73 protein-coding genes (1 of these 73 only partly in view) are annotated in these 90,828 nt (G+C 69.0%); 29 read left to right on the top strand and 44 right to left on the bottom strand.

The window, feature by feature from the left end:
• From ACZ7KI_RS15095 to nadD, 7 genes are all read right to left on the bottom strand, one after another.
• Positions 1 to 1,095: the 5' end (the start) of a ComEC/Rec2 family competence protein gene (locus tag ACZ7KI_RS15095; RefSeq protein WP_470273715.1), read on the bottom strand. The gene continues 1,311 nt to the left of window position 1, outside the view; only the first 1,095 of its 2,406 coding nucleotides appear in the window; the start codon lies at positions 1,093 to 1,095; its stop codon lies beyond the left edge, outside the window.
• On the bottom strand, positions 1,092 to 1,814 hold the full coding sequence (locus ACZ7KI_RS15100; RefSeq protein WP_470273716.1) for a ComEA family DNA-binding protein: 723 nt from the start codon (positions 1,812 to 1,814) through the stop codon (positions 1,092 to 1,094). Before ACZ7KI_RS15100 ends, ACZ7KI_RS15095 begins: the two co-directional genes overlap by 4 nt.
• Positions 1,815 to 1,960: 146 nt before the next feature.
• Positions 1,961 to 2,806, bottom strand: a complete 846-nt coding sequence (locus ACZ7KI_RS15105) for a DegV family protein (protein ID WP_470273717.1) — start codon at positions 2,804 to 2,806, stop codon at positions 1,961 to 1,963.
• Positions 2,807 to 2,816: 10 nt separating this feature from the next.
• Complete coding sequence (octT, locus tag ACZ7KI_RS15110; protein ID WP_470273718.1) at positions 2,817 to 3,542, bottom strand: diglucosylglycerate octanoyltransferase; 726 nt, start codon at positions 3,540 to 3,542, stop codon at positions 2,817 to 2,819.
• Between the two features lie 3 nt (positions 3,543 to 3,545).
• Positions 3,546 to 4,160: a histidine phosphatase family protein gene (locus tag ACZ7KI_RS15115; protein ID WP_470273719.1), complete on the bottom strand. Its 615-nt coding sequence runs from the start codon at positions 4,158 to 4,160 to the stop codon at positions 3,546 to 3,548.
• The gene (gene rsfS / locus ACZ7KI_RS15120) at positions 4,157 to 4,576 is read right to left on the bottom strand and encodes a ribosome silencing factor (RefSeq protein WP_465463672.1); all 420 of its coding nucleotides are present in this window, start codon (positions 4,574 to 4,576) and stop codon (positions 4,157 to 4,159) included. The genes ACZ7KI_RS15115 and rsfS overlap by 4 nt, the downstream gene beginning before the upstream one ends.
• 55 nt (positions 4,577 to 4,631) lie before the next feature.
• Positions 4,632 to 5,231 (bottom strand): nicotinate-nucleotide adenylyltransferase, encoded by a 600-nt coding sequence (gene nadD, locus ACZ7KI_RS15125; RefSeq protein ID WP_081736408.1) that lies wholly within the window; start codon positions 5,229 to 5,231, stop codon positions 4,632 to 4,634.
• 161 nt (positions 5,232 to 5,392) lie between these two features.
• Here nadD and ACZ7KI_RS15130 point away from each other — a divergent pair, with 161 nt between their 5' ends.
• The 3 genes from ACZ7KI_RS15130 (at position 5,393) to argS (ending at position 10,673) form a co-directional block, all read left to right on the top strand.
• Positions 5,393 to 7,498 carry a RecQ family ATP-dependent DNA helicase gene (locus ACZ7KI_RS15130; protein WP_470273720.1) on the top strand — a complete coding sequence of 702 codons (2,106 nt, stop codon included), beginning with the start codon at positions 5,393 to 5,395 and terminating at the stop codon, positions 7,496 to 7,498.
• A gap of 91 nt (positions 7,499 to 7,589) precedes the next feature.
• Positions 7,590 to 8,876 carry an MFS transporter gene (locus ACZ7KI_RS15135; protein ID WP_470273721.1) on the top strand — a complete coding sequence of 429 codons (1,287 nt, stop codon included), beginning with the start codon at positions 7,590 to 7,592 and terminating at the stop codon, positions 8,874 to 8,876.
• Between the two features lie 72 nt (positions 8,877 to 8,948).
• Positions 8,949 to 10,673 carry an arginine--tRNA ligase gene (gene argS / locus ACZ7KI_RS15140; protein ID WP_470273722.1) on the top strand — a complete coding sequence of 575 codons (1,725 nt, stop codon included), beginning with the start codon at positions 8,949 to 8,951 and terminating at the stop codon, positions 10,671 to 10,673.
• Here argS and ACZ7KI_RS15145 read toward each other — a convergent pair.
• The gene (locus ACZ7KI_RS15145; protein WP_470273723.1) at positions 10,668 to 11,942 is read right to left on the bottom strand and encodes an FAD-dependent oxidoreductase; all 1,275 of its coding nucleotides are present in this window, start codon (positions 11,940 to 11,942) and stop codon (positions 10,668 to 10,670) included. The two genes, argS and ACZ7KI_RS15145, sit on opposite strands and share 6 nt — an antisense overlap.
• Before the next feature lie 89 nt (positions 11,943 to 12,031).
• On the opposite strand from ACZ7KI_RS15145, the gene ACZ7KI_RS15150 reads away from it, so the two are divergent.
• On the top strand, positions 12,032 to 12,673 hold the full coding sequence (locus ACZ7KI_RS15150) for a TetR/AcrR family transcriptional regulator (protein ID WP_470273724.1): 642 nt from the start codon (positions 12,032 to 12,034) through the stop codon (positions 12,671 to 12,673).
• 131 nt (positions 12,674 to 12,804) lie between these two features.
• Here ACZ7KI_RS15150 and proB read toward each other — a convergent pair whose 3' ends face one another.
• The 5 genes from proB to ACZ7KI_RS15175 all read right to left on the bottom strand — a co-directional run bounded on the left by proB (position 12,805) and on the right by ACZ7KI_RS15175 (position 19,378).
• A complete protein-coding gene (gene proB, locus ACZ7KI_RS15155) occupies positions 12,805 to 13,914 on the bottom strand; it encodes a glutamate 5-kinase (RefSeq protein WP_470273725.1) in 1,110 nt (369 codons plus the stop codon).
• Positions 13,911 to 15,368 carry a GTPase ObgE gene (gene obgE, locus ACZ7KI_RS15160; protein ID WP_470273726.1) on the bottom strand — a complete coding sequence of 486 codons (1,458 nt, stop codon included), beginning with the start codon at positions 15,366 to 15,368 and terminating at the stop codon, positions 13,911 to 13,913. Before obgE ends, proB begins: the two co-directional genes overlap by 4 nt.
• 110 nt (positions 15,369 to 15,478) lie before the next feature.
• Entirely contained in the window at positions 15,479 to 15,736 is a 258-nt protein-coding gene (rpmA, locus tag ACZ7KI_RS15165) for a 50S ribosomal protein L27 (protein ID WP_003067129.1), read from the bottom strand.
• Between the two features lie 27 nt (positions 15,737 to 15,763).
• Positions 15,764 to 16,078 (bottom strand): 50S ribosomal protein L21, encoded by a 315-nt coding sequence (gene rplU, locus ACZ7KI_RS15170; RefSeq protein WP_005158538.1) that lies wholly within the window; start codon positions 16,076 to 16,078, stop codon positions 15,764 to 15,766.
• Positions 16,079 to 16,243: 165 nt separating this feature from the next.
• Positions 16,244 to 19,378 (bottom strand): translation initiation factor IF-2 N-terminal domain-containing protein, encoded by a 3,135-nt coding sequence (locus ACZ7KI_RS15175; RefSeq protein WP_470273727.1) that lies wholly within the window; start codon positions 19,376 to 19,378, stop codon positions 16,244 to 16,246.
• A gap of 527 nt (positions 19,379 to 19,905) precedes the next feature.
• On the opposite strand from ACZ7KI_RS15175, the gene ACZ7KI_RS15180 reads away from it, so the two are divergent.
• A complete protein-coding gene (locus ACZ7KI_RS15180) occupies positions 19,906 to 21,336 on the top strand; it encodes a S8 family peptidase (RefSeq protein ID WP_470273728.1) in 1,431 nt (476 codons plus the stop codon).
• A 35-nt stretch (positions 21,337 to 21,371) separates the two neighbouring features.
• Here ACZ7KI_RS15180 and ACZ7KI_RS15185 read toward each other — a convergent pair whose 3' ends face one another.
• The 3 genes from ACZ7KI_RS15185 to ACZ7KI_RS15195 form a co-directional block, all read right to left on the bottom strand.
• Positions 21,372 to 22,139 (bottom strand): ABC transporter permease, encoded by a 768-nt coding sequence (locus ACZ7KI_RS15185; RefSeq protein ID WP_470273867.1) that lies wholly within the window; start codon positions 22,137 to 22,139, stop codon positions 21,372 to 21,374.
• A 61-nt stretch (positions 22,140 to 22,200) separates the two neighbouring features.
• Positions 22,201 to 23,016, bottom strand: coding sequence for an ABC transporter permease (locus tag ACZ7KI_RS15190; RefSeq protein ID WP_470273729.1), 816 nt, complete (start codon positions 23,014 to 23,016; stop codon positions 22,201 to 22,203).
• A complete protein-coding gene (locus ACZ7KI_RS15195; RefSeq protein WP_465463851.1) occupies positions 23,016 to 23,930 on the bottom strand; it encodes an ABC transporter ATP-binding protein in 915 nt (304 codons plus the stop codon). The genes ACZ7KI_RS15190 and ACZ7KI_RS15195 overlap by 1 nt, the downstream gene beginning before the upstream one ends.
• Before the next feature lie 118 nt (positions 23,931 to 24,048).
• Here ACZ7KI_RS15195 and ACZ7KI_RS15200 point away from each other — a divergent pair, with 118 nt between their 5' ends.
• Positions 24,049 to 25,065 carry a M14 family zinc carboxypeptidase gene (locus ACZ7KI_RS15200; protein WP_470273730.1) on the top strand — a complete coding sequence of 339 codons (1,017 nt, stop codon included), beginning with the start codon at positions 24,049 to 24,051 and terminating at the stop codon, positions 25,063 to 25,065.
• A gap of 59 nt (positions 25,066 to 25,124) precedes the next feature.
• Here the strand turns inward: ACZ7KI_RS15200 and ACZ7KI_RS15205 are convergent, their stop codons facing one another.
• The 5 genes from ACZ7KI_RS15205 to ACZ7KI_RS15225 all read right to left on the bottom strand — a co-directional run bounded on the left by ACZ7KI_RS15205 (position 25,125) and on the right by ACZ7KI_RS15225 (position 32,529).
• A complete protein-coding gene (locus tag ACZ7KI_RS15205) occupies positions 25,125 to 28,469 on the bottom strand; it encodes a phosphodiester glycosidase family protein (protein ID WP_470273868.1) in 3,345 nt (1,114 codons plus the stop codon).
• Positions 28,470 to 28,600: 131 nt separating this feature from the next.
• Entirely contained in the window at positions 28,601 to 29,344 is a 744-nt protein-coding gene (locus tag ACZ7KI_RS15210) for a maleylpyruvate isomerase family mycothiol-dependent enzyme (RefSeq protein WP_470273731.1), read from the bottom strand.
• A 56-nt stretch (positions 29,345 to 29,400) separates the two neighbouring features.
• On the bottom strand, positions 29,401 to 29,811 hold the full coding sequence (gene ndk, locus ACZ7KI_RS15215) for a nucleoside-diphosphate kinase (protein WP_037310703.1): 411 nt from the start codon (positions 29,809 to 29,811) through the stop codon (positions 29,401 to 29,403).
• A gap of 58 nt (positions 29,812 to 29,869) precedes the next feature.
• Positions 29,870 to 31,435, bottom strand: a complete 1,566-nt coding sequence (locus tag ACZ7KI_RS15220) for an alkaline phosphatase D family protein (protein WP_470273732.1) — start codon at positions 31,433 to 31,435, stop codon at positions 29,870 to 29,872.
• Between the two features lie 71 nt (positions 31,436 to 31,506).
• The gene (locus tag ACZ7KI_RS15225; RefSeq protein WP_470273733.1) at positions 31,507 to 32,529 is read right to left on the bottom strand and encodes a metallophosphoesterase family protein; all 1,023 of its coding nucleotides are present in this window, start codon (positions 32,527 to 32,529) and stop codon (positions 31,507 to 31,509) included.
• Between the two features lie 531 nt (positions 32,530 to 33,060).
• On the opposite strand from ACZ7KI_RS15225, the gene ACZ7KI_RS15230 reads away from it, so the two are divergent.
• On the top strand, positions 33,061 to 34,299 hold the full coding sequence (locus ACZ7KI_RS15230) for an HNH endonuclease signature motif containing protein (protein ID WP_470273734.1): 1,239 nt from the start codon (positions 33,061 to 33,063) through the stop codon (positions 34,297 to 34,299).
• 320 nt (positions 34,300 to 34,619) lie between these two features.
• Here the strand turns inward: ACZ7KI_RS15230 and ACZ7KI_RS15235 are convergent, their stop codons facing one another.
• Positions 34,620 to 35,018, bottom strand: a complete 399-nt coding sequence (locus tag ACZ7KI_RS15235; protein ID WP_470273735.1) for a DUF4233 domain-containing protein — start codon at positions 35,016 to 35,018, stop codon at positions 34,620 to 34,622.
• A complete protein-coding gene (folC, locus tag ACZ7KI_RS15240; protein ID WP_470273736.1) occupies positions 35,015 to 36,691 on the bottom strand; it encodes a bifunctional tetrahydrofolate synthase/dihydrofolate synthase in 1,677 nt (558 codons plus the stop codon). Before folC ends, ACZ7KI_RS15235 begins: the two co-directional genes overlap by 4 nt.
• 70 nt (positions 36,692 to 36,761) lie before the next feature.
• Between folC and ACZ7KI_RS15245 the strand changes: the two genes are divergently transcribed.
• Both ACZ7KI_RS15245 and ACZ7KI_RS15250 read left to right on the top strand, forming a co-directional pair.
• On the top strand, positions 36,762 to 37,391 hold the full coding sequence (locus ACZ7KI_RS15245) for a class I SAM-dependent methyltransferase (protein WP_470273737.1): 630 nt from the start codon (positions 36,762 to 36,764) through the stop codon (positions 37,389 to 37,391).
• Positions 37,392 to 37,498: 107 nt separating this feature from the next.
• Positions 37,499 to 38,374, top strand: a complete 876-nt coding sequence (locus ACZ7KI_RS15250; RefSeq protein ID WP_470273738.1) for an SGNH/GDSL hydrolase family protein — start codon at positions 37,499 to 37,501, stop codon at positions 38,372 to 38,374.
• 60 nt (positions 38,375 to 38,434) lie between these two features.
• Here the strand turns inward: ACZ7KI_RS15250 and ACZ7KI_RS15255 are convergent, their stop codons facing one another.
• Positions 38,435 to 41,068 (bottom strand): valine--tRNA ligase, encoded by a 2,634-nt coding sequence (locus ACZ7KI_RS15255; protein WP_470273739.1) that lies wholly within the window; start codon positions 41,066 to 41,068, stop codon positions 38,435 to 38,437.
• 122 nt (positions 41,069 to 41,190) lie between these two features.
• Between ACZ7KI_RS15255 and ACZ7KI_RS15260 the strand changes: the two genes are divergently transcribed.
• Together ACZ7KI_RS15260 and ACZ7KI_RS15265 are read left to right on the top strand one after the other, a co-directional pair.
• Complete coding sequence (locus ACZ7KI_RS15260) at positions 41,191 to 41,514, top strand: hypothetical protein (protein ID WP_470273740.1); 324 nt, start codon at positions 41,191 to 41,193, stop codon at positions 41,512 to 41,514.
• 44 nt (positions 41,515 to 41,558) lie between these two features.
• On the top strand, positions 41,559 to 43,865 hold the full coding sequence (locus ACZ7KI_RS15265) for an FdhF/YdeP family oxidoreductase (protein WP_470273741.1): 2,307 nt from the start codon (positions 41,559 to 41,561) through the stop codon (positions 43,863 to 43,865).
• A 3-nt stretch (positions 43,866 to 43,868) separates the two neighbouring features.
• On the opposite strand, the gene ACZ7KI_RS15270 is transcribed toward ACZ7KI_RS15265, so the two are convergent.
• Genes ACZ7KI_RS15270 through ACZ7KI_RS15285 form a run of 4 tightly spaced genes read right to left on the bottom strand, consistent with a single transcriptional unit; the run spans position 43,869 to position 47,588 of the window.
• The gene (locus tag ACZ7KI_RS15270) at positions 43,869 to 45,275 is read right to left on the bottom strand and encodes an LCP family protein (RefSeq protein WP_470273742.1); all 1,407 of its coding nucleotides are present in this window, start codon (positions 45,273 to 45,275) and stop codon (positions 43,869 to 43,871) included.
• 48 nt (positions 45,276 to 45,323) lie between these two features.
• Entirely contained in the window at positions 45,324 to 46,082 is a 759-nt protein-coding gene (locus ACZ7KI_RS15275) for an SDR family NAD(P)-dependent oxidoreductase (RefSeq protein WP_470273743.1), read from the bottom strand.
• A gap of 19 nt (positions 46,083 to 46,101) precedes the next feature.
• A complete protein-coding gene (locus tag ACZ7KI_RS15280) occupies positions 46,102 to 46,230 on the bottom strand; it encodes an MFS transporter small subunit (protein ID WP_279626671.1) in 129 nt (42 codons plus the stop codon).
• Positions 46,227 to 47,588: an L-lactate MFS transporter gene (locus ACZ7KI_RS15285; RefSeq protein WP_470273744.1), complete on the bottom strand. Its 1,362-nt coding sequence runs from the start codon at positions 47,586 to 47,588 to the stop codon at positions 46,227 to 46,229. Before ACZ7KI_RS15285 ends, ACZ7KI_RS15280 begins: the two co-directional genes overlap by 4 nt.
• A 101-nt stretch (positions 47,589 to 47,689) precedes the next feature.
• Between ACZ7KI_RS15285 and fdhD the strand changes: the two genes are divergently transcribed.
• Positions 47,690 to 48,520 (top strand): formate dehydrogenase accessory sulfurtransferase FdhD, encoded by an 831-nt coding sequence (gene fdhD, locus ACZ7KI_RS15290; RefSeq protein WP_470273869.1) that lies wholly within the window; start codon positions 47,690 to 47,692, stop codon positions 48,518 to 48,520.
• Between the two features lie 2 nt (positions 48,521 to 48,522).
• Here fdhD and ACZ7KI_RS15295 read toward each other — a convergent pair whose 3' ends face one another.
• The gene (locus tag ACZ7KI_RS15295; protein ID WP_470273745.1) at positions 48,523 to 49,962 is read right to left on the bottom strand and encodes a carotenoid oxygenase family protein; all 1,440 of its coding nucleotides are present in this window, start codon (positions 49,960 to 49,962) and stop codon (positions 48,523 to 48,525) included.
• A gap of 72 nt (positions 49,963 to 50,034) precedes the next feature.
• Here ACZ7KI_RS15295 and ACZ7KI_RS15300 point away from each other — a divergent pair, with 72 nt between their 5' ends.
• Both ACZ7KI_RS15300 and ACZ7KI_RS15305 read left to right on the top strand, forming a co-directional pair.
• The gene (locus tag ACZ7KI_RS15300; RefSeq protein ID WP_470273746.1) at positions 50,035 to 50,733 is read left to right on the top strand and encodes a TetR/AcrR family transcriptional regulator; all 699 of its coding nucleotides are present in this window, start codon (positions 50,035 to 50,037) and stop codon (positions 50,731 to 50,733) included.
• A gap of 97 nt (positions 50,734 to 50,830) precedes the next feature.
• Positions 50,831 to 51,772, top strand: a complete 942-nt coding sequence (locus tag ACZ7KI_RS15305) for an alpha/beta hydrolase (RefSeq protein WP_470273747.1) — start codon at positions 50,831 to 50,833, stop codon at positions 51,770 to 51,772.
• Between the two features lie 6 nt (positions 51,773 to 51,778).
• On the opposite strand, the gene ACZ7KI_RS15310 is transcribed toward ACZ7KI_RS15305, so the two are convergent.
• From ACZ7KI_RS15310 to tig, 6 genes are all read right to left on the bottom strand, one after another.
• Positions 51,779 to 52,699, bottom strand: a complete 921-nt coding sequence (locus ACZ7KI_RS15310; protein ID WP_470273748.1) for an anti-sigma factor RsbA family regulatory protein — start codon at positions 52,697 to 52,699, stop codon at positions 51,779 to 51,781.
• Positions 52,700 to 52,773: 74 nt separating this feature from the next.
• The gene (locus ACZ7KI_RS15315; RefSeq protein ID WP_470273749.1) at positions 52,774 to 53,157 is read right to left on the bottom strand and encodes a hypothetical protein; all 384 of its coding nucleotides are present in this window, start codon (positions 53,155 to 53,157) and stop codon (positions 52,774 to 52,776) included.
• 115 nt (positions 53,158 to 53,272) lie between these two features.
• Positions 53,273 to 54,568: an ATP-dependent Clp protease ATP-binding subunit ClpX gene (clpX, locus tag ACZ7KI_RS15320; RefSeq protein WP_061988908.1), complete on the bottom strand. Its 1,296-nt coding sequence runs from the start codon at positions 54,566 to 54,568 to the stop codon at positions 53,273 to 53,275.
• A 274-nt stretch (positions 54,569 to 54,842) separates the two neighbouring features.
• Entirely contained in the window at positions 54,843 to 55,514 is a 672-nt protein-coding gene (locus ACZ7KI_RS15325; protein WP_470273750.1) for an ATP-dependent Clp protease proteolytic subunit, read from the bottom strand.
• A gap of 27 nt (positions 55,515 to 55,541) precedes the next feature.
• Positions 55,542 to 56,144: a ClpP family protease gene (locus ACZ7KI_RS15330; RefSeq protein ID WP_037310765.1), complete on the bottom strand. Its 603-nt coding sequence runs from the start codon at positions 56,142 to 56,144 to the stop codon at positions 55,542 to 55,544.
• 206 nt (positions 56,145 to 56,350) lie between these two features.
• Positions 56,351 to 57,721, bottom strand: coding sequence for a trigger factor (gene tig, locus ACZ7KI_RS15335; RefSeq protein WP_470273751.1), 1,371 nt, complete (start codon positions 57,719 to 57,721; stop codon positions 56,351 to 56,353).
• Positions 57,722 to 58,120: 399 nt separating this feature from the next.
• Between tig and ACZ7KI_RS15340 the strand changes: the two genes are divergently transcribed.
• Positions 58,121 to 60,208, top strand: coding sequence for a fatty acid desaturase (locus ACZ7KI_RS15340; RefSeq protein ID WP_470273752.1), 2,088 nt, complete (start codon positions 58,121 to 58,123; stop codon positions 60,206 to 60,208).
• A gap of 39 nt (positions 60,209 to 60,247) precedes the next feature.
• Here the strand turns inward: ACZ7KI_RS15340 and ACZ7KI_RS15345 are convergent, their stop codons facing one another.
• Positions 60,248 to 60,769, bottom strand: coding sequence for a hypothetical protein (locus ACZ7KI_RS15345; RefSeq protein ID WP_470273753.1), 522 nt, complete (start codon positions 60,767 to 60,769; stop codon positions 60,248 to 60,250).
• Positions 60,770 to 61,411: 642 nt separating this feature from the next.
• Between ACZ7KI_RS15345 and ACZ7KI_RS15350 the strand changes: the two genes are divergently transcribed.
• The 7 genes from ACZ7KI_RS15350 (at position 61,412) to ACZ7KI_RS15380 (ending at position 71,748) form a co-directional block, all read left to right on the top strand.
• A complete protein-coding gene (locus ACZ7KI_RS15350; RefSeq protein WP_470273754.1) occupies positions 61,412 to 62,950 on the top strand; it encodes a sensor histidine kinase in 1,539 nt (512 codons plus the stop codon).
• 4 nt (positions 62,951 to 62,954) lie between these two features.
• Positions 62,955 to 64,862, top strand: coding sequence for an ArnT family glycosyltransferase (locus ACZ7KI_RS15355; protein WP_470273755.1), 1,908 nt, complete (start codon positions 62,955 to 62,957; stop codon positions 64,860 to 64,862).
• A gap of 73 nt (positions 64,863 to 64,935) precedes the next feature.
• The gene (locus ACZ7KI_RS15360; RefSeq protein ID WP_470273756.1) at positions 64,936 to 66,195 is read left to right on the top strand and encodes a bifunctional glycosyltransferase family 2/GtrA family protein; all 1,260 of its coding nucleotides are present in this window, start codon (positions 64,936 to 64,938) and stop codon (positions 66,193 to 66,195) included.
• 4 nt (positions 66,196 to 66,199) lie between these two features.
• On the top strand, positions 66,200 to 68,062 hold the full coding sequence (locus ACZ7KI_RS15365; protein WP_470273757.1) for a glycosyltransferase family 39 protein: 1,863 nt from the start codon (positions 66,200 to 66,202) through the stop codon (positions 68,060 to 68,062).
• Between the two features lie 43 nt (positions 68,063 to 68,105).
• A complete protein-coding gene (locus ACZ7KI_RS15370; RefSeq protein WP_470273758.1) occupies positions 68,106 to 68,921 on the top strand; it encodes a hypothetical protein in 816 nt (271 codons plus the stop codon).
• A gap of 182 nt (positions 68,922 to 69,103) precedes the next feature.
• On the top strand, positions 69,104 to 70,363 hold the full coding sequence (locus ACZ7KI_RS15375; RefSeq protein WP_470273759.1) for an HNH endonuclease signature motif containing protein: 1,260 nt from the start codon (positions 69,104 to 69,106) through the stop codon (positions 70,361 to 70,363).
• Between the two features lie 686 nt (positions 70,364 to 71,049).
• Positions 71,050 to 71,748 carry a PP2C family protein-serine/threonine phosphatase gene (locus ACZ7KI_RS15380; RefSeq protein WP_470273760.1) on the top strand — a complete coding sequence of 233 codons (699 nt, stop codon included), beginning with the start codon at positions 71,050 to 71,052 and terminating at the stop codon, positions 71,746 to 71,748.
• Between the two features lie 9 nt (positions 71,749 to 71,757).
• On the opposite strand, the gene ACZ7KI_RS15385 is transcribed toward ACZ7KI_RS15380, so the two are convergent.
• The 3 genes from ACZ7KI_RS15385 to ACZ7KI_RS15395 all read right to left on the bottom strand — a co-directional run bounded on the left by ACZ7KI_RS15385 (position 71,758) and on the right by ACZ7KI_RS15395 (position 74,246).
• Complete coding sequence (locus ACZ7KI_RS15385; protein ID WP_470273761.1) at positions 71,758 to 72,222, bottom strand: DUF2127 domain-containing protein; 465 nt, start codon at positions 72,220 to 72,222, stop codon at positions 71,758 to 71,760.
• Positions 72,223 to 72,296: 74 nt separating this feature from the next.
• Entirely contained in the window at positions 72,297 to 73,754 is a 1,458-nt protein-coding gene (locus ACZ7KI_RS15390) for an amidohydrolase (protein WP_470273762.1), read from the bottom strand.
• Positions 73,755 to 73,793: 39 nt separating this feature from the next.
• Positions 73,794 to 74,246: a MarR family winged helix-turn-helix transcriptional regulator gene (locus ACZ7KI_RS15395; protein ID WP_470273763.1), complete on the bottom strand. Its 453-nt coding sequence runs from the start codon at positions 74,244 to 74,246 to the stop codon at positions 73,794 to 73,796.
• A gap of 142 nt (positions 74,247 to 74,388) precedes the next feature.
• Here ACZ7KI_RS15395 and ACZ7KI_RS15400 point away from each other — a divergent pair, with 142 nt between their 5' ends.
• The 3 genes from ACZ7KI_RS15400 (at position 74,389) to ACZ7KI_RS15410 (ending at position 78,420) form a co-directional block, all read left to right on the top strand.
• Complete coding sequence (locus ACZ7KI_RS15400) at positions 74,389 to 75,570, top strand: MFS transporter (protein WP_470273764.1); 1,182 nt, start codon at positions 74,389 to 74,391, stop codon at positions 75,568 to 75,570.
• A 30-nt stretch (positions 75,571 to 75,600) separates the two neighbouring features.
• Entirely contained in the window at positions 75,601 to 76,434 is an 834-nt protein-coding gene (locus tag ACZ7KI_RS15405) for an aldo/keto reductase (protein ID WP_470273765.1), read from the top strand.
• Positions 76,435 to 76,572: 138 nt separating this feature from the next.
• A complete protein-coding gene (locus tag ACZ7KI_RS15410) occupies positions 76,573 to 78,420 on the top strand; it encodes a M48 family metalloprotease (protein ID WP_470273766.1) in 1,848 nt (615 codons plus the stop codon).
• Here the strand turns inward: ACZ7KI_RS15410 and ACZ7KI_RS15415 are convergent.
• Both ACZ7KI_RS15415 and ACZ7KI_RS15420 read right to left on the bottom strand, forming a co-directional pair.
• Positions 78,417 to 79,247: an SAM-dependent methyltransferase gene (locus ACZ7KI_RS15415; RefSeq protein WP_470273870.1), complete on the bottom strand. Its 831-nt coding sequence runs from the start codon at positions 79,245 to 79,247 to the stop codon at positions 78,417 to 78,419. The two genes, ACZ7KI_RS15410 and ACZ7KI_RS15415, sit on opposite strands and share 4 nt — an antisense overlap.
• Before the next feature lie 163 nt (positions 79,248 to 79,410).
• Positions 79,411 to 80,508: a sialidase family protein gene (locus ACZ7KI_RS15420; protein ID WP_470273767.1), complete on the bottom strand. Its 1,098-nt coding sequence runs from the start codon at positions 80,506 to 80,508 to the stop codon at positions 79,411 to 79,413.
• A 144-nt stretch (positions 80,509 to 80,652) separates the two neighbouring features.
• On the opposite strand from ACZ7KI_RS15420, the gene ACZ7KI_RS15425 reads away from it, so the two are divergent.
• Together ACZ7KI_RS15425 and ACZ7KI_RS15430 are read left to right on the top strand one after the other, a co-directional pair.
• The gene (locus ACZ7KI_RS15425; RefSeq protein WP_470273768.1) at positions 80,653 to 81,966 is read left to right on the top strand and encodes a serine/threonine-protein kinase; all 1,314 of its coding nucleotides are present in this window, start codon (positions 80,653 to 80,655) and stop codon (positions 81,964 to 81,966) included.
• Between the two features lie 49 nt (positions 81,967 to 82,015).
• Positions 82,016 to 82,402 (top strand): hypothetical protein, encoded by a 387-nt coding sequence (locus tag ACZ7KI_RS15430; RefSeq protein WP_470273769.1) that lies wholly within the window; start codon positions 82,016 to 82,018, stop codon positions 82,400 to 82,402.
• On the opposite strand, the gene ACZ7KI_RS15435 is transcribed toward ACZ7KI_RS15430, so the two are convergent.
• Both ACZ7KI_RS15435 and ACZ7KI_RS15440 read right to left on the bottom strand, forming a co-directional pair.
• Entirely contained in the window at positions 82,395 to 82,583 is a 189-nt protein-coding gene (locus tag ACZ7KI_RS15435; protein ID WP_470273770.1) for a hypothetical protein, read from the bottom strand. The genes ACZ7KI_RS15430 and ACZ7KI_RS15435 overlap by 8 nt on opposite strands.
• A gap of 76 nt (positions 82,584 to 82,659) precedes the next feature.
• Complete coding sequence (locus tag ACZ7KI_RS15440; protein WP_470273771.1) at positions 82,660 to 83,202, bottom strand: type 1 glutamine amidotransferase domain-containing protein; 543 nt, start codon at positions 83,200 to 83,202, stop codon at positions 82,660 to 82,662.
• A 98-nt stretch (positions 83,203 to 83,300) separates the two neighbouring features.
• Between ACZ7KI_RS15440 and ACZ7KI_RS15445 the strand changes: the two genes are divergently transcribed.
• Entirely contained in the window at positions 83,301 to 84,308 is a 1,008-nt protein-coding gene (locus tag ACZ7KI_RS15445) for a DNA topoisomerase IB (RefSeq protein WP_470273772.1), read from the top strand.
• Here ACZ7KI_RS15445 and ACZ7KI_RS15450 read toward each other — a convergent pair.
• Positions 84,291 to 85,880, bottom strand: a complete 1,590-nt coding sequence (locus tag ACZ7KI_RS15450) for a SpoIIE family protein phosphatase (protein WP_470273773.1) — start codon at positions 85,878 to 85,880, stop codon at positions 84,291 to 84,293. The genes ACZ7KI_RS15445 and ACZ7KI_RS15450 overlap by 18 nt on opposite strands.
• Positions 85,881 to 86,064: 184 nt before the next feature.
• On the opposite strand from ACZ7KI_RS15450, the gene ACZ7KI_RS15455 reads away from it, so the two are divergent.
• The gene (locus ACZ7KI_RS15455) at positions 86,065 to 90,708 is read left to right on the top strand and encodes a HAMP domain-containing protein (RefSeq protein ID WP_470273774.1); all 4,644 of its coding nucleotides are present in this window, start codon (positions 86,065 to 86,067) and stop codon (positions 90,706 to 90,708) included.
• Positions 90,709 to 90,828 lie beyond the last annotated feature (120 nt).

Raw genomic sequence — 90,828 nt, forward strand, 5'->3', positions numbered from 1 at the left:
CAGCACCGAAAGGGCGAACCCGAAATCGGCGGCCATCGCGGGATCGGCCACGACCAGCCCCGCCACGGCGAACCCGAGTGCGGGCAGCGCCGAACCCCGGCGGCCCAGTGCCAGCGCCAGCAACCCGACCGCACCCATCACTCCGGCACGGAGCACGCTGGGCGCGGGTCCGGCGAGGACCACGAACCCGGCGAGCCCCGCGGCGGCCGCGGCGGCGGATGTCCGCGGCCCGACCCGAAGCGCCCTCAGCAGGAGAAGGACCGAGCCGCAGACGATCGCCACGTTCCCACCGCTCACGGCCATCAGGTGGGACATACCGGAGTCCGTGAACTCACGCTCGACCCGAGGGGACAGTGCGCTCGTGTCCCCCACGACCAGTCCGGGCACGAGACCGGCCTGCTCCTCCGGGAGAACGGCGCACAGCTCCCGGAGCCCGGCGCGCAGCGATTCCGCGGCTCGCTGCCACCAGGGCGCCGGTCCGAGCGCCGACGGCGGGCCCCGCACCGAGAGGACCGCGACCGTCAGTTCGGCTCCCTTTGCCGGGGCCAGCCGCCCGGAGGCGGTGACCTGCTGCCCGGGCAGCAGGTCCGTCCACCCCTCGGCGGGAGCGAGCAGGAGGATCCGGCCGGCCGAATCCGCCCCTCGCCCGTCCACCACCACGGCGTCCACCGTCGCGGCGATGACCACCAGGCGGGTGCCTGCCCGGCGATCGGCGTATCCGGCACCGCGGACCGGACGTGGCCGCTCGGTGACCACCACCCTCATGGTGGCGGCGCTCCCCCGTGCGGCGGCGGCACGGAGGTCGTCCTGCTCGGCGGCCCGGATCCGCAGCGCCACCGGACCGGCCGTGAGCGCGCCGAGAACCGCGAGCGCGCCCAAGCCCGTCACCCACCGGGACGCCGTCCGGCGGGCACGGACGCCGACGAAGATCGCGAGCACCGCGGCGGCCGCACCGCAGAGCATCGTGATCCACCAGCCGCCGAGCAGCCCGGAAAGAGTGCCGAGCCAGGCCGTCGCCGCGGCCGGTACCAGCCGCAGGTCCTGCCCTCGCCACGACGCGGTGTCCACTTCGGACGGATCGGCGGACGGGTTCATCCGACGGACACCAGTTCCCGGACCTTCTTGAATTTACTTTCGCCGATCCCTTCTACTTCACGGAGTTGCTCGACCGTGGTGAACCCACCGTGCCCGGACCGCCAGTCGACGATGCGCTTCGCCATCACTTCGCCGACCCCGGGCAGGGTGTCGAGTTGCTCGGCCGTGGCCGTGTTCAGGTCGAGCTTCCCTGGCGGTGTCCCCGGACCGGCCGCGGCCGGTCCGGGGACACCGACGGCCACCTGCTCGCCGTCGGTGAGCCGCCTGGCCAGGTTCAGCCCGGTCAGATCCGTTCCGGGCCGTGCCCCACCGGCCGCCGTGAGGGCATCGGCGACCCGTGCGCCCGGAGGGATCGTGACCAGGCCGGGGTTGAGCACCCGGCCGACGACGCTGACCACCAAAGGCGCCTTGGCCGCCGCGGCGGGGGCGTCTCCGGCGGCCTTGGCCGACGGCAGGGGCGGCGGGGTCTCCGCCCCTGGCCGGTGTCCGAACAGAGTGACCGCGCCGGTCACGATCACGGCCACCGCGATCAGCACGGCCGCCACGGCGAACCACCGCCATTTCACCGGAACCCCGTCCGCCGTGAACCGGGCGGGTACCCAGCGGCGCACGAGCCTGCCCGCGGGCGGGCCCTGGGTGGGTGGCGACAGCTGCGCGGTCAGCCACGCCAGCCTGGCGTTGGCGGAGGAGCCCGGCGGACGGGCGGTTCGGTCGAACACGTGAACGACGCTACGGAGCGGGGGTGGACGGCGGCAGTGGCGAATCGCAGGGCTGTGGACAAGTGGGGTGTTGTGGACAACCCGGACCCGGCCGGGACCCGACCGCCGATTTCCGTCGGGGCGTTATGGGACGCTGGCGGGTTTCCCTAGCCCGCCCGTTGGATCACGACACCGAGCACACCGGGGCCGGTGTGGGCGCCGATGACGGCGCCGATCTCCGACACCACGCACCCCTCCGGGCAGTTGATGGACTCCTCCAGCCGGTTGGCCAGTTCGACGGCGCGCTCCGGCGAGGCCAGATGGTGGACGGCGATGTCGGCGAGTCCGCCGTCGGCCGCCTTCACGGCCAGTTCGACCAGCCGCGCCACGGCACGATTCATCGTCCGCACCTTCTCCAGCGGCTGAATCCTGCCTTCGGACATGTGGAGCACGGGTTTCACCGCGAGCGCCGTGCCGAGCAGCGCGGCCGCCGGGCCGATCCTCCCGCCGCGGCGCAGATATTCGAGGGTCTCGACGGCGAACAGGGTCTCCGAGCGACTCACCGCGTCGACCGCCGCCGCTTCCACCTCGGCCGGATCCGCCCCCTCCGCCGCGGCACTCGCCGCACGAAGAGCCGCGAAGCCGAGCCCCATCGCGGTACTGCGTGAATCGACCACACGCACCCTGTCCGGCCCGACCTCCTGAGCCGCGAGCACCGCCGCTTCCCAGGTCCCGGACAGCTCCCGGGACAGATGGACCGACACGACGGCGTCCGCGCCTTCGGCCAGTGCCGCGCGAAATTCCTTCACGAATTCCGCGGGCGTCGGCCGCGACGTCGTCACGATGCTGCGTTTGCCGAGCGTTTCGGCCAGGGCCGCGGGGCCCATTTCGACGCCGTCGAGGAAGACGACGCCGTCCACGAGGACGTGCAGCGGGACCACCCGGATCCCGTTCCGTTCGGCGAAGCCTTCCGGCAGGTGGGCGGTGGAATCCGTGACTACGGCGACCGACACGGCAGCCAGCCTACGTTGCCGCGGGGCGCAGCACCGGGGCCATCAGGCGGGCCATTTCCGCGCCGACGGCGGCATGCCCTTCCCAGCCCCAGTGCATTCCGTCCGGATTACCCCTGCCACTCAGCACGTGGTCGCCGACGACGGCTTCGAGATCCAGCAGCGGGACCTCCGCGCGACGCCCCCAAGCGGCGATGGCGGCGGCGGCACCGGGGCGAGCGGTGTGCACACGACCGTAGGAGTCCGACCGGTGGACCGACGGCAGGATGCCGAAAATCGGCAGTTCCGGTCGCAGTACCCGCAAGGCTCCGACAGCCATGTCGAGGTACTGGACGGTCAGCTTCGCGGGCAAGACCACCGGACGTCCTCGCAGGGCGATCGCGAGCCGGGGCTGAGCGGCCAGGTACGTTTTGCGCACCACCCGTCGCAACGGGTCGGGCCGCAGGTACCGCAGCCCGGTACGCAGGTAGGTGGGCAGCGGCGAGGGCAGCGTGTCCATGCTCCCGACGGCGAGCACGACGGCGTCGACGTGGTGGAGATCGGCCCAAACCCGCGGATCCCCGGTCAGGGACCACCAGGCGTCACGGGCCGTCCAGCCGAACCCGGCCACGAGGTCCGCGCCGCCACCGAGCGCTTCGGCGGCGATATTGGGCCACAGGCGCATGTCGTCGGCGGCGAGCGGGCCGTCCGGGCCGTGGAAACTGAGGGAATCGCCGAACACCAGCAGGCGCGGAGCCATGGATCAGCCGGTGATTCCCGCGTTGTAAGCGGCCAGCCGCCAGTTCCCGTCACGCCGGGTCAGCTCGACCCAGTGACAGTTCGCGATCCCACCCAGCGCCGGCCAGGACGGCACCGGCAGGGCGAGCAGCTTCGCGGTCAGCGCGATGATCAGGCCGCCGTGCGTGGCGAGCAGCACGGTGTCGCCGGCGTCGGAATTGGGCAGATCCAGATCGGCGACGACCTCCTGCGCGCGTTCGGCGACGTCCACCCGCGATTCGCCGCCGGGCGGTGCCCAGGTCGCGTCGACCCGCCAGTGGGCGCGCTCACCGGGGTAGGCCTCGTCGACCTGCTGGCCGGTGAAACCCTGCCATTCACCCAGATGGGTTTCCCGGAGACGCTTGTCGATCCGCAGCGGGACGCCGATGGCCTCCGTGAGCACGGTCGCCGTATCCGTCGCGCGACGCAGATCCGACGCTATCACCAGATCCGGGGAGAACCTGGCGAGCGCGGGAACGGCGAACCGGGCCTGGTTCCAGCCAACCGGCGTCAACGCGGAGTCCAGATGCCCCTGCATCCGGCCCGCCGCGTTGTAGTCGGTCTCGCCGTGGCGCCAGAGCACCAGCCGCCGCGGACTCACGAGGCCCCTTGCGCGCCGGCGGGGTCCTCCTCGGCTGGGTCCCCGTCGGCCGGCACGGCCAGACCGGCGACCTCGATCCGCGGGCAGTCCTTCCAGAGCCGCTCGAGACCGTAGAAGGAGCGTTCCTCCTGGTGCTGAACGTGGATGACGACGTCGACGTAGTCCAGCAGGACCCAGCGGCCTTCACGGGCGCCTTCGCGGCGGACCGGCTTGTGCCCGTTGAGGCGCAGCTGCTCCTCGACGTTGTCGACGATCGCGCCGACCTGGCGCTCGTTGGGCGCGGACGCGATGACGAAGGCGTCGGTGATCACCAGCTGGTCGGACACGTCCAGCACGACCACGTCGCTCGCCTTCTTGTCCGCCGCCGCATGGGCGGCCGCTACGGCCAGCTCTCGTGCCTCGGACGTGGCTGTCACAGTTCTCCTCAAACAGATGGCTTTACTCGCGGGTGCGCCCGACGAGGGTACCCGGTCAGGCTCCCCGGTCTTTGCGATAGAGGTCCTTTTTGGCGATGTAGCGCACCACACCGTCGGGGACGAGGTACCAGACGGGCTCCCCGCCCTCGACCCGCTCGCGGCAGGCGGTGGACGAGATCGCCATCGCGGTCACCTCGACCAGGCTCACCTTCCCGCTCGGCAGATGCTGCGAATTGAGCCGGTAGCCGGGCCTGGTGACACCGATGAAATGCGCGAGGTCGAACAGCTCGTCGGCGTTGCGCCAGGTGAGGATCTGTTCGAGCGCGTCCGCGCCGGTGATGAAGAACAGCTGGTCGTCCGGATACTCCGCGCGCAGGTCGCGCAGGGTGTCGACGGTGTAGGTCTGCCCGACGCGGTCGATGTCGACGCGGCTGACCGAGAAGACCGGGTTCGACGCCGTCGCGATCACCGTCATCAGGTATCGGTCCTCGGCGCGGGTGACCACCCGGTCGGACTTCTGCCACGGCTGGCCGGTGGGCACGAAGATGACCTCGTCGAGCGCGAACCGGGACTGAACCTCGCTGGCCGCGACGAGGTGCCCGTGGTGCACGGGGTCGAAGGTACCGCCCATGACCCCGATCCGGCGTGGTGACATGGGTCGTGAGCCTATACACCGCGGGTGGCTCCCCGCTCGGGTCGCCGGACCCACCGACCAGTGGTGATCTGGGTCACATTACAGTCGGTTCCATGGATGAACGGTCCGTTCACGACATGCCGACCGCGACTTCGTCGGTGGCATGGGGTAGAGGTGGGGACGTGGACACATCGACTCTCCGGGACCGCGCCGAGACCCTCCTCCGGGCATTGGCGGGCGAAGGCGCCCGGCTGCGCGACGACCAGTGGACGGCCATCGAGGCCCTGGTCGCGCACCGCCGTCGCGCCCTCGTCGTGCAGCGCACCGGATGGGGGAAGTCGGCGGTGTACTTCCTGGCCACCGCTCTGCTGCGGGAGCGCGGCGCCGGGCCGACGGTGATCATCTCGCCGCTGCTCGCGCTGATGCGCAACCAGATCTCCGCGGCGGCACGGGCGGGCATCCACGCCGCGACCATGAACTCCGCGAACCAGCAGGAGTGGGACCAGGTGCAGGCCGCGATCGCGGCAGGCGAGGTCGATGTCCTCCTGGTCAGCCCGGAACGGCTCAACAACCCCGACTTCCGCGACACCGTCCTGCCGAAACTGACCGCGAGCGCCGGCCTGCTCGTGGTCGACGAGGCGCACTGCATCTCGGACTGGGGTCACGACTTCCGGCCGGACTACCGGCGGCTGAGGACGCTGCTGAAAGATCTGCCCGAAGGGGTACCGGTACTCGCCACCACCGCGACCGCGAACGACCGGGTCGCCACCGACGTGGCCGAGCAGCTGGGCATCGGCAACGGCGGCGGCACCCTCGTCCTGCGCGGCAGCCTGGACCGCGAAAGCCTCCACCTGTCGGTGGCCAAGCTGCCGACGTCGCAGGCCCGGCTCGCTTGGCTCGCCGAGCGTCTGGAGGAGCTGCCGGGGTCCGGAATCATCTACACGCTCACCGTCGCGGCCGCGCACGACGTCGCGGGACTGCTGACCGAGCGTGGCTATCCGGTCGCCGCCTATACCGGCAAGACCGATCCGGCGGATCGGCAGGCGGCCGAAGACGACCTGTTGAACAACAAGGTCAAGGCCTTGGTGGCCACCTCGGCGCTGGGCATGGGATTCGACAAGCCGGACCTGGGCTTCGTCGTCCACCTCGGCGCACCGTCCTCGCCGATCGCGTACTACCAGCAGGTCGGCCGTGCCGGGCGTGGCGTCGACCGCGCCGAAGTGATCCTGTTGCCCGGCCACGAGGACAAGGACATCTGGGCGTACTTCGGCTCACTGGCGTTCCCGGACGAACTGCGGGTCACGCAGGTGCTCAACGCGCTGGCGTACGCGGACCGTCCACTCTCGACACCCGCGCTCGAACCGTTCGTCGAGCTGTCCCGATCCAGGCTGGAGATGGTCCTCAAGGTGCTGGACGTCGACGGCGCCGTCCGCCGGGTGAAGGGCGGCTGGGAGGGCACCGGCGAAGAGTGGAGCTACGACAAGGAACGCTACGCCCGGGTGAGCGCGGCGCGCACCAACGAACAGAACGCGATGCTCGCCTATCTCGAAACCACCGGCTGCCGCATGGAGTACCTGCGCCGTCAGCTGGACGATCCCGAAGCGACGCCCTGCGGACGATGCGACAACTGCACCGGAAAGCATTGGGACACCACGATTTCCGACGACGTCGTCGACGCCACCCGGCAACGTCTGCGTCGTCCCGGGGTCGAGGTCGCGCCCCGGAAGATGTGGCCGACCGGGATGGCGGGGCTGGACGTCCCGCTCTCCGGACGGTTGCCGGCGAGTGAGCAGGCCGAGACCGGCCAGGTCGTCGGCCGGGTGACCGACGTCGGCTGGGGTACACGGCTGCGCGAACTCGTCGGCCCGTCCGCCGCGGACGCCGAGCTTCCCGACGCGGTCTTCCAGGCCTGTATCGAGGTGCTCAAGGGCTGGCAGTGGACGGAGCGCCCGGTCGCGGTGGTGGAGGTGCCGTCCGCCACCCGGCCCCAGCTCGTCCACAGTCTGGCGACGAAGCTGGCTTCGATCGGGCGGCTGGAATACCTGGGCACCATCGCTTCGGCGGGGCCGCCCCCGCGCCAGGCGAACAGCGCGCAACGGCTGACTGATCTGTGGAAGCGGCTCAGCCTGCCCGACGAGCTCGCCGCCGGGGTCGCCGCGGCCGAGGGCCCGATCCTACTGGTCGACGACTTGATCGACACCGGCTGGACCATGACTCTGTCGGCGCGCCTGCTGCGCCAGGCCGGCGCTCGCGCCGTGTTGCCGTTCGCCCTCGCCAGCACTTCGTGACCCAGGAGCCACGTCTCGACATTCGACAGGTTCTTTCCCCCGCCGAAACTTTCTGGCATGGTTCCGTCCACGCGCGAGTACGGAGGTGCCGGTGGCGGACTCAACGACGGAACGACTCGGACATCGGCTCCCGGTGCGGAAGCTGTTCGCCGCCAGTGTGGGGAACGCGTTGGAGTGGTTCGACTGGACGATCTACGCCACGTTCAGCATCTACTTCGCGAGCGAGTTCTTCCCGAAGGGCAACGAAGCCCTCGCGTTGATCAACACCTTCGCCACGTACGCGCTGGCGTTCTTCTTCCGGCCGCTCGGCGGGATGCTGCTCGGCCGCTTCGCCGACGTCAAGGGCCGCAAGCCCGCGATGATCCTGACCATCGTGTTGATGGCGGGCGGCTCGGTGGCCATCGGTCTCCTGCCGACCTTCGCCCAGGTCGGCTGGCTGGCACCGATCCTGTTGCTGCTGGCGAGGGTGGCGCAAGGGTTGTCGCTCGGCGGCGAAGTGTCGAACGCTTCGGCGTACTTGGGTGAGGTCGCACCACCGTCCCGCCGCGGGCGCTACTCCGCTTTCTTCTACATCTCGACCGGTTCCGCCGTTCTGATCGCCTCGATCCTCGGTTTCGTGCTTGCCCGGACGATGTCCAAAGCGGACTTGACGGCGTACGGCTGGCGGATCCCGTTCCTGCTCGGCGGCGTCCTCGGCATCATCGGCCTGTGGCTGCGGCGCAGCCTCGCCGAGACCGAACTGTTCGAGGAAAAGAAGTCGACAGCGCGCCGGGTCGAGCGGCCGCTGCGCACCACACTGCGCGAACACCCGCGCGCGGTGGTGCAGCTCGTGGGCTTTTCGATGCTTTCGACTCTTTGCTACTACACGTTCTTCAGCGCGCTGACATCCTTCGCGGTCAAGACCCGCAAGGCCGACGACGTCGATGTCTTCCTCGCGTTGTCGATCGCGACCGCGTTGTTCGTCGCACTGCAGTATCCGCTGGGCGCGCTGTCCGACCGCTTCGGCCGCAAACCCCAGCTGCTCGTCTGGTCGGCGGCGACCGCGGTCCTCATCGTCCCACTGTCCACTTTGGTCCGTCCGGGACTACCGGGACTGCTGGTCGTCTTCTGTGTGGGGCTCTGCCTGTACACGGCGATGACGTCGATCGCGCCCGCGATCATGAGCGAACTGTTCCCCACCGAGCTGCGCGGACTGGGTATCGGCGCCTGGTACAACCTCACCGTCGCGCTCTTCGGCGGAACCGCTCCTCTGGTGCTGACGGCATTGTCCGATGCGGGGTTGTCGACGCTGTTCTTCTGGTACGTGGCGGCCGGTGCGGCGATCGCGTTCTTCGTCATCCGTACTCTGCCGGAGACCAAGGGCAGCGACCTACGCTGAAAACTCCGTCGCCGACGACGTGGCGAGGTGGTTACTCTCGCGCTCCTACGACGAGCGCGAAGGAGGGACACCGTGTTGTTCGGCGATGTAAGCGAGGAATTGGCGCGACGCGTGGTGGAAGCCCTTCGCCACGTCAGCGACATGGAACCGTCGGCCGCCCTGGTGCGGGCCTCTTCGCGCAGTGGGGTCGACTACCAGTGCGATCTCGCGATGAGCCTGGGCAAACGGCTCGGGAAGCCGCCGAGGGAGATCGCCGCCGACATCGCGGCGCGGATCGACGTCGCCGACATCGCCGAGCCGCCGGAGATCGCGGGACCGGGTTTTCTCAACTTCACGCTGTGCACGTCCTGGCTGGAACACCGGACGTCCGCGCTCAACGACGACCCACGGCTGGGTGCCACGGTGACGGCGCGGCCACGGCGTATCGCGATCGACTACAGCAGCCCGAACGTGGTGAAGGAAATGCACGTCGGGCATCTCCGGCCCACCATCGTCGGCGACGCGATCGCGCGGCTGCTGCGGTTCGCGGGACACGACGTCATCGCACACAACCATCTCGGCGATTGGGGCACCCCGTTCGGCATGCTGATCGAGCACCTGCTCGACGAACGCCCGTCGGGTCCTTACACGATCGGTGATCTCAACGGTTTCTATCGCGCCGCCCGGTCGAAGTTCGAAACCGACGAGGGCTTCGCGACCCGGTCGCGGGAGCGGGTGGTGCTCCTTCAGGGCGGTGACGACGAGACCTTGTCGTTGTGGCGACATCTCGTCGACGAGTCGACAAGGCATTTCACTCAGGTCTACGAACTCCTCGGGATCGACCTGTCGAGTGAGGACGTCTACGGCGAGAGCTTCTACAACCCGTTCCTCGCCGCGGTCGTGGACGATCTGACCGCCGCCGGGCTCACCGAGATCAGCGATGGTGCCGTCTGCGTCTTCCCCGACGGCTTCCGTAACCGGGAAGGCGAGCCGCTGCCGCTCATCGTGCGCAAGCGGGACGGCGGCTACGGCTACGCGGCCACCGATCTCGCGACCGTGCGCTACTGGACGGGGCAACGCGGCGTCACCGACCTGCTTTACGTCGTCGGAGCGCCACAAGCACAGCACTTCGCGATGGTGTTCGCCGTCTGCCGGGCCGCCGGTTGGCTCGGCGAGGAACACCGGGCCGAGCACATCGGATTCGGCTCAGTGCTCGGTGAAGACGGCCGCGCCATGAAGACCAGGGCCGGCGAGTCGGTCCGCCTTTCCGACCTGCTCACCGAAGCCGTTTCCCACGCCGCCGAAGTGATCGACGGCCGGGGCGACCTCTCCCCCGAGGTCAGGGAAGAGGTCGCCGGTGCGATCGGGATCGGGGCGATCAAGTACGCCGACCTGTCCGGCGATCGCGAGCGTGACTACGTCTTCTCCTGGGAACGGATGCTCTCCAAGAACGGGAACACCTCGGTCTATCTGCAGTACGCCAATGCGCGGATCCGCTCAGTACTGGCGAAGGCGGACCAGGATCTCACCGGTGCGCGAATCACGCTCGGTCATCCCGCCGAGCGTGCCTTGGCTCTCGCCTTGGTCCGGTTCCCCGAAGCCGTCGGGTCGGCGACCGCGGGACATCTCCCCCACAAGCTGTGCACGTACCTCTACGAAACCGCGGTCGTGTTCTCGCGGTTCTACGAACGGTGCCCGGTGCTGGACGCGAAAGGGCCCGGCGTCCGCGACTCCCGGCTGCTGCTGGCCGAACTCACGTCGAAGACGCTGACGCTGGGCTTGTCCCTGCTCGGCATCTCCACCCCTGCCAGGCTATGAATCGCCGTGGTCGCTGAAGACCTTGCGCTTCAACGGGGGGACGGCCTGGAAGAAGCGGAACATCCCCCGCGCCATCGTGCGGCCCGTCCGGTTCTCCGACACGAACTGGCGGGCACTGCGCTCCGAGTCGCGCACCGCCGCGAAACCGTAGTCCCGCATCTGCTGCTCGTAGTCGGCGACCGCGGCATGCACGGCACCGGTCTGTTGTGCCGCGACGAGGTTGCGGCACAACAGCCGCGCGTCCCGGAGCGCGGTGTTCGCGCCGATGCCGCGAAACGGGGTCATGCTGTGGATCGCGTCCCCGAGCAGGGTGATGTTGCTCGTCGGCCATGGCTCGACGGGCTTCGACGTGAAGATCGGCAACCGGGACACCGATTCCGACGGCGAACCGGCGACCAGGTCCTTGAACGCGGGAGCCCAGCCGTCTACCAAGTCCAGCACGAGAGCCCGAAGGGCCTCACCGTCCAATGAGGACACGTCGTCCGGGTAGCGCCGGTTGTCGGCCGCGAACGCCCACATGACGTAGCTCGAAGTGTTGTCGAACAGGACGGGGTCGTACTCGGCGGTCTCGTCGTTGACCGACGAAGCGCCGTTGAGTTCGTGCGGCGCGCTGAACAGTCCTGCTCTCGCACGGGGCATCACCATGCTCGGCCCCTCGGTGAGCCGCGCGGGCAACCGTTTGCGGGCCTCCTCGGTCAGCGGGTGCTTACCCGCGATCGCGATGATCCCGGTGTCCACCCGGTCGGCGTGCGGCAGGAACTGCTTCCGCACCCGGGAGTTCGCCCCGTCCGCGCCGATCACCAGATCCGCCTCGATGGTGCTTCCGTCGGCGAACTCGCAGACGACCGATTCCCCGTTTCTCCGGTATCCGACGAACTCCTTGCCGTGATGAAGAACTCCGTCGAGCCCGTCCGACAGCACCTGGTGCAGGCTGATCCGGCTGACGGAATGGTGCTTCGACGCGGGGTCCGGGCTCCAGGTCAGCTCGCTGTCGATCACCATCAGATCCTTCAGCTGCTCGGTCACGAACGTGAACGGCCCGCTCGAGGTGCCGGTCGTGGCCAAGAACCGCGTCCACAGCTCCGACGGCAGGCATTCGTGCAGCGCCGCCGAACCGTGGGGGTTGATGTGGACGCGATAGCCCTGAAGCCGCTCGGTCCGGGTCCGGCTGCGCTCATAGACGGATACCTCGACACCGGCCTTGCGCAGCCCCTGTGCCAGGCAGAGCCCGCCCGTGCCGCCGCCGATGATCGCGATTCTCGTGGTCATGAGATCTCCTCTCTCCGTCCACCACTATCATCCACTTGGATGATAAAGTCAACTGAACGTTTGAAAGAGTCAGCGACTAAGATGAGCCCATGTCCGAAGCCGCCGCTCGAAGCCCCCGCCGCGCCCCCGTCGAACGCCAACGGGACCCCGAGCGCACCAAGGCGCAGCTCCTGGAGGCGGCGAAGGCCGAGTTCGGCGCGAAGGGGTACGCCGCGGCACGAGTCAGCGAGATCGCCGCGAAGGCGGGCGTGAACAAGCAGCTGATCTCGTACTACTTCGGCGGCAAAGAAGGGCTGTACAACGCTTTGACCGCGACGATGTACGACGACTACGTCGCGGTCTCCGACCACAGTCAGCCGTTCGCCGACGTGGTGCGGTTCTTCACCCAGTCAGGGGTGCGGGACCACGACCTCGCCAAACTGTTCCTGTGGGAGAACCTGACCGACGGGGCGCCCGACGCCATCGGCGTCGAAGGGCAGCGGGAGTTTCTTCAGCGGCAGGTCGAGTACGTCCGGGCACGCCAGGTCGCCGGCGACTTTCCCGCGGACCTCGACCCAGGATTCCTGCTGGTGATCTTCATGGCCGCCGCCAGTGCGGCACTGGCGCTCCCCCGCGTCGCGCGGGCGGTCACAGGCCAGGACCCTCACTCGGCCGAATTCGCGGAGGCCTACGGCGAACAACTGGCGCGGCTGGTCGGCCACCTCGCGACCGGTCGAGATCAGAAGGCGTGACCGGTCACCTTTGGCGTCAACCTAGGTTGATTTAGCCACCACATATAGCCCGTTGCCCGATCGCCTTGCCCCACATGCTGGGTTCGGCGATAGCAAAGGTCCCCCGCTCCCCCGGTGGGAAAGGTTGACATTCAGGGGCGCAGGGGAACGAGATCGTCGGCATGGACGACCTCGCGCCGCTGTTCGGCGGGCAGGTCGTGGCTGGAGCGACCGATGAGGTCGGGGAGTTCGCCGGCGTCGAAGGCGACGACACCCCGGGCCACGGTGCGTTGCCGGAGGTCCACCAGGTCGACGACGTCGCCCGCTTGGAAGTCGCCGTCGATGCCGGTGATCCCGGCGGCGAGCAGGGAGCGGCGGCGCCGGACGACGGCCGCGACGGCACCGTCGTCGAGGTGCAGTTTCCCGGACGCGCCCGCGGCGTAACCCAGCCAGAAGCGGCGGGCCGACAGGCGGGAGTCCGCGGCGGCGAAGGCCGTGCCCACCTCGGCGGTGGTGAGGGCGCGTGCGGCTTCGGAGGCGGCGGCGAGCAGGACCGGGATGCCCGCACCGGCGGCCGTACGGGCCGCGGCGAGCTTCGAGACCATGCCACCGGTACCGAGCCCGGAGCTCGACATGCCGACCGTGATGCCGTCCACATCGGACTCGTCGGCGACCTCGGCGATCTTGCGCGTGGCGCCGTCACGGGGATCCCCGTCGTACAGACCGTCCACATCGGACAGCAGAATGAGCCCGTCGGCGCCGATCAGGTGAGCCACGAGGGCGGCGAGCCGGTCGTTGTCGCCGAAGCGGATCTCTTCGGTGGCCACGGTGTCGTTCTCGTTGACCACAGGAACCGCGCCGAGTGCCAGCAGGCGGGTGAACGTGTTCTGCGCGTTGCGGTAGTGCGAACGACGCACGACGTCGTCCGAAGTCAGCAGAACCTGGCCCACGGTCAGGGAAAACCGGCCGAACGACTCGGCGTAGGCGTGGGCCAGCGCGAGTTGCCCCACGCTGGCGGCGGCCTGCTGGGTGGCGAGGTCACGAGGGCGCTTGCCGAGCGCGAGCGGTGCGAGTCCCGCGCCGATCGCCCCCGAGGAGACCAGCACGATCTGCGTACCACGGGAGACCCGCTCGGCGATCGCGTCGACCAGCGCGTCCAGCCTGGCCACGTCGAGACCGTCACCGGCGGTGGTCAACGCGGAGGAACCGACCTTGACGACCACCCGTTTCGCGGCGGCCAGCACCTCACGGGTCGAGCTCACTCGTCGTCCATCTCGTCTTCGACACCGTCCGGGCCGTCACGACGGACGCGGCGGGCTTCCTTGCGCTCGGCGGCGCCGATCCGGTTGTTGTTCTCCAGCCGCACATCCGTGCCGCGGCCCGACATGTGCACCGCGACCCCGGCCGGGGTCGACGGCTCCCATTCGAACTGGACGTCGCCGATGGTGACCGGGCTGCCGGGCACGGCGCCCTTCTTGGCCAGTGCCTCTTCGACACCGAGGCGCTGCAAGCGGTCCGCGAGGTAGCCGACGGCCTCGTCGTTGCCGAAGCTGGTCTGGCGGATCCACCGTTCCGGACGGACGCCGCGCACGATGAAGGCGCCTTCCTCGTCCGGGTCGTGCTCGACGGTGAAGCCCGCGTCGTTGACGGCCATCGGCCGCAGCACGACCTTCTCCGGCTCGGGTTCCGGCTGTTCGGCGCGGTACTTCTCGACCACGGCGGCGAGCGCGTAAGTCAGTTCCTTCAGGCCCTGCCGCGTCGCCGTGGAGATCTCGAACACGCTGAGCCCGCGGGCCTCCAGCTCCGGGCGCACGAACTCGGCGAGTTCGGCGGCGTCCGGGACGTCGATCTTGTTGAGCACCACGACGCGCGGCCGGTCGGCGAGGTCACCGCCGAGACTCGGGGTGTAGCGGGCGAGTTCCTCTTCGAGGGCGTCCATATCGGACACCGGGTCGCGGCCGGGTTCGAAGGTGGCGCAGTCGATGACGTGCACCAGTACCGCGCACCGCTCGATGTGGCGGAGGAAGTCGAGGCCGAGGCCCTTGCCTTCGCTCGCGCCGGGGATCAGGCCGGGGACGTCGGCCATGGTGAACACGGTCGATCCGGCGGTGATCACGCCCAGGTTCGGCACCAGGGTGGTGAACGGGTAGTCGGCGATCTTCGGCTTGGCCGCGGACAGCACCGAGATCAGCGACGACTTGCCCGCGGACGGGAAGCCGAGCAGTCCGACGTCGGCGACGGACCGGAGTTCCAGGACGAGGTCGCGGCTCTCCCCCGGCTCGCCCAGCAACGCGAATCCGGGCGCCTTGCGGGCGTTGGAGGCCAGCGACGCGTTGCCGAGACCACCGCGGCCACCCTGAGCGGCGACGAAGGTGGTGCCTGGGCCGACCAGGTCGGCCAGGATCTCGCCGCCCTCGGTCATCACGACGGTGCCGGACGGGACGCGCAGTTCCAGCGTTTCCCCTGCCGCTCCGGCGCGGTTGCCGCCCTGGCCCATCTTGCCGTTGCCGGCGCGGGCGTTGGGGCGGAAGTGGAAGTCGAGCAGGGTGTGGACGTTCGGGTCGACGATCAGCAGTACGTCGCCGCCGTTGCCACCGTTGCCGCCGTCCGGCCCGCCGAGGGGTTTGAACTTCTCGCGGTGCACCGAGGCGCAGCCGTTCCCACCGTCGCCGGCGGTCAGATGGATCACCGCGCGGTCCACGAAACGGGACGCCATGACTTGCCTCTATTCACTCGCGAAAGACAGGGTTATACAAAACAAACGAGGGGTGGGCCCGGATATTCCGGCCCCACCCCTCGTCAGAGGTTCTTGCTCGAAGCCGAAAATCAGGCTTCGGACGGCACGATGTTGACCGTCTTGCGGCCACGCTTCTCGCCGAACTGGACCGCACCGGCGGCCAGCGCGAACAGCGTGTCGTCGCCGCCACGGCCGACGTTCACGCCGGGGTGGAACTTGGTGCCACGCTGGCGGATGAGGATCTCGCCGGCGTTGACTTCCTGGCCGCCGTAACGCTTGACGCCCAGCCGCTGCGCGTTCGAATCGCGACCGTTGCGGGAGCTGGACGCACCCTTCTTGTGAGCCATCGCTCAGCCTCTCCCTGAAGATCCGAATTACTTGCTGATGCCGGTGACCTCGACGCGGGTCAGCTTCTGCCGGTGACCCTGCCGCTTGTGGTAGCCGGTCTTGTTCTTGAACTTGTGGATCCGGATCTTCGGACCCTTGGTCTGCTCGACGACCTTGCCGGTGACCGAGACCTTCGCCAGTGCGTCGGCGTCCGTGGTGACGTCGCCACCGTCCACAAAGAGGACTGCGGGGAAGGTGTGCTCGGTACCGGGCTCGCCTTCGAGCTTCTCGACCTCGACGACGTCGCCGACGGCCACCTTGTACTGCTTGCCGCCAGTCTTGACGATCGCGTACGCCGACACGGAAGTCTCCTGCTTACTCGACAACGGGTGGGGGCTTGCGTGACCGGCCCGCCGGATTTCTCTCGGCGGTCCAAGGTCTGCGCAAGGTGCCCGCTCTAGGTGCGGGCCGTTCTACAGGTTACGGGGGGCTCCCCGGTGCGATCACACCGGGGTGCCCCTAGGTGTTCACTGGCTGTTTTCGGACGCCTTGACCGGGGGGCCCGCGGGCCGTGAGGCGGCCCGGCGCGGACGACGGCGGGTGGTGCGGCCGGCCGGGGCCGGGACGTCCACCTCGGGTCCGGTCTCCTCCTGGGTCACCGGAACCTCGGGAGCCTCGGGCTCAGGGCCCGATTCCCCGACGACGGCGATCTCTTCTTCGCGCACGGCCGGAGCCTCGTCGTCCGAAGTCGTCACCGGTTCACCGGCGAGTTCGGTGGCGGGGGCCTCGGCGACCGGCTCGGAAACCGGCTCAGCCGCGGCCTCGGCCGCCTGTTCGACGGTCGCGTCGGCGACGGCGTCCGTGTTCTCTTTCACCGGCTCAGCGGCCTTCTCAGCCGCCTGCGGCGCGTGCCCGTTGAGCGCGGCGCCCTCGACGTTCTCGGTGACCTCGTGCGGGTGCTCACCCTTGGCCGCCTTGGCGGCATTGGCGACGGCCTGGACCGCCGAAACCACCGATTCGCGGTGGCCGGAGCTCGGCGGGACCTCGGCCTTGGCGGCCGCGGGCTCGTTCTGCCCCTGGTCTTCACCCTTGCCGCGGCCACGGGACCGGCGGGAGCCCTGCTCCTTGTTGCCACCTCCGCCTCCGCCACCGCCAGTGGCAGCGCTGTGGCCGTTGCCGGCACCGGCGAGGCGCTGCGGCTCGGTCGAGACGACCACGCCGCGGCCCTTGCAGTGCTCACACGGCGTCGAGAACGCCTCGAGCAGTCCGGTGCCGATCTTCTTGCGGGTCATCTGCACCAGACCGAGCGAGGTGACCTCGGCGACCTGGTGGCGGGTGCGGTCGCGGCCGAGGCATTCGGTCAGGCGGCGCAGGACCAGCTCACGGTTGGATTCGAGCACCATGTCGATGAAGTCGATGACGATGATGCCGCCGATGTCCCGGAGCCGGAGCTGGCGGACGATCTCTTCCGCCGACTCCAGGTTGTTCCTGGTCACCGTCTCCTCGAGGTTTCCACCCGAACCGGTGAACTTGCCGGTGTTGACGTCGATGACCGTCATCGCTTCGGTGCGGTCGATGACCAGGTAACCGCCCGAGGGCAGCCAGACCTTGCGGTCCAGCGCCTTGGTGATCTGCTCGTCGATCCGGTGGTCGGCGAAGGCCGAACCGGTGCCCGTGTACCGCTTGACGCGGTCGGCGAGATCCGGCGCAACGTGCTGGACGTAGTCGTAGATGGTGTTCCAGGCCTTGTCGCCCTGGATCTCCAGCTTGGCGAAGTCCTCGGTGAACAGGTCACGCACGACCTTGACCAGCAGGTCCGGCTCTTCGTAGAGCATGACCGGGGCGCTGTTCTTCTTGCCGCCGTTGCTCGCTTCGGCCTTCTCCTTGATGACGTCCCACTGCGCCTTGAGGCGGCGGACGTCGCGGTCCAGCTCCTCCTCGGCGATGCCCTCGGAGGCGGTGCGGATGATCACACCGGCGTCTTCGGGGACGATGCGCTTGAGGATGTCCTTCAGGCGGCGACGCTCGTTCTCCGGCAGCTTCCGGGAGATACCGGTGGCGCCGCCCGCGGGCACGTACACCAGGAAACGGCCCGGCAGCGAGATCTGCGTGGTCAGCCGGGCGCCCTTGTGCCCGACCGGGTCCTTGGTGACCTGGACCAGCACGGAGTCGCCGGTGGAGAGCGCCTGCTCGATCTTGCGGGCCTTGCCCTCGAGACCGGCGGCGTCCCAGTCGACCTCACCGGCGTAGAGCACGGCGTTGCGGCCGCGGCCGATGTCGATGAAGGCGGCCTCCATCGAGGGCAGCACGTTCTGCACGCGGCCGAGGTAGACGTTGCCGACGATCGAGCCGGTGCCCGACGAGGTCACGAAGTGCTCGCACAGGACACCGTCCTCGAGCACACCGATCTGCGTGGAGTCGCCCTTCTCGGCGACGACCATGGTGCGCTCGACCGACTCGCGGCGAGCGAGGAACTCGGCCTCGGACAGGATCGGCGCGCGACGGCGGCCTGCTTCACGGCCGTCCCGGCGGCGCTGGCGCTTGGCCTCGAGCCGGGTCGAGCCGCGCACGCTCCGGACCTCGTCCCTGGCGGGACGCTCGGTCTCGGCGGCCTTGGCCTGACGCACGTGGACGACCGTGTTGGGCGGATCGTCGGGGGTGGTCTCGGCGGTGTCGTCGCCATCCCCGCCCTTGCGACGGCGGCGGCGACGGCGGCGCTTGCTGCCGTTGTCGGAATCGCCGTCGTTGTCCGAATCGGACTCGGTTGAGTCAGACGCGGCGGACGCCTCTTCCGCTGTCTCGGACTCGACCTCTTCGGCCTCGGTGTCCTTGACGTCCTTGTCCGTCTTGTCGGCACGGTCCTTGCCACGCGGCTGACGGCCGCGCGGGGTCTCGGACTGCTCTTCGTCGTTCTCGGAGTCGGCCGAGTTCTCGTCGCCGCCCTTGCCACGGCCACGCCCGCGACGCCCGCGACGGCGGCGGCGACGGCTGTTGGCGTCGTCACCGTCCTCGTCGGCACCGTCCTGGCGATCGGCCTGCTCGGTCTGCGTCTCGTCCTCGTCGGAGGAGATCTCTTCGGTCTCGGTGAAGGACGGCTCCGGACGGCGGGCGGGCTTGGCCGCGACCGGCTCCGGCGGGAGGAAGATCGGCGACGGCGCCGCGAAGACCGGGACGTGCACGGCGGCCCTCGACGGCCGGGTCGTCCGCTGCGGCGGCTCCGGGGTCACCGGGGCGGCCAGCGCGGGCGGAACCCGCCGGGAGGAGGCCTCGGCCTGCGGAGCGGGCTCAGCCTCAGCCTCGGCCTCAGGGGCCTTGACCTCGGGCTTCGTCTCCACCTCGGGCTCGGGTGCGACCGGGGCCTCGGCGACGGGGCTCTCGACAACAGGAGCCTCGGCGGCCGGGGCCGCTTCGGCGGTCTCGGGCTCGTCTCCGCCGGTGAGGGCTTCGGCGAGCTTGATGGCCACATCGCGGGTGACGCTGGACTGCGCGCTACGAACGGTCTCGCCGAGCTCACCGAGCTTGGCCATCAGTTCACGGCTGTTCGATCCCAGGAGCTTCGCCAGGGCGTGCACCCGGATCCGGGGAGGCAGTTCGGCCAGCTGGCCTGCGATGGGTGTGGCGGTATTCCCGCCGGTGACGGCGGGTGTGTCCGCGTTCGACATATATCTCCTCCGCCCCCGGGCGCGTCGGCTGGCTCACACCGGCTCGACGCGGCCGCGCAGGGGCCCCTTTCTGTTCGTTCCGCCGTGGTGGTCACCAGCAGCGGGAATCCTTGCCCGGACCGCGACGGCGCCGGGTTGTCCGGGCGCCGTATACGGCTGAAGGTCTGCTCGGCGGAGCGCTGGCCACGTTCGCGACATCGGGCCGCCCGCCACGTCGTCGAGCCGCCTCGGAAGGCGGCGACGCGTGTGGAGGATGTGCAGCACACCACCGGGCCACGAGACCGCGAGCGCCACCTCTCACGTGTGCCCGTCGGCCAGCGGCCACCGCGAGTATCCCACACACCGGCCCCACTCCGGTGTACTCGGTGCCACAGGCCTGACTTCCGGGCGCGCCGCGACCACCGGCCGGGCGAACTTCGCGAGAGAGCTTGTCGACCCGGCCGAGGGTGGCTAGCGTGCGGCTCGGGAGTGCCGAAGCCCAGGCCCAGGCGATCCCCGTAGTCCCTTGTTCTCCGGTGGGAGGTCGCGTGTCCCTGCTGGGGCGGTCCCTGCGAGCGGCCGTCTGCGCCTTGGTGGTGCTCTGCGGTTCGGTCGCCGCCGCCACGACGGCCGTAGCGGAGTCATCCTGTCATCCCGTCGGCCGGGCGCTGCGTTACGTCGTCGCCTTCGACCGAGGCACCTCCGAAGCCGAGGCCAAGGCGGCCGTCACCGGCGCCTGCGGCAGCCAGACGATCTACTATCCGCAGATCGCGGTGGCCGTCGCGACCTCGGCCGACCGTGACTTCGCGGAGCTGGTCCGGCCGGCCGCGGCGTTCAGCGCGCAGGCGGAACGGCTGGCGGTGCAGCGGGCGAACGGCACGCCGTCGGCCAGGTCGACGCCCGCGCGCACCGAACTCGAACCGACCGATCCGGCGAAGGTGCCCAAGGCCGACCGCACCGACGAGCAGTGGAACATGCGCGCGATCGGCGCCGACAAGGCCCACGCGGTCGAGCGGGGCAGCAAAGACGTCGTCGTCGGCGTCCTCGACTCCGGGATCGACCCCGCCCACCCCGAACTGACGGCCGCACTCGACCCCGACAGGTCCGCGGGCTGCCTGACCGGCGCCCCCGACCGGAACTGGGCCGCGACGACCTCGGCGCACGGCACCCATGTCGCGGGCATCATCGCCGCGGCCGACGACGGCAAAGGCGTCACCGGGGTGGCGCCCGGGGTGCGGATCGCCTCGGTGAAGGTGATCGACGACCGCGGGTACGCCGACCCCGAGGCCGCCGTCTGCGGACTCATGTGGGCCGCGTCACAGGGTATGAAGGTGACGAACAGCAGCTACTTCGTCGAGCCGTGGTCGCTGTCGTGCGCCCACGACGACGAACGGGGCGTGGTGAACGAGGTCATGGCGCGTGCGGTCGAGTACGCGACCTCGGCGGGCACGCTCAACGTCGCCGCGGCGACCAACGAGGCCGTCGGGCTGGTGCCGTCACCCCGCTCGGGTGTCCAGGTGCCGACCGACGGCTGCCAGGCGCTGCCCGCCGGCCTGCGAGACGTCGTCGCGGTGTCGTCCGTGAGCGCGGAGCGGGTCAAGGCGGGTTACAGCTCGTACGGGCTGGGCGTGATCGACCTGACCGCTCCGGGCGGCGAGGCCGGACAGTGCGTCCTTTCGACCGTTCCCGGCGGGTACGCGCCGTTGTGCGGGACGTCGATGGCGGCGCCGCATGTCGCCGGTGTCGCGGCACTGCTCGCTTCGGAACACCCTGGCTACAGCGCCCGCCAGCTGAAGCGGACGCTGGACGCGCAGGCGACGCCGATCGCTTGCCCCGCCGACTACGACCTGACCGGTGACGGCTCGCAGGACGCGTACTGCACCGGGTACGCGGGGTTCAACGGCTTCTACGGGCACGGGATGGTCGACGCGCTGGCCGCGGTGGCGCCGAGGACGAGCGGTTCGTCTTCGGCCCGGTGAGTTCCCGCGTTTAGTCCTCTAAATGCGGTTGGGGGTCAGCGCAGCAGCAGCTTCCCGAAGCGCCGCGACGCCCCGTAGATCCCGGCCGCCGCCAACGCCACCAGGTACAGCACGTTCCCGACCATGCTCCACGACAGCACGCCGATCGAGAGCCCGCGCATCAGCTCGATCCCGTGGTACAGCGGGAAGATCCGCACGATCCACTGGATCGCCTCCGGGTAGACCGAAAGCGGGTAGAACGTCGTGGAGAACAGGAACAGCGGCATCAGCACGAGGTTGATGTAGTCGAACTGCGAAACCGACCGCAGGAAGGTCACCAGCACGATGCCGATGGCCGAGAACGCCATGGCGATCAGGAGTGCCGCCGGGATCATCAGCACGGCCCACCACGACCCGGGCAGCCCCATCGCGGTCATCACGCCGAGGAAGGTCATCGAGTAGATCCCGCCGCGCAGCACCGACCAGCCGACCTCGCCGAGCGCGATGTCCAGCGGCCCGATCGGGGTGGCGAGCATGGCGTCGTACAGCTTCGCGTACTTCAGCTTGAAGAACAGGTTGTACGTCGAGTCGAGGATCGCGCCGTTCATCGCCGACGCCGCGAGCAGACCGGGCGCGACGAAGGCGACGTAACTCATCACCTGGCCGCCGGGCCCGACGACCTCGCCGACCAGCTTGCCGAAGCCGAGCTGGAAGGCCATCAGGTAGAACAGCGGCTCGAAGGCGCCGGACACGAACAGCATCCAGACGTGCGAGTAGGTCAGGAAGGTGCGTTCCAGCACCGCCTTCGACCGGCCGCTGTACATCGACGGCGGCAGGACGCGCAGCAGCACCCCGCGCCGCGGGGCTTCGACGAGAACAGCCACTTCAGACCACCAGCCGTCGGTAGAAGTACTTGTGCGCCAGCGCCCAGCCCGCCCCGGCCAGTACGACCAGGAAGGCGAGGTGCCCCAGCGTGGCGAGCGGGCCGACGGTGCCGAGGCTGACCGCCCTGGCGGCCTCGTTGCCGTGCCACAGCGGGGAAAGCCAGGCGATCCACATCAGCGGGGTCGGCAGTTCGGCGATCGGGAAGAACGTGCCGGAGAACAACGTCATCGGGATGAGGATGAACCGGAACACCAGGCCGAACCGGGAGCCCTCGTCGTAGGTGGTCGCGGCCAGCGCCATCACCGGGGTGCCGCAGGCGAGACCGGTGAGCGTCCCGATCAGGATGACCGCGAGCACGCCGAAGCTCGTCCACGAACCGAACAGCGCGGCGATGACGGCGTAGATCGCCCCGGCCAGTGTCAGCCGGATCCCGACCCAGATGATCTGGCTGCCGAGCACCTGCCCCGGCGTGATCGGCGACGCGGTGACGGCCACGTAGCTCTGCTGCCATTTGAACCCGGACAGCACCGGGTAGCTGGACTCCCCCACCGCCAGCTGCGCCGCGCCGGCGACGAGCAGCGCGGGCGCGACGTACTCGAGGTAGGAGAACCCGCCTGTCGCGGCACCGGCCCGCACCTGCGAACCGAACCCGAGGCCCATCGCGGCCAGGAACATCACCGGCTGCAGGCCCGTCGAATACAACGTGGACAGCCAATACCGGCGGTACCACATCCAGTACCCCTCGACCCGTAGCCAGGCGCCGAGCCAGGTCGACACCACACGGCCCGTCGAGGCCTTCGTCCGCGCTGTGGTCATCAGTCCACCAGCGTCCGGCCGGTGAGGCGGAGGAAGACGTCCTCCAGCGAACTGCGGCGGACCAGGCTCGACAGCGGCCGCAGCCCACGCGCGTGTGCCTGTTCGAGGGTGGCCTCGCCGGTCATCGTGTACAGCAGGACACGATCCGGGAGCACCTCGACGCGTTCGGCGAGGCCCTCGATCCGCTTCGCGGCCGCCTCCTGTTCGCCGTTCGGGAAGCGCAGCTCGACGACCTCGCGGGTGGAGTACCGGCTGATCAGGTCCGCGGGCGAGCCTTCGGCGGCGATCCGGCCGTTGTCCATCACGACCAGCCTGTCGCAGAGCTGCTCCGCTTCGTCCATGTAGTGCGTGGTGATGATCAGCGTGGTCCCGCCCGCCTTGAGCCGGAACAGCCTGTCCCACAACAGATGCCTCGCCTGCGGATCCAGCCCCGTCGTCGGCTCGTCGAGCAGGAGCAGCTCCGGGTCGTTGACCAGGGACCGCGCGATGGTCAGCCGCCGCTTCATCCCGCCGGAGAGCGAATCGACCTCCGCGTTCGCCCGGTCGGTGAGCTGGGCGAACTCCATCAGCTCCTCGGCCTTGCTCCGCACATGCGCACGCGAAAGCCCGAAGTAGCGGCCGTAGATCTGCAGGTTCTGGCGCACGGTGAGCTCGGTGTCCAGGTTGTCCTGCTGCGGCACCACCCCGAGCCTGGCCCGGATCTTCGGCCCCTCGATATCCGGATCCATCCCGAGAACGCGCAGGTCACCGTCGCTGCGGGGCGACACGCTCGCGATCATCCGCATGGTGGAGGACTTGCCGGCGCCGTTGGGCCCGAGGAAGCCGAACGCCTCCCCCGGGCGGACGTCCACGTCGATCCCGCGCACGGCCTCGAAATCGCCGAAGCGCTTGACCAACGCCTTCGCCTGCACCATCGCCGGTTCGTGCTCTGAGTCACCCACGAGGAAGACCCTAGGACCTGCCACCGACAAAATTCGACCGGTTTATCCGCACCCTTGTTGGACGCTCCCCGCTCGTCGATACTCACCGACCATGAGTCTCAAGCCCAAAATCGCCTTGTTGTCCGTTTTTGTCACCGCCGGGCTCTTGGTGGCTCCCGCCGCCCAAGCAGCCGAGACCACTGTGGACGGTCGGACCGTCGACCCGCGTCCCTCCACCGCCAAGCTGGCCTTCGAACTGCACAAACTGGCGCTGCTCAGTCACGGCAAGATCCGGGTGAGCGAGATCGGCCGCAGCAACGAGGGCCGTCCGGTGTGGGCGGCCAGGGTCGGCCACGGCAAGACGCGTATCCAGTACGTCACCCAGCAGCACGGCGACGAGCCGCTCGGCACCCCGGCCGCGCTCGAGTTCCTGCGCAAGGTCGGCGTCGGGCACAGCGCGTGGGCTCAGAAGCTGCTCGCGAAGGTGACCGTCGACATCGTCGTGCGCGCCAACCCCGACGGGCACGAGCACGACTGGCGCTACAACTACGACCCGAAGGCCACTCCCGAGTACGGCGAGAAGGGCAAGGGCTACGACATCAACCGGTACCACGACCCGGCCGTCGCGCCGGAGGACAACCCGGCCACCGAGGCGGGACTGATCCAGCGGCGGAACGCGGCGTTCAAGCCGGACATCATGGTCGACTACCACATGCAGGGCCGCTACCAGGACGCGAACGGCAGGGAGATCACCGCCTCCACGCTGTGGCCGACGAATCCGGGCGTGAAACCGTCCGATGTGGACTTCGCGAAGCAGATCGCGGTCGTGGTGCAGCGGTCGATCGACGGTAACGGCGGCTACGTCTCGCAATACCCGGGCGGTGACTATCAGGGCATCGCGCGCAACGGGTACGGCCTGCTCGGCAACGGCAGTGTGCTGATCGAACTGAGCCTCATCCCGGAGCGTGAACAGGCGCAAATCCAGGACGCGCTGGCCTCGATGCTCGCGATCGCACAGGCCGCGGCCGACGGTTCGGTGCGGAAGGTGGACCCGGCCGACGCCGAGGCGATCCCGCCTCGGGGTCCGGCGCTTCCGGGTACGGTCGAAGAAGAGGGCGAAGCCGCCTGACGCGTGCCATGAAAGGTCCTTTCCTTGCAAATTTCGCAAGGAAAGGACCTTTCATGGCGCTAGCGGACGGTGACCGACAAGCTCCGCGTGACCCCGTTGACGGTGACCGAAAGGCTCGCCGTCCCGGGCCGTAGCGCGGTCAGAACCCCGGTCGCCGGGTCGAACGACGCGACGTCCCACGGCATCGCGGGCCGGAACCCCTCGGCGACGTGGGTGCCCCAGCCGCCCTTCCAGTCCGCGCTGACCGGATACGACACCGGCACCTGACGGGTTCCCTGCGTCACCACCGCCCGGACGTCCGCCTTCTCCCCGCCGGCCAGCGACGAGGGCCCGGAAAGCGTGAGCGCGTCGACGTTCGGCCGCGTCTCGAACCGCACCGGCTGCGTCTTGTCCCCCGGTTCGAATCGGACCATCGTCCAGCCGACGAATCCGCCGTCACCGGGCGCGGCCGCGGGCGACTTCCCGGAGTTTCCGTTCACCAGATACGGCACGCCGTCCACCCTCGACAGGCTGAACACGCCCGCGTGCGAAGCGATCGCGGCCGCCTGCTTTCCCGACTCGCGCTCGAACGTTGTCAGCCAGCCGGTCAGCATCGCGGCTTCCTTGCGGTCGGCCAGTTGCGAATTCCCGGCGAGACCCGGGTCTTTGACCGGGTGGTGCATCGCGACGGCGACCCCGCGGATCCCCCTGTCGGTCTTCGCACCGTCCAGCGCCTCGCGCAGCATCCGGATCTGGTCGAACCCGCCCGCGCGGAGGGAACCGCGGGAAGAGTCCAGCAGTACCAGGCGGATCCCGGCGACGTCGACGACGCGGTGGGTCTGCCCGAACGCCGCCTGGAACTCGGTGAGCCCGTGCCCGCCGTCGGCTTCGTGGTTGCCGGGGACGTAGTACCAGGCTGCCTTGCCGACCAGTTCCGCGTCGATGATCGAGCGGGCCAGCGCGAAATCGGCGGCCGTGCCGCGGTCGACGAAGTCACCGTTGATCAGCACGAGATCCGGTTTCGCCGCCACCGCCTCGCGCAGCGCGCGCCGGGCCTGGGCGACCAGCGGGCCGTCCGGGGCGTCGGCGGTGAACTGGGCGTCGCTGACCACGGCGATCCGCAGGCCGCCGGTCGCGGTGCCGTCGGTGATCAGCGCCGGGTCACGCGGCGCCGGATCGGCCGGGACACTCGCCGCGGGCGCGACCTCGAAGGTGAGGTCGTCGAAGACCAGCCGTCCTTCGTACTGCTGGTCCGGGACGTTCTCGACGGCGTAGAACTTCGTCAGCCGCTGCCCGTCGGGAAGGCCCGCCGGGACCGCCGCCTTGACGTAACGCCAGCCCGTCCAGTCCACACTCAGCGACAGGTCCACCAGGGACGGAACGTTGGCGGCGTCGCGGAGTTCCGCCCGCAGCCAGGCACCCTTCGCGTCGCCGTTGACCCACAGCCCGATCCGCTGGGCGCCGGGCGGCAGCGCGATCGGCGCCGCCGAATTGACGTAGGCCGCGCGCGTGGCGTTGGTCCCGTTCAGCCGGTAGTCCAGCGCCAGTCCCCGTCCGCCCTCACGGCCGGGCGCCTCGGAAAGCGCGGCGCCGACGACGGCGGGGAACACGCTCGCCGTCCAGCCCGCTGGACCGTCCAAAGCCGCCACCACCCGGGATTCCGTGCCGACGGACGCCGCCAGATGCGTCGACTTCCCACCGGCGGTGGCCGTGATCGCCGAAGCGCCCGATGCCTTCAACGCGGTGACCGCGAACCCGTCACCCGACGGCTCGATCCGCACCACCGCGGGGTCGTAGTCGAGTTTGACGTCGTCGGGCTCGATCCAGGTGCCGTAGCCGTCGGCGTCGTAGCCATAGACCTTGAACGTGCTCCGCGCGCCCTCCCCCGACAACGCGACCTGCTCGGTGCTGGTGCCCAGCCGGACGGGCGAACCGAGCACGTTCAGCGTCGTCTTGCCCACGACGCCACCACGCTTCGCGTAGACCTCGACGTTCGCGGGCGCGTCCGGCCGGAGCCGGTCGGCGTGCGCCGTGAAGACGCCGTCGGTCACGGTGCCGCGGAAGGGATTCGTGCTGATCCAGCGGGCTTCGCCGTCGACGGCGGCGCCGGTCTCGTCGTGACCTCCGGCGACGAGTTTCCGCGTCAGCCCGGAAAGCACGCGGGTCGCGTCGGCGGTGTCCTGCGCGGGACGGGGCGAAAACCCGGTCAGCCGCCCGCTGCCGGGCACCGTGGCGACGCCGATACCGTTGGGCACCAGGCGTTCCCCGCCGTCCGACGGCGAATTGCGCACCAGCGGCGCTTTCTCGCCTTCCTCACGGGCGAGCAGGGTCGAAGATCCACCGCCGTCGAGGTTGATGGCGTCGTCCGCACCGAGCGACTTCAGATGGCGGGCGAGTTCCAGTTCCGTCATGCCGCGACTGTCGGCCTGGCGGCCGTCGACCGTGGCGAGCCACATTTTCGTGCCGTCGGCGGAGAACCCGACCGCGGTCCGGGGGTGCATGGCGACGTTGTCGACCGGCTGGATCGCGCCGTCACGCACCAGGACGACGTTGCCGCCGACCGAGACGGACAGCTTGCCCGCGTCGCTCTTCGGCGCGTAGGCGACACCCGCGCGGTCGCCGATCTTCAAGCCGGACAACGTGTCCACGCCGCCGTCACGGGCGAGCAGGACGGTGGCGCCCGCGGCGATCGGACCGTCCGCGGGCTGCGGACGCACCTGCGTGACGACACCGTCGGAGACCTCGACCTCGATGACGCGCTGGGCTCCGGTGACCGACGTCCGTCGCGAAGACGCGCCCCACAGCGGCGTGTAGACGCCGATCGCGTCTCCGCTCAGCACCGGGCTGTTGAAGTTCGACGCGGGGACGACGCGGCCATCGGGCAAGGTGACGGACGCGTCGAGGAAAACCTCCGCGAGCCGCGCTTTGCCTTCCTCGGTGATCGACGCGGTCAGATTGTGCCCGCGCGCGGGCGCCGTCTGGAGTTTCCCGGCGTCGATGCCGACGCCGATCGGCGCGCCGCTGGCGTTGATGTCGAAGAAGTCGCCGTTCACCCCGGCGACCGCGCCGCTCCTGGCGACCTGCTGCGAGAGCGGTGTCCGCGCGGAAACCGTGCCAGGGCTGAGATAAGTCGGCTTGAGCGTCTTGCTGGTGAGGTCCACGGCGAGGGTGTCGCCGCGGATCCAGCCCGCCGGGTCGTACCGGTCGAACTCGGTGAGACTCAGCCCCGGCGCAACGCGTGAGGTCGCACTGGTGGTGACGAGACCGTCGTCGGGCGCGGCCACGGCGTACGCGGACGGGCCCTCCTTCGCCGAGGACGCCGCCGGGGCGGCTTCGACGGGTGCCGGACCGAGCGGAGCGGCCAGCGGATCGGCGTGCGACGGCGCGGCGAGCAGTGATCCGGGCAGCAGCAGGGCAGCGAGCAGCAACAGGCGTGATTTTCTCACGAAATACCCCACGATCGAGTGAGAGTCGGCTCAGCTCAGCACAGCGGACGCGAGCCGCCAGGAGAAGACCCGGAGGTGAACGTGAACCGAACGGCGTAGGGCGCCGAAGATCAGGGCGTGAAAGGGCCGGCGAGGAAGGTCTCGGCCGCCGCGACGTCGCCGGTGATCTTCAGCCCGGATTCCGCGAGGGCGACCCGTTGCCACAGCACCAGGTCCAGTCCTTCGGCAGGTCCCTCGACGACGGCTTCCGCGGTCTCGGCGGGATCGGCCGTTCGCGAACCGGGAACGTCGTTTTCGCCCGGCGGTGTGATCAACCAGGCGTGTCCGGTGTCGGATGTCTTCAGCAGCACCGGAACAGTGACCGCGGGCGGGGTGTGCCAGCGCTTCACCTTCGGCAGCATGCCGAGGAGGACCTCGTCCGCGCCGTCGGCGGCGACGGACGGGTCGAGGGTGTACCCGGTTCCGGCCGCGCGGTGCGCGTCGAGCAGGTGGACCGCGGTCTCGTGGACCTGTCGGCGGAACCAGAAGGCCTTGGTCTTGGCCGCGGCGGTGAAATTCCAGGCGCCGTCTTCCGGCGTGGCCTCGAGCAGGGCCTCGATCAGACCGTCCGCGGACGCGCGATACCAGGCGGCGAGATCCTCGTCCGGTTCGGTTTCGAAGGCCTGCGAGGAGGGTTCACCGGTGCGCACGATCCCGGCCGCCCAGCGGTGGACGTTGCCGAGGTGGACGACGAGATCACGCAGCTTCCAGTCACCGCAGCACGGCACGGTCGCCGCGGGGTTTCCGGTGCGCGCGACCTCCGCGAAACCGGCGGTGAGTTCCCGCAGCCGTGCCAGGTACTCGTCCGGTGTCATCGACAAACCCCCAGATCCGTGGGTGGCACGGTCTTCCCGCGCCACCCACGAGTGTGTCAGACCTCGGGGAACCAGAGCTTGAGCTCGCGCTCGGCCGACTCCGGGGAGTCCGAGCCGTGCACCAGGTTGTACTGGGTCTCCAGCGCGAAGTCGCCGCGCAGGGTGCCCGGGGTGGCCTTCTCGACCGGGTCGGTGCCACCGGCGAGCTGACGGAAGGCGGCGATGGCACGCGGCCCCTCGACGGCGATCGCGACCAGCGGGCCCGAGGTGATGAACTCGAGGAGATCGCCGAAGAACGGGCGCTCCTTGTGCTCGGCGTAGTGCTCCTCGGCGACCGAGCGCTCCACGGTGCGCAGTTCGAGGGCGGCGAGCTTCAGGCCCTTGCGCTCGATGCGCGAGATGACCTCGCCGACGAGGCCGCGCGCGACGCCATCGGGCTTGACGAGGACCAGCGTGCGTTCAGTCACGACGGTATTTCTCCTTGGGTGGGTTTCGTGCTATTCGCGGGGAGCTTATCCGCCCGGGTCACCGGCGTTGCGGCTGCAGGGTCTTCGACCACAGCGAAGCACCGGTCGCGTCGCGCAGATCGACCGTGAGCGCACCGCTCGCGCCGTCGATGTTCACCTCGCCGAAGTGCTGGAACCCGTCCGCGGGCGACGTGTTCGCGGCGGGCGGGGCGTGCACGAAGACGGCCTCCGGTCCGAAGGTCGGGTCGAGCGTGTTCGGGCCGAACGCGCCCGCGTTCAGCGGGCCGGAGACGAACTCCCAGAACGGGTCGAAGCCGGTGAACGAAGCGCGATCCGGCGAGTAGTGATGCGCCGCGGTGTAGTGCACGTCTGCGGTCAACCAGACGACGTTGCGCACCTTGCGCCGCGAGATCTCCCGCAGTACCCAGGCGAGTTCGGTCTCGCGGCCGCCGGGTGCGCCGGGCAGGCCGTTCGCGACGCCCTCGATACCTTTGCCGTCCGGGACGGTCAGGCCGATCGGGAGGTCGGCCTGGACGATCTTCCAGGTGGCCGTGCTGCGGTCGAGCGCGTCGACGAGCCACCGCGCCTGACGGTCGCCGAGGATCCGGCCGGGCTTGGTCTGGTCGGCGGTGTTGGCGTCCTTGTAGGTCCGCATGTCCAGGACGAAGACCTCGGCGCGGGAACCGTGGCGGAAGTTGCGGTAGACCCGGCCGTCGACCGCCTGGCGCCGATCGATCGGATGCCATTCGTGGAACGCCTGGAACGCGCGGGCGGCGAGCACGTCGACCCGCTTCTCGGTGTATTCGGGACGGTCGTTGAGGATTTCGCCCGGGTACCAGTTGTTCACGACTTCGTGGTCGTCCCACTGGACGTAGGCGGGCACGTTCGCGGTGAACCGCTTGAGGTTGTCGTCGAGGAGGTTGTAGGCGAACTGACCGCGGTACTCGTCGAGCGTCTCGGCGACCTTCGACTTCTCCGGGGTGACGATGTTGCGCCACACGCGGCCACCGGGCAGCGCGACGGTCTCGGTGAGCGGCGCGTCGGCGTACACCGTGTCGCCGCAGTGCAGGAACAGGTCCGGACGACGGTCGGCCATCGCGCGGTAGATCGTCATCCCGCCGCATTCGGGGTTGATACCCCAGTTCTGCCCGGCGACGTCACCGGACCACAGCAGGCGGACGTCCGAGCGGCCGACCGGCGCGGTGGCGAAGCGGCCGGTGACGGGCTCGCTGCACGTCCGTCCGTCGAGGGCTTCGGCGGTCACGCGGTAGTGGACCTCGGTCCCCGGCGCAAGCCCGGCGACACGGACCTTGCCGGTGCCGCCGGTCTCCGGGCTCATCACCGGCCCGCGCACACGGCGCGTGTGACGGAACGAAGGATCCCTGGAGACCTCGACGATCAGCCGCGAAGGGCGATCGGCGCGAGACCAGACGATGCCGGATCCGGTGGTGATGTCGCCGGACTGGACGCCGTGGGTGAGCAGCGGACGGTCACCGCGGATGAGCGCGGCGCTCGTGGGCGCGGCGGAGGCCGTCGCGGGGAGAAGTAGCCCGCCCGCGACGGCCCCGGCGCCGGTGAGACCGGCTTTGAGCAGCGCGCGACGGTTGTGGTGGGTTGCGGTCATGGCGCGGTTCTATCCCGCGGCGACGGCCGGCGGGCCAACGGCGGTTTGCGCGGCGATGAACGAGTGGGCGGTCAGAGGCTGTCCCGCAGCGGCACGGTGATCTGCTTGAGCCAGGTCCCGGTGGTGAAGTCGCGTGCCTTGATCACCACGGCGCGGTGGTACACCTCGATCTGGAGGCCCTGGTTGAAGCTGCCGCCCAGTGATTTCTCGCCGCCCTTGCCGTCGTCCACCCAGCCGGTTTGCACGGCGCCGGTGTTGACCACGGTGAAGCCTTCGAGGTTGCCGCTGCCCGGAACGACCCGGCGCGTCACCCAGTCGGAGAGGTTGAGATCCCAATGGGTGTGCCCGGAGAACAGGAACACGTCGCGGTATTTGCCGAGCACCGCGAGCAGCCTGTCGGCCTGGAGGTAGTCGCCGAGGTAGAGCTTGTTGCGGGTGCCGGACACGGTATTCGGCAAGGGGTGGTGGGTCAGCACCATCACCGGCTTGCGCCACCGGTCCCAGTAGGCCAGGCGCTGTTCCAGCCAGGCGAACTGCCGGTCGCTGAGCCACACCTCGTCCCACAGCTTCGGGTCGTGGTACTTGGCGTAGCGCTCGGTGCCGAGGCACAACACCGGGACGCCGCCGAACGAGGTCTCCGAATAGACCGTGTTGCGCCCGGCGAAGTTGTAGAAACTACGGAACAGCGAATCCTCGGTGGTGCCGTTGGGCCAGGTCTCCTGCGCGAGCGTGTCCGGGTCCCGCCACTTCGGCACGTAGAACTCGTGATTGCCGATGGCCCAGGCCACGTTCCCCGGATGCGGATGCTTGTCCAGCACCGACCGCACCTGGGCGTACTCGAAGTCGTAGCCGCGCGGCGTGATGTCCCCCGCCACACCGAGACCGGCGCCGCGCGGGTTGGTGGTCTCGATGTCGTCCAGTGCCTTGCCGAAATCGGCGAGGTCGCCCTGGATGTCGCTGATGATGTTGAACCGCACGGCCGGGCCGAGCGGGCCACGGCCCGGAGTGGCCTCCGCCGGGCGGCTCAGCGCGGTTGTCGCGGCTGTCGCGGCCACCGCGCCACCCGTGGCCAGCATGAACGACCTGCGATCCATCGAATACCCACATTCAGTCAAACCGATATCAACTGGTCAAAGGTAGGATGTTTAAGGTGATCAGGGGTGACGTCGCGTGAGCCGGGGGGTGTACGCGTGGGGAATTTCCGGCTTTGGTCGCGGTGTTTGCGGACTTGCCGAGTCCACTGTGGGCGATTGAGCCGAGGAGGTCGACCTTCACGGCTTCCCCCCTTTCCTTGCGTCTAGCGCAATGAAGGGGGCCTTCAGGTACTTCACGCGAGCACTCACGACCCCATTCAGGAGCGCGCAGGCGCACATCAATCGAGCGCCAAGTGGCCAGAAAGTGTCCCTTGTGGACAGTCGCGGACGCGTTCAGCCTCACCTGGAAGCCCCTTACTGGCCAACCAGTCCGCGAAGGCCTCCTTCGCTACCTTCAGGGCAAGTAAGGGGACCTTCGCGACAGCAGTCACCCAATAGCATTACTAAAGGAATGCGAAGTGCGTTCATCACATCTTCGAGTACGGCCTTTTTGCGGTCGAATACCTGTTCGATCAATGGTATTATGGCGAGGTGTCCAGTAGACGAACCCTCGAACCGCCACAGGAGTTGTGGCGTGCCGGTGCGCGAGAGCTCGCGCACGGCGTGGTCGAGCGAATGTCGCTGGCACGACAAGCTTTGGCGGAGGTCGGGCAGTTCCTGGTGGAGATCGAAGCCCGGGGCCCGATGGAACTCTTCGGGCACGGCTCGACCGCGGGCTGGTTCGCCGAGACCGCCCGTATCAGCCCCAAAGAAGCACGCGACACCGTGACTCGGGCGCTGGCGGTGAACGAAGGCCGGAATCTGGACGGCACCCCCGCTCCCGCTTTCGCTCCGATCGCCGGGGCCGCCGCGGCCGAGGGCGAACTCGGCCACCAGCAACTGGACCCGATTCTGGCGATCCTGAAGAAGATCCCGGCCGAAGTGCCCATCGAGGACAGGTCTGATGGGGAACGGATCCTCGTGAACCTGGCCCTCCACGCCGGTCCTCAGGAGATCGTCAACGCCGGCGCGGAACTCCTCGCCCACTTGGATCCCGATGGGAACGAGCCGAAGGACGAGGACCTGAAGCCACCTTCGCGTGAGGTGTATCTGCGCAAACGTGACGACGGCTGGTGGCGGCTCAACGGCCTGCTGGACCCCGAATTCGGCGCCAGGGCCAATGCGCTGTTCGAGACCTGGGGACAACGAAGACCCGTCGACGAGGACGGCGACCACGACCTCCGTACCCCTGCCGAACGCCACGGCGACGCCCTGTTCGACGCCATCCACTACGCGATGACCAACGACAAAGCCCCTACCCTGTCCGGCGACCGGACCACCGTCGTGGTCACCATCCCGCTGGAGACCCTCACTTCAGGACTGGGTTCCGCCTGTGTGGACGAGGTTTCTCAGATCACCGCACGCCACGCGCGGATGCTGGCCTGCGACGCGAAGATCATCCCCGCCGTCCTCGGGTCCGAGAGCGAACCGCTCGACATCGGCCGCGCCGCCCGCACCGTCACACCCGGACAACGCCGGGCACTGAACCTCCGCGACCACGGCTGCGCCTTCCCTGGCTGCCACCGACGACCCAAACACTGCGAAGCCCACCACATCTTGCCGTGGGGCCGACTCGGCGACACCGACCTGAACAACCTGTGCCTGCTCTGCCGCTACCACCACATGGTCATCCACGGCCACTCCGGCTGGAAAGTCCGCATGGCCACCGATGGCCGGCCCGAATTCATCCCGCCACAGTATTTGGACCCGCTACAAAAGCCTCGCCGCTGAACCCGGGAAGCCCGCCACCATCACCGGCGACGGGCTCCTCGGCATGCCCGCAGCACGACACACGGCTCGCGACCTTCGGCTGAGCCTCAGATATCCAATCCTGGCCTGGGGTGTTTGTCCGGTGCGGGAACGTCCTCCACATTCAGGTCTTGAGTGGCGATTCGGGCTCTAACCCGAATCGCCACTCACAGGTCCTTCACGCGCCGCCGTTGCGACTGGTGGTGTCACTGAGGCTGCTGTAGATAATCCGGCGGTGCCACCACACCGATTCGGGTGTTGATCAACCGCGCTACTGCTCGTCCTGACGAAGGTATCCGCCGCTACCCGGCCTGCTGTTGCTGGCTGGGCAGCGTCCCGGCCGCCATCCGCCGCGCCACGTCCCGCCGCAGCCACAGCAGCCACAGCCAGATCCCGAGGAAGATCACCCCGAGGATCGCCACGGCGGGCAGTGCGACGAAGAACGCGATCAGCGCGACCTGCAGAACCAGTACCGCGGGCACCGCCCAGGGCTTCTTCAGGAATCCGCACAGCACGATCAGCGCGACCGCGATCACGATCACCGACCAGCCGGTGAGCGAACCGACGCCACCGCCGAGTTTCGCCACCACGGGCAGCGCGAGCGCGACGGTGATGCCTTCCATGATCAGAGAGCCGGCCATCACGCCGCGGAAGGACTTCATGGGGTCCTTGGCCGGCGACTTCGGGGTCTCGTCGGTCACGCCGGCTCCTTACCGAACATGGTCCTGGCTTCGCCCGCGGTGACGACCGAGCCGGTGACCAGCACGCCTCCGCCCGCAAGCGGTTCCTCGGGGTCGTCGCTCTGCTCGACGAGGCCGATGGCGGTTTCGATCGCGGAGTCGAGGCTCGCTTCGGCCACGACGCGGTCCTCACCGAAGATCGAGATGGCGATGTCGTTGAGTTCGTCGAGCGGCATCGCGCGCGGGGACGAGTTCTTGGTGACGACGATCTCGGAGACGACCGGTTCGAGGGCGTCCAGGATGCCGCGAGCGTCCTTCTCGGCCATCACGCCGACGACGGCGACGAGCCGGCGGAACGCGAACTCCTCGGCGACGGTGGTGGCGAGTGCCTTGGCGCCGTGCGGGTTGTGGGCGGCGTCGAGCAGCACGGTCGGTGCGGCGCGGACGCGCTCCAGCCTGCCGGGGGTCTCGACCTCCGCGAAGGCCTCCCGGACGGCTTCGACGACCAGTTGCCTGTCCTTGCCCGCGCCGAAGAAGGCTTCGACGGCGGCCAGCGCGAGTGCGGCGTTGGCTGCCTGGTGCGCGCCGTGCAGCGGCAGGAAGATCTCGTCGTACACCCCGCCGAGGCCCTGCAGTTTCAGCATCTGCCCACCGACGGCGATCTCGCGCTCCAGCACGCCGAATTCGCTGCCCGCGCGGGCGACGCTCGCGTCGACCTCGACGGCGCGTTCCAGCAGGATCTTCTGGACTTCGGGGTCCTGTTCGGCGATGACCGCGACGCTGCCGGGTTTGATGATCCCGGACTTCTCCACCGCCGCCTTGGCCGGATCGCCGCCGAAGTACTCGACGTGGTCGACGCCGATCGGGGTGATGACGGCGACGTCGCCGTCCGCGACGTTGGTGGCGTCCCAGGAGCCGCCGAGGCCTGTTTCGATGACGGCGGCCTCGACGGGAGCGTCGGCGAAGGCCGCGAACGCCATGCCGGTGAGCACCTCGAACTTGCTCATCGGTACCGCGTCGGGTCCGCCCGCGTTGTCCACCATGGTCACGTACGGCGCGACGTCGCGGTACAGATCGACGTACGCGGCGGCGGAGATGGGGGCACCGTCGAGCGCGATCCGCTCGGTGACCAGCTGCAGGTGCGGGCTTGTGTAGCGGCCGACGCGCAGGCCCATGCGGGTCAGGAGAGCGTCGATCATCCTGGTGGTCGAGCCCTTGCCGTTGGTCCCGGCGACGTGCAGCACCGGGTAACCGCGGTGCGGCTCACCCATCAGGTTGACCAGCGCCGCGATCCGGGCGAGGGACGGCTCGATCTTGGTCTCCGGCCAGCGCAGGTTCAGTTCGGCCTCGACCGCGAGCAGTTCGCGGCGCGCCTGCTGCCCGTTCGGGTCGGCCGGGGCGGGTTCGTCGCCCGGGTCGTCCAGTTCGTGCAGCTCCATCTCCTCCGGCGCGACGAGGTCGGGCACCGGGCCGAGCGCGAGGTTGTCCCCCAGCTGCCCGACGCCGCCGATCCCGGCACCGGCACCGCCGCCCGCCTGGTACGCGGCGTCGGGTGCGTCCAGATCCGGGTCGGTATCGTCGGACGGGTCGTGGGCACGTGCCCCCAATTCGTCGACGCCGGCGAAACTGTCCAGATCTGCCAGGTCCGGGGATTCTGCGAATTCTTCGGAATCCCGGCCGTCACCTCGCGGCACGAACTCTCCTCATCAAGCCTTGCTCTTGTCAGGCCGAGTCTACGTGCGGCTTTGCTGGCACTCTCGACGCATGGGGTTCAACCACAACGATCACTACCATCCGCTGCTGCTCGACCAGCTGCCTCCCGGCCCGGGGATGGCGCTGGACGTCGGCTGCGGCGGCGGACGGTTCGCCCGGCGGCTCGCCGCGACCGGGATGCACGTCGAGGCGATCGACCGGTCCGGCCCGATGATCGACCTCGCCCGCGCGGCGGGGTCGCCGGGTCCCGGCACGATCTCCTACCGGCAGGCCGACGTCCTCACCGAGAAGCTGCCGGAAGAGACGTACGACTTCATCTCCTGCCTCGCCTCGCTCCATCATGTCCCGTTCGACACGGTGACAAAGTTGCGGGACGCGCTGGTCCCCGGCGGGGTGCTGGCCGTACTCGGCCTCGGCAGGCCCAGCACACCCGCCGACTACGCCCGCGCCGTCGTGGCCTCGCCGATCAACGCGCTGGCCAGGGTGATCGTGTACGCGGGCGAGCGGCTGAACGGCGGGATCGATCCGCTGCCGACGGCGCCGATCGTGGAGACGTACCCGCCGATGCACCGGATCCGGCGCGACGCGGCCCGGCTGCTGCCGGGGAGCAAGGTCCGGCACCTGCTCTTCTACCGCTACCTCCTCGTGTACCGCAAGCGAGAAGATGATCACCCGGTGTGACACCCCAAGCGGGTGAAGCCGAGGACCGACCACCCGATCGGCGGCGCCGGACCGGCCGGATCCGGTTCATTTTTGAGAGGCCATCCAGTACGGAGATCGGGGTCCTCATGCGCTTCAGACGCGTCCTGTTCGCGGCCGTTTCGGCCGTCGCCCTGCTGATCGCCTCCGCCACGGCGGCCACCGCCGCCGAGCGGTCCTACCGGAATTACGTCGCGCTGGGTGATTCCTACACCTCCGGACCGCTCATCCCGCTCCCCAAGCTCGATCCGCTCTTCTGCGGTAAATCGACGCAGAACTATCCCTCCCTGCTCGCCGCGGCGCTGCGGGTCCGTTCCTTCACCGACATCAGCTGCGGCGGCGCCGACACCACCAACATGACGCAGCCGCAGAGTGTGACCCTCGGCCGCAACCCGGCCCAGTTCAGCGCCCTGCGCGCCAACACCGACCTGGTCACCGTCGGCATCGGCGGCAACGACTACGACGTCTTCGGCACGCTGGTCGGCACCTGCCCGTCACTGCGGGCGAGCGACCCCACCGGCAGCCCTTGCCAGGACGAGTTCACCGTCGACGGCGTCGACACGGTCAAGGCCAAGATCGCCGACACCGGCAAGAACGTCGAGAAGGTGCTGGCCGGGATCCACGCCCGCTCGCCGCGCGCCGACGTGCTCGTCATCGGCTACCCCCGTATCGCGCCCGAATCCGGCTACTGCCCGGACGTCCTGCCCTTCGCCGAGGGCGACTACGCCTGGCTCAACGACGTCGAGAAGGCGTTGAACTCGGCGATCGAGAAGGCCGTCGCCGACGACGGCGAGGCGTCCTTTGTGGACACCTTCGGTCCGTCCGCCGGACATGACGCCTGCGCGACCGGCGGTGCGGCGTGGATCAACGGGCAGCACACGAAACTGCTCGCCGCGGCGGCGTATCACCCCTACCGGACCGGGATGGTGGGCGTGACCGGAGTGATCCTCCGTCACCTCCGCTGAATGCCATGAAAGGTCCTTTCCTTGCAAATTTTGCAAGGAAAGGACCTTTCATGGCGCGCGTCAGGAGGCGGGCAACGTCGCCAACCGGGCGTTGATGCGCTCGATGTCGGCGACCGCGGTCTCCTTGCGGGCCCGGATCTTGCCGATCACCGGCTCCGGTGCCTTGTCGATGAAGGCCTGGTTGCCGAGTTTGGCCTCGGCCTGCGCCAGTTCCTTCTCCGCCGCGCCGAGATCCTTCTGCAGGCGCTTGCGTTCCGCGGCGACGTCGATCGTGCCGGACAGGTCCAGCTCCACGGTGACGACACCGGCCGACAGTCCGACCTCGATCGACGCGCTCGGCGCGAAGCCGTCTTCCGGCTTGGTGAGCCGGACCAGCGAGCGGATCGGCTCGTCGTGCCCGGTGATCTCGGCGAACCCGTCACCGGACAGCCGCGCCGCCACCTTCTGGCTGGGCTTGAGCCCCTGGTCGGCGCGGAACCGCCGGACCTCGGTGACCAGCTTCCGCACGTCCGCGATCCGCTTGTCGGCGACCGGGTCGGCGTACGAGTCGTCGGCCACCGGCCACGGGGCGATCACCAGCGACTCGCGGCCGGTCAGCGCCGTCCACAGCTTCTCGGTGATGAACGGGATGAACGGGTGCAGCAGCTTCAGCACCGTGTCGAACACGTGCCCCAGCACCGCGCGCGTCGCGGTCACACGAGCCTCGTCACCCTGGAAGACCTGGACCTTCGACAGCTCCAGGTACCAGTCGCACAGCTCGGTCCAGGTGAACTGGTAGAGCGTGTCGGTGGCCTTGGCGAACTGGTAGTCCGCCAGGTACTCGGTCACGTCCTTCACGACGCCGCCGAGCCTGCCGAGGATCCAGCGGTCGGCCTCGGTGAGCGCCGCCGGAGCGGGCAGCGGGGCGTTCGCGTCCGCGCCGTTCATCATGGCGAACTTGGTGGCGTTCCAAAGCTTCGTGGTGAAGTTCCGGGAGCCGGCGACCCATTCCTCGCCGATCGGCACGTCGGTGCCCGGGTTGGCGCCACGCGTGAGGGTGAACCGCAGCGCGTCGGTGCCGTAGCGGTCCATCCACTCGATGGGGTCGACGCCGTTGCCCGCGGTCTTCGACATCTTCTTGCCGTACTGGTCGCGGACCATGCCGTGCAGCGCGATGGTCTTGAACGGCGCCTCGCCGGTGGCGTAGAGACCGAACATCATCATCCGCACGACCCAGAAGAACAGGATGTCGTAGCCGGTGACCAGCACCGACGTCGGATAGAACTTGTTGAGGTCCGGGGTCTTCTCCGGCCACCCGAGGGTCGAGAAAGGCCACAGGCCCGAGGAGAACCAGGTGTCGAGGACGTCCGGGTCCTGGGTCCAGCCCTCGCCCGAGGGCGGCGCCTCGTCCGGTCCGACGCAGACGACCTCGCCGTCCGGGCCGTACCACACCGGGATGCGGTGGCCCCACCACAGCTGGCGCGAGATGCACCAGTCGTGCAGGTTGTCGACCCAGTCGAAGTAGCGCTTCTCCATCTCCGGCGGGTGGACGTTCACCCGGCCGTCGCGCACCGCGTCGCCGGCGGCCTTCGCGAGCGGACCGACCTTGACGAACCACTGCAGCGAAAGACGCGGCTCGATCGGCTCCTTCGAACGCTCCGAGTGCCCGACGCTGTGCAGGTACGGACGCTTCTCGGCGACGATGCGGCCCTGCTCGCGCAGCTTCTCCCGCACCGCGACACGGGCCTCGAACCGGTCCATGCCGTCGAATTCCGTGCCGGTGCCGTCGATCCGGCCCTGCTCGTCCATGATCGTGATCATCGGCAGGTCGTGGCGCTGGCCGATCTCGAAGTCGTTCGGGTCGTGCGCGGGGGTCACCTTGACCGCGCCGGTGCCGAACTCCGGGTCGACGTGCTTGTCCGCGACGATCGGGATCCGGCGCCCGGTCAGCGGCAGCTCGACCTCGGTGCCGACGAGGTGCGTGTAGCGCTCGTCGTCCGGGTGGACCGCGACGGCGGTGTCGCCGAGCATCGTCTCCATCCGGGTGGTGGCCACGACGATCGCGTTCTCGCCGTCGCCGTAGCGCATGGAGACGAGTTCGCCTTCGACCTCCTCGTGCTTCACCTCGGCGTCGGACAGCACCGACCGCAGCTCCGGCGACCAGTTGACCAGCCGCTCGGCACGGTAGATGAGGCCGTCGTCGAAGAGCTTCTTGAAGATCGTGTTGACGGCCTTGGACAGGCCGTCGTCCATGGTGAACCGCTCACGGGTCCAGTCGACGCCTTCGCCGAGACGCTTCATCTGGGCGAGGATCCGGCCGCCGTGCTCCTGCTTCCACTGCCAGACGCGCTCGACGAAGGCCTCGCGGCCGAGTTCGCGGCGGCTGGTGCCTTCGGCGCGGAGCTGCTTCTCGACCAGGGCGTGGACCGCGATGCTCGCGTGGTCCATCCCCGGCAGGTACAGCGTCTCGTCGCCGAGCATGCGGTGGTAGCGGGTGATGGCGTCGATCAGCGTGTGCTCGAACGCGTGCCCGATGTGCAGCGACCCGGTCACGTTCGGCGGCGGGATGACTACCGTGAACGGCGGCTTGTCCGACGTGGGGTCGGCCGTGAAGTACCCGGCGTCTACCCAACGCTGGTAGAGCGAGGCTTCTTCGTCGGCCGGGTTCCAGGCACCCGGTAGGTCGGTCTGCTGCTGCTGGGCGTTCTCGGTCACAGTTGACAAGTCTACGAACCCCGTCCCACGCGTTCCTCACCGGCCGTAACGGGCGGTGGTCCGGGTAAGGTGGCCGGTGGAATTCGGCGACGAATCACGATCACCCGGGGGATCAGAGCCACATGGACGAAGAAGACCGGCGGATCGAGACCCATCCGGACTTGGTCGACCCGAACTGGCAGAAGCACGCGGAGCTGGACGCCTGGCTCGGCGCGAAGAAGGAACTCAAGAAGAAGCGCCGCAAGCAGCGCAAGGCGGGCGCGGCGGCAGGCGGCTACCGCGAGCCGGGTTCGAGCCGGTGGCCGGGGATCGCCGCGATCGTCGGCCTGATCGTGCTGGTCGCGGCCGCGGTGACGGTGAACGCGGTGCAGACACGCGGGGTCAACGAGACGCCTTGGTTCCCCTACGACGAATCGCAGATCACCCGGCTCGTCACCGACTCCTGAGCCCCTCGGTCGCGCCAGGGAACGGCAAGGCGCACGATGGAGCCATGACCCGCGAAGCACCCGCGAACGACGTTGACGAGACCCAGCTCGAAGTCGGGAAACCGAAGGGCTGGGCGGCCGGGATCCCCGGGGTCGCCGTCTCCCTGATGCGCGGCATGGAGCAGATGGGCGCCGCGCGCACGGTGAAGACGCTGCGGCTGCTCAACCAGCGCGAGGGCTTCGACTGTCCCGGCTGCGCCTGGCCGGAGCCGCGCGAGGTCGACGGCGAGCACCGCAAGCTCGCGGAGTTCTGCGAGAACGGCGCGAAGGCCGTCGCCGAGGAGGCGACGAAGCGCCGGGTGGGCCGCGAGTTCTTCGCCGAGCACTCCATCCACGACCTGGCGGAGAAGACCGACTACTGGCTCGGCCAGCAGGGCCGGATCACCGAACCGTTCGTGTTGCGCGAGGGCGCGTCGCATTACGAGCCCATCTCCTGGGACGACGCGTTCACCCTGGTCGCGGACGAACTGCGCGCGCTGCGGGATCCGAACGAGGCGATCTTCTACACCTCCGGCCGCACCAGCAACGAGGCCGCGTTCCTCTACCAGCTGCTCGTGCGTTCCTACGGCACCAACAACCTGCCGGACTGCTCCAACATGTGCCACGAGTCCTCGGGTGCCGCGCTCGCGGCCACCACCGGGATCGGCAAGGGCTCGGTGTCGCTCGCCGACATCCACAAGGCGGATCTGATCGTGGTGGTCGGCCAGAACCCGGGCACCAACCACCCGCGCATGCTGTCCGCGCTGGAGGAGGCCAAGGGCAACGGGGCCAAGATCATGGCGGTCAACCCGCTGCCCGAAGCCGGCCTGATGCGGTTCAAGAACCCGCAGAACGTCCGCGGTGTGATCGGCAAGGGCACCCCGCTCGCCGACGAGTTCGCGCAGATCCGGCTCGGTGGTGATCTCGCGCTGTTCCAGGCGATCGGGCACCTTTTGCTGCGCTGGGAGCAGGAGACCCCTGGCACGATCGTCGACCGCGCGTTCGTCGAGTCGTCCACCGAGGGTTTCGAGGACTACGCGAAGCACCTGCGGGAGATCGACTGGTCCGAGGTCGGCGCCGCGACCGGGCTGCCGCGCGAGCAGATCGAGCGGCTCGCGCGGATGATCGCGACGTCGGAGCGGACCATCTACTGCTGGGCGATGGGCCTCACCCAGCACAAGCACGCGGTGCAGACGATCTCCGAGATCGCCAACCTGGCGCTGGTGCGCGGCATGATCGGCGAACCGGGCGCGGGATTGTGCCCGGTGCGCGGGCACTCCAACGTCCAGGGCGACCGGACGATGGGCATCTGGGAGAAGATGCCGGAGTCGTTCATGGACAGCCTCGACGACGAGTTCGGCATCAAGGTCCCGCGCGAGCACGGCTACGACACCGTGGCCGCGATCCGCGCGATGCGGGACGGCAAGGGCAAGGTCTTCTTCGCTGTCGGCGGTAACTTCGCCTCCGCCACGCCGGACACCGAGCTGACCGAGAAGGCGCTCAAGTCCTGCTCGCTGACCGCGCACGTGTCGACGAAGCTCAACCGCTCGCACGTCGTCCCCGGCAAGACGGCGCTGATCCTGCCGACCCTCGGCCGCACCGAACGCGACACGCAGGCGGGCGGCGATCAGTTCGTCACCGTCGAGGACTCGATGTCGCAGGTGCACACCTCACGCGGGCGGCTGGCCCCGGCCAGTGAGCATCTGCTTTCCGAGGTCGCGATCATCTGCCACCTCGCGGAAGCGCTGCTCGGTTCCGGGCACGCCGTGCCGTGGCGGGATTTCCACCGCGACTACGACCTCATCCGCGACCGGATCGCCCGCGTCGTCCCCGGCTGCCACGACTACAACGCCCGCGTCCGCGAGCCCGACGGGTTCGTCCTCCCGCACGCGCCGCGCGATTCCCGGCAGTTCAACGGGACGGCCAACGGCAAGGCGAACTTCACCGTCTCCGAACTCGAATATCCGCGAGTCCCCGAAGGCAGGCTGCTGTTGCAGACGATGCGCAGCCACGACCAGTACAACACCACGATCTACGGCCTTTCCGACCGCTACCGCGGGATCGAGGACGCCCGGCGCGTGGTGCTGGTCAACCCTGACGACCTGGTCTCGCTCGGGCTGACCGACGGCGCGATGGTCGACCTCGTCTCGGAATGGCGCGACGGCGATCGCCGGGCACCGCGGTTCCGGGTGGTCTCCTATCCGACCGCGCCCGGCTGCGCCGCGGCGTACTTCCCCGAGGCGAACGCCTTGGTGCCGCTGGATTCGGTGGCGGACAAGTCGAACACCCCGGTGTCGAAGGCGATCGTGGTACGGCTGGAGCCGGTGTCCTGACCGTCAGTCGATACATCCCGCGGTGTCGGGGGTGATCGGCTGGTCGCCCTGACCGGCCGCTCCCCCACCGCCCGAAGACGAACCCGGTCCTTTGTAGACCTGGCCGAGCACGACCTCGACATGCCCTGCCGCGACCGAATCGGCTTTCTGGACGTCCAGCCCGCCGAGCAGCTTCGCGATCTCCGCGGCGGGACCGGACGCGTCGCTGAACCGGACGACGGAAGTCCGGCGCCCGGCCTCGGCCTTGGTGTCCCCCTTGGTGAAACCCTTCTCCCCCACCACATCCGCGACGCGGGCGGCGAGACCGTCCTTGCCGCTGGCGTTGACGACGTCGACCGTGGGCCCGGCGGGTGCCTGCGAGGTGGCGGCGGGCGGGGCGCCGATCAGCGAGGCGGCGAAGGCGCGTACCTGGGCGGGATCCACCTGCACGGCGGTCCACGTGGGATGCCTCGGGTCGTAGCGGTAGTCGGGGTTGACCACCGGGATCGTCTCGAACGCGATGCCGCCGCCGGAGACGCCGCGCATCTGCCGTACGAAGTCGAGCAGATCCCACGAACCGTCGAGGATGACCGACCGCTTCACCGCGTCGATCAGTTCGGAGACCCGGGCGGGGTTCGCCAGCGTCCCGCCCGACAGCACCTGCTTCGCCAGCCCGGCGAGGAACACCTGCTGACGGCGCATGCGGTCGAGGTCGCTGCGGGGCAGGTTCTTGCGCTGGCGGACGAAGGCGAGTGCGTCGGCGCCCTGGATCGTCTGCCGTCCGGCGGGGAAGTCCGCACCGGAGTCGCGGTCCTTGGTGGCCTTGTTCAGGCATACCTCGACTCCGCCGACGGCCTTGCTGATCTCGTAGAAGCTCAGCAGGTTGACCTCGGCGAAGTGGTCGATCTTGAGTCCGGCGAGCTCCTCGACCGCCTTCAGGGTCGCCTTCCGCGCGGCGGTGATCGCCTGCTTGTCGATCTCGGCCTTGTCGGTTTTCCCCTGCTTGCGCAGGTCGCCCGCCACGGCGAACTTGGTCCGGCCGAAGATCTCGTTGATCTTGCTCTTGTCCTTCCCGCCCGGTTGCGTGACCCAGGAGTCGCGCGGGATGGAGAAGGCCTTCACCGCCTGTTGCCCGTTGGGGATGCGCAGCACGATGAGCGTGTCGGTCAGGTCGTCGCCGTTCGCGCCGGTCCGCAGCTCGCGCAGGATCTCCGGCGACAGCGGGTTGCCCTGGGCGTCGGTCCGCGAATCGCGGCCGACCAGCAGGATGTCCAGCGAACCGTCGGCGGGCCGCTCCCCGGGTTCCGGGGAATCGATGAGGTCCTCGCGGGTGACGCCGTCCAGCGAGCTCATCGTCGTGTATCCGTACGCGGTCCCACCGAAAACGCCCACCGCGAGCGCGGCGACGAGGACCTTCCCCAGCTTGTGCACATCCCTAGGACGCGCGAGAGGCAGCCGCTGCTGCATAAGTGATCCACTTCACATCCGCAGATGCGAGGCCCCGTTCAGGTCGAGGATCGCGCCCGAGGCCCAGGTGGCCTCGGCGGAAGCGAGGTAGCGCACCGCGGCCGCGACCTCCTCCGGCGTGCCGACCCGGCCGAACGGGCTCTGCCCGCGCAGGGCCTCGCCGCTCTCGCCTTCGAGCCGGTCGGCGACCCGGTCGGTGGCGGTGAACCCGGGCGCGACCGAGGTCACGGCGATCCCGTGCGGGGCGAGCGAGACCGCGAGCGACTGCCCGAGCGAGTGGAGCGCGGCCTTGCTCGCCCCGTACGCCGGGTGGTCGGGCTCGCCCTTGAAGGCTCCCCGCGACCCGATGTTGACGACCCGGCCGGGAGCGCCGCGCGCGATCATGTGCCGCGTGACGCAGTAGGTCACGTTCGCGGTGCCGAGCAGGTTGACCTCGACCGTCCGCCGCCAGATCCGCTGCCAGTCCGCATAGGACACCTCGGCGACCGGATGGGCCGTCTCGGGCGACGTCGCGACGGCGGCGTTGTTCACCAGCACGTCGACTCCGTCCACAAGGGACTCCGCCTTGTCCGCGATCCGTTGCGCCACCTCGGGATCCGCGAGGTCGCCCTGGACGAGGCCGTGGCCTTCACCCGGGAGCCCGCCGAAGGTCCGCTCGGCGTCCTCCCGGTTGCCGGCGTAATGGACGACGACGCGCTCGCCCTGTTCCGCGAAAGCACGGGCGATCGCCCGGCCTATGCCACGCGACGCCCCGGTCACCAGTACACCCACGGACCGAACCCTACGCGGGTCAGCCGCCGAAGAGCTGGACCACCTTCCGGAACAGTTCGTAGACGCCGTAGGCGAACGGGAGCGCCACCCACAGCCAGGCCAGCACCATCAGGCCGGCACGGCGCCGCTCGGGAGCCTGTTCGGTCATCGGGTCTCACTCCTCACGGCCGCGCCGGTCGAGCCCGGCTCGTGGAACTTCGGGTTGACCGGCCGCACCAGTTCGTTGGCCACGAAGCCGACGACCAGCAGGCCGATCATGATGAACAACGACGTCGTGTAGAGGTCGGGGCCGACCTTGCCCGCCGCCTTCTGGCTGTCGGCGATGGCGTTGACGATGAGCGGCCCGAGCACCCCCGCCATCGACCACGCGGTCAGCAGCCTGCCGTGGATCGCCCCCACCTGGTAGCTGCCGAAAAGGTCCTTCAGGTACGCCGGGACGGTCGCGAAGCCGCCGCCGTAGAAGGACAGGATCAGCATGGCGCACAGGACGAACACGAGCTTCGAGGCGTTGGTGATCAACGCGATCACGAGGTACAGCAGGGCACCGGCGCCGAGGTAGAGCCGGTAGATGTTCTTGCGCCCCACCAGGTCCGAAGTGGACGACCAGACGAACCGGCCGAGCATGTTGGTCAGCGAGAGCAGTGCGACGAACCCGGCCGCGGCCGCGGCGCCGACCGGCGTCGAGGTCTCACGGAAGAAGTCCGCGATCATCGGCGACGCCTTCTCCAGGATGCCGATACCGGCGGTCACGTTGAAACACAGGACCACCCAGAGACACCAGAACTGCGGTGTCCTGATGGCGTTGCGCGCCGACACGTTCGCGGTGGTGATCATCGCGTTGCCGTGATCGGTCTTCGGCTCCCAGCCCTGGGGCTTCCAGTCGTCGGCGGGCACGCGGATCAACAGGACCCCGAGACTCATGAAGACGGCGTAGACCAGGCCGTGCACGAGGAACGCGGTCGCGACCGTCCCGATCGACCACGGTGCCGTGCCCAGCATCTGCGTCGACCACGGAGAGGCGATCAGCGCGCCGCCGCCGAAACCCATGATCGCGATCCCGGTGGCCATCCCCGGGCGGTCCGGGAACCACTTGATCAGCGTCGACACCGGCGAGATGTAGCCGATCCCGAGCCCGATGCCGCCGATCCCGCCCCAGCCGAGGACGACGAGCCAGTACTGCGAAGTCGCCACGCCGAGCGCGGAGAGCAGGAAGCCCGAGCTGAAGCAGACCATCGAGACGAACATCGCCCAGCGTGGACCGTTGCGCTCGACCAGCGTCCCGCCGAAGGCCGCCGAGAGCCCGAGCATCACGATGCCGAGCTGGAACGGGAGGGCGCTCTGCGTACCGGTGAGGCCGAGGGTCTTCTCCAGCGGTGGTTTGAAGACGCTCCACGCGTACGCCTGCCCGATGGACAGATGGACCGCCAGCGCGGCGGGCGGCACCAGCCAGCGGCTCCAGCCGGGTGGCGCGATGATGCGGGAACGGTCCAGGAAGCCGACAGCCATCCGGCGCCTCCGTACTCTGGGGATGTGCAGTGGGAATGTATTACTTAATTCCCGACGTTGCAGTAGCCAGGTGTCGAATGACCGGTCAGAAGGGTGGACAAGTGGGCAGGGTGACGGTGCGCCGTCCGGTGCGGAAGATCTCCGCGAACCGTGACGTGCGACGGCCCGACGCGCTGGCGGCCGAAGAACCGCTGGAAATCCGTGTCGGCGGCAAGGCACTCGCGGTCACCATGCGGACACCCGGTAACGACGTCGAACTGGCGCACGGGTTCCTGTTGTCCGAGGGGGTGCTCGCCGCCCGCGAGGACGTGGCTGTCGCCCGGTACTGCGACGGCGTCGACGACCAGGGCCGCAACACCTACAACGTGCTGGACGTCGCGCTGGCCGAAGGGGTCGCCCCGCCGGAGACCGGGGTCGAGCGCAACTTCTACACGACCTCCTCGTGCGGCGTCTGCGGCAAGGCCGCGCTCGACGCGGTCAAGCTGCGAAGCCGGTTCTCGCCGGAGAAGTCCGAGTTCGCGGTGAGCACCGACGTCCTGTCGAAGCTCCCGGACACGCTGCGCACCCAGCAGAAGGTCTTCGCCAGTACCGGCGGGCTCCACGCGGCCGCCCTGTTCGACGCCGAGGGGAACCTCGCCGTCGTCCGGGAGGACGTCGGCAGGCACAACGCCGTCGACAAGGTGCTCGGCTGGGCGTTGCAGGAAGGCCGGATCCCCGCGGCGGACACCGGTCTGCTGGTGTCCGGCCGCGCCTCGTTCGAACTGGTGCAGAAGGCGGCCATGGCCGGGATCGGCCTGCTCGCGGCCGTTTCCGCGCCGTCGTCGCTGGCGGCGGAACTGGCCGAGGAGAACGGCATGACCCTCATCGGTTTCCTGCGGGACGACAGCATGAACCTCTACACCGGCGAGCACCGCGTGCTCGGCCTTGACTGACTTCAGGCACCCACCCAGTTCCCATGGAAGCCGTTGGGTACTCGGTCCGGCAAATGGACGGCGCCGACGGTCTCCAGCGTCCCCGCGTCCAGGATCGTGAGGTCGCTCTTCCGCGTCGCGGCGTCGTAGACGAACCCCATCAGCACGCCGTCGTCCTCAGCGGCGTCCACAGAGGACGGTACGAAGACGAACTCCCCCACCTGGGCGCCGTCGCCGAATTCCCTGCGCTGGACCGATCGCTTCCCCAGATCGTGCTTGAGCAGTGCGCCGGAGGACGCCGATCCGTCCCCTGTGGACACCGAGTAGCCGAACCGGTGCGGACGGCCGACCAGCCGCTCGTCGACCCGCGGGAACTCCTGCCCCTGATCGTCGAGGCGTTCCTCGATCACCTTGCCCACATTCAGGTCGACGGTCCAGCGATCCAGGGTCGGCGGCCCCTCGGCCGGCCCACGCAGCTGGCTGTCGAACATCTTGGGATGCCGGACGACGTCGAGCACGACGCTGTCGCCGTCGTCGTAGGCGTTCATCGGGTGGAACACGTAGCAAGGCTCGACCTCGAACCAGCGGACGTCGCCGTTGCCGCCCTCCCTCGGCATGACCCCGATCCGCGCCGGATACTTCGGGTTCCACCGGTACGGGAAGTCCGCGTTCCCCCCGATGCGCTGGCGCAGCCTCGCGGTGATGGGATCCGGCACCTTCACCTTGCCCAAGAGCGCGGACATCACCAGCCGGGCCGGGGTCCGCAGGAACGACGGGACGGACGCGGCGACGGCCTCTTCGACCTCGAAGGTGACCGGCAGGTCGTAGAAGACGACGTGGTTCTCGGTCAGGGAGAAGTCGTGCATCATCGGTGAGCCGGTGACCTCGATGTCGACCTTGCGCCGCGCGCGGCCCTTGGCGTCGATCACCGAGTACTGGACCTTGTTGCCCCAGCCGAAGAAGTAGGACACGGCGTGGAGTTCGCCGGTCTCCGGGTCACGTTTCGGGTGGGCGGTGTAGCCACCGGGCAGGGTGCCGTCGAAGTCACAGGCGCCGACGGTGTCGAGCTCGTCGGTCAGTTCGAAGTTCGTGGGTCCGCCCTCGATCAGCGCGAGGGTCTTGCCCGCGTGCCCGATCACGTTGGTGTTGGCGCCGAGGGAGGAGATCCCGGCGGCCGGTCCGCCCGCCCATCGCTCGCCGAGCCTCGCCGACACCCCGGGAGTGCGGACCCAGCGGTTGCGATACCACTCGGCGCGCCCGTCGCGCAGCCGGACGCCGTGCACCATCCCGTCGCCGGTGAACCAGTGGTAGGTCGCCGGATCCACTTCGGACAGCGGGTTCGGCCCGTTCCGCAGATAGCGCCCGTCGAGGTACTCCGGGATGTGGCCGGTGACGCTCAGTTCGGTGATCGTGTGCTCTCGGCTGACCGGGGCGAAGTTGCCCTGGAGGAAGTTGTTGCCCATCGCGGGCCCCCTAGTGTCTTAATAACGCGGTTATGCACCCATTTATAACAGGGTTATGGAATACTGGCAAGCATGTCCCCGAAGCAAGCAGCCACCGAGATCAAGGCCAAGCTGATCGACGCGGCCGTCCGGCTGCTCTCGGAGGGCGGCCCCGAGGCGCTCCAAGCCCGCAAAGTGGCCGCCGAGATCGGTGCGTCGACCATGGCCGTCTACACCCACTTCGGCGGGATGGGCGCGCTCGTGGACGAGGTCGCGCGCGAAGGGTTCCTGCGGCTCTCGGCAAACCTGGGCGAGGTCGCCGAAACCGACGACCCGGTCGCCGACGTCCTCACCCAGGCCCTGGTGTACCGGCGGACGGTGGTGGAGAACCCCCACCTCTACGCGGTGACCTTCGGCCAGAGCCTGCCCAGCGGGCACAAAGCCGTACTCGGCGACCTGACCGACGAGGCGACCCACCAGAACCTCAGCGAAGAGGGCATCGCGGCCTTCGACCATCTCGTCCGCGCCGCGACGCGGACGATCGAGGCCGGCCGGTTCCGCCCCGCCCCGGAATTCGCCGTCGCCGCCCAGCTCTGGAGTGCCGTGCACGGGTACGTCACGCTGGAGGTCGCCGGCCATTTCGGCGACGGCGAGAATGGTGTGGACCACATCCTGATCCCCCTCGCCATCGCGCTCGGCGTTGGCCTCGGCGACACTTTCGAGGCCGCGACCCGGTCGGCTCAGGTCTCGATCGAGTCATGGCGCGCGAAAGAGGGAAACGACGGCACCTGATCCGGCGATACCCCGGTCACAGGTCGGTGACACGTGCAACCTTCGAGCGGAAGCGCACGTCTGACCTGGTAGAAGAACAACGGGGGAACGGGGACGGGTGAGCGACGACGACCAGGGGCAGACCACGCTGCCGGGGGTGCAAGGCGCCCGACGGTGGCTGAGCCGTCGTTCCGTCCTGATCGCCGGCGCCTCCGGCCTCGGCGTCGCGGGTCTCGCCGCCGGAACGGCCAGCGGAGCCCTGCCGTTCAGCGAAGCGCTCCAGCGGGCACTCGGCGTCGCTTCGCCGACCCCGGCGACCCAGCTGGGCAGCCCCCGCGTCGAACGTGTCTACTCCGAGGCCCGCGGACGTGAAGTCGATCTCGTGCTGATGCTGCCGACCAAGGCGCCGCCCAAGGGGCTGCCGATGTCGCTGATGCTGCACGGTCTCCACGGCACCGCCCGGCACGCCGCCCCCACCGGACTGCTCAAACAACTCGGCAGCGAGGTCGCCCGCAAGGCGGTGCCCCCGTTCGGGTTCGTCGCGGTGGACGGCGGCGACCACTACTGGCACGAGAACCAGCCCGGCGACAACCCGATGGCGATGCTGCTCGAAGAGGTCCCCCGCTGGCTGGCCGCCCGCGGCCTCGGCGGCCGGGACGGTCTGCCGTTCGCGGCCACCGGGCTGTCGATGGGTGGCTTCGGCGCGCTGCTCTACACCCGGCGCCGTCTGGAACGCCGTCGCCCGCCCGCCGCGGTCGCGGCGCTCGCGCCCGCGCTGATCACGTCGTGGGCGGAGATGAGCAAACGGCGCGCGTTCCGCGACGCCGCCGACTGGAACGCGCTGGACCCGTTGCGCCACATCGACATCACCAAGAAGGTGCCGACCGGGATCTGGTGCGGTACCGAAGACCCGTTCATCGGCGGGGTGCGGAAGTTCATCTCCGAAGCGCGGCCCGTGGTCGCGCACACCGCGCGCGGCAAGCACGGCGACGCCTTCAACCGCACGGTCGTGCCGAGCCTGATCGCGTTCCTCGGCAAACACGTCCCGAAGAACTCCTGACACCGGTCAGACGCGGAAGAAGATCCGGGTGACCGTGGAGCCCGGCCTGCGGTACTGCCGGACCAGATCGGCGACCTGGTTCACCAGCACCAGGCCGCGGCCGCCGATCTGCCCCGAGGTGGCGGGCCGTCTGCCTGCCAACGGGTCGCTCAGCGTGCCTTCGTCGATGACCTCGCAGAGCACGTGCTCCCCGTCGTTCCAGATGCGGACGACGCCGTGGCCCGAACCGTGCAGCACGCTGTTGGCGGACAGTTCCGCGACGGCGAGCACGAGATCCTCCACCCGGCCCGGCCCGAGCCCGCTCTCCTCGGCGCGGGCCTGTGCGAAATGGCGCACCGCGGAGAGCCTGGAGAGGTCGAAACGGAACGCGTCGGCCCGCCGCGGCTCGGGCAGCGGCAGGTTGTACTTGTCAACGACCGCGTCGGGGGCGTAGTCCTCACTAGGGCGATCCCCCTCGGCACCGGAGAGGATCGGATGGGTTCGCTGGGCGTCGGCCAGGACGTCGTCGTCGAGCCGGTTCCGGTCGTATGGGCACAGGATGCTGAGGTCGCGGTCGCCGAAAGCGAAGTTGATCAGCGCTTCGTGCTGGGCGCACGCCGGATACTCCACGGCCGACCGCCCGGCCCAGATCGGCTCGCCGATGATCCGGACCGGCCCCGGCCGGGTGTCCGCGAACGCGAGGAGCACGCCGGGAAGGATGCGGCCCGGATTGCGGCCGGCTTCGGTCATGTCGATGAGTTCGACTTCGGCGGCCGCGTCACCTAAGGCGTCTTCGATGAGCGTCAGGTTCGGGCCCGGAACGGCCACCGCGACAGGCTCGTCGAGCTTCAGACCCTCCAAGATGTACGGAACCGTGCCGTCCAGGTACTCGGAGTCACCGGAGTAGAGCAGACCCACATGCGAGAAGGGTCCCGCAGTGGTTGTCACGGTCTCGTCTTACCCCGTTGGCGCGATTCTGAAACCCTGCTAACGGAGGGAAATCCGAAAACGGGTCGGGCCGATCAGCCGAGCCAGCGTCCCGCCATCGAGATCAACCAGAATCCGGCGAGCGTCGCAGCGGTGAACAATCCCGTCCAGGCGACGAGCGCACGGTTCGTCTCCGCGCTCCGTGCCGCCTTGACCCGGATGAGGGCATATCCCGAGACGGCGAACAACGGCAGCGGGATCAGCGGCAGCGGCGACAGCCGGACGACACCGGCCACCAGGCAGGTCGCCACCAGCACGCCCAGTGTGATCGTCAGCGCGCGCGGGATCCACGGGTGCCCGCGATAGGCCCCGATGACGATGCGTTCGGTGAGCTCGACGAGTCCCCTGACCTCGCGTGGACTCGCGGCTGCCAGCTCGGGAGCCTCGTTCTCGTCCTTCGTGGAAGTCAGCGGCACCATCGCATCCTATCTCGGTCGGGTCCCCGGCCGGACGCGACCGGAGAAACCGATGCCCCGGCCGGAGGGATCCGGCCGGGGCATCGATGACGACAGCGCGCTGTGTGGAGGCGTCCGCTCAGGCGGACTTCTCGCCGCGCTCGCTGCTGCGACGGCGTGACGGCTGACGCGCCACGATCGTCGGGTTCACGTTCTCGCGGACGGTCTGCTCGGTGATGACGACCTTCGCGACGTCGTCGCGGCTGGGGATGTCGTACATGACCGGCTGCAGGACCTCTTCCATGATCGCGCGCAGGCCACGGGCGCCGGTGCCGCGGAGCACGGCCTGGTCGGCGATGGCCTCGAGCGCGTTCTTGGTGAACTCCAGCTCGACGTTGTCCATCTCGAAGAGCTTCTTGTACTGCTTCACCAGCGCGTTGCGCGGTGTGGTCAAGATGCTGACCAGCGATTCCTTGTCCAGGTGGGTCACCGTGGCCACGACCGGGAGCCGGCCGATGAACTCCGGGATCAACCCGAACTTGATCAGGTCCTCCGGCATCGTGTCGGAGAAGATGTCGCTCTCGTCGATCTCGGCCTTGGTGCGGATCTCCGCGCCGAAACCGAGGCCGCGCTTGCCGACCCGCTCGTTGATGATCTTTTCCAGCCCGGCGAACGCACCGGCCACGATGAACAGCACGTTCGTCGTGTCGATCTGGATGAACTCCTGGTGCGGATGCTTGCGGCCGCCCTGCGGCGGCACCGAGGCGGTGGTGCCTTCGAGGATCTTCAGCAGCGCCTGCTGCACGCCCTCACCGGACACGTCGCGGGTGATCGACGGGTTCTCCGACTTCCGGGCGATCTTGTCGACCTCGTCGATGTAGATGATGCCCGTCTCGGCCCGCTTGACGTCGTAATCCGCCGCCTGGATCAGCTTGAGCAGGATGTTCTCGACGTCCTCGCCCACGTAACCGGCTTCGGTGAGCGCCGTGGCGTCCGCGATCGCGAACGGGACGTTCAGCATCTTCGCCAGCGTCTGGGCCAGGTAGGTCTTGCCACAGCCTGTCGGCCCGAGCATGAGGATGTTGGACTTCGCCAGTTCGACGGTCTCGTCCTTGGAATCCTTCGGCCCGGCCTTGTCGTCGGACTGCACGCGCTTGTAGTGGTTGTACACCGCCACGGCGAGCGAACGCTTCGCGTCGTCCTGGCCGATGATGTACTGCTCGAGGAACTCGTGGATCTCGGCGGGTTTGGGCAGCTCGTCGAGCTTGACCTCACCGGCCTCCGCCAGTTCTTCCTCGATGATCTCGTTGCAGAGATCGATGCACTCATCGCAGATGTAGACCCCAGGGCCGGCAATGAGCTTCTTCACCTGCTTTTGGCTCTTGCCGCAGAAAGAACATTTCAGCAGGTCGCCGCCGTCACCGATCCGTGCCATGGCCGTTGACCTCGTCCCCTCCGGCGCACTCTATTACGCCTGCACTGCACGCCTGAACTGCACGCCTGCGCTGGTGCGCCTGCACTGTTGCGCCTGACTCTCGTACCGCCCCGGTCACGGATGACCGCTCGGAGCCTCACTCATTGCCACTGACGGTACCCGCCCGATGCCGCCGGCGGGAGAACCAACGTCACATCTGAGCACGCCAGAAGCTGACCTTAGACCAGGGATCCGGTGCGTGTCGTCTCCCGACACGCACCGGCCCCGCCCGCGATCAGCTGCTCGAAGCCTTCCGGTACTCGAGCACCTCGTCGACGATCCCGTACGCCTTGGCCTCGTCGGCCGTCAGGATCTTGTCGCGCTCGATGTCCTTCTTGACGTCGTCGGCGTCCTTGTTCGTGTGCTTGGCCAGGATGACCTCCATCTGGCGGCGCACACGCTGGATCTCGTTGGCCTGGATCTCCAGGTCCGACACCTGGCCGTAGGTGCCCTCGGTGGCGGGCTGGTGGATCAGCACGCGCGAGTTCGGCAGCGTGAACCGCTTGCCGGGGGTACCGGCCGCCAGCAGCACCGCGGCGGCCGAAGCGGCCTGTCCGATGCACATGGTGACGATGTCGGGACGGACGTACTGCATCGTGTCGTAGATCGCCATCAGCGCGGTGAACGAGCCACCGGGTGAGTTGATCAGGATCATGATGTCGCGGTCCGGGTCCTCGTGCTCGAGGTGCAGCAGCTGGACCATCACGTCGTTCGCCGACGCGTCGTCGATCTGCACGCCGAGCATGATCTGACGCTCTTCGTAGAGCTTGTTGTACGGGTTCGATTCCTTGATGCCGTAGCTGGTGCGCTCGACGTAGGAGGGCAGGACGTACCGCGACTGCGGCAGCTGGAGCCGCGACTGCGGCCCAGGCCCCTGCGACCCGATCGGAAGCTGGAAGTTGCTCATTGAAATTCTCCTGTGTGCCAGCGCGGATCAGCGGTTGGGAAGCGGGTTCTCGCGCGTGAGGACCTGGTCGACGAAGCCGTAGTCCTTCGCCTCCTGCGCGGTGAACCAGCGGTCGCGGTCGCCGTCCTTGACGATCTGCTCGACCGTCTGACCGGTCTGCTCGGCCGTGATCTTGGCCAGCTCCTGCTTCCACTTGCCGAACACCTCGGCCTGGATGGCGATGTCGGAGGCGGTACCGCCGACGCCCGCCGAGGGCTGGTGCATGAGGATGCGCGCGTGCTGCAGCGCGTACCGCTTGCCGGGCGTGCCGGAGGACAGCAGGAACTGCCCCATCGACGCGGCCAGGCCCATCGCGTAGGTCGCGACGTCCGGGCGGATCAGCTGCATGGTGTCGTAGATCGCGAAACCCGCGGTGACCGAGCCACCGGGCGAGTTGATGTAGAAGCGGATGTCCGACTCGGAGTCGTCTGCGTCGAGCAGCAACAACTGGGCGGTGATCCGGTTCGCGACCTCGTCGTTGACCTCGGAGCCGAGGACGACGATGCGTTCCTGGAGCAACCGCTCGAAGACCGAGTCGGTGAGGTTGAGCCCTGCGGTACCGGTCCGCGCCTCGGGCGTGTGCTGCGTCACGTCTGCCTGCCTTTTCGCCGACGGCGGCGTGGCCGTGCCTCGCCGCCGCTGTTGTGTCCAGATGCTGCGTGTCCAGATGCTGTTGCCGTCTCCAGATGCTGAAGATCTTGCAACCGACCCTAACGAACTTGGGCGGTGCAGAATGCCTGACACCGCCCAAGTTCGCTTACAGCTTTACGGTCCTTTTCCCGCGGACCGGATATTCCCTACTCGGCCGCAGTCTTCGCGGTCTCTTCGGTGACCTGCGTCTCCTCGGCTGCGGGGCCGAAGAGCTCTTCGAGGTCGACCGCGGTGCCCGAGGCGTCGGTCACGGTGGTCTTGCGGACCACCGAGGCCAGCGCCTTGCCACGGCGGACGTCGGCGTAGATCGCGGTCAGCTGACCGGACTGCTGCGCCCGCTGGACGTACTCGTCCGGGCTGACGCCGAAGCGCTGCGCCTGGTAGATGATCCGCTCGGTGAGCTCGCCGTCGTTGACCGACGTCTGCTCGGCGTCGGCGATGCTGTCCAGCAGAAGCTGGGTGCGGACCGCCTTCTCCGACTCTTCGCGAACCTCGGTGTCGAACTCTTCGAGGGTGCGGCCTTCGGCTTCGAGAGCCTTGGCGAACTGCGCCTCGTCGTGGTCGAACGGGTGGATCGCGTCGTGCTTGCGGTTCTCGATCTCGGCCTCGAGGACCTTCTCCGGGATCGCGACCTCGGTGCGCTCGAGCAGTTCCTCGAGGACCTTGTCACGCGCCTGAACGCCCTGCTGCATCTTCTTGACGCGGCCGAGACGCTCGCGAAGGTCGGCCTTCAGCTCGTCGATCGTGTCGAACTCGCTCGCCATCTGGGCGAACTCGTCGTCCGCCTCCGGCAGCTCACGCTGCTTGATGGTCTGCACGGTGACGGTGACCTCGGCGTCCTTGCCCGCGTGCTCGCCGGCGACCAGCTTCGTGGTGAAGGTCTTGGTCTCGCCCGCGTTGGCGCCGATGATCGCCTCGTCGATGCCGTCGACGAGCTGGCCGGAGCCGATCTCGTAGGACAGTCCGGTGGTCGAGGCCTCCTCGACCTCCTGGCCGTCGACGGTGGCCGCGAGGTCGATCGAGACGAAGTCGCCGTTCTCGGCCGCGCGCTCGACACCGGTCAGGGTGCCGAAGCGGGCGCGCAGCTCGTCGAGCTGCTCGTCGACCTCGGCGTCGGTCAGTTCGACGTCGTCGACGCTGACCGAGAAGCCTTCGAGGTCGGGCAGCGAGATCTCCGGGCGGACGTCGACCTCGGCGGTGAACTCGAGCACCTCACGGTCCTCGAGCTTGGTCACCTCGAACTCGGGCTGACCCAGCGTGCGGACCTCGCCCGCGCGCACGGCTTCCATGTACTTGGCCGGAATGACCTCGTTGACGACCTCGTCGAGCACCGGGGCTCGCCCGATCCGGCTTTCCAGCACGCGAGCCGGCGCCTTGCCCGGACGGAAGCCGGGGATGCGCACCTGCTGGGCGATCTTGCGGTAGGCGCGGTCGAAGTTCGGCTTGAGCTCGTCGAACGGCACCTCGACATTGATCTTGACTCGCGTCGGGCTGAGCTGCTCGACGGTGCTCTTCAACGTATTCTCCTCGAGCGGTAAACGATGTGATTGAGCATCCGCATGTGGTGCACAGCGGATGTCCCCTGGTCGCCTTGCAGACCGGGCCGTCCGAGTCTAGGCCCCGCGGATCGTCGGCCCGGGTCCGGGGCCGCCCCAGCGCCGTCGGACCCCTCGTCCCCGGCCCATCACAGCTTTCGGCCGCCGTCCGCCAAACCGGCCACGGACCACCCGATCGGATCAGTTTTCGGTTCTTCTCTGTTACGAAGCCGCCCTTCACTGGACACGGATGCGTGCCACACCTCACCATCGGGCGCTTCGACAGGGCATTTCAGCAGGTCGTAGAAGTTTACAAACCAATACCAATTGTCTACGGTGTGACAGCTTGTCCCGGTAGCCATCGACCGAGGGGACCGATCGATGACCGTCACCGCTACCCGGTCCGAGGACACGGGGGAACTCTCGACGAGACCGGCGCCCCGCGGCGTACCCACGCCGCGGATCCCGCTTCCGTTGGTCTCGGTGCCGACGGTGCTGCTCTTCATCGGCGGGGCCATGGTCTGGACGGGCGCCACCTGGCTGGTGGTCAACGAGGCCGCGCCGCTGTGGGTGACCATTCCCCTGCACGCGCTGGTCACCTTCACGATGTTCACCGTGCTGCACGAGTCGACGCATCACGCGGCCGGGCAGCTCACCTGGGTCAACGAACTGCTCGGCAGGATCGCGATGCCGTTCGTGGCGAGCTACGGCTCCTTCCCACTGGTGCGCTACATCCATCTGGAGCATCACCGCAACACCAACGAGGACGCGCACACCGATCCGGACGCGTGGACCGCGCACGGACCCTGGTGGCAGTTGCCGCTGCGGTGGCTGACCATCGACTTCTGGTACGCGCGCTTCTATGTGGCGCGGCAACGCACCCGGCCGCCGTCGGAGCGGATCGAGACCGCCGCCGTCGTCGTACTGAGCCTCGCCGCCTTCGCGTGGCTGACCGCGACCGGCCACGGCTGGGAACTGCTGGTGATCTACCTGATCCCGCAGCGCGTCGGGCTGGCCGTGCTGGCCTGGTGGTTCGACTGGCTCCCGCATCACGACCTCGGCGCGCAGCGGCAGAACCGGTTCGGCGCCACCCGCGTGCGCGTCGGGCTCGAATGGCTGATGACGCCGATCATGCTGTGCCAGAACTACCACCTGGTGCACCATCTCCACCCGGCGATCCCGTTCTATCGGTACCTGCGGACGTGGAAGGACAACCGCGACGCCTATCTCGCCAGGGACGTCCCGATCGCGACGGCATGGGGCCGCGAACTGACGTCGTCGGAGTACCGCGAATGGCGTCAGCTGACCGGCTCGTTCGCCGAAGAGCCGGCCCTTGCCGAGCCCCCGCCCCGGCAGCCGAGCCGGTTCCATTCGCTGCGGGTCGCCGAGGTGCGACCACTGTGCGAAGGCGCCGTCACCGTGACGTTCGACGTGCCCGAACGGCTGCGAGAGACCTTCCGGTTCACCCCCGGCCAGCATCTCGTCATCCGCGCGGAGGTCGACGGTGAAGAGGTCCGGCGCGCGTACTCGATCTGCTCGACGCCGGAATCCGGAATACTGCGGATCGCGATCAAGCACCAGCTCGGCGGCGCGTTCTCGACGTTCGCCACCACCGAGCTGGAGGCGGGCGACGTTCTGGACGTGCGGCCCCCCGACGGCATGTTCACGCTAACCCCGGAAGCTGGCCGCACCGGCCGGTATGTCGCGCTCGCTGCGGGCAGCGGGATCACGCCGATCCTGTCGATCCTGACCGCGACCCTGCTGACCGAACCGCACAGCCGGGCGACCCTGCTCTACATCAACACCTCCGGCGCCAGCACGATGTTCGCCGCCGAACTCGGCGACCTCGCCGCACGGCTGGGCGGACGGCTGCACGTCGTGCACTACCGCACCGACGAACGCGACCCGGACCTGCGCACGCACCGGATCGAGAAGCCGTTCGACGCCGTCGGCGAGGCACTGGCGATCTCGCACGAGCGCTACCAGCGCGGCCGTCTCGACAGCACCCGCCTCCGTGCGCTGCTCCAGGCGCGGCTGCACCCGGCGAAGGTGGACGACTGGTTCCTGTGCGGCCCGCGCGAACTGGTCGACATGGCCCGCCGGACACTGGCCGACAAGGACGTCCCCGAGGAGAACGTCCACTTCGAACTGTTCCAGGGCGCGCTTCCCGTTCGCCCCTCGCGGCGGCCGGGTTCGACGCTGACGGTGACCGCCGGCGGGAAGACCGTCGAAATCCCCGCGACAGTGGGCGAAACCGTGCTCAGCGCCGCACTGCGGCACGGCGTCGACGCGCCGTACGCGTGCGTCGGCGGGGCTTGCGGGACATGCCGGGCGTCGGTGGTGCGAGGCAGCGCGCGGATGGACGTGCACTACGCCCTCGGGGACGAGGAGGTCACGGCGGGACGGATCCTGACCTGCCGCGCGGTGGCCACTTCGGCCGAGCTCTCGGTGGACTACGACCGTCCGTGAAGGACTCCTTGAGGGACTCTGGGCCCCTCAAGGAGTCCTTCACGGACTCGGCACGTTTCCCGCACCGCCGTCCTGCGGCGGCCCCTGGTCCTCCCCTGCCGATTCCCGCACCGACTGCGCGGTCGCGGTCGTGCCGGAAGTCGTGGCGACGACGCTGACAGTGTCCCCGGTCGCGACGCCGTTCACCACCGACGAGTCGATCGTGTAGACCTTGCTGTAGCCGTCGTCGCTCACCGCGGTCAGCGACGTCGCGCTCAACTCGGTCACCTTCCCGGTCTGCGTGAGCTGCGTCGTGTAGCCACCGTTGCCGTCCGAAACGACGTACTCACCGTGCAAAGCGCGCTCACCGGCTCCGCCCATGCCCGCCCCGCCACCCGGCGCGGCGGAAGCCGTATCGGCGTCGGCGGAGGAACCCGCGACCCAGATCGCCGCGCCACCCCCGACGGCGAGGACGGCGGCTGCCGCCCCCGCGACGACGGTCTTGCGTTTGCCACCGCGTGCGGCCGAGGGCGATGACGCCGGGGCGCCCCAGTCCGAAGTGGACGGTGTGTTCTCGTTCATGACCTTCAACTCCTGAGCTGTCGTGGTTGCCTCCACCGTCCACATCGCGGCTGTGTCACGCCTGTGCCCACCGTCAGACCTTTCTGTGACCTAGTGTCCTGCGTCTGAAGTTCGCGCCTTGAGTTCTTCTGCAGGTCGGTCGTCCGTCCCGAGGGGTCGTCAAGTCCGTGAAGGACTCCTTTCCTACGAAGCTTGATCAACAGAGCTTCAGGGGCATGCCCCTGAAGCCGGTGCACCTCGAGTGTGGAGGATTTGGGACGTTCACCGTCCCAAATCCTCCACACTCGGACCCCGCGGGCATCAGCGATGCCACATCCGGACCACCAAGAGCCGCACTGACCAGCAGCTATGCGACTTTGCCGGGACCCTGACTTTGAGGGTAGGGAAGGAGGCCTTCACGACCTGATAAAACCGGACATTTGCCGATCAAAGGGACAGGCGAGCGAGTCGTGAGTCCTTAATGGACACTTAGTCCGCGCAGGCGACTCCCGCGAGCCGGTCTCGCGGCCCCTGGCTGCGTCGAAGAAAACCCCTGGCACAACCAGTACAAGCGACTTTTCTCTAGGCACACATCTCTAGGCACACAGCGGGCTCACAGGTGGGACACATCGCGCGCATACGACCGCGGCGCACGCTCGGGTCATGGCATCCGGATCGGTCCCGTCCACCGGCCCGCGCCGGTGGTCCCGGCCCGGGCGGCTTTCCCTGCGCACCAAGCTGACCGGCTCGATGGTGCTGCTGCTCACCTTCGTCTGCCTGGTGATCGGCGTGGTCAGTGAGATCGCGCTGCGGTCGTTCCTCACCGACCAGATCGACGGCGAGCTCTCGGCCGCGTCGGCCCGCGCCCACGACTACGCGAACCAGCCGCCGGACGATCTGCCCGGCCCTGGTCCCAATCCGCTCAACGCGCCCGGTCAGGCGTCGGGGACGCTGAGCGTGCGCTTCACCGGCGACCGGGTCATCTATGCCGGAGTGCTGTCGGTACAAGGATTTCCGCAGGGCCTCTCGGTCGAGCAGGAGGCCGGGCTGCTCTCCTTGCCCGCCGATCGGCCGCCGACGACGCTGGCGCTCGACGGGCTCGGTGACTACCGGGTGCAGGCCGTCTCGATTCCCGGCGGGGTCGTCGTCACCGGCCTTCCGCTCGAACCGATGCAGGACACCTTGACGACGGTCGGATGGATCCTGTTCGGGGTGGCGGCGGCCGGCGTCGTCGGCGCGGGGTTCCTCGGCGCGGTCGCGGTCCGGCGCACTCTGCGGCCGCTTGAACGTGTCGCGGCGACCGCGGGCCGGGTGTCGGCGATGCGGCTCGACCGCGGTCAGGTCGCGCTTTCCGTGCGGGTGCCCGAAATCGACACTGATCCGCGTACCGAGGTCGGCCAGGTCGGTTCGGCGCTGAATCTCATGCTCGGGCATATCGCACAGGCGCTGGAAGCCAGACAGGCCAGCGAAACCCGCGTCCGCCGCTTCGTCGCGGACGCGAGCCACGAACTCCGTACCCCACTCGCGGCGATCCGCGGCTACGCGGAACTCGCCGGCCGCGGCAGCGCGCTGGTGCCGCCGGAGTTGGCGCGTTCGATGTCCCGCATCCAGTCCGAGGCCGCCCGCATGACGACGCTGGTCGAGGACCTCCTGCTGCTGGCGAGGCTCGACGCCGGAAGACCGCTCGAAGCGGGCGTGGTCGACCTCGCCCGGCTGACCGCGGACGCCGTCGGCGACGCGCATGTCGCGGGCCCGGACCACCGCTGGGAACTGCGGCTGCCGGACGGGCCGCTGACCGTCCGCGGCGACGTCCAGCGCCTGCACCAGGTGCTGGCGAACCTGCTGGTCAACGCGCGCACGCACACCCCGCCGGGCACCACGGTGCTCACCGCGCTGAGCCGCTCCCACGACGGGAGCGCGGTGCTGACCGTGACCGACGACGGCCCCGGCATCGCGCCGGGGCTTCTGCCGAGCGTCTTCGAACGCTTCGCGCGCGGGGATTCCAGCCGTTCGCGCACGGCGGGCAGCACCGGACTCGGCTTGGCGATCGCGTCGGCGATCGTGGTGGCCCATCACGGCACCATCGAGGTGCACAGCCGTCCAGGGCGCACGGAGTTCGCCGTGTATCTGCCGGTGATCGAATCCCCACAGCGGGTACACAGCTTCGGCACAACCACCCCCCAGGTCGGCACCCGACCCTGAGTCCATGACCCTCCTCGCCTCCCGCGACGCCGCCGACGAAGACACCGAAGACGCCGCGACGGCGGACAAGCCGTCCGATCCACGGTGGGTCCGGCCCTCCGTCGCCGCGCTCCTGCTCGCCACGGCCGTCCTCTACCTCTGGAATCTCGGCGCGTCCGGCTGGGCCAACGCCTTCTACTCGGCGGCGGCACAGGCCGGATCGCTGAGCTGGAAGGCGTTGTTCTTCGGATCGAGCGACGCCGCGAACGCGATCACGGTCGACAAGACACCGGCCGCGTTGTGGGTGATGAGCCTTTCCGCGCGCCTGTTCGGCGTCAACGCCTGGAGCGTCCTCGTGCCGCAGGCACTGATGGGCGTCGGCTCGGTCGCACTGCTGTACGCCACGGTGCGGCGGACATCCGGTCCGGCCGCGGGGCTGCTGGCAGGCGCCGTCCTCGCGCTCACCCCGGCCGCCGCGCTGATGTTCCGGTTCAACAACCCCGACGCGCTGCTCGTCCTGCTCCTGGTCGCGGGCGCCTACTGCGTGGTCCGCGCGCTGGAGAACGCGAGCCCGCGCTGGCTGGCGCTGGCCGGGGTCGCCGTCGGATTCGGCTTCCTCGCCAAGATGCTGCAGGCGTTCCTGGTACTGCCCGCGTTCGGGCTCGCCTACCTGATCGCCGCGCCGACGTCGGTCGGCCGCCGCCTGCTGCATCTGCTCGGAGCCCTGACCGCGACGATCGTCTCGGCGGGCTGGTATCTCGCCGTCGTCGCGTTGTGGCCCGCGTCCGACCGGCCGTATATCGGCGGTTCGCAGCAGAACAGCCTGTGGGAACTCGCCTTCGGCTACAACGGACTCGGCCGCATCACCGGCGACGAGGTCGGCAGCGTCGGCGGCGGCGGGAACGGCGGCTGGGGTGGCACCGGCTGGGACCGGTTGTTCGGCACCGAGATGGCGGGCGGGATCGCCTGGCTGCTCCCGGCCGCCGTCGTCGCGCTGGCCGCCGGGTTGTGGTTCACCCGCCACGCCCGGCGCACCGACCGCGGGCGGGCGGCGCTGATCCTGTGGGGTGGCTGGTTCCTGGTGACCGCCGTGGTGTTCAGCTACATGAGCGGCATCATCCACGCGTACTACACGATCGCGCTCGCCCCGGCGATCGCGGCGCTCGTCGGCATCGCGGGCGCGCAGTTGTGGCGCGCGCGAGCCAATCCGGCCGCGGCGGGCAGCTTGAGCGCCGGGATCGGGTTGACGGCCTTGACCGCGTATCTCCTGCTGTCACGGCACTCCACCTGGCTCCCGGGACTGGCGATCGTCATTCTCGTGGCCGGACTCCTGTTCGCGATCCTGGTCTTCGTCGCTTCGCGGTTGCCTGATGCCGTGAGGCGCCTGGTCGCCGTCGGCGCGCTGATCACCGTTCTCGCGGGTACCGGCGCGTACACGGTCGCCACCGCGGCCACGCCGCATTCCGGCGCGTTGCCCTCCGCGGGCCCGGACACCGGACGCGGTATGGGACCGGGTGGCGGCGGGATCGTCATCGGCGGCCCAGGCGGGCCCGTCGGACGTGGTGGAGCGGGCGGCGGTCTGCTCGGGACGAGCCTGCCCGGCGAGAATCTCGCCGCACTCCTTCGGAAGGACAGCGCGAACTACACCTGGACGGCCGCGACCGTGGGCTCCAACAACGCGGCGGGCTACCAGCTCGGCAGCGGGGCGCCCGTGATGGCCGTCGGCGGCTTCAACGGCACGGACCCGGCGCCCACCCTGGAACAGTTCCAAGAGTATGTCCGAAGTGGACAGATACACTACTTCCTCGGTGACGGCATGATGATGCGCGGCGAGACCGGAAGCGACGCCGCCGAGCGCATCGCCGACTGGGTCGCGGAGAACTACACACCGGCCACTGTGGACGGTGTGACCGTCTACGACCTGACCCGGTGAAGCCGTGATGGAACACAGCGACGGCACAGGCGGAACACAACCCGGCCTCAGCGCGATCCCCGAGATTGAAGACATGACAGCCGCGATCCTTTCCGGCGCCGCCACCGGCCGCCGCCCCGCCATCACCCCGACCGGTTCCGCCGTTCTCGACGTCGTCATCCCGGTCTACAACGAGGAAACCGACCTCGAACCGTGCATCCGCCGCCTGCGCGCTCATCTCGTCGAGCAGTTCCCGTACCCGTTCCGGATCACCGTCGCGGACAACGCCAGCACGGACGGCACCCTCCACGTCGCGATGAGACTGAGCCGCGAGTTCGCCGACGTGGAAGTCCAGCACTTGACCGAAAAGGGTCGTGGTCGCGCGCTTCGCGCCGTTTGGTCCACTTCGGACGCTCCGGTGCTCGCCTACATGGATGTCGATCTCTCGACCGATCTGGCCGCGCTCGGCCCGCTCATCGCGCCCCTGCTGTCCGGGCATTCCGACCTCGCCATCGGCAGCAGGCTCGCCCGCGGCGCGCGGGTGGTGCGCGGACCGAAGCGGGAGTTCATTTCCCGGTGCTACAACCTGATCCTGCGCGGCACGCTGGCCGCGAAGTTCAGCGACGCACAGTGCGGGTTCAAGGCGATCCGCGCCGACGTCGCCGAGCGGCTGCTACCCCACGTGCAGGACACCGGCTGGTTCTTCGACACCGAACTGCTCGTACTGGCACAGAAAGCGGGGCTGCGGATCCACGAGGTCCCGGTCGACTGGATCGACGACCCGGACTCGTCGGTGAACATCGTCGCCACCGCGACCGCCGACCTCAAAGGCATCGCGCGGCTGACCAAGGCGACGCTGACCGGCAAGATCCCGATCAGCGGGCTGCGGGAGCAACTCAGCCGCGCGCCGATCCGGGTCCAGGCGCCGGGGGTGGCGCCGAGCCTGGTACGGCAACTGGTGCGGTTCGCGGCCGTCGGCGTCGCCAGCACCGTCGCGTATCTCGTGCTCTTCCTGCTGTTGCGGACGTTCACCGGCGCGCAGGCGGCGAACCTCGTCGCGCTGCTGGTGACGGCGATCGGCAACACCGCGCTGAACCGGCGGCTGACCTTCGGCATCCGCGGCAGGGAAGGTGCCGGACTGCACCAATTCCAGGGCCTCATCGTATTCGGCCTCGGGCTCGGGCTCACCAGTGGCGCGCTGGCGCTGGTGCACACGATGACGGCGCCGGGACTGCCGCTCGAGATCACCGCGCTCGTCCTCGCGAACCTCGCGGCCACCGTGCTGCGTTTCCTTTTGCTGCGCGGCTGGGTGTTCCGCTCCCGCCGTCAGCCCGCCACCGAGATGGAGAACTGAACCCATGACCACCGCACTCGCTTCCCGGGCGGAACCCGGCCCTGTCAAGGAAAGCGTCCCCAAGCCGCCGGACCGTTGGATCCGCCCCGCCGTCTTCGGTCTGCTCGCCGCGACCGCGCTGCTGTACTTCTGGAATCTGACCGCCTCCGGTTACGGCAACTCGTTCTACGCCGCCGCGGTCCAATCCGGCACCCAGGACTGGAAGGCGTGGCTGTTCGGCTCCCTCGACTCGGGCAACGTCCTGACCGTCGACAAACCTCCCGCCGCGCTTTGGGTCACGACGGCGTTCGCACGGCTATTCGGCTTCTCGAGTTTCACCGTGCTGGCCCCGCAAGCGCTGATGGGCGTCGCCTCGGTCGGCCTGCTGTACCTGACGGTGAAGCGGACCTCCGGACCGGTCGCCGGCCTGTTCGCCGGTGCGGCGCTCGCCGTCACTCCGGTCGCCGCGCTCATGTTCAAGTTCAACAACCCCGACGCGCTGCTGACGCTGCTACTGATCGTCGGCGGCTACTGCACGGTCCGCGCGATCGAGAAGGCGAGCCCGCGCTGGCTGGCCTTCGCCGGTGCGGCCATCGGGTTCGGCTTCCTGACCAAGATGATGCAGGCGTTCCTGGTGCTGCCCGCGTTCGGGCTCGCGTACCTGATCGCCGCGCCGACCTCGCTGGGCAAACGGTTGCTCCACCTGATGGGGGCCGTCGTCTCGGTGGTCGTGTCCGCGGGCTGGTTCATCGCGCTGGTCGATCTGTGGCCGACCGATTCACGGCCCTACATCGGCGGTTCGACCGACGACAGCCTGCTCGAACTGGCCTTGGGCTACAACGGTCTCGGCCGGATCTTCGGCAGGGGCGGCGGCGGCACGATGGTCGTCGGCACGGGCGGGGACGTGAGCAGTGGCATGGGCGGCGGGAACGTCGGCTTCGGTGGCGAGAGCGGCCTGACCCGGATGTTCGGCGCCAGCTTCGGCGGCGAAGTGTCGTGGCTGCTGCCCGCCGCGCTGATCGGCCTGATCGCGGGGCTGTGGTTCACCCGGCGGGCCGACAGGACCGACAAGACCCGCGCCGCGCTGATCGTATGGGGTGGCTGGATGCTCGTCACGTCGCTGGTGTTCAGCTACATGAGCGGCATCGTGCACCCGTACTACTCCGTCGCGCTGGCGCCGTCGATCGCCGCCGTGGTGGCGGTCTCCGGAACCTCGCTGTGGCGCGGGCGGGCGTATCTCGCGCCTCGGGTGTTCCTGTCGCTGATGATCGCGGCCAGCGCCGTCTGGGCCTACATCCTGCTGGACCGCAACGCCGACTGGCTGCCCGCGCTGCGCTGGATCGTCGCCGGGCTGGGCCTGGTGACCGCGACCATCGTGCTCGTGGGTGTCCCGCCGATGCGCAAACTCGTGGCCGTCGTCGCGACGGTGGCGGTGCTGACGGTCGGCCTCGGCACCACCGCGTACGCCATCGAAACCGCTTCGCAGGCGCATTCCGGTTCGATTCCGCTGTCCGGACCGGTCACGAGCGACAGCCCGGGTATGCGCGGCATGGGCGGGGAAGAGGGTTCCTCGGCGGAGATCGGGACCTTGCTCGCCGCGACCACGACGAAATGGGCGGCGGCGACGACGAGTTCGCAAGGGGCGGCGAGCCTGGAACTCGCGAGCGGGAAGGCGGTGATCGGCATCGGCGGCTGGAGCGGTCAGGATCCGGCGCCGACATTGGCGGAATTCCAGCAGTACGTGGCGAACGGTGAGATCGGCTACTACGTCGAGGGCGGCCGAGGCGGCGGTCCCGGCGGCGGATCGAACGAGATCTCCGAATGGGTCGCCGCGAACTTCACCGCCACCACGGTCGGCGAGCAGACGGTGTACAAGCTGATCTCCTGAAAATGCGTCGACAGATGTCGGGGCGCACGGGAACCTGGACGGCGTGAATCGGCCGTACCGCTGGGATCTCGTGCGCCCCGACCAGCTCGGGACGCTACTGGAACGCGCCGGAAAACCGTCGCTGTGGTTCCTGGACGAACTGATCGAATGCGCCGCGAAGGTGATCGCCCGCGCCGGTGACGCGGAGTTGTACTTCGTCGGGCGTTCGGCGGACAGTGTGCACGACCTGCTGAGCGGAACCCCGTGGCGGGAACGAATTCACCAGCTTCCGTTGTCGCTCGACGGAACCTGTCTCGCGGAGTCCGATATGGACAGTCTCCGCACCTATCTCACTTCGGCGGGCCTCAGCCCGTACGATCTCGCCCGCGGCAGGCCGAAGGTGTTCGTCGACCTCGTCTACACCGGAGGCACGTTCACCGGCCTCTACCGGTTGCTGCGCGAGTGGATCGAGGACGAGCGCGAGGCCTGGAGCATCATCCGCGGGCGACTGCGTTTCCTCGGCATCACCATTCGCGAAGACACGACGCCATCGGCGTTCCGCTGGCAACAGACCTTCGACTGGCCCACCGAACTGCCCGCGACCGCCGTCCGGAACATCTCGCTGGACTGGCCGGTCTGGAACTACTTCGGGAACGTGCAGCCGAAACTCACGGCGTCGTTCCCCCGGCCCCGCTGGTCGGACGAGAACGGGAGCGCGCCCGAGCATTCCGGAAAGCGGCTCCAGGGCCTGGCCGAGGCGGTGGCGATCGTCGAAGCGGGCCGCTCGAAGTTCACTCGGGAGCTGCTGGTGCGGCACCTGCGGCGCGAACCGGCGATGGCGGAGAGCTGGCTGCGGACGCTGATCACGCGGCTGCGGTAGGGGCTCGCGCTGGGATGCTCACGCGATTGGGCGTAGGGCGTCGCATTTAGTCGGCTAAATGCGGAATTCCGCACGGTAGCCGTGCTTACCTGGCGATATCACCCTTCAGTGGTCAATGCGGCCGTTTCATTGTCACTTAAAATTACGAACACACGTTCGATCAGATTTGGTATTATCGAGAGGTGTCCGAGACCTTCCTTCCTGAACTGCCGCAGGAGTTGTGGCGCGCTGGCAAGTTGGAGCTTGGCCATGGCGTGCAGCAGTCCCTGCAAGTGATCCGGGTGGCTTCCGCCGCGCTGGGGCGGTTTCTGGCGGAGATCGAGTCTCGCGGCCCGAAAGACTTGTACGGCTATGGTTCCACGGTGTCGTGGTTCGCCGATGTCGCGGGATTGACCCGTGGCGAGGCGGGTCCGATCGTGCGCCGCGCGATCGCGTTGAACCCGACCCGCGCACTCGATGGCACCGAGATCCCGGCGTTCGCGCCCGCCACTGCCGCGGCTGCGGCTGATGGTGCGATCGGAGAACACCGCATCGATCAGATCCTGGAGTTCCTGAAGAAGATCCCGGCGGAGGTGGCTGCGGAGGATCGGGAGTGCGCGGAAAAGATCCTCGCCGACCTCGCTCGCGAGGCCGGGCCGAGACAGCTCAGACAGGCCGAAGAAAACCTGCTGGCCTGGCTCGACCCCGACGGCAACGAACCCAAGGACCCCGAACCCGCCCAGCCCGTACGGGAAGTCACGCTGGAACGCCGCAAAGACGGCTTCTGGAAACTGACCGGGCTTCTGGATGACGAATTGGGTGCCCGCACCGCCGCTGTTCTCGATGCCTACGCGAAACCGCGACCCGTGGACGAGTTCGGCCAAGCGGATCCGCGCACGAAACCGGAGCGCCAGGGTGACGCCTTCGCGGAGATCCTGGACCTGGCGATCGCGTGCCCGGACCAGCCCGGCACCTCTGGCTACCGGACGCTGCTCCACGTCACCATCGGCCTTGACGAGCTGAAGTCCGGGATCGGCACAGCGTGCCTGGACTTCGTCGGGGAAATGACCGCCCGCGAAGCACGACTCGCCGCCTGCGACTGCTTGATGCTGCCGGTAGTGCTGAGCGCCGCCGGTGAACCCCTCGACATGGGACGGCTACGACGATTCGTCACCCCAGGCCAACGCCGAGCACTCAACATCCGCGACCGAGGCTGCGCCTTCCCCGGCTGCCACCGGCAGCCGAAACACTGCCACGCCCACCATATTGATCACTGGGCCGACGGCGGACCCACCGATCTACGAAACCTGACCCTGCTGTGCGGTTTCCACCACCGGCTGATCCACCACGGCGACTGGCAAGTCCGGATGGCCCCCGACGGACTCCCGGAGTTCACACCACCCCAGTATCTGGATCCGTTGCGAAGACCCCGGCGCAACACCCTCCACCGCGCCACCGCTTAACCCCGCGACACCCGAGGAGCCCGCCAGCCACACCGGCGACGGGCCCCTCGGCATGCCCACAATTCGCTCTGGAGAGAGAGCCGAAGCCGTGAAGGCCACCTTCCCTACCTTGAGGGCCAGGATCCCGGCAAAGTCGCGATCTTGCAGTTCAGGCGGCTATTCCTGCGCTGTCACGGGGTCGCGCGCACCGGTGGCGAAGCTTGATCAACGGAAGATCGGGGACACTCAACGTCCCCGATCTTCCGTTGATCAAGGGCGAGCCAAGGTAGGGCAGGCCTGGTGCCCTGGGGGCCGGTTCGGTGTTGCGAAAGCCACTTCCGCAACCTTCAACGTTACGAAAGAGGCTTCGCAACACCTGACTGAGGACTCGAGGGCGGCTGGCCACCTCTTGTGGTGTGAGCGGGAAACCGGGAGCCGGGCATGCCCCAAGGAGCCCACCAGCCCAGCCACATGGGCGATCCACAGACCAGCGACCGAGGCCGCGGCCCGAAAGAACGTACAAACCCACCTGACGACTAGCCGGCGCCCTGGGCAAGCCGACCCGATCGCACCACGCTCGCCTTACCCTCCTCGAACCAAGCGGCCGACACTCACCAGCCTTTCGACAGCGAACCCTCAGCCGGCACACAGGAACCGAGCGGATTCTGGAACTGGGGAAAGAATCACCCGGCGGTGAGGAGAAGGCCATGAGGGAGCTTCCACACTGGCACACGGCAAGCGCGCAAGGGCCGCGCGCGCACAACGCGGACGCCGTCGGCGCGTACGCGGCCGCGGACGGTACGGGGATCGTGTTCGCGCTGGCCGACGGTGTCGGGGATCACCCGAACGCGGCATACGCGGCGCGGACGGCGGTCTCGGCGGCGACCCGGACGCGTGCCGGGCAGGGCGCGGTCGCGGCTGTTCTGGCTGCTCAGCGCGCTGTGCTCGGGTTCGGCGGGACAGGTGACTGCGTCCTCGTCGTGGCCGTCCGGACCGACGAGGGGTATGGCATCGCGTGGGTCGGGGACGCACGGGCGTACGCTTGGGACGGTTACAGCGTGCGGCAGGTGACAAAGGACCATACGCTCGCGCAGTACTTCCGCGACCACGAACAACCCGTGACACCGCGGATGGAACACGTCGTCACCACCAGCGTCCGCACCGCCGGTGATCACGAGATCGGCACCGCGACCGTCACCACCGGCGGGCTTCTGCTCACCAGCGACGGCGTGCACAAGACGCTCAGCGGGCCGACCATGCTCGACATCCTCGCGATGCCGGACAGGGCGGCCACGGAGCTGGTGCGGACGGCGATCTCACTCGGTGGCTCCGACAACGCCACCGCGATCGTGGTGGATCCGCCGGGTGCGGATCGCACCACCGAGAAATTTCGCGTCGCGGCCTGAACCGGGCGGTCAGGCCGCGACGCGATCCCGTTTGAGCTGCCGGTACTCGCGCAGCACCAGCACGACGATCACGACGTCGAGCGCGGCGAAGAACGGCAGCGCGAGTGAGTGCGTGTGGATCGCGCGGAAGACCTCGTAGACCACGAACGCCGAGAGCACCACGGCGGCGACGGGGTAGGCCCGCACCACCTTGCGCCCCAGCGCCCAGACCAGGCCGAGCTTGATGAGCCCGTGCGCGACGAGGTACACGACGGCGAACGTGCGCCCTTCGACGAAGTGGCCGGCGGCGAGTTCGAGGTGCCGGGCCAGTGTCCCCTCGGGGTCGCCGAGCAGATCGCGGGTGACCACGGCGTGCGCGAAACCGGTGATGACCGACGCCGGGACGATCATCAGGACGAGTCCGCCGACCAGCTGCAGAGCGCCGTCCAGTCCCTTCAGGGCGATGGCGAGCCGGAACAGCTTCTCGGTGGTCATGGGCGCTCCTTCCGCGATCACCTCACCCTGCCGCACCCGGCCACGGTGCGCAGCCGCCGTCACCGGAACAGGGGTCACGACACGAAGGTGACCCTGCCGTTCATCACGGTGGCGGTGACGGGGATGCCGCGGAGCCCGGCGGGCGAGAGCTTCACCGGGTCCACGGCGGTGATGACCAGATCCGCGACGTCCCCGACAGCCACACCCGTCCTGCCGCCGGACGCCGCCGCGAGCGCGGCATCCAGTGGCATGGCCTGTTCGGGATGCCACGGCGGACGGTCGTCGTCGGTGCGGCTGACCGCGGACGCGATCGCGTCCCACGGGTCCAGCGGCGCGACCGGGGCGTCCGAGCCGAACTCCAGCTTCACCCCGGCGCGGTGCAAGGCGCCGTAGGGGAAAGCCCGGTCGGTCCAGCCGTGCCAGTGCCGGTCGGCGACGTCGCGGTCGTCGGGCTGATGGGCGGGTTGCACACTCGCGACGATGCCCAGTTCGGCGAAGCGCGCGACGTCCTCGGCACGCAGCAGTTGAGCGTGTTCGATGCGGCCCGCGCAGCCGATGTGCGCGAAGGCGTCGAGCGCGATCTTGTTGGCGTGGTCGCCGATCGCGTGCACCGCGGGCGAGAGGCCGTGCTCGGAAGCCTTGCGCATCAACGGTTCCAGCTCTTCAGGCGGCAGCTCCAGCAGCCCGTGGGACTCGGTTCCGGCGTAATGCCCCACGCAGTAGGCGGTGCGCGTGTTCAGCGAGCCGTCGACGAACAGCTTGAACGGACCGACCGTCAGCAGCCCTCCGGTGTCTTCGAGAACGTCGCCGGTGCGGTGGCCGCGTTCGACGGCGGTGTCGAGCAGGTACTTCGCGATCACGCAGGAAACCCGGACCGGCAAGGGTTTCCGTGCCTGCCGTCGCCGCCAAGCGGTGACGGTGTCGGTGTACTCGTAGTCGACGATCTTGGTGATCCCGCGCGCGGCCGCCGCGGCGAGCGCGTCGGCGACCCAGCCGTCGATGACGTCGTCCGGGGCGATCGGGAGGTCGGCCGTCGCGCTCATGCAGTCGTTCTCCAGCAGCACGCCGGTCGGATGCTCGCGGCCGATGAGCTTCAGTGCGGCCGGGCTGAGCCACAGCGTGTGGAGGTCGGCGCCGAACAGAGCGACGGGATGCCCGGGGAGCGCCTTCTGGAGCAGGTCTTTGTGCGGCGCGTCGGGCCAGAGGCCGTCGCGGAACCCGGCGCCGAGGACGAGTTCGCCGGGCGGCGCGGGATTCGCCAGCAGATGGGCGAGCACGAGCTCGACCGCGTGCGCGGCGGAGGTCGCCTCCCCCAACGGGATCCGGCGGCGCGCGGCGGACCACTGCGCGGTGTGCACATGCGCGTCGACGAGGCCGGGCAGCAGCGTGCCGCCGTGCCCGTCGAGGATTTCCGACGCTTCACCCGCGTGCCCCGGGCCCTCGATGGCCGCGATCCGGCCGCCCTTGATCAGCACGTCCGACAGGGAACCCGCCAGGCCGACCCGGACCCGGCGCAACAGAAGATCGTCCACGCCTTCACCCTGCCAGCCCGCCTCGCGATTCGGCAGGGGTCAGGAGCGGGCGAAGGTGAGCTTTCCGAGGGCGGCCACCAAAGGCGCGAGTTCGGGAAGTTCCTCCGCGGCCGCGAGGGCCTTGGTGAGGACGGCGTCGTGCGTCGGGCGCGCGGCCGCGAGCAGTTCCTTCCCCGTCGTCGTGACCTCGGTGTAGATCCCCCGCCGGTCGGTCGGGCACAGGTACCGCTGCAGCAGCCCCCGGTCCTCCAGCCGCGAGACCAGCCGCGTCGTCGCCGACTGGCTGAGCACGACGGCGTTCGACAGCTGGTTCATCCGCAGGTGGAAACCGTCCTGCCGGGCGAGCACGTCCAGCACGGTGTACTCGCTGACGGACAGCTCGTGCTTCCGCGCCAGCGCGCGTTCCAGCGCGTCCTCGATCCGCGCGTGCAGTGCGGCGAGGGTCCGCCAGCCCTGCGCGCGTGCCTCCACGGCGTCGTCGGCCAGTGACACGGTTCACCTCTTCCCCGGTTGCCCGAGCTTCGTTGCGTCATGCACCATCAAGCGTGTGCAATATACGGCGTGTGCAACTATTTCAGACGCTCGTAGTTGCTTACGCCAACTACCGCCACTCTACGGGAAGAAGTGACCTCTCATGCCTGCCGCTCTGCTCGCATTGGCGATCAGTGCCTTCGGTATCGGCACCACCGAGTTCGTGATCATGGGCCTGTTGCCCGAGGTCGCGGGCGACTTCGGCGTCTCGATCCCCTCCGCGGGGCTCTTGATCTCCGGCTACGCGCTCGGCGTCGTGGTCGGCGCCCCGGTGTTGACGGCGCTCGCGTCGCGGGTGCCGCGCAAGACGGTGCTGGTCGGCCTGATGCTCCTGTTCATCGCCGGCAACGTCGTGTCCGCGCTGGCTCCGGCCTACGGCCTGCTGATGACCGGCCGCGTGGTCGCCGCGCTCGCGCACGGCGCGTTCTTCGGCGTCGGCTCGGTGGTCGCCGCCTCGCTGGTCGCGCCGAACAAACAGGCAGGCGCCATCGCGATGATGTTCACCGGGCTCACCGTCGCGAACGTCCTCGGTGTTCCCGCCGGGACCGCGCTCGGGCAGGCGTTCGGCTGGCGCTCGACGTTCTGGGCGGTGAGCGTCCTCGGCGTGCTCGGCCTGATCGGGATCCTCGCGCTGGTTCCGGCGCAGGCGACGACGCGGTCCGCGGGCCTGCGCAGTGAACTCGCCGTGTTCCGGCGGCCGCAGGTGTGGCTCGCGCTGGCGATGACCGCGCTCGGCTTCGCCGGGGTGTTCGCCTCCTTCACCTACATCGCCCCGATGATGACCGAGGTCGCCGGTTTCTCCTCCGGCGCGGTGACCTGGCTGCTCGTCCTCTTCGGCGGTGGCCTGTTCGTCGGCAACCTGCTCGGCGGCAAGGCCGCGGACCGCTCGCTGATGCCCAGCCTGTACGTCATCCTCGCCGCGCTCGCGGCCGTGCTGATCGTGTTCGTCTTCACCGCGCACGCTCAACTTCCCGCCGCGATCACCATCGCGGTCTTCGGCGCCGCCGGTTTCGCGACCGTCGCGCCACTGCAGGCCCGCGTGATGAACAAGGCCGAAGGTGCCCCCGCGCTGGCGTCGGCCGCCAACATCGCCGCGTTCAACCTCGGCAACGCCGGGGGCGCGTGGCTCGGCGGCAAGGCCATCGACGCCGGTCTCGGCTACACCGCGCCCAACTGGATCGGCGCCGCCCTCGCGCTCGCCGGACTGCTGGTCGCGGTGATCTCAGGCATGCTCGATCACGGGCGGCGGAAGGCTCGTCGCGCCGAACCGGCCCCCGTCGCCTGATCCGTCAAGTATCCATCGAAAGGAAAGCAAGTGACCGACATTCCCACCGTCAAGCTCAACAACGGGGTGGAGATGCCGCAGCTCGGGTTCGGCGTCTTCCAGGTCCCGGACGACGAGACCACCGCGGCGGTCAAGACCGCGCTGGACGCCGGATACCGCAGCATCGACACCGCCAAGATCTACGGCAACGAAGCAGGCGTCGGCAAGGCGCTCGCCGAGTCCGGGATCGCCCGCGACGACCTGTTCGTCACCACCAAGCTGTGGAACAGCGAGCAGGGCTACGACACCACGCTGAAGGCGTTCGACGCCAGCATGGCCAAACTGGGCCTGGAGCGGCTCGACCTCTACCTCATCCACTGGCCGACACCGGAGCGCGATCTCTTCCTCGACACGTGGAAGGCCTTCGAAAAGCTCTACGCGGACGGCCGGGTGCGCGCGATCGGCGTGTCCAACTTCCAGCCCGCCCACCTGGAACGCCTCCTCGACAGCGGTTCGGTCGTCCCGGCGGTGAACCAGGTCGAGGTGCACCCGTACCTGCAGCAGTCCGAGGTGCGCGAGTTCGACGCGAAGCACGGCATCGCGACCGAGGCGTGGAGCCCGCTGGCCAAGGGCGGTGACCTGCTCGGCGAAGCCGCGGTGAAGGCGCTGGCGGACAAGCACGGCCGCACGCCCGCCCAGATCGTCCTGCGGTGGCACCTGCAGCTGGGCAACGTCGTGATCCCGAAATCCGTGACACCGTCGCGGATCAAGGAGAACCTCGACGTCTTCGGGTTCACCCTGTCGGATGACGACATCGCGTCGCTGGCCCCGCTGGACCGCGGTGAGCGGACGGGCCCGGATCCCGACACCTTCAACGTCGCCTAAGGCCTCGTAGCTCTTCGTTTTCGTACGAGCCCTCTGTGTAGCCGGTTACTATTCGGCCGCACAGAGGGCTCTTGTGCGAAAAGAGGTAACCGGACGATGCAGGCCCGAGGACGAGCCGTCCTCGCGACACTTCTGCTCGTGGCGTTCCCATTGGGAGTCGTCGCGGTGGGTGTCGCCAGTGTGCTGGCGGGCCTGCGGATCCAAGGCAGGATCGGTACCTACGTCATGCTCGCCGGGCTCGCGATGATGATCGCGCTCGGCTTCGGGCTGGTGAGCGCGTTGCGGGCGCGGCGCCCCCCGATCGAGGGACCGCGGCTGGACCGTGATGCCCATCCCGCGTTGTGGCGGATGATCGACGACCTCGCCGCGCAGGTGAAGACGCGGCCGCCGGACGAGATCGTGCTGATCGGCGAGATCAACGCGGCGGTCACCGAGGACGCCCGGTTCCTCGGGCTGCGGCCGGGCCGTCGCACGATGCTGATCGGGCTGCCGTTGCTGGCCGCGATGAGCGTGAGCGAACTCCGGTCGGTGCTCGCGCACGAACTCGGCCATTACAGCGGCGGCCACACCCGGTTGCTGGCGCTCACCTATCGCGGCACCCAGACACTGGCGTTCACCGTCGACAGGCTCGACGGCGGCCCGGCCAGGGCCTTGCTTTCGGCGTATTCGAAGCTGTACCTGCTCATCGCGCGGTCGGCGAACCGGCGGCAGGAACTGCAGGCAGACGAGGCATCCGTACTCGCGGCGGGAAGCCGGACGGCGGCCGCGGCGCTGCGGAAGGTCGCGACACTGAGCCCGCTCTGGGACGACTACCTCGAGCGCTACGTCTCGCTCGGCGCGCGGGCTCGACGGACCCCCGCGGTACTGCTGGGCTTCCGCTCGTACCTCAACCACCCGGTCCAGCGGGACTGGGTGACCGAGTACGCCGACGACATCCTCGACGGCGAAGAGCTGTCGAAGTTCGACAGCCACCCGCCCACGAAACGGCGGATCGCCGCGCTGGCCGGGGTGCCGGACAATCCCGTGAAACCGGACGCGCGGCCGGGCTGGTCGCTGCTGGGCGCGCCGAAGGTCGACGTCCCCGAGGCGGAACTTTCCGTGCTGATCCGCGACGTCGGGCCGCGGGCGGACTGGGACGAGGTCGTCAAACGCGCCGGCCGGGCGTCGGTGGCGGAGGGCGCGAAACTGCTGACCGCGGCCGGGATCGAGAGCAGGCTGGCGCCGCGCGGCACGGTCGGCGAAGTCGTGCGGGTGCTGCGTGACGGTGACGCCGACGCGCTCGCCAAACCGCTCCGGGCCCCGTCCCGCGAAGAGGGCCGCGAACTGCTGACCGGGTTGTTCGCCGACACCGTCACCGCCGCGATGATCGACAACGGCGTCGCGGCGCACCGGCTGAACTGGGGCGGCGGCTGGGAACTGTGCCTCGGCGACGGCGAGCCGTTCGACGTCGCCGAACTGGTCGGCCCGGCCGTGGCGAGCCCACGCGCGGTCGACGAACTGGTCCGCAACCTGCAACTGCTGAACGTGCCGGCCGGCTACTTCTGCAAGCAGGAACCCGAACGGGAGCCGGATCCCGCCGAGGCCCGGATGCTCGGGATGTTCACCGCGCTCAAGGCGAAGCGGAAGCTCTACGACCTGATCGTCTGCGACACCGAGGTGATCCTGCTGCCGATGGCGCGTTCGGTGCTGCTCCGCCGGAGCGTCGCCGGACTGATCGGGGCGCGCGGGGTCTCCGACCGCAAGCGGATCCGGCGCCTGCGGGACCGCGGACTCGACGATCTGCGCGCCGAACCGGGCGCGCGGCGGATCCCGTTCACCGACATCGTCGCGGGCGGTTTCCCCCGCCGGAAGCTCACCGCCTACCTGACGATGGAACTGTCCGACGGCGAGACGCTGGAACTGGCGATCACCGGCAACACCGAGGACTTCGGGACCGCGCACGACGCGCTGAAGGCGTACTTCCGGTCGCTGAAGACCGACCGTTAAGCCTTGTAGCCGACGCCACCGAGACTGAGATAGTTCAAGTCGCTCAGCGGCGCCAGGCGCGGCCCTTCCGGCCACCATTCGTGCAGGTGGACCACGCCGGGCTCGAGGATCTCCAGCCCGTCGAAGAGCGATTCGATCTCCTTGCGACCGCGGTGCACCGTGCGATACCCGGTTTCGGCCATGAGGTCGTCGATCTTCCACGCGAGCGCGCCACGGGGACCGTCGCCGGGGGTGAAGTCGTGGGTGATCAGCACGTACGAGCCCGGTGCGATCGCGTCGACGTAGGCGCGCACGATCTCCTGTGCCTTGCCGAGGTCTTCGACGTGATGCAGCACCGAGTTCAGGATCACCGCGACCGGCCGGTCGAATTCGAGGTGCTCGGCGACCACCGGATCGGCGAGGGTCTGCGCGGGATCGGTCAGATCCGCGCCGCTGACGTGGACGAGGTGGTCCTCCAGCAGGGCCAGCCCGTGCGCCTGGACGACCGGGTCGTGGTCGACGTAGACGACCAGCGCGTCGGGGTTGTACCGCTGCGCCGACTGATGCGTGTTCTCCGCCGTGGGCAGCCCGGAGCCCAGATCGAGGAACTGGTCGATCCCGCGGGCGCCAGCGAGGAACCGGACCACCCGGTTCGCCCAGGACCGGAACTCCTTGGCCATGGCGGCGGAATCGGGGGCGAACGCGAGCAGATCCGCGACGGCCTGCCTGTCGACCTCGTAGTGGTCGTGTCCGCCGAGAAGAGCGTCCTTCATCCGGGCGAGATTGGGCTTGCTGTAGTCGAGAGGCAGAGGCCGCCTCGGCACAGACCGGACCTCGTCCGAAGTCATGGACACGTTCCACCCTTCAGCCGCGCACGGGGCGTGTGAACACGTCCCACGGCTCCCCTCGACATCGACGGACAGTACTCAGATTACGACATGGCGTGTGGGCGTGTGAACTCCCCAAGGGCCTTGCCTACCTGCGGTGATCACTCAGGCCGGCGGGGTCGCGTCAAGCGAAGGCGACTTCACTCCAGGTGACGCCGCCGTCGGTGGTGCGGTAGAGGGCCGATCCGCCATCGGCGTCGGGCAGGCCGTCGACCACCACCCCGACGCGCTCGTCGGGGAAGTCCAGGTCGTTGAGGCACACCCCGCGCCCGCTGAGCACCGTCGTCGTCCAGGTGGCGCCGCCGTCGGAGGTGCTGTGCAGGAATCCGGTGCCGCCGCCCTCCGCCGCGACGGTCGCCGCCGAGGGCGACGCGGCGCTGAAGCTCTGGTTGATCCCGAGCGTGGGCGCTTGCGCCGTCCCGGTGAACGTCCCGCCGAGCTTCGGCGCCCGCCACAACCGCCGGACGGTCGCACCCGGATGCGGCGTGCCCGGTCCCCCGCTGCACAGCGCCAGCACCTGGCCCCGCCGGATTCCGCTCAACGAAGCCGAACCGTCCGGCGGGCACGGCGGCGGCGCGCTCGCGAAGGTGAGGCCGTCGGCGGACGTCCAGTACTTCTGGACGCGGTAATCCGCGCCCATGGAGACCTGCACGCCACCGCTCACGGCGACGTCGCCGTAGGTCGCGGAACCGGTGACGGTGAACCCGGGGACCGGTGAAAGGACCCGGGTACCGGCGAGACCGGCGTACAGCGTCGTCGTCGACGGGCTGCCGAAACCGGTGACCATCGCGAACACCCGCGGCCCTGATTCGGTGATTTTCGAAATATAGAAGGGCTCTCGGACTCCAGTGAGCCGGACGCGGGCCCACTTGACGCCGCCGTCGCGGCTGGCGAGCAGCTGGGTGCCGTCGGAGAGGAAGAGGTCACGGTCGCCGATCACCGCGAGTTTGACCTGGTTGTGGTTGTCCGGCAACGAGATCGGCGGTGCACCGACCTGTCGCCACCGCTCCCCGCCGTCGGTCGTCGACAGCAGCGACGCGCACCATCCCGGCTTCCCGCAGGGCGAAAACCCAAGGACGAAGCCGTGTCCCGGTCCGGTCCAGCTCGTCGACGCGGGAGCGAAACCCTTGGGTACCAACGAATCGGCGGAGGCGGCCGGGGCGAGGATGGCCAGTGCGGACAGTGCGGTGGCGGCGAGCGCGGCCCACCGGTTCGGCTTCATGACCACGAGACGTCCGGCCCTCGCCGGGGTTGCCCGCCATTCGAAGTGAACCCATTGTTCACCTCCGGTACGCTCGCAAGCCTTGTTTCGCCCGGCGCCGGACCGGGTATACGTCGTTCGGCCGGTGAGACGGAGGTAGCACCGATGGATGACGCGGGTGCGCGCACTGGTGGTGAGGAAGACGAAGACCTCGACGCCGGGACCACGCAACGCCGCTTCAGCCTGAACGTCCACGACCCGGACCATCTGCCGCACCGGCTCGCCCGCCGGTACGAGGTGGGCGAGCTGCTCGGTCGTGGAGCGACAGCGAGGGTGTTCCGCGCCTACGACCTGCTCGAAGGGCGCGAGGTCGCGCTGAAGCTGTTCCACGCCGACACCATGACCCGCGACCAGCGCCGCCGTGACCAGGAGATCCAGACCCTCAGCGCGGTTCGCCATCCCGGGCTCGTCCCGCTGTACGACGCGGGTTCCGACGACGGCTACAGCTATCTCACGATGCGGCTGGTCGAAGGGCCGAACCTGGCCCAGCGCCTGCGGTCCGGCCCACTCTCCCAGGCCGCGGTCGTCGACCTGGCCGCGCGGCTGGCGGACGCGCTCGCGCACGTCCACGCGCACGGCATCACCCACCGCGATCTCAAACCAGCGAACATCCTGATGGCCGACGACGGCCCGCTGATCGGCGACTTCGGCGTCGCGCACGCCTTCGACGCGACCAGGGTGACCGAGACCGGCGGCGTCGTCGGCACGGCGGCGTACATGGCACCCGAACAGGTCCGTGGCGAGAAGGTCGGCCCGCCCGCCGACGTCTACGCGTTCGGGCTGGTCCTGCTGGAATGCCTGTCCGGCGAACGCGAGTACACCGGGACACCGGTCGAGGCCGCGGTCGGACGGCTGCACCGGCAGCCGAGGATCCCCGCCGGGCTGTCCACCACGATGACCACCCTGCTGCGCGGGATGACCGCGCGGAAGCCGTCGCAGCGGCCGACCGCGGCGGCGATCGCGCGGATCCTGCTCGAGGACTCCACCGGGACGGCGGTCGCCCTCCCGGCGCCCGTCGGACGCAAACGAGCGGCCGTGGTCGCCGCCATCAGCGCGCCCGCCGCCGCGATCACCATCGGGGTACTGCTGGCGGTCAACCACACGGGAGCGACTCCGTCCGCGCCGTCCGCAGGGATGGTCCCGCCCGCGACGACCGGGGCCTCCGGTCCGGTGCCGAGTGGGATCCCGCCGTCCACGGAGGTCGTCGAGGTGCCCGCACACGGGACGAAAGCCTCCGGCGGCACCGTCGTGGTGACCGACGAGGTGCCGGTGACCACGAATCCGCCTGCCACCGGTGAAACCGCCGGTGCCACCCCGACAGCGGACAGCCCGACCTCGTCCAAGGCCGGGCCCAGCACCCCGGACAGACCGAGCAAGACGAAGACGAAGACCAGGACGACCACCCCCGACCCCGGCTGAGCGACCGCCCGACCGGGATGTCCACTGTGGACGATGATGGGAGACGGCGATGACCTACATCAACGACCCGCGTGAGCCGCAGGAGGAGATCGTCGAGCAGACGCCTGCCCGAATCCGCGTCGTACGCGTCGTCAACGCCATCGTCCACGCGGTGTGCTGGATCTTCGCGCTGGTGCTGCTCGTGCACATCCTGCTCGTGTTCGGCGAGGCCAATCCCGGCAACGGGTTCGCACAACTCATCGACGGCTGGTCCCGCGGGGTCTCCCTCGGCCTGCGCAACCTGTTCACCCCGGACGGCGCCAAACTGCGCACCCTGCTCAACGACGGTCTCGCCGCCCTGCTGTGGCTGATCATCGGCGGCGTGGTGACCGATCTGGTCTCGCGGATCGGCCTGCCGGGCCCGAAGCGCGTCTGGTACCGGCGGACCCTCAGCTGAGGGAGCCCGGTTCCCCCTGCGGAACGTCACCGGCCTGGGCCTGCTCGGACTGGGCGTCGGTGACGTTCGCGGCGGCGGAAGTCTCCATCGGCCGCTGGATGGATTTCTCCTGGCCTGGCTCCGGGGCGGTGTCGAAATGCTCACGGCACCAACGGCCGTAGCGTCTGGCATGCACGGTCATCGCGGCACCTCCTTTTCTGCCACCAGGGTCCTCCAGCGAAGTCACGGGCGCCAGTCCATTACGTGGCGCCCGAGGGTCATTTCCCGAATTCCGTCACGATCGCGGCGCAGAAGGCGGGCAGGTCATCGGGGTTCCGGCTGGAGATCAGGCCGTTGTCGTTGACGACCTCCTGGTCGACGACGGTGCCGCCGGCGTTGCGGATGTCGGTGCGCACACTGGGGTAGGAAGTGAGCGTGCGGCCGCGGACGACGTCGGCCTCGACCAGCGTCCACGGTCCGTGGCAGATAACGCCGACCGGTTTGCCGCTGTTCACGAAATCGCGGACGAACCGGACCGCGTTCTCGTCGGCACGCAGATTGTCCGGATTCATCGTGCCGCCGGGGAGGACGAGCGCGTCGAAGTCGTCGACCGAGACGTCCTTGACGACCCGGTCCACGGTGAATTTGTCCGCCTTGTCGATGTCGCCGTTCATGGCCTGGATCTCGCCGGATTCCAGCGAGACGACCTCGGCCGTGGCCCCCGCGTCGGTGACCGCTTTCCGCGGTTCGACCAGTTCGACCTGTTCCACGCCGTCCGCGGCCAGGATGGCCACGCGGCGTCCGTTCAGCGATGTCGCCATGGGTTCCCTCCTTGGGTCGTCTTCGCCCCCGGACTACCCCGCGTCGGCCGCGCCGAACCATGGGCATGGATCACGGTCACACCGGGTATTCGCCGCCCATGCGACTTCGGCGAGCGGACCTCGGGTCCCCCGGCATCCGGAGGCGGCGCAGAGGTCGCGGCTTCGGCTACCTGACCACTGAGGGCGAGCCGCTGAAGGACAAGGACACGATCGAGCGAATCAACGCGCTCGCGATTCCGCCCGCGTGGCGGCGTGTGTGGATCTCCCCGCGCGAGAACGACCACATCCAGGCCGTCGGGGTGGACGACGCCGGACGGCGCCAGTACCTCTATCACCCCGAGTGGCGGCGGGCACGGGACGAGCAGAAACACGAACGCGTCCTCGCACTGGCCCGGAAACTCCCCCGGCTCCGCGAAGCCGTCCAGGAGGATCTCGATGCCCGGGGTCTCACGCGCGAACGCGTCCTCGCCGGGGCTCTGCGCATGATCGACCTCGGCGTGTTCCGGACCGGCGGCGAGAGCTACGCCGACGAGCACGGCACGCACGGGGTGGCGACGCTGCTGTGCGAACACGTCGAACTGGCCGGTGAATGCCTGGTCTGCGACTACCCGGCGAAGCACGGGATCCAGCGGAAGGTGCGGTTGCGCGACGAAAGCCTCGTGCGGCTGGTCCGCTCGCTCCGGCGGGCTCGCGGCGGCGACGTCCGCCTGCTCGCCTACCGCGACGGTGCGGACTGGCATGAGGTGAAGGCCGACGACATCAACGAACGGCTCAAGGAACTCGTGGGCGAAGACTTCACCGCGAAGGACCTGCGGACCTGGAACGCCACCGTGCTCGCCGCTTCGGCCTTCGCGGACAAGGAGAAGCCCTCCAGTGAACGAGGACTGAAACGCGTCGAGAAGGCCGTGATGACGGAGGTCGCCGAGGGGCTCGGCAACACGCCCACCGTCGCACGGCAGTCCTATGTGGACCCTCGGGTGATCGAGGCGTACGAAAAGGACCGGACCATCGAGCGCGCGGTACGGCGGGCCGCGAAGGTTTCCGATCCGAACGAGGCGCGGACGATCGTCGAACGCGCGGTGGTGCGGCTACTCGGCGGATCGTGAGGGCGGCGCGGTGGCCTCGATGGCGAGGACGGCGATGTCGTCGTGCGTCCCGCTGCCGAGCCACTCCCGCACCGCGGAACGCACCCGGCGGACCACTTCGCGGCCGGACAGTCCCCGGCAGCCGATCAGCAGATCACGCAGCCGTTCGTCCCCGAACAGGTCCGACGGCCGCTCGTGGTGGCGGGCCTCGGTGATCCCGTCGGTGTAAAGCAGGCAGACGTCGCCCTCGGCCAGCCGGATGGTCGTCTCGGCGAACCGGGCCTGCGGGGAGATCCCGACCAGGGTGCCGGGCAGGGTGATCTCGTCGACCCCGCCGCGGCGGCGCACCACCAGCGGCGCGGGATGCCCGCCTGAGGCAAGGGTGAGGGCGGGGCCGTCGTCGCCTGCCAGCACCGAACCGAGCACCAGCGTCGCGAACCGGCCGCTGCCGCCGCTGATCAGCAGGGCGTTGAGCAGGCTCAGCAGCGTGGTGCCGTCCTGTTCGACGAGGTTGAGCGCGGCGATGGTCTGCCGGACCCGGCCGGTGAGCGCGGCCGCCTCGGCGCCCTTGCCGCAAACGTCGCCGAGGACGAACGTCGCGCCGCCGTCCTCACGCGGCAGGACGTCGTAGAAGTCGCCGCCGACGTCGAGCAGCCCGCCCGAGGGCTCGTACCAGACGTCGAACTTGACGCCGGGGACCTCCGGCGGCGGCGTCGGGCGCAGCGTGGTCTCCAGACCGCGGGTGGCCTCTTCCTGCCGGGCGTAGCGGTGCGCGTTCGCCAGTGCGGTCCCGGCCGCGCGGGCGAATTCGGTCACCGCGCGAGGGTGGTCGTCGCCGAACGCGGGAGTGCCGCGCCTGGCGAGCACGACCGCGCCGGTGACCCCGGCGCCGCCATCGAGCCCCAGTGAGACCACCGTCACCGACGGATGGACGGCGAGCCGCTCCGCCACGATCGCGGGCAGCGTCGCGACCTCGTCCTCCGGGACGGTCTTGACCTCGGGTTCGTCGGTGGAGGCGAAGGTCCCCGCGAGTACCGGCGCCAGCTGGGCCGGGACACGGCGGATGCGGCCGTGCCCGTGGGTGGAGCGGCGGTCGCAGCTCCACCATTCCCACCGGCCGCGGGTGGTCGGCAGCAGGACGAACACACAGTCGGCGAGTTCGGCGGCGGCGACCTCGGCGATCACCTTCGCCGTCCCGTGCCGTCCCCGCGCGGAGGCCAGCCGGGGCGCGGAGGCGGCGAGGAAGCCGTCCACCCGAGGGCCGTCGGCGGCGACCTCGGAGGTCACCGTCCACGCGTGCCAGCCGCCGGGCAGCGTCCGGATCCGCGCGGGGAACCGGCGGCCGGTGTGCTCGACGTGGCCGACCTCGGGCCCCTCGGCGGTCAGCACCGGTCGGCCGCCGCCGAACAGTTCACGGGCGGCGGGATTCGACCAGCGCAGCGCGCCGTCGACGTCCTGCACGAGCACGGCGTCACGCACGTCTTCGAGCAGCTCGCGCCAGAACCTCCCGGATTCGGGCAGCGCGCCTTCACTCGCACCTGCCGACGGCTCCGAGGGGAGCGACGTCGAGGCCGGGGCCGGCCGTGACACCATTCCCGGACCTCCTCCTGCCTGGCGGGTAGCGCAGCGTGAGCGGGCGGACTGGCTCGAAGTGTAGGTCGAATCATGGCACGCTGATGCGACGACCATGGCTTGGCATGCGTGGTGGAGAGGGTCGACACAGATGACACAGCACTCCCAAAGGCACCGGACCCCCGTGGAAGGTGGTGGCGGCCAGGTGGATGAAGCGACCCTGGAACGCCTGCTCTCGGCGGCCCGTGACCTCGGGGACGGCAACTTCCGGCGGCGGTTCGTGGCGCACGGCGACGGGCTCGCCGCCCAGCTCGCGGGCGCTTTCAACGACATCGCCGAACGCAACCAGCTGCTGGTGGCCGAACTCCTGCGCGTCCGCGAGGCGGTCGGCAAGGAAGGCAGGCTGACCGAGCGCGTCGCGGCCGAGATCGGTCCCGGCGGCTGGGCGACCGCGGTCGACGTGGTGAACGGGCTGATCGAGGACGTGAGCAGGCCCACTGCCGAGCTCAACCGGGTGCTCGGCGCGGTCGCCGAGGGTGATCTGTCCGAGACGATGCCGCTGGAGGTCGGCGGGCGGCCGCTGCAAGGTCAGTTCTTCGAGGTCGCCAAAACGCTCAACGGCCTGATCAAGCAGCTTTCCCGCTTCGCGACCGAAGTCACCAGGGTGGCCCGTGAGATCGCCACGGAAGGCCGTCTCGGCGGACAGGCCGAAGTTCCCGGCGTGTCGGGCACCTGGCGTGATCTGACCGACAACGTCAACGTCATGGCCAGCAACCTGACCGACCAGGTCCGCAACATCGCCCAGGTCACCACCGCGGTGGCGCGGGGTGACCTGACCCAGAAGATCAACGTCGACGCGCGCGGCGAGATCCTGGAGCTCAAGAACACCGTCAACATCATGGTCGACCAGCTGTCGTCCTTCGCCGACGAAGTCACCCGCGTCTCCCGCGAGGTCGGCAGCGAAGGCCGTCTCGGCGGTCAGGCGCAGGTCCCCGGCGCGGCGGGCACGTGGCGTGACCTCACCGACTCGGTGAACCTGATGGCGGACAACCTGACCGACCAGGTCCGCAACATCGCCCAGGTGGCCACCGCGGTGGCGAAGGGCGACCTGTCGCAGAAGATCAACGTCGACGCCAAGGGCGAGATCCTCGAACTCAAGAACACCCTGAACACCATGGTCGACCAGCTGTCCTCGTTCGCAGACGAGGTCACCCGGGTCGCCCGCGAGGTCGGCAGCGAAGGCCGTCTCGGCGGACAGGCCGAGGTCCCCGGCGTGGCGGGTACTTGGCGCGGGCTCACCGACTCGGTGAACCAGATGGCGGACAACCTGACCGACCAGGTCCGCAACATCGCCCAGGTCACCACGGCGGTGGCGAAGGGCGACCTGACCCAGAAGATCACGGTCGACGCGCGCGGCGAGATCCTCGAATTGAAGACGACCGTCAACACGATGGTCGACCAGCTCTCGTCGTTCGCCGACGAGGTCACGCGAGTGGCGCGCGAGGTCGGCACGGAAGGTCAGCTCGGCGGGCAGGCGCAGGTGCCCGGCGTGGCCGGGACGTGGCGCGACCTCACCGGGTCCGTCAACTTCATGGCGAACAACCTCACCGCGCAGGTCCGCAACATCGCCCAGGTGGCGACGGCGGTGGCGAAGGGCGACCTGTCGCAGAAGATCGCCGTCGACGCCAAGGGCGAGATCCTCGAACTCAAGAACACCCTGAACACCATGGTGGATCAGCTGTCCTCGTTCGCAGACGAGGTCACCCGGGTCGCGCGCGAGGTCGGCAGTGACGGTCGGCTCGGTGGCCAGGCGCAGGTGCCCGGCGTGGCCGGGACGTGGAAGGACCTGACCGACAACGTCAACTTCATGGCGAAGAACCTGACCGACCAGGTCCGGAACATCGCCCAGGTCACCACCGCCGTCGCGAAGGGCGACCTGACGCAGAAGATCATCGTCGACGCGCGCGGCGAGATCCTCGAACTCAAGAACACCGTCAACACGATGGTCGACCAGCTCTCGGCGTTCGCCGACGAAGTCACCCGCGTCTCCCGCGAGGTAGGTACGGAAGGCAAGCTCGGCGGCCAGGCGCAGGTGCGCGGCGTCGCGGGGACCTGGAAGGACCTCACCGACAACGTCAACGTCATGGCCGACAACCTCACCGACCAGGTGCGGAGCATCGCCACGGTGACGACGGCGGTGGCGAACGGCGACCTGTCGAAGAAGATCTCGATCGACGCGCAGGGCGAGGTCGCCGTGCTCGCCGAGACGATCAACAGCATGGTCGAGACGCTGCGCGCGTTCGCCGACGAGGTCACCCGGGTCGCCCGCGAGGTCGGTACCGAAGGCATCCTCGGTGGACAGGCCCGGGTGCCGAACGTGGCGGGCACGTGGAAGGCGTTGACGGACAACGTGAACGTCATGGCCGACAACCTGACCGGCCAGGTCCGCAGCATCGCGACCGTGACCACCGCGGTGGCGCAGGGCGATCTGTCGAAGAAGATCGACATCGACGCCCGCGGCGAGATCCTCGAACTCAAGACGACCATCAACACGATGGTCGACCAGCTGTCGTCCTTCGCCTCCGAAGTCACCCGGGTCGCGCGCGAAGTCGGCACGGACGGCACGCTCGGCGGTCAGGCGGAGGTGCCCGGCGTCGCCGGCACGTGGTCGCGGCTGACCGAGAGCGTGAACCAGCTGGCCGGGAACCTGACCACCCAGGTGCGGGCGATCGCCCAGGTGGCCACCGCGGTGACCGCGGGTGATCTGACCCGCCACATCACCGTCGACGCGTCCGGGGAGGTGGCCGAACTCAAGGACAACATCAACCAGATGATCGCGAACCTGAAGGAGACCACCCGCGCCAACCGCGAACAGGATTGGCTCAAGACCAACCTCGCCCGGCTGTCCGCGCTCATGCAGGGGCACCGCGATCTCGCGTCCGTGGCGTCGCTGATCCTGTCCGAGCTGACCCCGCTGGTCTCCGCGCAGCAGGGCGCGTTCTTCCTCGCCCGCGAAGACGAGCAGGAGGAAACCGTCCTGGAGAGCATCGCCACCTACGGGCTGGCGAAGTCACAGGCCGGCCTGCGGTTCTCCCCCGGCGAGTCGCTCATCGGACAGGCCGCGGTCGACCGCCGCACGATACTGGTCCACGAGGCCCCGCCGGAGTACGCGCTGATCTCGTCCGGCCTGGGTTCGGCCGCCCCGGTCAACGTGATCGTGCTGCCGGTGCTGTTCCAGGGCGAGGTGCTCGGAGTGCTGGAACTGGCGACGATCAACGCCTTCAGCACCGTCCACATCGATCTGCTGGAGCAGCTGAAGGAGACCATCGCGGTCAACGTCAGCACCATCCAGTCCAACTCGCGCACCGAGGCGCTGCTGACCGAATCCCAGCGCCTGGCACAGGAACTGCGCGCACGGTCCGAGCAGTTGCAGGCGCAGCAACGGGAACTGCGCCGGTCCAACACGGATCTGGCGGAGAAGGCGGCACTGCTGGCACAGCAGAACCGCGACATCGAGGTCAAGAACAGCGAGATCGAGCAGGCACGCCAGGAACTCGAAGAGCGCGCCGGGCAGCTGACCATGGCGTCGCAGTACAAATCCGAGTTCATGGCGAACATGTCGCACGAGCTGCGGACCCCGCTCAACAGCGCGCTGATCCTGGCGAAACTGCTTTCGGAGAACCCGGACGGGAACCTGACGGAGAAACAGGTCCAGTTCGCGCGCACGATCTACTCGGCGGGCAGCGACCTGCAGCAGCTGATCAACGACATCCTCGACATGGCCAAGGTCGAGGCCGGTCACCTGGACCTGCAGATGTCCGACGTCACGCTGCCCGAACTGGTCGAGTACGTCGAATCGATCTGCCGTCCGCTCACCTCGGACAAGGGCCTGGAGTTCGCCGTCCTGATCGACCCGCCGGTGCCGTCGTCGATCCACACCGACGAACACCGCCTGCAGCAGGTGCTGCGGAACCTGCTGTCCAACGCGGCGAAGTTCACCGACGAGGGCGGCGTACGCCTGCATATCCGGATGGCCGACCAGGGCGAGGTCGAAGCCGACTCGCTCCGCCAAGCCCCCGGCGTCCTGGCGTTCGCCGTCGAAGACACCGGGATCGGCATCGCGCCGGACAAACTCGCGATCATCTTCGACGCGTTCCGCCAGGCCGACGGCACCACCAGCCGCAAATACGGCGGCACCGGGCTGGGCCTGTCGATCAGCCAGCAGCTGACGGAACTGCTCGGCGGCGAACTCCGCGTCCGCAGCGAGCCGGGCAAGGGCAGTACGTTCACCCTGTACCTGCCGGTGAGCGCGTCGAACCTGGTCGTCCCGACCACGCAGGCGAGCGGTGTCCCGCTGATCATGGCCGTCCCGCAGGTGGCCCCGGCGAAGCCGTCACTGCGGTTCCACGGCGAGAAGATCCTGATCGTCGACGACGACCTGCGCAACGTCTTCGCGCTGGCCGCTGTGCTGGAACGCAACGGGCTGGAGGTCATCTACGCCGAGACCGGCGTCGCGGGCATCCGGGCGCTGGAACGGCACGAGGACACCGCCCTCGTCCTGATGGACGTGATGATGCCCGAACTGGACGGCAACGCCACGATCACCGCCATCCGCGCCGAAGCCGCACACGAGGACCTGCCTGTGATTGCTGTCACAGCAAAGGCGACCGCGGAGGACAAGGCGCGGACGTTGGCTTCGGGAGCGGACGACTACGTGACCAAGCCTGTCGACACCGACAGGCTGCTGGACCTGATCGCGGCCCACCTGGAGGCGGACGCGGCCTCCAGCGGCCTCTCACAGGCCGCTGTGACCGCCTCTGAGGACGTCCCGAAGTCCGACACGGACTGAAGTCACGGCCGTGGAGGGCTCCCCTGGGGGATCCAAGTCCCCCCCAGAGGCCTTCCCGTCCTACCTAGGGAACAAAGAAACCCCACGCCCAGAGTCTCTGGGTTTGGGGGTCTCGCTTTT

The sequence above is a fragment of the Amycolatopsis sp. NPDC039088 genome (assembly GCF_055598845.1).

Excerpts from the sequence above, each read along its gene's own strand:
- octT (WP_470273718.1), bottom strand. The coding sequence starts at position 3,542 with ATGGCTCCGCGCCTGCTGGTGTTCGGCGATTCCCTCAGTTTCCACGGC.
- nadD (WP_081736408.1), bottom strand. The coding sequence starts at position 5,231 with ATGTCACCACGCCGGATCGGGGTCATGGGCGGTACCTTCGACCCCGTG.
- ACZ7KI_RS15145 (WP_470273723.1), bottom strand. The coding sequence starts at position 11,942 with ATGACCACGAGAATCGCGATCATCGGCGGCGGCACGGGCGGGCTCTGC.
- ACZ7KI_RS15150 (WP_470273724.1), top strand. The coding sequence starts at position 12,032 with ATGTCCGAAGCCGCCGCTCGAAGCCCCCGCCGCGCCCCCGTCGAACGC.
- obgE (WP_470273726.1), bottom strand. The coding sequence starts at position 15,368 with ATGGCGTCCCGTTTCGTGGACCGCGCGGTGATCCATCTGACCGCCGGC.
- rpmA (WP_003067129.1), bottom strand. The coding sequence starts at position 15,736 with ATGGCTCACAAGAAGGGTGCGTCCAGCTCCCGCAACGGTCGCGATTCG.
- ACZ7KI_RS15175 (WP_470273727.1), bottom strand. The coding sequence starts at position 19,378 with ATGTCGAACGCGGACACACCCGCCGTCACCGGCGGGAATACCGCCACA.
- ACZ7KI_RS15185 (WP_470273867.1), bottom strand. The coding sequence starts at position 22,139 with ATGTACAGCGGCCGGTCGAAGGCGGTGCTGGAACGCACCTTCCTGACC.
- ACZ7KI_RS15190 (WP_470273729.1), bottom strand. The coding sequence starts at position 23,016 with ATGACCACAGCGCGGACGAAGGCCTCGACGGGCCGTGTGGTGTCGACC.
- ACZ7KI_RS15195 (WP_465463851.1), bottom strand. The coding sequence starts at position 23,930 with ATGGTGCAGGCGAAGGCGTTGGTCAAGCGCTTCGGCGATTTCGAGGCC.
- ACZ7KI_RS15200 (WP_470273730.1), top strand. The coding sequence starts at position 24,049 with ATGAGTCTCAAGCCCAAAATCGCCTTGTTGTCCGTTTTTGTCACCGCC.
- ACZ7KI_RS15210 (WP_470273731.1), bottom strand. The coding sequence starts at position 29,344 with ATGACACCGGACGAGTACCTGGCACGGCTGCGGGAACTCACCGCCGGT.
- ACZ7KI_RS15220 (WP_470273732.1), bottom strand. The coding sequence starts at position 31,435 with ATGACCGCAACCCACCACAACCGTCGCGCGCTGCTCAAAGCCGGTCTC.
- ACZ7KI_RS15225 (WP_470273733.1), bottom strand. The coding sequence starts at position 32,529 with ATGGATCGCAGGTCGTTCATGCTGGCCACGGGTGGCGCGGTGGCCGCG.
- ACZ7KI_RS15245 (WP_470273737.1), top strand. The coding sequence starts at position 36,762 with ATGGGGTTCAACCACAACGATCACTACCATCCGCTGCTGCTCGACCAG.
- ACZ7KI_RS15250 (WP_470273738.1), top strand. The coding sequence starts at position 37,499 with ATGCGCTTCAGACGCGTCCTGTTCGCGGCCGTTTCGGCCGTCGCCCTG.
- ACZ7KI_RS15260 (WP_470273740.1), top strand. The coding sequence starts at position 41,191 with ATGGACGAAGAAGACCGGCGGATCGAGACCCATCCGGACTTGGTCGAC.
- ACZ7KI_RS15265 (WP_470273741.1), top strand. The coding sequence starts at position 41,559 with ATGACCCGCGAAGCACCCGCGAACGACGTTGACGAGACCCAGCTCGAA.
- ACZ7KI_RS15280 (WP_279626671.1), bottom strand. The coding sequence starts at position 46,230 with ATGACCGAACAGGCTCCCGAGCGGCGCCGTGCCGGCCTGATGGTGCTG.
- ACZ7KI_RS15285 (WP_470273744.1), bottom strand. The coding sequence starts at position 47,588 with ATGGCTGTCGGCTTCCTGGACCGTTCCCGCATCATCGCGCCACCCGGC.
- ACZ7KI_RS15295 (WP_470273745.1), bottom strand. The coding sequence starts at position 49,962 with ATGGGCAACAACTTCCTCCAGGGCAACTTCGCCCCGGTCAGCCGAGAG.
- ACZ7KI_RS15300 (WP_470273746.1), top strand. The coding sequence starts at position 50,035 with ATGTCCCCGAAGCAAGCAGCCACCGAGATCAAGGCCAAGCTGATCGAC.
- ACZ7KI_RS15315 (WP_470273749.1), bottom strand. The coding sequence starts at position 53,157 with ATGGTGCCGCTGACTTCCACGAAGGACGAGAACGAGGCTCCCGAGCTG.
- clpX (WP_061988908.1), bottom strand. The coding sequence starts at position 54,568 with ATGGCACGGATCGGTGACGGCGGCGACCTGCTGAAATGTTCTTTCTGC.
- ACZ7KI_RS15325 (WP_470273750.1), bottom strand. The coding sequence starts at position 55,514 with ATGAGCAACTTCCAGCTTCCGATCGGGTCGCAGGGGCCTGGGCCGCAG.
- ACZ7KI_RS15340 (WP_470273752.1), top strand. The coding sequence starts at position 58,121 with ATGACCGTCACCGCTACCCGGTCCGAGGACACGGGGGAACTCTCGACG.
- ACZ7KI_RS15345 (WP_470273753.1), bottom strand. The coding sequence starts at position 60,769 with ATGAACGAGAACACACCGTCCACTTCGGACTGGGGCGCCCCGGCGTCA.
- ACZ7KI_RS15350 (WP_470273754.1), top strand. The coding sequence starts at position 61,412 with ATGGCATCCGGATCGGTCCCGTCCACCGGCCCGCGCCGGTGGTCCCGG.
- ACZ7KI_RS15355 (WP_470273755.1), top strand. The coding sequence starts at position 62,955 with ATGACCCTCCTCGCCTCCCGCGACGCCGCCGACGAAGACACCGAAGAC.
- ACZ7KI_RS15360 (WP_470273756.1), top strand. The coding sequence starts at position 64,936 with ATGACAGCCGCGATCCTTTCCGGCGCCGCCACCGGCCGCCGCCCCGCC.
- ACZ7KI_RS15365 (WP_470273757.1), top strand. The coding sequence starts at position 66,200 with ATGACCACCGCACTCGCTTCCCGGGCGGAACCCGGCCCTGTCAAGGAA.
- ACZ7KI_RS15380 (WP_470273760.1), top strand. The coding sequence starts at position 71,050 with ATGAGGGAGCTTCCACACTGGCACACGGCAAGCGCGCAAGGGCCGCGC.
- ACZ7KI_RS15385 (WP_470273761.1), bottom strand. The coding sequence starts at position 72,222 with ATGACCACCGAGAAGCTGTTCCGGCTCGCCATCGCCCTGAAGGGACTG.
- ACZ7KI_RS15400 (WP_470273764.1), top strand. The coding sequence starts at position 74,389 with ATGCCTGCCGCTCTGCTCGCATTGGCGATCAGTGCCTTCGGTATCGGC.
- ACZ7KI_RS15415 (WP_470273870.1), bottom strand. The coding sequence starts at position 79,247 with ATGACTTCGGACGAGGTCCGGTCTGTGCCGAGGCGGCCTCTGCCTCTC.
- ACZ7KI_RS15420 (WP_470273767.1), bottom strand. The coding sequence starts at position 80,508 with ATGAAGCCGAACCGGTGGGCCGCGCTCGCCGCCACCGCACTGTCCGCA.
- ACZ7KI_RS15425 (WP_470273768.1), top strand. The coding sequence starts at position 80,653 with ATGGATGACGCGGGTGCGCGCACTGGTGGTGAGGAAGACGAAGACCTC.
- ACZ7KI_RS15430 (WP_470273769.1), top strand. The coding sequence starts at position 82,016 with ATGACCTACATCAACGACCCGCGTGAGCCGCAGGAGGAGATCGTCGAG.
- ACZ7KI_RS15435 (WP_470273770.1), bottom strand. The coding sequence starts at position 82,583 with ATGACCGTGCATGCCAGACGCTACGGCCGTTGGTGCCGTGAGCATTTC.
- ACZ7KI_RS15440 (WP_470273771.1), bottom strand. The coding sequence starts at position 83,202 with ATGGCGACATCGCTGAACGGACGCCGCGTGGCCATCCTGGCCGCGGAC.
- ACZ7KI_RS15445 (WP_470273772.1), top strand. The coding sequence starts at position 83,301 with ATGCGACTTCGGCGAGCGGACCTCGGGTCCCCCGGCATCCGGAGGCGG.
- ACZ7KI_RS15450 (WP_470273773.1), bottom strand. The coding sequence starts at position 85,880 with ATGGTGTCACGGCCGGCCCCGGCCTCGACGTCGCTCCCCTCGGAGCCG.